A 115,343-nucleotide genomic window follows, 5' to 3' on the forward strand; every position below is an offset into this window, starting at 1 on the left:
CACCAAAGCTTCTGGGTTTAGCTCATCGGCCCGTACCATTACCCAGCCTCTTCCTGGGTTACTATTGCTTCCATTGAAAACATGATAATTATGGGCATCATCCACTGCCAAGCCGTAAATCAAAGGTTTTTCACCTTTCAAGTAAGCTACTTGGACCTTATCCCAAAGGACCTCCATACTTGGTCGCAATGAATCACCATAATTATTCACCAAAGGGTGCCCATTGTACACTTCAAAAAACCTTTCTCCATCTAAATCCATAATATCCTCTGGGGTGATGGCCCAAATAAAGTTAGGATGGTTGATGTGCATAAACATGGGCTGGCCTGTAGAATCCCTCTGTGCTTTCACTTTATCTAAATTCCGCTGCAACACCTCAGAAACAGAATTGCCACCTTGAGGCTCCAAGACGTGCTGAATATTGGTGACATTCATATGTAAAGGCTTCTTGTCAAAGCTATCACTGATTTCCTCAGATTGTACAATCAAAAACTCTCCCTCCTCTTCAAATAACTGCCGGTATTCTTCTAAGGTTTTTAACTTTACTTCTATTCTTCCCGCACTATCTTCACGATATTCTACCCAGCTATCTCCATACTTTTTGAAGTACTTCTCAAACGCCATTTCATGAGTGGGTGATTTAGGTATCAATTTCCACTTCTCTCCTTCTGCCAACGTATTGTGATCGGAAAGTACCGCAAAATCATAGCCATGCGACTTATACCAGTCCATTATCATTTCCGGATAATCATCACCATCACTCCAATAGGAGTGGGTATGGAGGTTTCCTTTATACCAAACCTTGCTGCTTCCTACTTCCTCTTTTGTATTAGGAGTACAGGACAATAAGAAACAAAGACCAAGTAATAACTTAAAAAAACAGAAGTGCATAATCCTGATGTTAGTTTATATAAAATTAGAATTTTAATCAGAACCTTATAAGAATTAAGGTGTTAAATAAATTCAATGTTTTGATTTTAAAGATCAACTAAATACTTTTTTAATAAACTACTTTTTTAGTATATTGAATTGATTTCATCACAAAACCTTTTAATCATGAGAATTGTAGGCATTTTTATCCTAACCGTAATCTTTTCAGTTGGCTTTAGCTGTACAAGTGAGAGCCCAATGAAAGAAACAAAAACCAAAGACCAAATCTCTGTCCATGTCAATGCCAACCAGCAGATACGCGTCAATGGCGAGCTATGTTCATTGGATGACTTTTCTAAAATTGTCGAAAAAGCAAAAGAAGAAATCGGTGGTAAAGAAATCTTTATCAGCTTGACCGTTGGAGACAATGTCAAAATGGGCTTGATCGCTGACATCCAGTCCAGCCTAAAAGAACTCGATTTGAGAAAAATACTTTACCGCTCAGGTCTAACAAACAAATCATAATCTTAGAATACTTTTTAAACTTACTTGCTGATCATAGCTGAAACTTAATAATAACAATTAGGCTCTGCTAGCTTTGAATACCAATTAACAAAAGATCCTGAGTATGTACCCAGGATCCTTTCTTATTCAGTTTGATTAGTCAATCTTTTTAAAAACTAATTCATCTTCTTCATTACTTAAAGTTAAACGACCTTCGCTGATTATAAAATCATAAGTTTGATCGTTCAGCTTTTTTAAAAAAACACCTTCTTTCTCCAAATTTGGACAGGCCATTTGAGTGGAAACCACCTTCCCGAAAGTAACCTTTTGATTCTCTAATGTGATGTTTCCATTTATCCTATTACAACCTCCAAAACCATAGAATCGGTTTTCCATCAAATTGAATTCTAAATTGGGTGACTTTCCTTCCTTCATGAAAACCTCGCCATTTATGCTTTCCAAGACCCAAATATCATTTAACCTATAATCGCCTTGGTAATCCCCACAACCTGAATATTCTTTATATTCCTGTTCGTCACCCACCTTCACTCGTACAGTCACTCTATGTCCAAATTCTTTTCCAGACATCGTATCTTGACAGGGTTCTTTAAAAATAGTAACCTGCAAACTCCCCTTTTCGGTCTCAGCTCTATATGTTACCGCATTTACATCCTGGGGTCTTACTGGTTTGGTAAGAGGAACGGTAATTGGTTCACCCTCCATCGGCTTAAAAGTTATATTTTTGTGAAAGTCCATTTCCACTGACCAAAAAGGTTCATTCCCACTTGCTTTGAACCCAACAAACGACTTTTCCTTTAGCTTCATGTTAAAATTCTCTGGTTTGCTAGAGCGCAGTTGATAAAGTGCTGCTGTACTTCCCTCAATGGGATTTCCAGATTTGTCCAACATCAAAATACCTTCCTCATTAACTTTAAACTGTCTCGTCCCATCCGATGAGTGCTTATCTGAGAGTGTAATCATACCATCTGCGTCCATTACAAAGTTTCCTTTATGCTGGCTCACTTCCGAACTTCTATCCTGATAAATCATTTTCTCGATATAACTAGAGTCATTTTCCAGGGTCAGCTCATAACTGATTCCAGGACAATCAGCACAAGGCAAAACACCATAGTAAGTTCCTATCGGGACTTCTTTCTTTTCTGAGACACAACTAGCCAAAACAATTAATCCAAACAGGCATAAATAAAGTAAATTCTTCATGATTCAGTTTTTTATTACAAGTAATATTTAACAAAACCTGAACCAAACTTGATCCATATTGGAAAATGTTTTGTTAAAAATGCTTAACATATTACAAATCATTATCTTCATTTGAAGTAAAAATCTTTAGCAATGCAAGCCCTTCAACAATACATTAAGACCTACTTTGATTTAAAAGCTAATGACCTAGCAATACTTGCATCGCTGTTTATTACTGAAAAACTTTCAAAAGGTGAATACTATCTTAAAACCGGAAGCTATGATTCCAAATTAAGTTTTATCAAAACCGGGCACCTCAGAATATTTGATTATACCGATGCCAAGGACATCACACAATGGATTTCATCACCTGGAGACTTTATCACAGATTTACAGTGTTTGGTATTTCAAGGTCCTGCCAGAAAGAATGTCCAAGCCATTTCAGATTGTGAACTTTTCACCATCACCAAAACCAACTATCAGCGACTTCCGGATATCATTCCCCAATGGCATGAAATTGAGAAAATATTCATTGCAAAGTGTTTTATGACATTGGAGGATCGTGTTTTTGGTTTTCTTTCCCTTTCTGCCGAGGAGCGGTTCCAACGCCTTTTCGATTACAAAAGAGAGCTTTTTAACCAAGTTCCTCTCCATCAAATTGCTTCTATGTTGGGAATAAGTCCAGAAACCCTGAGCAGAATTCGTAAAAACTTGAATTCTTGATATAGATCAAGAAAAACCTGCTCGGATTAATAGACCTTTGGATAATAAAACTTATTCAAAATGAAAATAGAAACACATATTCACATCCAATCGACACCTGAAAAAGTATGGAGTGTTTTAATGGACTTTGAAACTTATCCACAATGGAATCCTTTTATTAAAAGTGTAAAGGGCAAAATTCAATTAGGTCAAAGAATTACAGTGGATCTTCAAGGAATGACCTTCAAACCCAAAATTATAAAGTATCATAAGAACCGCTCTTTCTCTTGGCTGGGCAAGCTCTTATTCCAAGGGATTTTTGATGGACAGCACAGCTTCGATTTAGTAGAAAATAAATATGGAGGTACGGACTTTATCCAAAGTGAAAAGTTCTCCGGACTTTTGGTGCCATTCCTGAAAAGTAAACTTCTCAACGAAACATTGCCTGCTTTTGAACTGATGAATAAAAAGCTAAAAGAAAGGGTAGAAGCTACATCAATTTTATAAATTTATACTAGACCTTTCTAATTGGTTCCATGCAAGTAAAAAAGCCTCTAGTTGATAAAACATTCCTTTTAAGCAAATTCCCTGGTAAAGGCGGCTGGACTTACACCATTATCCCTGAGATACAACCAGGAAAACACACTCACTTTGGCTGGGTGACTGTCAGGGGCAGCATTGATGGTTATCCATTGGAACACTATAAATTAATGCCCTTTGGAAATGGCCAACTCTTTCTTCCAGTAAAAGCGGCCATAAGAAAGAAGATTAAAAAAGAGGCTGGTGATCAGGTTAGGGTCATTCTTCATTTGGATGAAACTCCCCTTAAAATCCCTAGCGAACTTCTAGAGTGCTTTGATTACGAACCCAAAGTGGCCCTTGATAACTTTCATAGACTTCCTGAATCAGAGCAAAAAGCTTACATAGATTGGATTTATGCTGCAAAAAAAGAAGAAACCAAAGCAAACAGAATTGCAAAAATGATGGAAAAACTTCTGCAATAGCTGCTCAATTCAACTCTACTATCAAAAGCGATCACAACAACTAACCGAAAAACAAGTATTTGATACTTTCATCAAACAATTAATAGGCAAAAGAAGTTAAATGCCTATTTTCATTCTAACAGTTTCGCTGAAAAAATAACTCTCAACCGAAATGGTTATCAATTGATTTTTAAAGCATTTTAATTATACAATAATCCCATAGTAAATTCTAACTCATGAATTCATTTTTCCGAAGAATCGTTTTAATCATACTCATTGTCACAGTATCCTTTTTGAAGGCCCATAGCCAATCGAGGCCCAACATTGTGTGGATAACTTCTGAAGACAATTCCAAACATTACCTTTCTCTATTTGATTCGAATGGAATATCTACACCCAACATAGAACGATTAGCAGTTACTGGGCTGACCTTTGACCATGCCTTTTCTAATGCCCCCGTTTGTAGTGTTGCTAGATCTACTCTAATCTCTGGCTGTTATGCACCGCGTGTTGGTGTTCAATTTCATCGAAAGCTTCAAAAAGTACCCCTGCCTAATGGTCTCAAAATGTTTCCAACCTATTTAAGAGAGGCAGGATATTACACGACCAATAATGCCAAAGAGGATTACAACTTCATCAAAAATGATGGTGCCTGGGATGACTCGTCCAATAAGGCTTCATACAAAAACCGAAAAGAAGGCCAACCATTTTTCCATGTCTTCAACATAGCCATTACCCATGAAGGCAGCCTCCACTTTGATGAAAACGTAATAGATAAAATACCGCTCGAGGAACTTCCAGAACCTGGCAGATTACAGCCAAATCATCCTCAAACCGAACTATTTAAATACACTCGAGCTCGTTACTTATCCAAAATTCAGGATATGGACAAAAAGGTGGGGGAAATAATCAATGAATTGGAAAAAGATGGACTCCTTGAAAATACATTTATTTTCTATTTTGGGGATCATGGTGGTGTAATGCCAGGTAGTAAGGGCTACTTATATGAAACAGGACTTCATATTCCATTGGTTATCCACATTCCTGAAAAATATGCTGATTTGGTAAGTTATCCACAGGGAAGCAGGGTAACAGACTTTGTTAGTTTTGTAGATTTTGCCCCTACAGTTTTAAAATTGGCTGGAATACAATCTCCTGAACGAATGGATGGTAAATCTTTCCTTAATCCAAAATCTACCCCTACAAGACAACAAACTTTTGGTTATGCAGACCGCTTTGATGAAAAGTATGATTTGGTGCGCTCCCTAAGAAGTGGTAAATACAAATACATTAGAAATTATCAGCCCTTCAACTTCGATGGGTTGATGAACAACTACCGTTATCAACAAAAAGCTTATGAAGAATGGTGGGATTTATATTGCGGTGGAAAACTAGATAAAACCCAAGCTAGTTTCTTTAAATCGAGACCGGCCGAGATGCTTTTTGATGTGGAACAAGACCCATTCGAAACCAACAACCTAGCGCAAGATCCAGCTTACAGAAAAATTCTACTTTCCTTGCGTCACGATCTTAGGGAATGGGAAACATCCATGCCTGACTTATCTTTTTATCCGGAGTTTTATCTGATTAATTCAGCTTTTAACAATCCCGTTGAGTTTGGAAAATCTCATAAAAAGGAAATACAGCAATATATAAAAATTGCAGATTGGAGTTTGGAGGATTATGATAAAGTAAAAAAATCCATTTCTAAAACACTTGATTCTTCTGACCCTTGGGAAAGATATTGGGCCTTAATCGTGGCAAGCAGCTTCGGTCAAGAAGCTAAAGAGATGCAGGTTACGATAAAAAGCATCGCGCTAAACGATCCAGAAAAAATCAACCGTGTGAGAGCAGCGGAATTCCTCGGCTTGTTAAAAATAGAAAATCCAGCTCCAATAATGCTCCAGGCACTGTACAATTCGTCAGACGGAAATGAAGCTTTACTGATTCTTAATTCAATCGTACTCATGCAAGACGGATCTGGTAAGTATGCTTTTGATATCGACACCAATAAAATCCATGATGAGGTTAAAAGTAACGAAGAAGTAAAAAGAAGACTATTATATTTAATGGATCAAAACTAAATTCTTTTACTGGAAAGCGATGTTAGACTTTAGATTACAGGTATTCCACACGGTGGCCAAAAGACTAAATTTCACTAAAGCCGCCGAAGAACTGTACATCACGCAGCCTGCTGTTACTAAACATATCCGGAACATTGAAGCGCACTATCAGGTCAAGCTCTTCCACCGACAAGGAAGTAAAATTTCACTAACGCCTGCCGGAAAAGCCCTATATGAAGGCGCTGAAAAAATCTTTGGTATCTACAGGAGCCTAGAATTCGAAATGAATAATTTTGCCCAATCTCATCGAGGAGAGTTGAGGATTGGTGCAAGTAGTACGGTGGCTCAATATATCTTGCCTCCAATCTTGGCTTCTTTCCGGGAAAAGTTTCAGGACATTCAGTTAACACTTACAACTGGAAACACAGAACAAATTGAAAAACTGCTAAAAAAGCAGCAAATTGGTCTAGGGATTATTGAGGGATTTTCCAAAAGTACATTCTTTAAGTATACCGAATTTATCAAAGACGAACTTGTCCTAATTGCAAGAGTTAGCCATCCCTTAAAACATAAAGAAAGTCTGAGCAAAGAAGAATTGCTGGATGTTCCATTACTCCTGAGAGAACCTGGATCGGGCACCTTGGAAGTTATCTCCCACAGTTTAAAGGAGCAAGGAATCAGTCTTAGCCAGCTTAAAAAAGAAATGCAACTGGGCAGCACAGAAAGCATAAAGCGCTATCTGGTCAATTCCAACGCAATGGCCTTTCTTTCCATTTTCACTGTTCTGAAAGAACTTCAACAAAACGAATTCATTATTATTGATGTGGATAACCTCCATATTGAACGTCATTTTTTCTTTATTCAAGCTCATGGAGAAAAGGAAAACCTCTCTTCATTGTTTATGAAATTTGCCCTTCATCATAACTTGAAGTAATCGGTCATTCCGAAAAACAATTTCCTTCTCGCTGTTTGGTTCCCCATTTTTGTATTATCCCAAACAGGAGTTATTGAAATGGAAAAGATCAGTCAAGCTTTCAGAAACTTAATCCAGTTACAATCCTTTCTAGATCGTACCTTCAGCTTTCGTGAAATTCTCTTCTGGCTGGTAAGTATTTCTTGCTTATTTCCAATCATCCCTGCCCCCTTGGCGCTATTATTTGGACTATTATTTGCCAACTTTATTGGATTCCCACTGGCCAATAATAAACAAAGGACAACTGATTACCTTTTACAATTTGCCATTGTGGGTTTAGGCTTTGGCATCAAAGCAGATGAAGCTATTGCCGTGGGCAAACAAGGCTTTCAACTTACGCTGGCAAGTATCTTTATCACACTAATTTTGGGATGGATACTTGGAAAATACTTCAAGTTGGACAAAAAAATAGCCTTTCTAATCTCTGCAGGCACGGCTATTTGCGGAGGAAGTGCTATTGCGGCAGTGTCTCCAGCCATCAAAGCCAATAAAAGTCAAGTTTCTGTCGCGCTTGGAACCGTCTTTATTCTCAATTCCTTGGCATTATTCGTCTTTCCAGTTGTCGGCCATGCTCTTGCGCTCAGCCCAACTCAGTTCGGCACCTGGTGTGCCATCGCCATCCATGATACGAGCTCAGTAGTAGGAGCAGCCAGTCAATTCGGTGAGCAAGCATTAGCTACTGCCACCACAGTCAAACTCGCCCGTGCACTTTGGATTATCCCAGTTACCTTAATAGCGTCAATGATATTCGGAAAAGGCCCAAGAAAAACCAAAATCCCCTATTTCATTGGTCTGTTCCTATTGGCCATAGTTGCTAACACCTATTTTCCATTTGTCGAAAAATACAGGGTGCAATTTACCCAAATTGCCCATGCAGCGATGACCTTGGCCCTATTCTACATTGGTTGTGGCCTATCTAAAAAAACACTGTTTGCGGGTGGAATAAGAACATTTGGTCAAGCTGCTACGCTGTGGATAATTATCTCCAGCACAACACTCTGGGTTGTCACTTATTATTTTTAAGAGCAAAAAGGGTACTGGAAAAACCTGTACCCTTTCTCTATATTATCTGACCACTACTGCATAAACGCAGCTTTGGCTTTATCCAAAAAGTCAACAAAACTCTGTGGATCTGTGTCATAAGCCTTAGGCCTGACCAACATGTTCTCTTCATGATCCAAAATCACATAATAAGGCTGCGCATTATTATTGAATTTGGTAATTTGAAAATCCGCATTTTGTTTTCCTATGGTTTTCTTCACCTTATTATCATAAGTCGAGGTATACCAATCTGATTCTGGCAATTCTGTCCTTTCATCGACATATAAGGCGACTATGACAAAGTCATTCTTCAATCTGCTCAGCACTTCTGCTTGTGACCAAACTTTAGCTTCCATCTCACGGCAATTCACACAACCGTGCCCCGTAAAGTCAATGAACAAAGGTTTGTTTTCCTTTCTAGCCACCCGCAAAGCTTGATCGTAATCGAAGTATCCTTGAATACCATGTGGGAAATGTAATAAATCAGCGAATTTTGGTTCTTCTGTCATCGGCTTGGCTGCACTTCCACCTCCAGAATTTTCCCTTATCATTTTCTCCAAATTAAAATCGTGCGTCGACATCGGTGGCAAATATCCGCTTAAAGACTTGAGGGGTGCCCCAAATAAGCCCGGCACCAGATAAATCACAAAGATAAATGTACCGATGGCGAGTAAAAGTCTAGGCACGCTAAGCTTCTCCATAATGGAATCATGCGGCAATCTGATTTTACCCAAGAGATAAAAGCCCATTGAGGCGAATATCACAATCCAGATGGCGATATAAATATCTCGGTCTAATAAACCCCAGTGATAAACCTGATCGGCTGTGCTGAGGAATTTGAAGGCCAAAGCCAATTCCAAAAAACCCAAAACCACCTTTACAGAGTTTAACCATCCACCAGACTTTGGAAGTCCGTTCAACCATTCAGGGAAGATTGCAAATAGCGTAAAAGGAATCGCAAAGGCCAAAGAGAAGGCAATCATTCCCATAATTGGTTTTAGGATCTCACCACCAGCCGATTCGATCAAAATCGAACCAACAATAGGCCCCGTACACGAAAATGATACCAATACCAAAGTAAATGCCATAAAGAAAACCCCCGTAAGTCCACCCTTATCCGCTTTGGCATCCATTTTATTGACCAAACCACTGGGTAAGGTAATTTCAAAAAGACCCAAAAAGGCCAAAGCAAAGAAAATAAATACCAGAAAGAAAAAGAGATTGGGAACCCAATGGGTAGAAAGCCAATTGGCAAATTCAGGACCTTGAATCGCAGCAACAATAGTTCCAGCCAAAGTATAGATTACAATAATGCTCAATCCATAAATAAAGGCATTTCTGATACCTTGTGACCTCGACTTGCTACTTCCTGTAAAGAAAGTAACCGTCATAGGGATCATTGGAAACACACAGGGAGTCAATAAAGCTGCCAATCCACCCAAAAAAGCAGCTATAACAAATGGTAGCATCGATGTAGCATCTCCTTGCTTTCCCTCCGGATCCAAATCAACCTCCGGAACTTCGGTCACCTGCTTGTCAGCAGAATTTTCCTGAACTTCAGCATCGTTGGACAAGGAAGTCTGAGCGGTATCCACCTTTTGCTGCATAGGGGGAGCAATCACTTCACTTTTTTTTTCAGTTTCTTGAGCAGAAACTGCCGTATCTACATCTTCAGAGGTGGCAACATCATTTTTTTTTTCTACTGTTTTCGTTTGGTTCTTTATGGCTGCATTGATATTCTTGCTGAAATCTTCTTCATAAGGAACGCACTGGCCAGTAACATCAGAGCACATCTGATAGGACATCACTCCCACAATTTTCACAGCTGCCTCTGTGATCTTAACTTTCTGTCTAAACTCAGCTTTTCCGGTAAAATAGCTTACCTCACCTTCCCAGATCTCATCCATCTTTCTCTTAGGCTTGATCGGGGTGAGCCCTCCAACTTTTTCAAAACCAGAAGAGCCTTCCAAACTCAATTCCGTAATCATTGGGCCTAAATCCGGATCAAAATCGTTTGAGTAGACATACCAGTTTTCAGGAATCTCTGCCTTGAAAATCAGCTCAATTTCATCACCTACAAATGGGGCTTCTTTGGAAAGGGACATTTGCCACTTTGGTGGCTCAATCAATTGCGCAAATGTTGAAAAACTCAAAAGACACAACAAAGCGACAATCGGAAAGGACGTTTTAATGCTATTCATAAATATTCAATACGAATTATCTGTATGAAAAGGTATTAATGCAGACTAAAGTTCCTGAAAAAACTCCTATTACCCTAATAGATATAGTCAGAACAGACGAAACAATCGGGTAAAGGCAATTAAGTTTAACGCCATTACCCGATTAATTATCCTGCTACTTAGAAAGTCGTTTAAACTCTTTAAAGAACTGCACAATAGTTTCAATTCCCAAGAAGTAATTCTTCACCCCATAATGTTCATTTGGAGAATGGATCGCATCGGTATCCAGGCCAAAGCCTAACAAAATTGGGTCAAGTCCTAACTCTTCCTGGAATAGGGAAGTAATCGGAACAGATCCACCTTCTCTGGTCGGGATTGCTTGCTTACCAAACACAGCAGAAACAGCTGCTTCAGCAGCTTTGTATCCCACTGATGATGTAGGAACCACAGCTGGCTTACCTCCATGATGAGGAGTGACTTTCACTTTTACCGAGTCAGGAGCCAAAGACTCAAAATGTTTTTGGAACAATTCCGAAATCTCATGGTGATTTTGATGGGGGACCAATCTCATGGAAATTTTAGCATAAGCTTTTGATGGAAGCACTGTTTTGGCTCCTTCACCTATATAGCCTCCCCAAATGCCGTTTACATCTAAGGTAGGCCTGATCCCAGTGCGTTCTAAAGTGGTAAATCCAGCTTCTCCCTCTACTGATTTAATATCCAGTTTGCGCCTATAATCATCTAGGTCAAAAGGAGCCTCATTGAGTTTCTTCCTGTACTCAGCTGAAAGTTCTTCCACCTTGTCATAAAAACCAGGGATAGTAATCTTTCTATCCTCATCCTGTAGTTGGGCAATCATCTTACACAGGATATTAATAGGATTTGCTACTGCGCCACCATAGGTTCCACTGTGCAGGTCACGATTAGGGCCGGTCACCTCCACTTGCATATATGCTAGCCCTCTCAACCCCACAGTCACAGAAGGCGTATCCAGAGAAATCATGCTGGTATCGGAAATAAGAACCACATCAGCCTTTAACTTTTCCTTATTGGCTTTGATAAAGTTCTCCAAGTTGTCTGACCCAACTTCCTCTTCACCCTCTATCATAAACTTCACATTACAAACCAATTCACCCTCAGCCATCATGGCTTCAAAAGCTTTGACATGCATGTAAAACTGCCCTTTATCATCCGCTGATCCACGAGCAAAAATAGCCCCTTCGGGGTGCATTTCCGCCTTTTTAATTACCGGTTCAAAAGGAGCAGAATCCCAAAGTTCATAGGGGTCAGCAGGCTGTACATCATAATGTCCATACACCAAAATAGTGGGCAAAGAAGCATCAATGATCTTTTCACCATACACCACTGGATAGCCTGGGGTTTGACAAATCTCTACTTGATCAGCACCGGCTTCGACCAAGCGCGCCTTCACATAATCAGCCGCCTTGAATACCTCTTCTTTGAATTTTGGGTCTGCACTGACAGATGGTATTCTGAGTAGGTCCAAAAGCTCATTGAGAAACTTTTCCTGATTTTGCTGAATATAATCTTTCGATGCCATATTTGGGATTTTTGATTGATAATGAGAAAGTCCAAAATTACATTTTTAATAGAGGAATTCCACAAAACAATCCATTTTCCAGCAACTTCCATCGGAATTCACTATTTCTTCCAGTCCAGCTGCGGCCAACTTAGTTTATAACGCACAGCAACCAGCCTTATCACCACCACCAGAAGAAAGGAGATGATCAAATTGACATTTCTTTCTACTCCAAAATTGAAAAGTACAATAAAGAGAATAGCTCCCGCCAGACAGGCTGAGGCATAAACTTCCTTTCTCATCAAAATAGGGGTGTCATTGGTGAGCATATCCCGAATCACCCCGCCCATCACGGCAGAAAACATTCCCATCATGGCAGCTATTTCAGGAGCCACTCCCATACTCAGTGCCTTTTCGGCACCCAATACAGAAAACAAGGCGATCCCCAAAGTATCAAACAAGAACAAGGTTTTCCGCAATTTTGACATGGCTTTAAAGAAAAGTATGGCTGTAAGGATCCCTCCAAAAATAGCGTACAAATATCGAACATCATTGATCCAAACCAGTGGGTAACTATCCAAAAGCACATCCCTGAGCGTCCCCCCTCCGATGGCCGTTATAAAACCTGTGAAGCCAGCTCCAAACACATCATGCTCCCTATCCTTCACCGCTAATGCGCCAGAGACAGCAAAAAAAAAGGTTCCGACCAAATCAAAAATGAACAGTAAATCCATGCTTATTAAATTGAATTATGCTGTGTAAATATAATTAGAATCGTGCTGCAGATTTTAAGGGTTGCCGAAATGTTTTAATGGCGCTTATCCTTTTTCAAAAACGAAAACCCCCATGGCTCTTTGACCATGGACCAAAACGGACTTGGGGTTTTCCAAATAACTCAACCGATGTTTCTCTACCACTGTTTCCAAAAGTTTTTCAGTCAATAAAAATCTGCTTGATCCATCCGGCAAGTTATAAACCCCGTCTCCTATCATCTCGGCTTTTTTTTCCATTTCTCCAAAACCTGTGGTCATTCTCAAAAATAAAATCCCGCCTGGCTCCACAACACGAAGCATCTCATCAAACATCTGGTGAAAGTGGCCAGTATTCTTTGCAAAATGCAAAACAGCAGAACTGATGATTGCCTGAAAAGCACCTTGATGAAAGGGTAAGTCCTCCACTGAAGCTACTTGAAATCTCAGCAAATCGTATTGAGGCTGAAGAGAGCGGGCATAAGTTCGGACCATCTGAATGGCAGTTGGGTTCTGATCTACACCAAAAACCTGATAATTTTCCTGAAGCAAATAAATCAGGTTTCTTCCCTCTCCACAGCCGGCATCCAAAATACGCATGTCTTTAGTAAACCTACCTTTCAGAATTTGATCCAAAAGATAGATATCAATATTCCCTAACAACTTATTGAGAGAAGAAACATTCATAGATTCAATTGTTTAAGCGTGGCATGAGTCAACTCTCTGCCTGTTTCAATGATTTCCTTGGCACGATAAAACTCAAAAGTTCCGCATTGCTTTCTGGACATTTGAACCACAGCATCAACTGGGTGGTTCTGCAAAATATAGTCAGAAAGTCTGTCCTGCATCATCTCAAATGACAGGTTCATCAAATCCAGAAAACTGGGACTTTTGGGCTTCTCTTTCTTTTCCTGTGGAAAGTATTTGCTCATTTTTGATTTATACTCTGTCACCCAAGCTGGCACAGTAATAAATGACTTAGCTGATTTCACTTCTGGTGCCTCTTTCACCAAACAGGAAATTGGCGCATTGACATCCGATGCAATGACTAAATCACTTTTATAGTTCTTGGCCAAACTCAAAGGGATAGGATTCAAAACCGCACCATCCACATACTCTCCTTTCCCAATAGCATAAGGCTTAATGACCGTAGGAATGGCTGCGGAAGCTCTGATTGCTTGGAATAAACTGCCGCTATCAAAAGTAGTCTCTTCTCCCGTTAGAATGTTCACAGCATTGCACGAAAACGGAATAGGCAAGTTCTCGATCAGGTCATCCCCTACCAAGGACTCCACCGCCTGAAAAACCTTGTTGCCTTTAATGAACCCTCGGGTGGAAAGGGTAAAATCCATCAAAGCAAAAACATCTATCCGATCCAAATTACAGATCCAATCTCTATAAATATCCAATTTCCCCATGGCATAAAGACCACCAACCAATGCGCCCATAGAGCACCCTGCGATGGCATTGATTTTATAGCCCTGCTCTTCTAAGGCCTGGATCACACCGATATGGGCCAAGCCTCGGGCTCCACCAGATGAAAGTACTAAAGAAACTGTCTTTTGAGGCATGATAATTTTCTAAGAATACCTTACATTCATGTCAAAGTAATTAACGAATCCAAAGTTATAAATTATGCCAGACTACAACCCTTTTCATCTAGCTTTTCCCGTTAAAAATATAGAAGATACCCGAGCCTTCTATCAAGGAGTTTTAGGCTGTGAAATTGGAAGAAGCACCGACAAATGGATAGATTTTAACTTCTTTGGACATCAGCTTTCCGCACATGTAAAGCCAGATGAATTGAGCAAGGCACTAGCCAATGAAGTAGATGGAAAACAAGTACCTGTCAGGCATTTTGGTGCTGTATTGCCATGGGAAGAATGGCATGAATTGGCCGAAAATCTAAAAGCAGGTGGTATGGATTTTATAATTGAACCAGGAATCAGGTTTGAAGGACAAGTGGGAGAGCAGGCTACCATGTTCTTTCTTGATCCAAGTGGCAATGCTTTGGAATTTAAATCTTTTAAAGACCCCAATCAGATTTTTGCAAAATAATGAGAGTGTGTCCTTGACATGTTGTCAAGGACACACTCTCCTACCCCTTACATCCACAATTAGCTATCATTATAGTGCTACCCTCAGCCCCTCAGCATGGCTCTTTTGAGCCGCCTCTATCACTTTGAGTGTCATGATGGCGTCTTTTGCTGGAACAGCCAACTTTGCCTCACCTAGAATGGTCTTGGCAATATTCTCATAATAGGCCAAGTAATTACCATCAAGAGTTGGGTAAGCAAAGGATTCACCTTCCAAAAACACTTTACCATAGGACTCTTCAGGTTCAACACCCCAACCGGGACTTCCTGGCAATATCCTTTCTTTAAAAGCTGCCTCTTGAACATCCAAGCCATATTTACTGTAACTTCCTTTGTCACCTAAAATCAGGAACTTTGGAAGAGTGGCATTCATCAGGATACTGGCGCTCAAACGAACCTTCAGCCCTGGATACATCAATGTCACATCAAAGAAGTCATCTGCAGCCACACCGTCCCGTTGCTTCAAAATCTCAGCATAAACCCAGTCTGGTTTACCGAAAAGTAACAATGCTTGATCAATAAGATGAGCGCCCAAATCATAGAGTATTCCACTGCCAGGTACTTCCTTTTCTCGCCAATTGTCATTGGGAACTGGCCTAAAGCGATCAAAATGGGACTCAAAATGTACAATCCTGCCTAAAGTGCCTTCCATTATCAATTGCTGTACAGTCTGGAAATCACCATCCCACCTCCTGTTTTGGAATGGAGATAATAAAAGCCCCTTTTCTTTTGCCAGTTCGTCCAAATGCTCAGCATCTGAAGAAGTAACGGTTATAGGCTTATCTACTACCACATGTTTTCCCGCTTCCAAGGCCATTTTTGCTTGGGAATAATGGTATTCATTGGGGGTACATATCACCACCAATTCCACATCTGAAGAGGTCAACATTTCTTCCAGACTTCTATAAACAGTAACCTGAGGATATTTTTCTTTGGAATTGGAGTGATTTCTCTCAACAACAGCAATGAGATCCAAAAGTTCCTGCTGATGGATAAGTGGGGCATGCATGGTCTGGGCCACTCTTCCAAAACCAACAAGCCCGGTTTTAATAGGGTTTGTCATCTATAATTTCATTTCAATGGCTTTCTTCATCAGCTCAATGGCTGTATTTACGCCCAACTTATGGTGGATGTTTTTACGGTGGGTCTCTACCGTATAAACACTCAAAAAAAGTTCATCCGCGATGGCTTGGTTATTATGGCCTTCCTTAATCAAAGATAAAATCTGCAACTCTCTTCTCGAAAGCTTAAATTTCTGTTTGTAAGCATCATAATACTGGTCTTCATCTACCTGCTTCAATACTCGCTCAAAATGCATAACATGATGCCCATCGACAACTTCTCTAATGGTATAGATCAACTCATCCGGGTCAGCATCTTTAAGCACGTAACCGTCTACACCTTGTTTTTGGCATTTTTTAAAAATATCCTCATCATCGTACATAGAAAGTACAATGACTTTTACCTTTATTTTCTCTTTGTTGATCTGCTGGATAGCACCCAAGCCATCCATGCCGGGCATATTCATATCGGTCAGGACGACATCCACTTTTTCCTTTTTGAGAAACTCTACCATTTCCCGACCATTGGTAAAAATGTCCAACACTTGCATGTCCTCTTCATTCTCTAAGAGGTTAGCAATGCCCTTGGCAAACATTTTATGATCATCTGCTAAAACTAAGCGAATCATATTTTTATATCTAAAACTGTAAAACCTAAAGCTGTCAAGCAGCCATACACGCAACTATCCAACGAATATCTCGAAATTCCCAATGGATATGAAAGTTCACGAACGATAAAATCCATTTCCTGAGAGAAATCACTTTTCCACAACTAGTCTAAGCATTATGATTCAATATCATGAAAACGGTACATGAAGTAATTTAATGCGTTAACATGAGGCCAAATCGCATTATCTTGGGTGTCTTTCATTACTAAGTTAACAGTAATCTAGGCAAAGGGCAATAAAAGTTTGATTTCTGTGCCCATATTTATTTTAGAAAAAAGTTGTAAGTTTCCCCCAATGGTCTCAATTCTAGACTTCAAATTGTGCAACCCCATGCCTTTGGACTTGTCCTCCACATCAAATCCTTTTCCATCATCTTTGATCATAAGCTCCAAGAAATCATTCTTTTGCTGCAAAGAAACCGTAATCAACTTAGGTTCAGCATGCTTCATGGTGTTATTGAGGCATTCTTGGATAATTCGGATCAGTACCAATTTTTGGTCTTTTTCTAGTTCCAGTTCAGTGATGTTGCTATCAAATTGAGTCTGGCAAAATCCCGAATTTTCAATCTTTTGAAGTTCTTGTTGAATAAAGTCAAGAAGTTTCACCTCCTTCACCCAATCCAAATTAAGTCGCTTGGAAAGCGTTCTTACTTCTTTGATGGCTTGGTTGATCAATCGCTTCCCTTCGGAGAAATTTTCTGGATCGGGATTATTTAACGTAAGCTTGGTCAATGAAAGAATTTGTCCCACATTATCGTGCAGCTCTTGCCCAATAAATGACAAGGTTTGCTCTTGGATCTCCTTCTCCACACCCAAGATTGTCCTTTCATACTCTGCTTTCATATGGTCCATCTTCTGCCGATTACGGATTTGCTGCTGGCGATGGAAAAGTACCATGGCCACAATAAAACCACACATTACCAGAGTAATCAATACTCCAGAAGTAATTAAAAATACAAACTGAGCTGGATCAGATGACATACCGCAAACTTAAGTCGTAAAATACTTTCCTTGAAACACTTTGGGAGCATAAAATGCAAAACCCATTACCAAATAGGTTACTCCTGCCATCAATCTATTAAGATCAAACAAGGATACCACCAATGCTTGATAATCTGCCTTTAATAAAAATGAAAAACTGGCCCAAATCAAGAACGTACTGGAATAGTAAAAAAACAACACGGTTATGATCCAAAAATAGGGAATGGATAAGAGATTGGAATTGATATAGTCATTTCTATTAAAGACCTTATAATAAAAAGAAATGCTATACAGGATAATCATTAAACTGCCATAGATAAGCAAATAATGCTGGAAAATTTTGGTAACTGGCTGAAAAAAAATGGAATCAATGATTCCGAAAAAAAACAAAAATGCAATTGAAATATTGATCCTTTTCTTCATCAGCTCAGATCGGAAAACCATTTTAAAAAAAATAAGATAAAGTGAATTGAGCAGATAAATGCCAAAAATATTATAAATGATATGGTTGTTTCCGTTTGCGCTATAATTTTTGACTACTTCTGACAAATATTCCTGAATCAACACGAGTGCAAGCACAGAAAAAATTAATATGTTGGCCTTTTTGTATTGCCTGTCAGTTTTAAAAATTAAAGCTGACAGGCTTATCAATGCTCCTACCAATATCGTAATCAGGTATAAATTAAAAGTCATTTCTCCTAGTATTGATAAAGAGCTAAAATACAGATTTTAACAAGTCGGAGGACATATATTACCAAAATTATACGCATCTTCCTCTTCGTCATCACCATCTCCCTCACCTTCCTCAGCCATTAGGCTCATCCTATCTATAGAGGAAACTCCCAACTCTACAAAGTCCTTTTCACCTTCTTTGTTTGATGGCACCATCGCCAAGGTCAATCTGCCCACATATTCTTCTCCCAAAATACTTTCAAAGCTCTCATCATATTCTCCGAAATAGAATTTGATCCCACCTTTTTCAGCATCTGTCTTGGACAATACCTCCTCAATTTCTTTTCGGCTAAACCAAATCCACTCGGTTTGATCTTTAATTTCCTTGCCTTTCTTATTCACTCCAGGATATCCTTTTCCAATTTCCTTTCCGTACTTTCTTCTAAGTTTTCTAAACTGTTTTTTTGTAAGTTTTTCGTTCTTCTTGCTCATCGCTTTAATGTTTAGGTGAATTATTATTTATGGCTTGGCAGTTAAAGTTGGCTTACCTCTTATTATAATTCTTTTCCAAAAACAGGTATGGTGTATAAAAGGATAGCCCAAATGATAGGTACATAATCCCGGCCATTACCCGGTTTAGCCCCATCCAAGGCTTGAGAATCGCATAATCTATGGAAGGGTTCCAGTGATAAACCCCAAACAAAATCAGCGCCTCCACATAAAAGAAAATAATACCTGTTACAATCCAAAAGTGTGGAACTGCTACAATGTTGGCATCTGCATAAACCCTTAACTTAAGCACTTGATATAGAAACCTTGCAGACAAGAACAAGATAAATAGACCAAATGGAATCATGCTATAATACTGGAAAACCTTATCAATTGGCTGAATCCAAATGGAATTAATTACCCCCCAAAGATACAGTCCCATCAATGCCAAATTGATCTTCCGCTTAGCTCCTTTTTTGACCTCAAGCAACTTTAGATAAGATACCAGCAAAAATGTTTGCAAATAAGTACCACAGATATTGTATAACATCACATTATTAATGCCTTTACTCCCTGTAAATGCACCTGCTGCTTCCAAGAAAAGCACAAATGCTAAGGTAAGTAATAAAATCTTATGTGTATTCTTATATGCTGGTTTTTGGTAGAAATAATAGATGACGCTCCCGATTAAGCTACTCAGGATAACGCCTAAATATGCTGTTTGACTCATAAATACTCCTTTACACACATTTAGTTTTTACACTTTGACAGTGCAAAATTGACTTTTTCTAATACGGCAAGATAGTAGGTTTGAGCAGGAAGAAAAATACCGTGATTGGGGTATTTTCAGTGACTTAGATTCAAATTCGAGGGCCTAAAAACAAATCCAGAGGCTCTTGAAAAGTCTAAAAACTTAACATAGTTTTATCCATTATAAAAAGTCAAAAAAGGGGCTCTCCAAATGGAGAGCCCCTTCTTAACATATAGTTATATCAATTAAGCCAATTTTTTGGCTTCTTCTTTCTCTTGTTCGATTTCCTTCTTCATCAAATCCACTACGATAGGTGTAGCGATATAAATGGATGAATAAGTACCAATCAACACACCAATAAACAAGGCAAAAGAGAAACCTCTCAATACCTCACCACCAAAGATCAATAATACAATCACTACAATCAAAGTAGTGAATGAAGTAATCAAGGTTCTGGCCATCGTTTGGTTGATAGCATCATTGAACATTTTCACCAATTTAGAAGTCCCTCTATTGGCCACATTCTCCCTGATACGGTCAAATACAATCACGGTATCGTTAATAGAGTAACCTATCACCGTCAATACCGCCGCTATAAATACCTGGTCGATCTCGAATGTTGCGCCAAATGCACTCGCAATCGCAAATGCCGCCACTACAAACAAGGTATCATGGATCAATGCAATGATAGATGCCAATGAATATTGCCACTTACGGAACCTCAATAAGATGTAAAGGAAAATTGCTACCAAAGCAAAGAACATCGCCTCCATAGATGAATTCTTGATATCATCAGCTACCGTAGCCCCTACTTTAGAAGAGCCAGTGATCGCAAATGAACTGTCGCTCAATTGAGTAGCATCATCTACATAAGCCAGTCCAGTTACTTGAGCAATACCTTCTCTAATCTTAGTCTCCACTTCGCTATTGGCTTCATCGGAGTCCTCGTTGATCAAGTATGAAGTTGTTACTTTAATGACATTATTGGCTCCGTACGTTTTGGCTTCTACCGAACCATCAAGGGCTTTATCCAAACCTGTTTTTAAATCAGAAGGAACCACAGGCTGGCTGAATTCTACAATGTAAGAACGGCCTCCAGTAAAGTCAACACCGAATTTCAAGCCATTGATTACAGCAAATGCCAAACCGACAATGATAATCCCTGAAGAGATCAAATAAGCTACTTTTCTCTTACCTAAGAAATCAATGTTAAGGTTGCTGAACATGTTCTTAGAGAATGGCGTAGCAAAAGAGATTTTGCTTTGTTCACCTTTCTTGCTCAACCAATACACAATCACTCTCGTGATAAATACCGCTGAGAAGAATGAAGAGGCAATACCAATCATCAATACAATAGCAAAACCTTTTACAGGTCCCTGACCCAATGCATATAGAATAGCTCCAGTAAGGAATGTAGTAACGTTGGAGTCAAGGATGGCACTGAATGCTTTGTTATAACCACTGTTGATGGCTTGTAACAAGCCAGCACCCGCGGCCAACTCTTCTTTGATTCTTTCAAAGATCAATACGTTTGCATCAATGGACATACCAATGGTCAATACGATACCTGCAATACCTGGTAAAGTAAGTGCGGTACCCAATTGCGCCAAGATCCCCAAGATAAAGAAGATGTTGAAGATCAATGCTGCAGTAGCCACAAAACCACCTTTGGCATAGTAAGCGATCATAAACAATACTACGATCGCCAAACCAGCAACCATAGAGTTGACACCTTGTGCCTGAGCTTCTTTACCCAAAGTTGGGCCGATAATGGCTTCTTCTACAATTTTGGTCGGAGCAGGAAGTGTACCTGATTTCAAGATATTTGCCAAATCCTTGGCTTCTTCCATGGTAAAGTTACCCGTAATCTCTGATTGACCATTTGGAATCTCACCTATAATGTTAGGAGCAGTATACACATAGTTGTCCAATACTACGGCGATTCTTCTTCCGATATTCTCAGAAGTCATTTTTCTCCATTTTCTGGCACCATCAGCATTCATGCTCATGCTCACAGCAGGGTTAGAAGACTGATCCAACACTTGCTTGGCATCGGTGATCACATCACCTTCCAATGGAGCTTGATCTGTTCCTCTTGGTGTTTCGATTGCATGAAGTTCAAGTAGTTCAAGATCGTCTGCTTCACGAGGCTTCACTGACCACATAAAGGTCAGGTCTCTTGGGATCAAAGATTTGATATCATCTCTCTTAAGAATTCTATTGATGGCAATCGTATCTTTTACTTCATATACCAAACCATAATTGGCTTTCAATAGAGAGAATAAAGGAGACACCTCAGAAGAAAGGGAGTCAGCACCCTCACCACCATCTGCCAATTGACGCTCCAGATCAGTCAAAGTAGAATCAGCTTCTACCACTTCACCTTCTTCAGTTGTAGTTTCTACAGTTCCTTTTTTTGCTCTTGCTTCAGCTACCAGTGCTGAGTTGATGCTTTGCAATACACCTTGGTATTCATTGATCTCAGCAACTCTCCAGAATTGTAGCTTAGCTACTCCTTGCAATAAATTTCTTACACGCTCTTGGTTATCCACACCTGGCAATTCAATCTGGATTCTACCAGTACCTTGGATACGTTGGATATTAGGCTGGGAAGTACCAAAACGGTCAATACGAGTTCTCAGGATATTGAAAGAACGCTCGATGGCGTTTTCGATCTCATTATCGATGATCTCAAGAATTTCACTATCAGAAGACTCCAAAGAGATTCTTCCTCTATTTGCAGCAGTAGCATAAATGGTGTTCAACTGCTTGTCACCTGATTTGTCTTTCCAAGAAGTGTAAAACAAGTCCACAAACTTTTCATTGGAAGTTTTGGATTGCTCTTCAGCTTCTTCCACAGATGCATTGAATGCTTCATTTTGGCTGTTTCCTGCCAAACCTTTCACAATCTCCACTGGCGAAACTGCCAATGTCACGTGCATACCACCTTGAAGGTCTAGACCTAATCCTAGTTCAGTTTCCTTAACTTCTTTGAATGTATATTCTAGGCCAAGGAAGTTATAAACAGGCTCTCTCCAGATGGAGTCGAGGTAAGATTGTTTTTTGGCATAATCTAAATTGCCACTTGCATCTGTTGCATAGGCAACTGCGTCCTTTTGGACATTACTTGATACGTAGGTAAATGACAGATAATACAAGCATAAAGCCGTAACCACCACTGTCAAGAACACAATGATCCCTTTGTTTTGCATGGTTTACTTAAATAAATATAATTTGTTGATTGATTACAATTGTAGAAACCTGGCTTAAAGCCAAGCTGAAGATGATAGAAAAGTGGAATTAATTACGGTGCATTTGGAGCCATGATTCGCTCCAAGAGAACTTCTAAAAAATGACTTGGATATTTGGCCATTGAGGCCTGTGGTCTGACGATTTGCTCCTCAAAACCCACAATTTCATAAATCAATTGCATGGTGTTTTCAGCCACCAAGCTAGCAAAAGGAACCACTACCGCATCAGTAGCTACATCCAAAAAAGTCTGATGATCCTGATCTTGATCATCATCGTGATCTTGAACCTGCTCGGTCAAGTCACAATCATCATCTTGCAGGTTGATAAAAGAATGCGAATTAGAAATCAAAAAGCAGCATAGAGCCACCAAAAGGACAGTCATCCTTTGGTGCAATAAGTTCTTTTGTCTGCTTTTCCTATTCATAGAAAGCAAATGTAGGTATTTTTTAAAACAAAAGCATTTTTTTGAAAAAAAATCCACTCTTACATAATAAAAGCTGTACTTCTCTACATATCAAGCATTTATACTGAATGCAAAGTTAAACCTTGATAATAATATTCTTTTTCCACATCAAATAGGCAGGAATAAATAAGATGACCATCATCAGTAAAGCTCCACCCAAAGAAGCATTTTTAGGTTCCAGCCAGCCATTAAAAAGTACCTCTTGTAAAAAGAATTTCAGACTGACCATTTCACCATTCAAGTTGAGCTTGATCAGTCCAAATAACTTTGCTATGATACCTGAAAGAAAAAATACGGTAATGGCATTCATCCCATAGATCACAAATGGCAGTGACCATTTTTTCCAACCTTTTACATCCAAAATCCAGTAACATAATGCCAAACCTAAAAATGCCCATCCAGCAGTGTAGAGCACAAAAGAGCTTGTCCAAAGGGCCTTATTCAGTGGAAAAACAAATGACCAAAGGTAACCACCTATCAATAATGCTAGGCCCCAGGTTACCCACTGTTTTAGTCTTGTACCATGCTCGGAGCTCCCCGTAAGTACTTTTCCACAGAAGATTCCCAACAAACAGGTTACAATGGCAGGCAAAGTGGAAAAGAGTCCCTCAGGATCCCAAGTTTTGGTTTGATACCACATGTGTCCCATTAGAATTTGCTGATCGATCCAAGCTGCCAAATTGGTTCCCGCTTCCAAGTTTGCCTCTCCAATTCCCGGTACCGGAATCACCGTCATACAGATCCAATAGAAAACCAATATAGCAGCGCCTGTTGCCAAAATAGTTCTAGGAGATAGATAGAGATACATCAAAGTACTGATGAAATAAACCACCCCTATGCGCTGTAAAACACCTGGAAAGCGCAAGTTGGCCAAATCAAAGTAAGGAAATGCAGTGAGTAGAAGCCCAAGTCCAATCAATTTCAGCGACCTGATGAAGGCCTTTCTCACAAGTTGTTGCTTCTCTGCACCTTTCCTTAATTGCCCCCCTAGTGAAAGCTCAACAGCCACACCAACGATAAAAAGGAAAAAAGGGAATATCAAATCAGTAGGTGTGCATCCGTGCCATTTGGCATGTAATAAAGGAGGGTAAACCGCAGACCAAGAACCAGGGTTGTTGACCAAAATCATCGCAAAGATGGTAATGCCACGAAACACATCCAACGAAAGTATTCTCTTTTTAGACATAAAAAAAACGATTAGTAGCTACTAATCGTCAAGATATTAATTAAATAATGATTAATTACCAGAAAATTTAATTTATGTTTTGATCCAACTCGATCGCGGCATCCAGAATTAACTTTACCACATTATAATAAAAATCTTGGTCCACCTTTTCGAAGGTATCCGAATCCTTATGATAATCGGCATGGTCTTCTACGCCAAAGTAAACAAAAGGAATCTTTTCAGCATGAAAAGCTGCATGATCAGAAGCACTTGTCCAATCATCATGTCCAGAGCCTGGTAAGTCATGACCAAACATCAACTTTACGGTTGACTTCTTGGCAGCAGCTTCCAAGTGAGATTTTAATTGGGGATAATGATGTGTCCCAGAAACATAGATTTCGTTCTTGTCGTTTCTGCTTACCATGTCCATATTGACGTTCAAACTCACTTGCTCTAAAGGAAAAGGAAAATCACGAACCAAAGCTTTGGCACCTTGAAGTCCCCTTTCTTCCGCATCCAATGCAGCAAATATCATAGAATGCTGAGGATGGTTTTGAGAAAAATAGGCTGCCATTGCCAATAAGGCTGCTGTACCTGAAGCATTATCATCAGCACCATTATAAATTTTTCCATCGCGCTCTCCCAAATGGTCATAATGAGCGGTAACCACAATAATTTTTTCACTTTCTACACCTGGGATAAAACCAACTATATTGGCAGCATTTTCCACCTTTTTATCTTTTCCAAAATCAAACAGCTGGGTATAGTCCTCATATTGACTGGTCAAACCTAGTGCTTTGAAGCGCTCTTTGATCAATTGCTGCGCTTTCTTACTGCCTTCACTAAGCACAGCTCTTCCCTTTAAATCATCTGAAGCAAGATATACGAAATCCTGCATCAGTTGTGCCCTATCGATTTCCTGGGCAGACAATAAGCCTGAAGAAGCAATGAAAAGTACTAAAATGAGGATTTTTGGCGTTCTCATGGGATTAACAGTTGATATGCATAAAGTATATCGGTGAAAATACTAATTTAGTCTTTTGGAACGATCAATTATCTATGAAATATATTTCGGCCTTATTTTTCACTCTGCTGCTGTCATTTCAAACATTCGGCCAAAGTCAATTACCAGATTACTTTTTAGACGGCAAAGCCGTAGTGCTGATCTCTTGCGCCCCTGATGCCAAGCCCATCATGGAATGGAAAGAAATCGCTGAAACCATCCACCCAGCATTGGTGGAAACAGGCGGTGACCCAATTGCCTATTATGAATTAGAGGAAGTGATTTTATCCGAGGAAATCCAAGCTGCCTATGCTAAAAACTTTGAGCAAAGAATGGTCAGAAATATTGTCACCATTACCCGCAAAAGCTCCGGAGATTTCTTTGTCAACATCATGGAATTTTCTGGAAATGGTAATTTGATCAAAGCCGGAAACCATTGGTCATTGAATGCTTCAGCAATAAGTGTCCTCAATGAAAACCTTATTGCGGCAGGCAAAGGACTACGTTCAAAAAACCTGATGGCTCTCGATGTTCCAGCCTTCTTGCCTCCCTTGGTAGGAGGTGGTGAAAACAGCAGCAGCCCATCAGGAAACCAAGGGCCAAGCCTACCTGCTTCAACAAGGTTCATTGCCAAAAACCCTCTCAACCTGGATGTCTTCAAATTAGGCATTCCTTTATCAGGAGCTTCTGGTGAAGCCGCTTTATTGACCCAGTTTCGCTATGACTTGTTAGGAAAATCTTCTGACCAGATCCTCGCTGCACAAAGGGCTGAAAAAGCAAGTTTGGAAAACATTTTGAAAGAATATTATCCTTATGAAACGGTTTTTCTAACAGAAATCCGATCCGCTGATGCCCTAATCAAAGACCGGATCCAATTTGTATTGATGCGAGTGGAAGGCAGGGAAGCTGACTTGATGGAAAGCATGGGCTTGAATTCCACAAACATTGAAGATCCAAATAGGATCGTTGTTAAATATTATATCAAATTTTTGGTCAGAAATGAATTATACACAGGCCCCGTTTGGGATGCTGACCCTGATGGAAAAACAGCTTTGATCAATTTCTTAAAAAATCTCAACCAAAAACAATAAACCCTTTTTAAACCCAAAAGTCCCCGAATGGCTAACGATTCAGGGACTTTTTCTTTAAGCTGTAGGGAAATTACCAGGCTCGGAACTGCGGGGGTTTAATGCCATTTAGCCTTAAATAAACTACTAAATTGCCCCTGTGATGGATACCATGGCTATCTATTAGGTTTTCAGCTCGACGGCGGGTAATCATTGCCCCACCAAATACTTCTATCTGCTCAGCCAGTTCATCTTCAGAAAGTCCCTTACAGGTTTCTGCAACATAATCGAAAGAATATTCCACAGCTTTTTTTAGATCTGCTTTGGTCATACTGACACCTTCCATATCCATGGTCGGGTCAGCACCTCCAAGAAAATTCTTGGCCATCATTACGTTTCCACCAGCTAAGTGCATGACCATTTCGCCAAAACTGTTCACTTCTTCAACAGGCTTAAACCCAAGCTTGTCTTCGGGAATAGCTTCCAATATCTCAACTGTATAGCCTTTCATGGTATTCCATTTGGCCAAAAACTCTTCTTGGGTGGTCTGTGCCTGTAGGGCATAAAAAGAGGACGTGCTTAGAATAAACACTAAAACTAGGGTTTTGAAAATCTTGGTCATGGTTTTTAGGTTTTGGTTAAGCACCTAATTTCGTGAAGTTTAATCATAAAACGTAGGATATGTGGCAAAATAATAGGCATTAAAGAAGAGTATCTTATCTATTTTCTATCTTTGGGGATATGAAATTCAGGAATATTTGTTGGATTATATTGTTCGTGATAGTGAGCTGCGACAAAACCTACTTACCCAAACCAAAGGGGTTTAACCGCATTGATTTACCTCAAAAAGAATTTGTAAAACTAAATGACAACTACCCTTATCAATTTGACCTTCCTGAAATAAGCACAGTTGAGATGGATTCCTTTAATCTTGAAGAAAAAAATTGGATCAACATCAGCTATCCTACTTTAGGCGCAAAAGTTCACCTTACTTATAAGGCCATCAACAACAACCAAAACAATTTGAAAAGCTATTTGGATGATGCCTTTAACTTAACCGCGAAACACCAAGTAAAAGCCTACAGCATAGAGGAAGGTGTGATCAGAACACCAAAAGGTTATACAGGAGTGGTTGCCGAGTTAAGCGGGGAAGTGCCCACCCAATTCCAGTTTTTTGTGACCGATTCAACCAGTAATTTTCTAAGAGGAGCCCTATATTTTAATACAGCCGTGAAAAATGATTCCTTGGCACCTGTCATTGAATACATCAAAAGCGACATGATGCATTTGATCAACACCCTTAAATTCAAAACTAAGGACTGATTTTTGTTTATTAATGGCTTATTCTAAACCAGCTTGACCATAACTCCATGAAATTTTCACTTCAAAGCATAAGCTATTTTGCTTTTCTGATTTTATTCGCTTCCTGCGCGGGGTCAAAAAAAATCCATCAGCCGAATGACGCCCCAGTTCCTCAAGAGGCTCCACCTATAAGTCATTCAAGAGAAAATACTGTTGCTACCCCTTCGGATCAACCTGAGACCTTACCGTTATTTACTGCGCCTTCCAGGGAAATGAGAGGCGTTTGGATTGCCACCGTGGCTAATATTGACTGGCCTAGCTCTGGAAATGACAGTTTCGAAAAACAAAAAATGGATTTCCTGCAAATCTTGGATTTCTATCACCAGCGCAATTTCAATGCTGTATTTGTTCAAGTAAGGGCAGCAGGTGATGCTTTTTACCCTTCTGACCTGGCCCCGTGGTCCAAATTTTTAACTGGAAAAGAAGGACAATCCCCAAAAACCTCCATGGATCCACTCAAATGGATGATCCAAGCTGCCCACGAAAGGGGAATGGAATTTCATGCTTGGCTGAACCCCTACCGTGCAACCTTCAACCTCGACACCAAAGAGTTGAGCCCAAAACACGATTACTTCCGTCACCCTGACTGGATGATAACCTATGGTACCAAGCGTTATTATAATCCCGGGCTTCCGGCAGTCCAAAACCATATCGCAAGCATTGTCAAAGAAATCGTTCAAAAGTATGATGTGGACGGCATCCACTTTGACGATTACTTCTATCCCTACAAGATCAAAGGGCAAGAATTTGCAGATCAAAATGCCTATCGCCAATATGGAAGAGGGAGCTCTTTGGCCGACTGGCGCCGCCAAAATGTGGACCAACTGATCCGGAAAACAAGTGAAATAATTGATTCGGAAAAGCCCTGGGTAGCTTTTGGTGTAAGCCCATTTGGGGTTTGGAGAAATAATTCTCAGGATCCAAGAGGCTCTGCCACCAAAGCAGGTCAAACTAACTATGATGATCTATACGCAGATCCATTGGTATGGATAAAAAATGGTTGGGTGGATTACATCGCACCTCAAGTATACTGGAGTATGGACCATGACGCTGCTTCCTACCGAACGCTGCTGAAGTGGTGGTCCGATAAGGCTCAAGATACCCCTATCTATATCGGAAACGGATCCTACAAGGTACGGAATGATGGAGATGAAGCGTGGACAAGTACTTTTGAGCTACCCAATCAAGTGGCCTATGCACGTACAATCCCAGGAATAGAAGGCAATGTTTTTTTCCGTGCCCGCTCCCTGATGGGAAACAACCGGGATGTGGCCAATTTGCTCCTTCAAAATGTATATGCCAGTCCAGCTTTGGCACCTTCCCAAAAGGTCCTTTCTGATGTCATGTCCAATATTGAGCCTCAGATCAGCAGCAAACACCTTTCCGCCAGGGGACTTCAGTTGCAAATTTCCAATGCCTATCTCTCTAAAGAAGTAGTCCTCTATGGCTACAATAATGCTGGTAGATGGGAATTGGTGGAAAACCTACGGACAAGTGGCTCTTTTGATGGAGAGACCTTTGTCTTTAACCATCCTGCCATCCAAAACTATCCTTTTCTAGCGATTGGATTTTTGGGGAATTATGGTGAGCTCTCCCAGCTTAAAATTTGGAAACCTTGAGTCAATTATCTAAAATCAGTTAATTGAATGGACCTTTTTGATTGACTTGAGTTGCATTTTTGGCTGACCCACGCATTTCTTCCCGGACTCCAGATTGCAGCATATATATTCTGGAATCAGCGATTCATACCAACTCTTGGTGAGGTCTTTTGGAGTGTTATCTCCTGTTTCCTACCGCCACTCAAGCAACACTTGGTGGATTTCTGCCCAATCTTTTGGTAGACAGAATCTACTGCCAAATTATAAAGCTGGAAAGGATCATTTGCAATATCATAGAATTCTTCAGAAGATCTTGGTGTCACAAAAATATCTACTTGAATGGCCGGCATCTCGCCTGCTTTATGAAGCGCTTCAAAATCCTGATAGAAGGACTGGTCACTACATCCAATGGACCAGACTACGGAATTTTAAGCCTGGAATTTAGAATATACAGGTATTTTCCAGACCAAACCATCTGCTTGTGTGCCTCATAATCATAGCCTTGGGTCTTCAGAAATTCGGGAAGAGACTTCATATCCAAAGGAAGCTCAGTTTGGAGCTCTGCCGCACCAGTATTTTGTGGGTAACGACCTGCTAAAATTGATTTTAGCTAGAACTGCAAGAGCAGGCCGTCAAATGCACATTTTTAAAGCTCAAGCCATCAGCAGCCATTTTGTCAACTTTCGCTGTTTTGACCTAAGCAAGACCATAACAACCCGAATCATCCCGCTCATATCATCTTCAATGATGATAATAAAATTTTAAATCAAACTTTTCAGACCAACATCCGACAGAAACGACAAAAGCCGCCCAAATGGACGGCTTAGTTAATACCGATTATAAATCTGGCGTGTCAAAACAGCTTGATCTTGCTCCAGCTTCTGATCAAAATAGTGAAGGCCAAAGCACTCACGATTGAAGCAATAATAGCTGACATGGTATTGTCATATAGCCAGAATCCTATGGCAAACAAGGCAGAATAAATTGCTACCGAACCTGTCACCATTAAACCTATTTCGAAAGGCAACTGTCCCTGCTCTGCTTCTACCTCTGGATACCTATCCAATAATTTTCTCCAACCATAGGCTGCCGGCTTCACTTTTTTATAAAAAGAAAGTAAGATTTCATCATTTTCTGGTTTGGTCACCAAGGTAACGATCACCCAAGTGGCCGTGGTCACACTGACACCATAAAGTAGCTTCAAATACTCCATTCCTTCTGGAATATTGATGATACCAAACTTAGGGTTGATGGTCTCAAAGAAGATGGCCACAATAAATGATATGATCATCGCTGAAATCTCCGTGTAAGCATTGATCCTCCACCAGAACCATCTTAAAATAAAGATCAATCCAGTACCTGCACCAATCTGAAGCAAAATATTAAACGCTTCAAGTGCATTGGACAAGGCCAAAGCCAGTAGAGCGGCCAAGCCCATCAATACCACTGTTGAGATTCTCCCCACATTAACCAACTCCTTATCAGAAGCATCAGGCTTTACAAATCTTTGGTAGAAGTCATTTACCACATAAGAGGATCCCCAGTTCAAATGTGTAGAAAGAGTAGACATTACCGCTGCAATCAAAGAGGCCAATACAATACCAATCAATCCAGTTGGTAAGTAGGTCAACATGGCAGAATAAGCCAAATCATCTCCCAATTTATCCGCAGGAATATGTGGGAAAGCTTCCTTCATATCACTGATCTGCGGAAATACCACCAATGAAGCCAAGGCAATGATGATCCATGGCCAAGGACGAAGCGCATAGTGGGCTACATTGAAGAATAAGGTTGCTCCAATTGCATTCTTTTCATCTTTGGCAGAAAGCATCCTTTGGGCGATATAACCACCACCACCTGGCTCAGCACCTGGGTACCATGTTGCCCACCATTGGATTGCGATAGGCATCAAGAACAAAGGAATCACCAAGTTCATGTCATTGAAATCAGGAAGAAAAGATAACTTGTCAGACACATTTGGGTGAGCCAACAAGTTGTCCAAAGATCCAATTTCAGGAAGGTCCAAAATATAGATTGCAGCACCGATTGCACCGGCCATGGCAATGAAGAACTGGAAGAAGTCAGTCAACAAAACCCCTTTTAAGCCACCCAAAGAACTATACACAACTGTCACAATTGAAGCAATCAATAAAGTTTGCACTGGGCTTAGTCCAAGCATCACCCCACCAATCTTAATAGCTGCCAAAGAGACGGTGGCCATGATCATCACGTTAAAGAAAACTCCCAAATAGATTGCTCTAAAACCTCTTAAAAAAGCCGCTGCTTTGCCTCCATACCTTAATTCATAGAATTCCAAATCAGTATTGATTTCAGACCTTCTCCAAAGTTTGGCATAAACAAACACAGTAAGCATACCGGTCAATAGGAAACACCACCAAGTCCAGTTACCAGAGACACCATTATTCCTTACAATATCCGTAACCAAGTTAGGGGTATCCGCTGAGAAGGTGGTAGCAACCATGGAAACACCCAAAAGCCACCATGGCATACTTCTGCCAGATAAGAAGAAGTCCTTAGAACTTTTACCTGCAGATTTTGATGTAAACACGCCTATCAGCAAGGAAATGATGAAAAAGGCCGCAATAATGCCCCAGTCAATTGGAGAAATGTTCATAATATCCTAATGTATTTAGTGATTTAGTAAAATCGGTAACTTACTTTTTTTGGGTGCGTTTAAGCTGTTAAATGAAGTTTTATAAAATTTTACATTTAATAAAACGCACTTTTGAAATAAATTTCACTAATGTATTCAATTATTCATGAATTACAAAAAGTGAAATCTTGTTAACTTAACTTTAATTTTCCCAAAGAAAATAAATATTGACGAAAACATATATTAATACGCTTATTTTTTATTTTTGCGTTCGGTTTACGCAATAAAATGTTTCAAATTCTTTTGAATTATAAATTTCAGGTTGTACTTTAAATTTGAAATGGTAAGCAGAGCTGACCTTTTAGTAAACTTAAGGCGTTATCAAACTAATGATTGAATTGAATATGAATGCGGTAATAGGTCAGCTTTTGAAGCACTATGGACAGGAAGAGGAAGTTACTGAGGTTAAAAAATATGGCTCCGGTCACATTCATAAAACTTTTTTAGTGGATATTCCTTCCCAGCAATATATTCTTCAAAGCTTCAATCGAAAAGTCTTTCCTTTCCCAGACCGCATCGCAGGTAATTTACAGCAAGTAAAAACCCACCTCCATGGAAAAAACCTGGAGTTTAACTTGCCCCTTCCCATGCGCACTACTGCTGGAAAGTTATTTACTGACCATGAAAACGTCTTTTACAGGCTGTTTCCCTTTGTAGAGGGAAAATGTATTGACAAGGTAGAAAACCCAAAGCAAGCTTACCTGGCCGCTCAAGCTTTTGGAGGATTCATTAAAGCTTGTGCCGGTATCACTACTGATGGCTTAGAAGAAGTTATCGAAGGTTTTCATGACCTTTCCCTTCGCTACCGACAATTTGAAATGGCACTCAAAAACACTCAAATTGAACTGTCTGGGGAAGTATTGGACATGGTGGAGTTTTATAAAAAGCAAGTGCTTCTTGTAAGGAAGTACAAACATTACGTTGAAACACTTCCACTTAGGGTTACACACAATGATACCAAGATCAACAATGTCATCTTTTCTGACGACTTCAGCAAGATAAATGCTGTAATTGATCTGGATACTGTTATGGCGGGTTATGTCTTTTATGATTTCGGTGACCTGGTGCGTACAGTGGCCTGCACTGAAGAAGAAGGCTCTGTCGAATGGGACAAGATCGATATCGACCTTGACAAATACGCAGCTTTGCTTCAAGGCTTTGTCGAGGCCATGGACTCAGAACTATCGGCAGAAGAAAAGGAATCATTACCTTTTGGAGGAGAAATGATGGCCTGTATCATGGGACTTCGCTTTCTTACGGACTATTTAAATGGCAATATCTATTATCCAATCAGTTACCAAGATCATAATTTGCATCGCTCTAAAAACCAGGCACTCTTGCTTCAAGCCCTCCAAACCAAACGTAAATCTATCTCTCTTTTATTGGAAAAGGTCCAGTAAAAACGTTCAATACCGAGCTAAAGGACCATATTACCACCCTTAAATCTTCTCTCCGGATTTAACTACCTCTTTGTACCCAAGAGTATTTAACAATTTTTTTCACTAGAGCTAAGCTACTTTTTATAGTTTTATCACTGAAAAAGACAGGTTTATCAAGGTTTTAATCCAAAAGAATAATCTTTAAAGACTTTACTTATCTCTAGTTAGATTACTTATTTTTTTTTGTATCTTGGGTATATTATTGCAAAAAGTTAGATTTACGGAAGAAAATAATGGCTTTAACCATATAAATAAACAGTACCCCATGAAAAAAAGAACATTTCTTAAAAATACGGCAGCGCTTGCCGCAGTATCTATGCTTCCTGGATCAGTTTGGTCCATGGCAAAAGGTAAAAGGCTCCGTACGGCACACATAGGTATATCCAATATGGGTATGGCAGATTTGAAAGCCATCGCTTCTCATAGCTTAGTGGACGTAGTGGGCTTATGTGATGTGGACAGCAACGCTTTGGCAACCGCAAAAGCCATGCACCCAAAAGCAAAAACCTATGCGGATTACCGTGAAATGCTCAAAGAAATGTCAGATGAAATCGATGCAGTAATTGTATCCACTCCTGACCACACGCACGCCCCAGCTTCTATGTTGGCCATGGAAAAAGGCAAACCAGTCTATTGCCAAAAACCTTTGACCCATCATGTAACAGAGGCAAGGGCAATGAAAAAATTTGCAGCAGATAACAATATCATTACCCAAATGGGTATCCAGGTACACTCCTTCTATGACTATAAGCTAGCAACACACCTAATCCGTGAAGGAATCATCGGTAAAGTGAAGTGCGTTAGGGCTTGGTCTCCTAAAAACTGGGGCTTTGATGGAGAGGCTCCTGAGGGATCTGATCCAGTACCAAGTACTTTAGATTGGAACTTATGGTTAGGCACTGCCCCTGAAAGAGAATACAAAAAGGGTTATTACCACACAGGAAATTGGAGAAAAGTATTGGACTATGGCTGTGGTACTTTGGGCGATATGGGTGTCCATATCTTTGACACTCCTTACAATGCTCTGGAACTTGATGTCCCAATGACCATCAAAAACAAATGCCGCAAACCAACCGGATTTGGCTTCCCTGAGCACAATGAAGTGACCTATACTTTCCCTCAGACCCCATATACCACCGAAACCTTGAAATGGGTATGGTATGATGGCCCTGGAGCACCTGCTAAGCACAAAGACTTGAAATTGCCCAATGGAGATGAACTGCCTGGCCAAGGCGCCATGTTTATTGGTGAAGATGGAAGACGTCTACTGCTTCCTCACTTTATGCAACTACCTAAGCTAATTGTAGATGGTGAGTATAAAGAATTGGATCTTAGTGGCACCGAACATATTGGGCAGCCTGTGAGAGATTATGACAGTGAAGGAGAAAAGCATTACCACCAGTTTGTGGATGCTTGCTTGGGTAAAGATGAGACCAGCGCTCCGTTTGATTATGCAGCAAGGCTGACGGAAACTATTTTGTTAGGAACTATTGCCGGTAGATTCCCGAACAAAACACTTCACTGGGATGCCAAAACAGCCCGATTTGCAGAAGAAGAAGCCAATGCACTATTGGATGCACCATACAGAGAATTTTAATATGTATTAGTTGATTGATTTAAAAAGGGGGCTTCGGTCCCTTTTTTTATGCACTAATTGACCACTATCCATTTGACTTACTCATAAGTGAACCTTAATTTATGTTATGAAAAAGTCTCTATTCCTTGTTTCTTTATCCATCATACTTTTTACACATTGTCAAAAGGCCAGGCAAGAAAGCGTTTCAGAAGATATTTTTGACCGTGTAAGACACCTGCCAGACAGTATCAAAATAAATGACATCACCATTTATTACCTTTTCAAGTATCAAATCCTGGCCCACCGCGAAAACAGCTATGACAGCACCATGGTCATCGAAAAGGTTTTTGAAAGACATCCTAAAATCTGGAAGGAACTCTATGGGGTACTTTTTGATTCTGTCCGATTTTCCACAGAAGCAGGAATGATCAGTTGGAACAAAGACATCTATCAAGATCACTCGGATACAATTGAATCAAGAATAGATCAGTTACTTGAAGTAAATTTTGATTCTACACTTAAAGCAAGCTTGACAGGATTAAAAAGACTGACTGGAAGAAGCCCTGAAAATGTAAAACTGAGTATCATATTGTCCCCAGTAGAAGGAATCGGCTTTGGGGGAATGGAAAATGATGCTTTTATCCTTGACCTTTTGGATAGTAATTTCGATGTGATCAACATGGTAAAAGAAGGCATTCCGCATGAACTGAACCATTTCATTTATGAGCCTACCCGTGCAAATGACCCTGACAAAGACAGTCCCCTGCGTTTATGCATTGATGAAGGCTTTGCTTGTTATTACACCTATCGCTATTTCGATGGAGGAATTTCAAAAGCACAAGCCGTAGAGCAGATGAGTGAAGCCGATTGGCAATGGTATCTTGATCATGAAAGGGAAATATATGAACAATGTGCACCATATTTCTTTCAATCCGGTGAAGACGACCCTTTGCGTCAATTGGGAAAAGAAATGGGTGCTCCCAAAACATTATTTTACTGGCTTGGCTTTAGGATCATAGAAAGCTATGTCCAAAATCATGGCAAAGATTCATGGAAAGAGATCTATGAATTGCCTGTCAAAGATGTCTTGCAGCAAAGTAACTATGCCGAATCTTTAAGGTAAAGTCAACTTACTTATTCTATTAAAAAAGTATAAGTGAGCACAGCAATAACCTTAGCTAAATAGTCCAGCATATATAGAGAATTGCCAATAATCGCTAACATCTATAGCTTTTCACACGATTAAAAATTAATTTGTGGCCTAATTTAAACTGACACCAAGAAAGGAGTACATTGCCGGGATTCTTTGATACCAAAATTGAGTTTCTAAGGGGCGTAGGACCACAAAAAGCCGCCTTGATCAATAAGGAACTTAATATTTTTACATTTGGAGAACTTCTTCAACACTATCCTTTCCGGTATGAGGATCGCACAAAATTCTACAAAATCAACCAAATCAATGGGAACCTGGAACACGTTCAGGTTATTGCTAAAGTCCGACAACTGGAAACAGTTGGTTTGGCCCGAAAAAAACGATTGGTCGCCTACATCGAAGATGATACTGGCGAGATGGAACTTACTTGGTTCAAAGGCATCCAATGGGTCGCCAAAAAACTCTTGCCCGGAGCCATTTATATTTTCTTTGGAAAACCTAACCAGTATGGCCGCAAATTTAGCATTGCCCATCCTGAAATGGAACCTTTAACAACAGCCCAAGAAGAAAAAAGCTCTTTTCAACCAGTTTATCCTACAACAGAAAAACTTCGGGTAAAGTACCTGGACAGCAAAGGTATTTCCAGAATTATGGCCACCTTGGTCCAAAATGCATATCCACAAATTCAGGAAACATTACCTGACGATGTCTTACGTCGTTTTAACCTAACAGCCAAAAAGGATGCCCTAAAGCAAATTCACTTTCCCGACGATCCAGAAAGGCTAAAAAGGGCCAGATTTCGGCTAAAATTTGAGGAATTCTTCTTCGTGCAGCTAAGGCTTCTCAAATTAAAATTGACCAGAACTGAAAAATTCAAAGGACAAGTACTCACACAAATTGAGCTGCTCAACCAATTTTATAAAGACCATCTTCCCTTTGACCTTACCAATGCACAAAAAAGAGTCATCCGCGAATCCTATAATGACATGCGCTCTGGCAAGCAGATGAACCGGCTTATCCAAGGCGATGTGGGCAGTGGCAAGACCATTGTTGCTTTTATCTGTGCACTGATCGCCATCAGCTCTGGAGCACAGACTTGTCTAATGGCCCCTACTGAGATTTTGGCCACACAACACTTTGAAGGACTTAAGGAGTTTGCTGATATGATGGGGCTGCGTATTGATCTTTTGACTGGCTCTACCAAAAAATCAGTGCGCAAAAGGATCCATGGGGAGCTTTTGAATGGGCAATTGCATATCCTGATCGGCACACATGCCTTGTTAGAAGATGTGGTGCAGTTTCAAAATCTAGGACTGGCCATTGTAGACGAGCAGCACCGCTTTGGAGTAGCACAGCGCGCCAAGCTTTGGGCTAAAAACAAAAATTACTATCCTCATGTCTTGGTCATGACCGCTACGCCCATTCCAAGAACCTTGGCCATGACACTATATGGAGACTTGGACATCTCGGTTATCGATGAGCTTCCCGCAGGAAGAAAGCCTATCCAAACTATCCATCGCTTTGACAAAGACCGACTGAAAGTCTTTGGTTTTATGAAAAAGGAAATCGAATTGGGCAGGCAAATCTATGTGGTCTATCCATTGATCGAAGACTCTGAAAAAATGGACCTCAAAAGCCTGATGGATGGTTATGAAAGTATTTGTCGGGCTTTTCCCCAATATCCTGTTAGCATCGTCCACGGCAATATGAAACCTGCCGATAAGGAATTTGAGATGCAACGTTTTGTAAAGAACGAAACCAAAATCATGGTAGCCACCACTGTGATTGAAGTGGGAGTAAATGTACCCAATGCTTCAGTCATGGTCATTGAAAATGCAGAGCGCTTTGGCTTATCCCAACTCCACCAGCTTCGCGGCAGGGTTGGCCGGGGAGCAGAACAGTCTTACTGTATCCTGATGAGCAAATATGAACTTTCCAAGGATAGCCGTGTAAGGCTGGATACCATGGTAAGGACCAATAACGGTTTTGAGATTGCTGATGTGGACCTCAAACTTCGCGGACCGGGCGATCTGATGGGCACCCAACAAAGTGGGGTAGCCGACCTGCTCATTGCAGACCTCAGCAAAGACGCTCCTATCCTGACCATGGCCAGGGATGCTGCTCAAGCACTTATCCAGGAAGACCCAAATCTACAGCTTCCACAAAATGCCATGGTTTTAAGGCAAATCAAAAACCAGAAGAAACACGCAGTCAATTGGAGTAGGATTAGTTGACCTGCTATTTTAATTCATAAAGCGGAGCAAAATTTGCTCCGCTTTATGAACTGATTATAGTGTATATGTTAAGGGAACTGTAAACCCATAAAATGTAAAACTAGCATTATTTCCCCCTGAAAATATTGCATTTAAATTAGGGTTAATACCTAGTTTCCCAAATTTTACATAAAATCCTATGGAGCTTAAGGCCCCTAATCCTTGAGAATTTCTTCTATCATAAATGTCGACACTAGATTCTGATGAATTATCATTATAAGCCACGATAGTTTCCTTGTAACTAAAGACGCCAATGGCAAATTCGGACGTCAATCCAAAGTGCTCTCCATTTAATTTTGGGCTTATACCTGCATAAACCCCTCCTCCATTTATCTTATAATCGTTCGAGGTGTTTGAACTATAGGTACCTATTGAAGAAGCTCCCCATTCATAAATTGTTCCAACTATAAGGTCAAGATAATCCCTCTTTGTAGGAAGGCTAACCTTCAAATTCACTCCATTTAGAATTTCATTTTCTGGAGTTAATACCTTATTCGGAATTTTAAAGTCATAATACGCATCTTCATTTAAACTATTAGAATGGAATGAAGGTCCAATTGAAAACTCTATTTTTTTTGAATCAGTAGAACTTTGAGCTTTTGCATTATTAAATACAAAGCCTAATCCTACTAAAGACAATACCAGTGCTGTTTTTTTAAATTTAGTTGTCATCTTCACTAATTAATATTTTTACTCCATAATTTGCTCCAGTAACCCATGAATCTGGATCATCATAATAATTCAAGTAAGCATTTCCACATTCTTCACTTTTTGCTTGAACTGTATATTGGTAATGTATTCCAGCTTCAATATTTTAGATCTTTTGATCAAGTGTAGTACAGCTAAAAACTAAAAATTGAATTAGCATACACACAGCTAAAAAGCGTGGTTTCTTTTTAATAATCATGGTTGATTTAAATAATTTTTAAAATTTAAGTGTTTGTCAAAAAAGCTTTTTAGTAGCCTTTTTCTAAAAAATTCGAAAGGATCCTTGCACGAATTAGTTCCAAACTTAATATAGATAGATTAAAAAAAAAACCACATTAGTGATTCTTGGTTTTCAAATCTCTTTTAAAAAAATTTTGTCTCAAAAATAATGTTAGAAAAATTAAGAAAGATGTAGAAAGGTTGATGAACATTTCTTTCAAAAAAAATATTCTATATTTAGGCAAAGTCCTTAATATTTGCACAAAAACAACACAAACTAATATTGAATATTTTTTTATTAACAGGTGATATTTATTAAATCTCTTCGTTTTTACAAAACGAGCTCCTTTTTATTAGATGTTTATAAATGGCTAAAATAAAAAAAACCACCCCCAGATAAAATCTGAGAGCGGTTAAGTATATAAACCAGTTTTATTTATTTCGTAATTATACCGATCTCCGCAAAGGAGGCGTCTTTTCCATCCAAGGTCTTAGTAGCCTTTAGTTTGATAAACCTAGCTGGGACGGCATCAAAGCTTATTTTCTGCTCTATTGGGCTGTTGGCAATGTTTCCAAACTCTCCACTGCTGACAGTTTTCCAACGCTTACCATCTGTGCTCACGGCAAAATCATAATGAGAAATCACGCCAGACATATAGCGGTTTTGCATAGGCATATAGGTAAAGCCTTTTAAGCTTACTTCCTCAGCCAAATCGATCACTATCTCATCACTTTCACTGATGTAATTGGTGTAATCATTTTCATCTATTGCTTGCTCTGTATTTTCTCCACCATTCACAACTTTCCAGTTGGCTTTGGCCAAATCCAGATCAGCCCTGCTAGGCTCACTTACTTTTCCAGCTGCTTTGTCCACAGCAATGGCCTTGACCGTATGGGCAGTTTTGATTTCAAACGCTCCCTCATATTTGTTAGAGCTTTCGGAAGGGTCACTGCCATCAGTGGTATAATAAATATCCACTCCTTGGTCAGGCACTTCCAAACTCACCATTCCTTCTACTGTTCGTTTTATTTCAGGAGCTAAAACTACCTTCGGTGCATTATAGATGGCTACCTTTGAAATCGTAGGTGCAGCTTTCGCATCTTTTACAGTGAACTTTACTGCAGTAGCAGTCACATCAGGAAATCTCAAAATCCGCTTGTAACCTATGGTAGTTTCATCAGCAATCTGCTCCCAACCACCTTCTGTCTCGGCCTCCACAGTAAATGCTTTAACCCTTTGTCCCAAAGGGATGTACTCCTGAACCAAAAAACGATTAAAGGTAGTCGGCTCACCAAATGAAATGGTCAATGCCCCAGAGACTTCTCCATCAGCTGTGGCCCAGTAAGTTGCTGGATCATCATCCAAGACCATCTCCGCTTCAAAGCCATGGCCTCTTTCCACTGTAGCTGAAACATCCAGATCTGCACTTGCCAGGTTATTGGCAAAATCCTCCTTCACTTTCTCAGCCAACTTCAACACTTGCTCCACATCCCGTTCATGAATCAAACCTCTCTTATCAACAGGGAAGTTGAGTAGAAATGAACCATTGCGGCCTATACTCTCATAATAGATGTCCAAAAGCTTAGGCAGTGATTTCACTTTATGATCTTCATATTCGTGATAATACCAGCCTGGACGAATGGAGACATCCACCTCAGCAGGAACCCAGTGCGTTCCATCTTCCTGACCTGAAGAGTACTCAGAAGAATATTCCGGCATACCGCCATAAATTTCATCACGCAATAAGTTTGACCAAGTGGTTTTGTAAGCATGCCCTTCTTCATTTCCTACCCATCTGATATCTGGTCCAGCATCACTAAAGATCACCGCATTGGGTTGAAGCTCACGAATGATTTTGTAGGTATTTTCCCAATCATAGTAGCTTTTTTTATCTACTCTTCTTTCTTCATTGGCTCCACCGTAGTATCCGGTGCCACCATTCGCACCATCAAACCAAACTTCAAAAACATCCCCATAATTGGTCAATAGTTCACGAAGCTGGGCACGGAAAATCTCAATGTACTCTGGCGTTCCATAATGTTCATTGTTCCGGTCCCATGGAGATAGGTAAACACCAAACTTAAGACCGTATTCTTTACAGGCCTCTGATAGTTCACGAAGTACGTCACCTTTTCCGTCTTTCCAAGTCGAGCTTTTCACAGAATGATCTGTAGTGGCTGTTGGCCAAAGACAAAAACCATCATGATGCTTTGCGGTTAAAATAATCCCTTTCATCCCTGCCTCTTTGGCTACTCTAGCCCACTGTCGACAATCCAACGCTGTTGGGTTAAATGTATCAGGATCCTCACCACCCATTCCCCATTCTATATTGTTGAAGGTATTCATATTGAAATGGACAAAGGCATAATATTCCATGTCCTGCCAAACTAATTGTCTTTCTGAGGGTACTGGTTCCACCGGGGCAGGTGGTGCTACTTCCTTGCTCTGACAGGCAACTGCCAGAAGCAATAATGCTAGATATTTTTTCATTATGGGGTTTTAAGGTTGATCTACTAATATAAGTATTTGTAAAGTAGGATGAATGTATTTTAACTGCTTTAGAAAACTTTTAGTAAATAACTGCAAAAATTGTATGTATTAAGGCAGAAGCACTAGTCTTAATCCAAAAATATTCAATTATAGATCTTGAACCATTTATATAAAAAATTCAAAGATCTTCGGAGATTGCTAACAAATTAATGTCCTTTTGGCTTCTTTTGGTTAGCATTTATATGGTTATGTTTACATCATGGTATTTTTGAAAAAAGTATTGGCCCTTCTCTTTATGGTTTTGTTTCCAATGATGGTTTCTGCGCAAACAGTAATTACTGTTGTGGATGATGAAAATGGAAATCCTATACCAGGAGTACTCATGCGACTGTCCAACCAGACCAAGCTTATTGCTGATGAAAATGGTCAGGCCAGAGCCAATTTAAATCATCAGCTTACTGCTCTGTTTAGTCATTTAGCATATGAGGACTTGTGGAAAAATTTGGAACCCGGAAAAACAGACACAGTTCGCCTTTTCAAAAAAACCAATAGTCTTTCTGAAGTCGTTGTTTCTTCATTTGGGTCAGCACGCAGCTTAATGGAACAGGCAGCAGCAGTAAGCCAACTGAATGAAAAGGAACTTTATCGCTTCAATGAAACCTCCTTGGTCAATGCCTTTAACACGCGATCTGGTGTGAGGATGGAGGAAAGGGCTCCTGGAAGTTACAGAATCTCCATCCGCGGTAGTTCTTTGAGAGCACCTTTTGGTGTGCGAAATGTCAAAATCTACTGGGATGACATTCCCTTTACCGCACCGGACGGGACTACGCCCCTTAATATCCTTGACCTCAGCAATGTCCAAAACACAGAAATTATCAAAGGCCCAGCTGGAAGTATTTATGGAGCTGGCAACGGTGGCGTAATCAGCTTCACTCCTAAAAAAATTAAAGCAAATAGTGCCAATGCAGATCTTGCAATAGGTGATTATGGCTTGCTCAAGTATCGTCTTGGAATGGAACAGTTATTAGAAAATGGAGACATTTATGCCAGTTTCGTCCAACAAAAATCCGATGGTTACCGAGACCACAGTGCCTTGGACAGAAAAGTATTCAATATAGGAGCAAATTTCTATCCCTCGAATAAACAGAGCATCTCCACCCAACTGTTGTATTCGGATCTTTTTTATGAATTGCCCGGAGGACTGACAGCCGAGCAAGTGGCAGAAAACCCACAACAGACTAGACCTGGATCGGCAACCCAAAATGCTTCCATCAGCCAGAAATCACTTTATGGTACTTTTGTACATGAATATGATTTCAATGACAAATGGAGCAACAAAAGTGCTATCTATATTCAAACTACAGATTTTGAAAATCCATTTAACCTGGATTATAAAAAAGAAACCCAGTATGGCTACGGCGGAAGAACCAAGTTTACCTTAAATGATCAATGGGGACAATTTCCTGTTCGCTTGCTGGTAGGTGGAGAATACCAGTTTTCCAATACTAGCGCACAAAACTTTGGCAACCAAAATGGCCAGGCCGATACAGTGCGGTTCAGTGATGACCTGATTACCACCCAAGGGTTTCTCTTTCAACAAATCGAAGTCAACTGGACCAAAAATATGCTGATGACACTGGCTTTAAGCGAAAACTTTTCCCGCTTTGACATCAATCGAAATATAGATGCTTCCACTGGTCTCTCTTATGCGGTCGAAAGAAAATTTAATCCCGTATGGGTGCCAAGGCTGGCCTTTTCGGCTAAAATCAATCCTTTTTCGGCACTCTATGGAAGCATGAGTGCCGGCTTCTCTCCTCCCACCATAGATGAAGTACGTACCAATGAAGGCTCGATCAATTTGGACCTGGAAGCAGAAAAAGGCATTAATTATGAAGTGGGCTACCGTGGTAATTATGGCGATGGCAAGATCAATTTAGATGTAAGTACATTCTACTTTAAATTAGATGAAACCATTACTACCTATACCAATGAGCAAGGGGTAGTACTATTTAGAAATGCGGGAGCCACAGACCAAAAGGGTATTGAAGCGCAAATTGACTATTCCCTGATCCGAAGCAATACAGCTTGGCTCCAGCAATTGAAGCTAGGACATGCTTATTCATTTCACCACTTCTTATTCAAGGATTATGTGAACGATGGAGAAAACTTTTCAGGAAACAAGCTCACAGGCGTGCCTCAAAACAACTTGGTCAACAGGTTGGATTTGGAAACCCAATCAGGGTTTTATCTTAATATGACCCATCAGTTTGTAAGTGAACTTCCCTTAAACGATGCCAACACAGTGATGCAGGACAGCTACAACTTACTTAATGCCCGGATCGGTTGGCGAGGTAATCTCAGCAACAAGTTAGAGCTTGAAATATATGGAGGTACTGACAATCTTCTGGATGAGCAATACAGTTTAGGCAATGACCTCAATGCATTTGGAGGCAGGTATTACCAACCGGCAGCCCCAAGAAATTTCTATGGAGGTATTAAAGTAAAAATGAGATATTAGCCTTGTAAGTCGACTCACTTGAACTTCACCACCTTTCCATGGGATTGAGAGGTCATCTTCACTGGTATGGCATGGGTGATTTCCTTGTAAAGCAACTCCACCAAGCGTTTCTTCAAGAAACTTCGGGTCAAAATAATGCTAACTTCCCGGATCGGCTCTTCACCTGCAAAAGGCCTTAGTCGGGTCTTTTCTTCCTCACTCAAATCAAATGTTGCCAACTCTGGTAACAAAGTCACTCCTTTGTATCGATTGACCATATTTTTTAAACCTTCCAGTGATCCGCTTTCATAGTGAAAATTCATCCGCTGGAATTTGCTCTGGTCACAAATATTGAGCACCTGATCCCTAAAGCAGTGACCTTGCTGAAGCACCCAAAAATCATCCGTCATAAGATCCTTCACCATGATTGACTCATGATTCAGCAAATGGTGCTCTTTTGAAAGGTAAGCGTAAAATTTTTCATAAAACATCGGTTTCTCCACAATTCCCTGTTCATCCAAAGGCGTCACCACAATTCCAAGATCCAATTCATCATTGCGCAATCGCTTGACAATTTCCTCAGTGATCAGTTCTTCCACCTGAAGTTGTACATTGGGGTATTTCTCTAAAAATCCCCTGATAAAAAGGTGCAATAAATAAGGAGCCAAAGTAGGAATAATGCCCAACTTGATCACACCACTGATATTACCTTTGAGTTGGGCAATCATCTCATAAATTCCCTTGCTTTCAGCAACCACCTTTTTGGCCTGTTCTATCAGCTGCGCTCCAGTTTCGGTAGGGATGACTGGCATTTTGGAGCGATCAAAAATCACCACCTCCAGCTCACGCTCCAACTTATGGATCTGAGCACTTAAAGTAGGTTGAGTAACAAAGCAAGCTTCTGCAGCGTGTCCAAAGTGGCGATGCTTATCCACTGCCAACACGTATTCCAATTGTTGAATGGTCATGTGCCCATCTGGTTTTTAGCCCTTAAAAACATGATAGCAAAGATATAAATCTTTTTCTTTTTATTTAGATTTGATATAAATAATAATTACGCGCCAACACTTTTAAACTTATATTACATAAAAACGGCCTATCGAGTCTTTTTAACACCTTTAATTGTTGTATCATTCAGGCATCCAAAAATTCCTATTAACTTTACCAAAATAGTCACACGCCTATCTTATATAATACCCACAACATTCAGTGATCTATACCCTATGAGTTTATTGAGCCTTCATGAGATTAGTAAAAAGTTTCCACAGTCCAAGCAATTTGCGGTAAAGGATATTTCTCTGGAAATTGGAGAGGGTGAAATTTTAGCCATAGTAGGTGAAAATGGCTCAGGAAAAACCACCTTGTTGAAGCTTATCGCTGGCATGGAACACCCTGACTCCGGTCAAATTATTTATTCCGGACAAACCATTGTCAATGGTAAAACCGCCACCCCTGCCAACCAAAGAGGCGTAGGTGTTGTGTTTGAGGATTACGCTCTTTTCCCTCAAATGAACATTTTGGAAAATGTGCGTTGTGCTTTGCACCAACAGGAAAAAAATGCCAAGCAAATTGCCAAAGACAGCTTGGCGTTGGTAGGACTTGAGGATAGTTTTGGGTCATACCCTCACCAACTTTCCTCTGGACAGCGTCAAAGGGCCGCATTGGCAAGGGCTTTGTCATCAAGACCCGAGCTGTTACTTTTGGATGATCCCTTCAAAAGCCTTGACACTCGCTTCAAAAACGAGATCAGTGAAGACTTGAGGGACATCGTTAAAAACAGTGGTGTCACGACGATTTTTGCCAGTCACCATGCAAAGGATGCGCTTTCTGTTGCGGACAGAATTGCTATCCTTCATAAGGGAAAATTACAGCAAGTGGACGATCCTGTCAATATTTATAAATCTCCAGCCAATGCCTATGTGGCTAACTTTTTTGGCAAGAGAAATGAGATCATTGCTACCCCCACAGAGGATGGTTTTTATTCTGGTTTTGGATTTATCTCAGATCCTAACTCCAAAAACTACACGGAGAAAGTAAAAATCCTTTTCCGCTCAGAAGATGCCAAGATTAAAAAAAGCACTGAACAGCCTCTCAGTGGTGAGGTAGTAAGAACCCTGTATTATGGGGACCACCAAATCGTAAAACTGGTAGATGATGAAGGTAGGCAAATCAGTATTAAAGCAGCTCCTAACCGCCACTTTGTCAAAACTGACCGCATGTTTTTTACCATTGGTAAATACGAAATAGAAGAAGCTTTTTAGAATTGACTATTCAAAAATGGTTTATAAATTAGTCGTCCAGTCACTTGGTCTTAGTTAAAACAAACTAAACAGCAACTTCAAAAGATATTATTAGGATTTTTTAATAAAAACTAACCATTAAACACAACCTTCCTGCTTTTTCAATTTTTTGTTTTGGAAAAGTAAATATTTATTTTTGCACCTTACCAAATATTGAAAGCTGGAAGGATATTTCGCTTTCACGAAACTAAACCATTCTACATGTACCATGATCGCATCGCTCAGTATTTTCATTGCTATGCCACCGCAAATGATAAGAGACTTTACCTGAAGGATATCCAAAACCTGATCAGGATAAGAAATACCCCTCATGGTGTTGAAAAGGTGATTCTTTTAGTTGCTATCAGTAAGGTGAAGAGCTTAACGTTTTTTGATAAGCTGTTTATCAGGACCATTCGTAAATTGTTTGATCAACATCCTAGTATTGAATTAAGAAATATCTATTTCAAGGAGAATATTGGTCGGGATTTCAGTTCATACGCTACACTATACAGAAGTGTTAAACCCATAGCCAACAATGAAGATTATATATTTTTCCAAAACAGAAGTGGCATTGGCCCTTATAAAAAAGGCTGGCTGGCATCATTTGCCCACCAGTTCAACAGATTTGATAACATAGCCATCTGTGGCAGCACCATCAACTTCAAAGACCACCACGGAAGGAGTCAAGATAATTTACCGCACGTGCAAACTTATGCTTTTCTCACAAAGCCTAAATTTCTCAACATGTTTGGTGATGCTTTCCCAGCTGAAAGTGAATCAGAAAGACTCAAAATCATACTGAATGGAGAAATAGGCTTGAGTCGGTACTTTTTAGAACAAGGATTTCGGATTACCTGTATGGAATGGAAAGACAAACCTGTAAGCTTACACTGCCAACCTATATGTGAAGATGATATCAAAATCCGAGTGGAGGCAGATCATGCTTTTTATCACCGCAAATACTTCCGCAGAAACAAGAAACCAAAAGTCAAAAATCCTATTCTTCACCCAACCAGTCAATATTTGAAAACCATGTTGAGTAATTGATGATAAAGAGAAAGGCCGATTAAATCGGCCTTTCTTATTACTTATTGGATAAATCCTTTTCTTCTAAGGATTGTTTCTACAAACTTCCTTTCATTTTCCGTATTGAAAATCTTAAAAGGCAGATGAATGAATTGTGCCTTAGACATGGTCAATACAAAGGCATCTTTGGTCATCTCCGCTCTCTTGATCATGGACCAGTTAATAGGCATTCCCTGCTTGGTATTGATCTTCATTAAAATCTGGCGGCTATCGATCTCATAAGCTAGCTTATCAAACATGATTTTATTTTGCTCCATCTGGCTTACCCCTGCAAACTGGATCACCCAAAAAAGGATATAAAGTAAGTAAGCCACGATGGCCATGCTGATCCACCACCATGATGGGATCCAAAAATATCCACAGCCAATGGCCACGGCAATCAAAATTACCCACCACTGTTCTTTCAGGACATTCGTCAAGCCCATTTTCACATATGTACCCGTTTCGAGTTTATATTTTTTGGTTTTTACAATCATGACAATAGTTTTTCGAACGGCAAATATCTAACGATAAGAGTTATTTAACAAATCAATTGGGAAATAGCCTTGATTTTTTTCCCATTTCGAAAAATAGGTACATCCTGAATTTCACCTTATTGACTTCTAACAATATTTCTTGTAAATTATCATAAACTAAAAAACTATTATGAGCAGCCTCGTCATCGATATGATATTATGCGGAATAGCCTATGTGCTGCTCATCTATTTTATTGCCACTATGAACAAGCCCCCTTTTAATAGCGATAAAAACAACAATGGAGATGATGGTGATGGAGGAATAGAAGACACCACTCCCCCAAAAATTGATTTGCCTCCAGGTGTGATCTGGCCTAGTGAAGGGCCTAAAAGTAAAAAACCTACCTCCCCGATGGAGGTTTAGCTACATTTATCACAAATCCCCAATACCAACAGGCTCTTCTCTTTAACCACAAAGCCTTCTGGCAATTTAATATCAGGTAATGCTATTTCAGCAATGCACTGTGTTTCTCCACATACATCACACTTGAAATGCACATGTTCATGGTCATGATGGTCTTCTGAGGCATCATGGTGACATAGGGCGTATTTTGTAACTCCTGTATCATCCAGCACTTTATGAATAAGGTCACTATCCAAAAAAGTCTTTAAGGTACGATAGATGGTAACCCTATCAAAATTCTCCTTTAAAGCCTCTTCTAAATCAGAATGGGATAAAGCTATATTTTTGTTCAAGAAGGTTTTCAATACATCCCTTCGGCAACTGGTGACGCGAAGCTGATGGTCTTTTAATATTTCTGCAGTTTTTAAAGACATATACGCTTTGGCTATTTAAGGATGAACATTGTGAATGGTAAAATACGGTAATTTATGGAATTTTTCCTACCTGTAAAACCATGCCTATTACTAAGGCAATTGATAACACCCTGTAAACCAAAAAAGAAGGAGAAATCGTTCCCCTTCTTTTCTAATCATGATGTTGTCAATTTCAAATTACCATTGATTTACTTTGGGTCCAGGATTAGATCTATCCTTACCAAAAGGTCTTCCAAGTGCAATTTGGAAATCTTATCTGAAGTTCTTGGAATAGCTGATTTTATTTGCTTTTGAAGCGTCTTTAATTCCCCTCTTGCTAAAGGCCTAATATCCGATTGTGAGGCATTGATGGTTTTTCCTCTTCCACTGGCATCAGCTGTAAGTAGGTTTTCCATTTTCTCTACGTAGGCACGTTGTAAACTTCTTCTGTAGACATCAATTGCTTTACCAGCAGAAAGCTCTGTCCAAATGCCTTTTTTCAAGTCATCGAAAAGCTCCAACATGGAGTAAGCTTCTTCTCCATTCAATGCTGTATTTTCAATCACACGGCCCAATCTTCCCCATTCCAACAAACCATTAAGGGTGTTTACCTGCAAACTTCTTATCCTATCAGTATATCCGAAATCCTCTGTTCTGGCAACAATTGCATCATCAATGAGCCAATCAGGCGTATCAAACAATTGCTCATTCAAGAAAGTTACCGCTGCTTTTTGAGTGGCTTTGTCCACATGGGTGTAAACTACCTCATCCTGACCTGCTGAACGATACACTTCATATACGCCACCTACATTGGTACGAACATGCCCCATATATCGGTTGAACTGGGTCACGACTTGACCATACATCTCTTCTAGGTCATCGTAATTTTTGAACGGCTGATCTTCTTCCAATGACCATTCACGCAACTTCGGCATGATGCGTTTCAAGTTCTTGATACCATATTCGGAGGCTTTCATGGAATTATCTCCCAAATCCTCACTTTGGGTACTTGGGTCATAGCTATTTCCTTGACGACCATAGCGGTAAACAGGATTTCCTTGCTTCTCCAAAATCCATTCATCCAAAATAGGTTGCTCTTCCTCCGGGGTTTTAGCATCTAGGATCGGGGTATATCCCCAAGCAATTGCATATTTATCATATGGCCCTACATTTGGAAAAAGGTTGACGCCTTTGTCCTCTGGCTGGGCAATATAATTGAAGCGTGCATAGTCCATGATGGATGGAGCCGTGCCATATTTCTTGGTAAACTCAGGGCTTCTCAATGAATCCACAGGATAAGCATGAGAAGAGGCAAAGTTATGGGGCAAGCCCAAGGTATGACCTACCTCGTGCGCAGCGACAAACCTAACCAATCTACCCATTACCTCATCTTTAAATTTCACACCTTGCGCATCAGGATTGACCGCAGCAGTCTGAACAAAGTACCAGTTTCTTAATAGGTTCATCACATTATGGAACCAACCGATATCTGATTCGATGATCTCTCCGGAACGTGGATCAGATACATGAGGTCCATAAGCATTTTGGATATCCGATGCGAAATACCTAATCACAGAATAGCGGGCATCTTCTGGACTCCAATCAGGATCTTCTTCTGGAGTTGGTGCGTATTTAGCTTGAATGGCATTTTTGAAACCTGCCTGTTCAAATGCTGCATTCCAATCTTCCACTCCAGCCTTGATAAAAGGAGCCCATTTTTTTGGCGTGGCCGGGTCAATATAATAAACAATAGGCTTTTTGGGCTCCACCAATTCTCCAGCCTTGAACTTATCCACATCTTCTTCCTTCACCTCAAGTCTCCATCTGTCCAAATACGTTCTTCTTGTCGCCTTTTGCTCGTCCAGACCATAATCTACCACTGAAGTAGAGAACCAACCGACACGTTGGTCCCTGAGCCTTTGCATCATCGGAACCTCCGGTAGCAATACCATAGAGCTGTTCATTTCCACCGTGATGGAACCCATGCTTGAATTTGATGGCGGCTCGGAAGCCTCATAGGTCATCACATACCTGTTTTCTAAATTGATAGGATAGGGTGTGATCCGATCAATATAGGAACGGTCACTGCTCAATCGAGTGACTTTGTACTGCTTTCTGTTATTGCTTGAAAGCCCAATGGTCTTTACATCCGTAGAGAAAAGGTCTGTAACATCAATCACTGATCCCTTCTCATCTTTTGACTTTGCTTTGATGTCAAACTTAAAAATGATGGGTTCCAGGTTGGAGTTTTTGACCGCATTGTAAATTGGTAATGAATCAGCAGCTGTATTGCTGTAAGAAACCTTTTTAAGAAATATATCATCACCTCTTTTGTCCCATCTCACCATTTGAGTGTTTTCACGCTCACCACCATAACCTAGACCATCTGCTGTTTTTGCTATGGTCGTCACCAAAAGCATCTCACGGCCTAAGAGGCTATCAGGTATTTCATAGTAATATTTAGTGTCAATTTGGTGAACAGAAAATAGACCTGCTTTGCTCTTGGCCTTTGAGGTGATTACTTCTGCATATGGTTTTATGCCATTTTTGTTTTCTTTAGGCTTGGCCACCTCAGTTTCTTCTTTCTTTTTATCTTTTTTCTTTTTGCGCTGCGCTAATGCATCATGCCCTGACAGTAATGTGCCCAATAACATGGCGCCCATCAACATGCCTTTCCAGCACTTTCCGGTAAAAATATTCATATAGTTAAAGGTTAGATTTTAACCATAAATAAACATTAGTTTGGTGAAAAGAGATACACAACAACGATGTTTTTTATGAATGGTCAATTTATGCCACTTCAGTACATCATTTGGTTGGCATCCTATCCTGACCAATGACTAACTAACAACCTGCTTTGCAGACCATTCACTAAAAGGCTATTTAAAATTCAAATTATCCATTAAAACATCTTATTTCTTTTTCAAAGTTTGACTTTATTGCATTAAATTAATAAAATGTGAATTCTAAGATTCCAATGGCAAGTTATTTGTGATCTATTGCACTTTCAATTAATTTACATTTTCAACTAATCACTTTATATTTTATGCAAGACAATACTGAAACCTTAGAGGCCAATAACATGGTAGAAACCCTACAAAATATGAATTGGATAGAAACGATAAAACCTATTGCGCTAGGTATCATTTATGCTATCATAATATACATTGTAGGTAAAATTATCATCAAGTTCATTTTAAACTCGATCAAAAAAGTAATAGCGAAAAGAAATCCAGACCCTTCACTAACGAATTTTTTGGTAAGTGTCGTAAGCGCATTACTTTATGTACTTTTATTCCTAACCATAGCATACACTATAGGAATAGACGTAACCTCATTCGTTGCGATTCTGGGTGCTGCGGGTTTGGCCATTGGTCTTGCATTGCAAGGCTCCCTGTCCAATTTTGCTGGCGGGGTGTTGATATTGCTATTCAAGCCCTTCAAGGTTGATGATGTGATCGAAGCTCAAGGGCATTTGGGAGTGGTAGAGTCCATCGACATTCTCTACACCAAGATGCATACCTTTGACAATAAGGACATTGTTATTCCCAATGGCGCTTTGGCCAATTCTGACATTATCAACATGTCCAATAAGCCAACCAGAAGAACAGAATTTAATGTGGGAGTAGCTTATGGAACCGATCTAAAGAAAACCAAACAGATCATGCAGGATGTATTTGCCAAAGACGAAAGAATCCATAGAGATCCAGAGCCAGTGGTTTTCTTTACAAGTTTCGGCGATAGCTCTTTGGATTTGGTTGCTAGGGTTTGGACTGATGCCGCTAACTTATGGCCTGTGTACTTTGACAATATGGAAGCCTTGAAAGAAGCCTTTGAAGCCAATGATATTGAAATCCCTTTTCCCCAGAGAGATGTAAACCATTTCTATCCGGAAGGGAAGAAGGAGGATTAATGCTCACGATTCAAAAAGAAAGGATGATTGCTCAATCATCCTTTCTTTTTTTATTTTTATTGGAGGCACAGCCTATATTTTTGCTCAGATCAAGATCGTCAGGCAATCCACCAAAACCATCCTCCACATCCCATTCTTCTGTAACTTCTTCCTTAAGCTCCTTTATAAGTTTCTTCTTCTTTTTCATACTAACTCTAACGGATCTACCTGTATAGAAGTTGAAGCGCTTTCATTGTCCTACTAAAAAGATGGCATTGCTCATGATCAGTTTACCATTCTCCCAGAAACTCCTGAACAATGGATTATCTACCATATAAATGACTTCCCCACTACCACGGCTTTCCACACCAAATACAATTGACTGCTCCATTCTCTGCTTCACTTTATAGCCAATAAAACCAGTGCGGTATTGCTCGGTGTTTTTTATAACCCCAGCATTTACACCATTATTGAGATATCCATATCGCTCAGAATTATTTTTTAGGGTATAGTATTTACCAGAAGTCCCAAACCCTAAAGCGTAAGTACTGTCCATTTCCACTTCAAACACAGCCCCTAGTGCATTATCTGAAATTGCCATTCTCTCTCTTTCTTGGTAAGGAGCTATCAAACTTTCAGTTTCTTCTTCCAAATCTAGAGATATTTCATCGGGCTTATCCTTTTCATGTGTATAAGTAGATAAATAAAACCCTTCTTTATTCACAAACAAGTCCAAAGCCCCTTCTATGGCTATCAGCTTGCCCCCATCCTTTACCCAATTATCAACTTTTTGCCTCTCCTCATCCTTCCAGGTGTACCTGCCGCTAGGCATAATGATCACATCATATCTCGAGAGATCTAATTGAGATACTTCTCTTACATCCAAAACACTAATTGGGTAGGCTAGTTCCTGCTCGAAAAAGTGCCAAACCTCTCCAAAATTCAAAGATGAGGTCCCCTCTCCGCTAAATACAGCGACAGATGGGGGCATGATGGTCCTCACATAAGAAGAGCCAAAATCTTTGCCCTTATCCACAAATCCTGTCTTGGCTTTGCCCAAATTAAGTTCAAAATCATTGGCCAGGTCTACTACCCTTTCATGAAAATGATCCAAATACTCATTTCCTCCTCGGGTAATGATCAGACTCCCTGCTGGATAAGACTGTCCTCCTACTTCAAAGGCATATTCAGCATACCTGACACGAATCCCTTCTTGCAAAAGACCAGCGAGAAATGCAGCATGCTTGACATCATTCCAAGGAGCGATATAGGCCAAAACAGCATTATCCACATTGTTTTCTTCAAAATCGAGCTGTGGATAAGGTCTATTCCCAACCAGTTTTTCTTCCAAGGCATAGGCTTCTAAACCATAAGCATAAGGCAAAGCCCAGCTCGTGATATCATATGTCAAACTATCTTGCAAATGCGGTGAGGGCTCGAAGAGCACTTGTGTCAATACCGATTTCGGCTGAGCTGTACTGATGATGATATCCTCTTTTGATAAAGCAAAAGATACTTCTCTCCCATGCTGATAGTTAAAGCCTTCCAATTTTACACTTCTTCCGCTTTGTTTATAACTGATCCTGTTTTTATCCAACAAAGCCAATAAATTGTCGATCCTAGCAGGAGGGTTGTCCCCTTTGATCACAAAACTCTTATACTTCCCCCTGGGGTTTTCCCGATTGTTCTTAAAATAGGCTGTATATTCTGATAGCAGCCTATCCGCATTTTTGGCGGTAATTTCGATGGCGGACATGGCTGTAGTATGATGATGATTGATCCGATCCTCTAAAGTCAACGTATCACCTTCAGCGGTATGCACACCAATGCCTGCTGCACCTGACCCTCCCTGCTCAATGGTCATCCCAATGGCACCATTGTAAAGAGGGTAAGTGTCTCCATAACTGGGATACAAAAGGTCAAATACTTCCTTGGTAAAATAAAACCAGTTGTTCTCATCAAAATAATGGGCGGTGTTTCTACCAAATATATTTTGAAACTCTAACTGAAAATCACTTAATTGTTCATGCAAAGGGACCGCCGCCGGAGCAAAATAATAGGGGCTGTTGATGCCTTGTTCATGAAAGTCCAAGTGAATCTGTGGCATCCAATTTTGGTACAAAACCATCCTTTGTTGGGATTCTACTTGAGTCTGCCAAGCCCAATCTCTGTTGAGATCAAATAGATAATGATTGGCCCTTCCTCCCGGCCAGGGCTCCTGATGCTCGATAGATTGAAAATCAGGCTGGAGCTGAATGTTCATCTTCTGGTTGTACCACATGGCATAGCGGTCCCTACCATCAGGGTTGATACAAGGGTCGATCACAACCAAGTTCTTCTCCAACCAGCCTTTGTTTTCCGTCTTTGCTGGATCCACCAAAGACCAAAGGGTCTTCATCGTAGCTTCCGAGGAGACGGCCTCATTGCCGTGGACATTATAACTCAACCAGGTTATGGGAATATTGGTCTCAGGACTTCCTTCTTCAAAACCTGCCCGGCGTAAGTTATCCACACGAATTTGTTCCAACTGATTGATGTTATTCTGTGCTGACACAAATACCACCAACAAGGGTCTCATTTCATTGGTATGGCCATAATATTGTAAAACCACATTACTGTTATTGGCGGCTACATGCTCAAAGTAATCCACAATCCGGTAATGTGGAGTAAATCGCTCTCCCAACTTATATCCTAAAAAAACCTCAGGACTTTTAGTCTGGGCATGTAAACAAAAGCTTAAAGAAACAAAAAATAGGATCGTAAAGGCTTTTTGTACCATTGTAAAGTCGTTCAGATTAGTTATTCGTTTTCACAAATTAAATTCTTTAACCAAGCTGCACAACTTATCCCATATGTATTTATTTTCCCTATCTTAGACAGAGTAAGAATTTTGATAGCCTGAACGGATTCCCAATATGAAAAACATTGCCATCATTGGCGGAGGAGCCAATGGCATCTCCACCTTTATCGAACTTTTTATCCAAATCGTTACCGCTAAACTCCAGAACAAGGTTAGCATAACTCTAATAGAAAAAGATAAAAAATTGGGCTATGGTCTTGCCTTTGGCACTCCCCAACCTGGTCATATCCTAAATACTCAAGCCAATCTGATGGGCATCTTTGCCAATGAACCTGCACACTTTGCAGATTGGCTCAAAAACAATGGTGGAAAACATCGTGCTGACGTCAAAGTTGATCACGACATGGATAATGCCTATACCACAAGGAAGCTTTATGGAGATTACATCGCAGAACAAGCCAACACTTATCTGAAAAGAGCTAAAAAACACCATTTATCGGTAAAAGTTATCCACAGCGAAGCCATGGACATTTCAAGGTACAAAAAGGACTATGAAATTACTTTTTCTGATCAAACAAGCCTAAAAGCCAATTATATTGTATTGACTCTTGGCACTCCCAAACCCAGCACCTTTAAATCATTGATTCAATTCCCTACTTACCTTGATTTCCCTTGGCCAACATCCAGGATCAAAGAAAAAATCCCAAGCACCTCACATGTAGGCGTACTCGGAACTAGTCTCAGTGCCATTGATTGCGTGATGACCCTGCTGGACCATGGCCACAAAGGCAAGATCAGTCTTTTTTCACCCGATGGAATGCTTCCCAGAGCCCAACCAATAGAACAAGGTGAATTCGAAAGAAAACATTTGACTCTTGAAAATATCCACAAGATCAAAAGAAAAAGTCTTTCCAAGCCCCAAGTAAAAACCTTGATCAGGCTATTTATGAAAGAGGTTGAACATTATGAAGGCCAACCTGTGGATTGGAAAAGCATGGACAGGGCAGGTAAATCCCCCAAAGACCTACTCGAATGGGACATAGCCTGTGCGGAAAAAGGAGGAGATGCTTTGATGAATGTGTCCTACTCTCTAAGATATGACAGTTCCACCATTTGGAGCTGGATGGATACCGACCAAAAAGTACTTTTCAAAAAGTGGATAGGTAGCCAATGGGCAATCAATCGGCATCCCACCCCGCTTCATAATGCCAAAAAACTCCTTAGGCTTTTCCAAAAAGGTCAGCTGAATGTCCATTCCATGAAAAGCCCTGATGCAGTCACACCCAATGGAAGTGGATTTAGCATCATGACTGACAAGGAAGAGGCCATTGAACCAGCATTTTTGATCAATGCCACAGGAAGCTCTTCCGCTTTGGAAAATATGGATGGGGAGCTCATCCAGAACCTACTCCAAAAAGAATACCTGAGCCCTTACGCAGTAGGAGGCGCTCTGATCAATGAAAGAACGATGCAAATAATATCACCCAAAGGCGGAGATGGAATTTATGCTGTCGGCCACCTGGCCAATGGTTTGCTGATGGATGTTAATGCTGTTTGGTACAATGTCCGTACCATAGGGACATTGGCCAAGGACTTGGTCTTTAGACTACAGGAAAAGGATGCATAATCGCTGAAATGAAATACCCAGTAACATTAAGCCAGCTTTTCCAAAGCTTTTGCAGCGTAATCTCTATACCAACCTATAGGACACTCCTTCTTATAGGTGGACAAATATTCTTTTTTTAACTTCACATCATCTCGTGTATTGAGTTCTAACTGTCCCAATTTCCTATTCCAAACGCCATTTAGAGTTTCTATCTCTTCTAACGTAGTGATGGGGTCGCTAAGCTCGGTAGGAAACCCTAATCCATCAATGATCTCCTGAACATTTTCCAAATAGTCTTCATCAAAATGTTTATGGGTATCAAGCACTATTAGCCTGTATTCTTTCATCAAATCCAAAAGGTGAAACAGGCTATCGACATTCCTTCTCTTACTCACCGAAGTATCAAACCACTGCATAGCCATTTCCATGTTTCCTATCAATCTGTAACACCTTATCAATTGGGATGAGATTATGTGATACAGAAAATCATAATCATCATATGTCAACCGGCTGATGGCCTGTTCATAAAAATTGATGGCCTCCTTATAACGCCCAGCCTCCCAACTGAAAAAGCCATATTGCTGGTTTGTCCTGATAAAAAACACATCAGGATCAATTTGATCTTTAATACTTTTGAAATGGTCGTCGAGCAACTTGAATTGCTCCTCCCAGTGTCCAGATGGTATTTCAGTAAACAATTTTAACACCAACTCTTTTGGCATAAAGTCTTTTCGAAGCTGATCTAAATCCATAATCCAAAATTTATTAATCAATTCATTTAAAATCGGAATTGTAAAGTCTCCTAATATAAAAAAACCTGATAAACGATCGTTTATCAGGTCTTGGTTCATTTTATAATAGTTGGTTGTTTACTCACATTGCGTATCTTGGAGACTGGCATCCCAGCAATGATACAATTCATCGTCAAAGTGCATTTCACTCATTACCCTTCCGTAGCTCCCCTCTTTACTCCAATTAACATAGATTTTATCTCCAGAACTTACATTAGTAATCATCACACTTCTATCCATATCCATAGAGCCATCCACTTCGTAAGTAATGGAACTACCTTTATTTTCTCCTTCCTTCTCTACAGTAAAAGTAGTAGTACCCTTGGTAGCTTCTTGATCATATTCCCAAGTATTGGACAACCACACAGAAGAAGACGATGGAGATTCATACAACTCCCACGAACCCATTTCACCATTTAGTTTGGAAGTTCCTGTAAACCAAACAAAGTTGTTAACTCCTTCACCAGAAATGTAACCAGTCCAAGTCACATCCTGCCCATCGACATCAGCTGTAAGTCTTACCTCATAAGATCCTTTGCCCTCCACTTGGAAGCCTTTTTCCCAAACCCAAAGCTCTTGACTCTCATTGTATACAGCTTCTGCATCAACAGTCGCCTTAAATGCCGTCACTGGTACTGCCAAATGGGAATAAAGAATTGTACTGTACACTCCTACATTAATAGCAGCATAAGCCCAATTACCAACAGCCATTTCTCTTGATCCTTCAGAACCTTGGTCATCAAACATCGTCATGTCCGGAGCCATACTGGTTTCAGGTGGCATAGTTGGTTTTTCCGATTGTTGCCCGTTTGGCTGTTCGTCATCTTTGGTACAAGACCCTAGCAGCACCAATGCTGCCAAAAAGATTCCTATCGATTTTTTCATAGTCATGTGGTGTTGGTTTAGTTTTCAAAAGTGTTGAAATACAAAGACAGTGCCAATGCATTCATCACTAAAGATAAATCAATAAGGCAAAAACATCAATTAACCACACCTATTTGTAAACCAATAAAATAGCTTCTTAAAACAAAAAAAATGCATAGATCACCAAAACAGTTTATGAAAGAGGGCTTAGATCAAACCAAAAAGCTGATGAGGCAAGAATCTTTGAATGCTACATACTTTCTTTACAATCATCCTTTTCACCTCAGACAGATATGAGTTTGTCTTGCCATCAGGCCGGTAAACACAGAAGTAATTAAAAGCTGTGTTCATCCTTAATTTGTGGACCATCAAACTGTATACATTGCCATAAAATACAAAAAGCCCCGCAAATTGCGAGGCTTCTGTACCTGCCTTCCGGACAGGCAGGCCAGGAGCGGGAATCGAATCTACCTGGCGGTAGACAGGCCCGCACAATAACCTATAGAAAATTCTCCCTCAAAAACCGTTTTCCTGACGCTCCCTTCAAATATTTCTCATGATTCCTTGCTTCCAACCTCGTTTCAAACTGTTCCTTATAGATTAAGCGAAAGGGACGGTAGGGTTTCGTTGTCCTCTCATAGCCCAAATTATGGCGGTGTAGTCGATCCTCCAAATTAGATGTCAATCCTACATAAATATAATTTCTTACCTCACTCGATATGGCATAAACTGTATACATTGCCATAAAATACAAAAAGCCTCGCAAATTGCGAGGCTTCTGTACCAGGAGCGGGAATCGAACCCGCACGGCCTAATGGCCACAAGATTTTAAGTCTTGCGTGTCTACCAGTTCCACCATCCCGGCTTCTTCTAGTTTTCGTAGAAGTTACCTTTACTTGTTTCAAAGCTTTTTATCAAACCTTACTTCAGAAACAAGAAAGCCCTTCTTTTAAGGGCCCTTGAGAGCGAAAGACGAGATTCGAACTCGCGACCCCGACCTTGGCAAGGTCGTGCTCTACCAGCTGAGCTACTTTCGCTTGTTATGAAATCTATGACTTTGACCGTGTTATCTCCGTCATTGTGAGTGCAAATGTACGCAGCTTTTTTTAAACTGCAATAGATGCCCATAAAAAATTTCTTCTTTTCAAGCACCCAACACACTATTACACTGATTTTCAGGCAGATTTTTACTCCAACTTTTTCTTGATTTCATTTAGCTTCAACAAGGCTTCCACAGGAGAAATAGTGTTAATATCTATGGCATCCAACAACTCCTGCGCTTCTTTGAATTTAGGATCTATCTCAAAAAGGCTCAATTGGAAATTGTTTTTGGGCATATCCTTCATCTTTTCTTTCTGCTGATGCATGTCCTTGTCCTTTTCCAAATGCCCCATTATTTCAGCAGCTCTTAGCACCACAGGATTGGGCATACCTGCCATTTGGGCCACATGAATACCAAAACTGTGCTCACTACCCCCTTCTTTTAGCTTACGCATAAAAATCACCTTATCCCCCACTTCCTTCACCGACACATTGAAGTTCTTCACCTTTGGAAAATCCTCTGCCAACTGGTTGAGCTCATGGTAATGAGTGGCAAATAAGGTCTTTGCCTTGAATTTCGGGTGGTTGTGCAGAAACTCCACAATGGACCAAGCTATCGAAATCCCATCATAGGTAGATGTCCCCCGACCAATCTCATCCATCAATACCAAACTTCTATCTGAAAGGTTGTTCAAGATGCTGGCCGTTTCGGTCATTTCCACCATAAAGGTAGATTCTCCTTTGGAAAGATTATCTGAAGCCCCTACCCTTGTAAAGACCTTGTCTATAATACCTATCCTGGCATAGGAAGCCGGCACAAAACTGCCCATTTGCGCCATCAAAACAATCAGCGCCGTCTGTCTTAACAAAGCTGATTTACCCGCCATATTGGGCCCTGTGATGATAATGACTTGTTGGGAATTATTGTCCAAGTAAATGTCATTGGGCACATAATCTTCTCCGACAGGTAACTGTTTCTCAATCACTGGATGGCGGCCATCTTTGATTTCCAAAGTATCTGTATCGGCTATTTTTGGTCTACTATAACCATTCATGCTGGCTACAAGTGCAAATGAAACCAAACAGTCAACCGTGGCCAATATGCGGGCATTCTCTTGGATCTGTGTGACATATTCTCCGGCACTTTGCATCAATAAGTTGAAATACTTATGCTCCAGCACAATCAACTTTTCTTCTGCATGAAGAATCTTATCTTCATATTCCTTGAGTTCCTCGGTAATGTATCGTTCAGCATTCACCAAGGTCTGCTTTCTGACCCATTCGGCCGGCACCTTTTCTTTATGCGCATTGGAGACTTCCAAATAATACCCGAAGACTTTATTATAAGCAATCTTCAAACTACTGATACCCGTTCGCTGAATTTCCCTTTGCTGAATCTGCACCAAATAGTCTTTTCCTGAGGTAGCCAGCTTTCGGTATTCATCCAGTTCTGCATCCACACCATCACAAATGATATTCCCTTGATGTACCAGCATTGGAGCATCCTCCTTGAGCTCTTTTTCTATTTTCTCCAGTAAAAACTCACAGGAATTGATGTGATCTCCCAATTTTTTCAGGGAAGGGTTTTTCTGGCCTTTTAAAAGTTGCTTGATCGGCAAAGTACTCTTAAGTGCTTTTTTCAGCTGGTTCATTTCACGAGGATTGATTCTCGCCACGGCCACTTTTGAAATCAACCTTTCGAGATCACCTATATGCTTTAAATGAGAAAGAATCTCCTCAGACAATTCCGTTTCGGCATGGAAATGTTCTACCACTTTCAATCGTTCCTCAATAGGTGCTTTTTCTTTCAATGGCAGCACCATCCACTTTTTCATCATTCTAGAGCCCATTGGTGTTACTGTCTGGTCCAAAATGTGGATAAGTGGAACTCCTCCATCCTGTTGTGGATAAACCAATTCAAGGTTACGAATGGTGAATTTATCCAGCCACACAAACTTCTCCTCTGCAATTCTGGAAATGGAAGCAATGTGCTTCACTTCCTTGTGCTCCGTCTCTTCGAGATAATAAAGCACGGCTCCAGCAGCAACAATCCCATGTTCCAGGTTCTCAATTCCAAAACCTTTAAGGTTACTTGTTTCAAAGTGATTGGTCAGCTTCTCATAAGTATAATCATATTGAAACACCCAATCCTCGCAGTGGAAAGTCGTGAAATCATCTCGTAGCAGTTCGGCTGCCCGGGACTTATCCGCTTTTGAATAAATAATTTCAGAAGGACTAAAGCTCTGCAGCAGTTTTTCAATATAGCTACTGTTTCCCTCGGCACACATGAACTCTCCTGTGGATAAATCCAGAAAAGCGATGCCCAAGGTTTGTTTTCCAAAATAAATAGAAGCCAAATAATTGTTTCGGCGCTTATCCAACACATTATCGTTGAAGGAAAGCCCTGGTGTCACCAATTCGGTCACGCCCCGCTTTACAATTCCTTTGACCTCTTTGGGATCTTCCAGTTGATCACAGATGGCCACCCTGTTTCCGGCACGAACCAGTTTGGGTAAATAGCTGTCCAGCGAATGATGTGGAAAACCTGCCAATTCTATATGGCTGGCGGAACCATTGGCCCTTTTGGTCAGGACAATATCCAGTACCTTACTGGCTTTGATGGCATCTTCCCCAAATGTCTCATAGAAATCCCCCACCCTAAACAGCAACAATGCACCAGGATGTTTGGCTTTGATACTGTTATATTGCTTCATTAAGGGAGTTTCCTTCGCTTCTTTTGCCTTTGCTTTGGCCATCTTCTACCTGATTTAAATCTTAAATGTTACTTTTGGATATTATTCAAAGCCTGAAATTAATCGATTCAAAAAGGTAAACAAAAACCGAATGAAAAAATTAAACATGGAGGAGCTTAACCGCTTGTCTGTAGATGAGTTTAAAGCCTCAGATAAAATCCCTTTGGTCATCATACTGGATAATATCCGTAGTCTGAACAATGTAGGTTCAGCCTTCAGGACTTCTGACGCTTTCCGGATCCAGAAAATCTATCTGTGTGGAATTACCGGAACCCCTCCCCATCGAGACATTCAAAAAACGGCTTTGGGTGCAACAGAATCCGTGGCCTGGGAATACGCCACAAGCACCTTGGATGCCATCGGCAGTTTAAAGAAAGAAGGCTTCCAAATATGTGCTTTGGAACAAGTGGACAAAAGTACCTTGCTTCATGAATTCCAGCCCTCCCTTGATCAAAAATATGCTTTGGTCTTTGGAAATGAGGTTTTCGGTGTGGAAGAAGATGTGATCTTGGCCAGTGACCATGTGTTGGAAATTCCGCAGTTGGGCACCAAGCATTCTTTGAACATTTCAGTAAGTATGGGGATCACGATTTGGGACTTTGTATCCAAAATGGGAGTATTAGAGAGTAAGTAATTAATTGCTGGTCGGGAATCAAGGTCCCGGCCTGTTTCTTTTTTTAGCTTGTAATTGTGCTGTCACCCACTATAAATTGCATTGTTCACCAAAAGCCTTAGTTTTATAAGGATTTTGAACCAAAACTTCTATTTTATGAAAAAGCTATTTTTTGCAGTTTTGTCTTTCTTGATCTTTTCTTGTTCGGAAAAACCTTCTAATAAGCAAAATGTTGAAGTAAGTAAATTCTCCATTAAAATTGTAGATACATTGTTTGTAAATGCAAAAGAGGAAATTATTCTCATAGAAAACATTGATTCCAGAACAGATGTAAGTGAAGACCTTAAATTCTATTACAATTATAACCAAAAGCAACACCTCATCGACGTTATAAATCTGGATGAGATGCGCTTCGAGAGAAAGATCCAATTAGAAAGGGAGGGGCCAAATGGCACTGGAAAAATCAAGCGTATTGACTTTACCAAATCGGGACAAGTATTGATTAATAGCAAGAATAAGATCCAAGTCTTTAATTATGGTGGGGAAAAAATCAAGCAGATACGCTTAGATAATGACAATTTGAAAGGTGATTCCCTTGTAGGACGTGAGTATATCGATACCTTTTTTGGAATACTAAGTGATGACGGACGGTATTGCTATACTATTTATTTCAAGAATTTTTTCGAACCAGGTGGTGTGGCTATAATTAACTTAAAGGACCAAACGTTTACGAAACGACCAATTATAGGTCTCGATAAAATAAAGGAATTTAAGGTTTCATACAATGGAACATACGGAAGGGTAGTTGGTCCAGGATTATTTTTCAAAGGGCATGACAACCAAATACTAATATCCAATGATTATATCAATGAGTTATATGTTTATGACATTGCTAATGACTGCACCTATCACCACACCTACAAAAGTAATTTTCTAAAAAATTATAATTCCAAACCTAGTAAACAGCAAACCAATTCCATAAAGGAATTTAAAAGTCTACTCGATGAAACGGGAAATAGCATAAGGTTACGTCAAATCATCCCTGACCCTACACACAAACGATATTATAGATTCTCAAAGGGTGAAAAGTTAGAAGGAAATCGGAGTTCAATGGTTTTAACGGTCTTTGATGAACAATTCCATCAGGTATTCGAAACTGATAATATTTCCTTAAACAGCTACATCGATGTCAGTTTTGTCAAAGATGACAATATTTTTGTTTTAGAAAATATAGAAGATGAAATGGCCTTTGTGGTAATGAAGATACAAGAAATCTAAATCAATATTTCAACCTTTATTCTTTTTACAATGATGAAAAAACTACTTTTTGCCGCTTTACCTTTTTTGATCTTTTCCTGCTCTGAAAAATCCTCCAAGGTCACTTCAAGTTTGTCTGAAAATGCAGAGAAGAAATTTACTCTAGAAGTACTGGACACCCTTTTTATCGACTCTGGAGAAAACATAATTTTAATTGAAAATCAAGTTCCTAGAACTGACTTTAGTGATGATTTGAACTACTATTTTAACTATAACCGCAAACAAAACCTCATCGATGTCATCAACCTCAATACGCTAAAGTTGGATAAACAAATCCCCTTTGACACAGAGGGACCAAATGGCACCACCAGCAATGTGTCCAGTATAGATCATTTTGGTCATGGAAACTTTATGATCAACAATTTCGGTGACGGGATACAAATTTTCGACAGAAATGGACAAAAACTGGAGAACTTTAAATTGAACAATGATGACCTCAAAGGAGATAGGCTTAGCATAAATGAAAGAATAAACACTTTCGGCACGATAGACCCCATAACATATAAATACTATTCAATATATGGACACGGCTATGGCGAACCTCACGGTATTGCTGTAATTAACATAGAATCAAAAAGTTTGACAAAAAAGCCTATTAAAGGGCTTGATGCCATTAAAGCTTACAAGGTGGAATTATTAAGTGATGGGGGCAGGATGTCCAGAAACTCCTCGATATACTTTCAAATGGTAAACGATAAGATCCTTATCTCCAACGGATCCGTTAATGAACTTTTTGTTTACGACATGAAAAATGATACCACCATACATCATTCATTTGAAAGTAAGCTAACAGCCAATAGACAACCAAAACCAAGCAAGAACCTGGTACATTCCAAAGAAGAATTTAATAAAACATATTTAGAAACTGAAAATGTGGTTAGCTTCAAAAATTTCATTGCAGACCCAGGGCATGAAAGATATTATAGAATTTCTATCGGAAAAGGTTCTCTCAACATGCAAGAATGGACTTATGTCCTAACGGCTTTCGATAAAAATTTCAACCAAATCTCAGAAAATGAAATTCCAAACGAACACTATTCAACCAACAATTTCATAAAGGACAATAAAATATTCTTCCAACACAATATTGAAGACGAACTGGCCTTTGTGGTTATGGCAATCAAAGAAATTTAAATCAACCATACGAAAAAAGGAGGGCCAAAACCCTCCTTTTTACAATTCTATTCCCTATTACTTACTACTGGGCATCCCACCAAACGGTATTGACCCAGGTATCTCCACCCATTCTGGAGATGGCGTTTTGCAAGTTGGTACTATTGGTCGTGCTCTCAGAGGCTGGATAAGGCTGTCTCCTTGGAATCTGACCACCAGAGAAATTACCAGTGTAATTTATAGGGGTCAATTCAGGATAACCCGAACGCTTCCAGTTGTTCCAAGATTCCACAAAGTTCACCTGAATACCCGTTGTCGCCCAGATCTGCATATTGATCATCTCTAAAGCGGCATCAGTCGTGCTCATATCCAACGGATTGGCTTCTGCATAAGCTTGCGCGGCGGCCGAAGAGACTGTTCCTCCACCAAATTTACCTACAGTGGTCATGGCTCCCAAAACACCTGCTTCATAATGCTCAGCAGCAGTCATTGGAGTGGTATAACCTCTTACCGCAGCATCAGCCAATAGCAACTGGACTTCTGCATACGTTAAGATAAACACCGGAGCGTCTCTATCTCTATAGATCGCTGTCGGTCTAGAATAGGCACCAATTGGAGTCGCATCATCCCCTGTTCCTGTTGGACCTGGGAAATTAGGCTCATTGGAGATATCTGTAGCTCCGCCCTTAATATCAAAACCGTTTGGCATACCGATTTGTACGGCAGGATCATTATTACCTACTACATTACCATTTCGATTGGCTGCAAGACCTGCTGGTGGCACTTCTGCGATCACTGCCAATCTAGGATCATTGCTGGCCTTCATGTAATCAATCAAAATATTTGACCAACGAACCTCATAGATATCATCCACTACATTCAGGGCATTGGCACTGGAGTTGGAATAGCCATTGGCCTGGTCTGACACCAAAACCGCTTCATCAGCTGGAGAAGCAAATACACCTCCAGCAATTGCCTTTTGTACATAGCTTTGGGCAGTGGAAGGATCAACCTCTACCAATCTCATCGCCATTTTAAGCATCAATGAATAACCAAATTTCTTCCATTTGGCTACATCTCCGCTATAAAGCACATCGTTCTTGATTTGATCTCCACTTGTACTCAATGTAGTCAATGCAGTTTCAAGATCAGCCAACATCGACATATACATGACATCCTGAGAATCATAAACAGGTTGGGTGATCCCTTCTTCGGCCTTTAAAGCCTGTGAATAGGGAGCGTCTCCATAGATGTCCGTCACAAAGGAAAGAATCAACACCTTCATAATTCCACCTACCGCATTCAGGTTGGTAAATCCTTTCTCCATGGAAAGTTTCTGCATTTGGTTGACCCTAGAAGCTGCGGAGTAACCATTGCTCCAAACATTTTGGATATAGCTGTTAGTACTTCCTGAAGGTACATACTTGTCAGCATTGGAGTAATAGTTTGCACCTCCCGTAGAAGTGGAAGACATGACTTGCACCCACATACTTTGGAAAAGAATCGCACCAGTATAACCAGTGATCATGTTTCCATAGTCATAAGATACCGTTGGCAAAATAAGATTGGGGTCAAAAACGTCCCCATCAGCCCTGTTTGGATCAGTGTTGATTTCTTCAAAATCACCGTCACAGGCAGTGGTTGCCAGAAATAATCCTGTTAGGAATATGCTTATATATCTTTTCATAATCAGTCCAATTTGAAGTTAAGGTTAAACCCGAAAGATCTGGTACTCGGCAAACTGGTTCCTTCAATACCAGTATAATTGATGTTTGAACCAAAGCTTGCTTCAGGATCAATATTGTCCGCTTTTCGCATCAAAATGGCCAAGTTCCTACCCACCAATGAAACATTCATTCCTCCCAACACTGGGGTATTGGCAAACCATTTGTCAGGGAAAGTATAACCAAGTGTTACTTGTCTCAACTTGATGAAGTCTCCATCAACCACACTCGTGCTGGTCACATTCTGTACCAATGCTTGGTAATAACTTTGTGCATCGGCGGTCACACCATTGGTAGTGACACCGTCTTCCCGGCCCACAAGCGTGTTTTTGTGAAGGCCTCTGAAATGGGAGTAGAACTCTGTAGCTGATAATACTTTGTTTCCAAAATTATAATCAATCAAGAAAGCAAAGTTTACCTGCTTGAATCTGAATTCGTTATTCCACCCACCATATACAGTTGGCAATACAGAACCATAACTTTTCAATTCACCTCTTACTGGAAGTCCACTGGCATCTACCATAATATCTCCATTGCCATCATAAGCATAGTCATAGGCTCTTATTTGAGGTCCAGATTCTCCCACCACATACGCGGTAACGGCATTGCCCAAAGTGGCCCTGTTCTGTCCCAGGTTGACTGGATTATTGTTGTCATCCGTACTCAACACCTCATTCTTCACATTGGTGAAGTTAAAGGAAGAAGTCCAACTGAATGTTGGAGTTACAATAGGAGAACCTGAAACCAACAATTCCAAACCTTTGTTACTGGTAGAACCTGTGGCAACAACAGCACTGGTAAAACCAGAAGTAACACTCAAGTTAGCATTCATGATCTCGTCATGCGTAGTTTTATTGAAATAAGCCACATCAAATGATAACCTTCCTTTGAAGAAACTCAAATCCAAACCAAATTCCACTTCGTCTGTGGTAAATGGTTTAAGGGAAAGGTTTGGTAATGCCGTTGGGGAAGATCCTGCAGGGACACCATTATAAGAGTTGGCTGAAGTATAATAAAACTTACTTTGATAAGCATCAAATGGCTCTCCACTGGTCACCGCATAAGAAGCTCTTAACTTACCAAAATCAAGCGCACTGACATTCAGGAACTGACTGAATATAAAGGCCATACTCACCGACGGAGAGAAGATATTGTTATTATCTAATGGCAAGGTACTGTATACATCGTATCGTCCAGTAGTGGTCAAAGTCAAGAAGTCTTTATACGCAAAACCTAAGGAATAATATGCGGAGTTGACTTCCCTTTCATTGTAATCATATGATCTTGAGAAAGTCTCTACGTTAAATGGAGAATATAAATAAGGAAGAACAAATCGGCTACCTCCTACTCCTACAGTTTCAAACTTATTGTTCCGCTTATTGGCCCCTAAAACCGCATCCAACTCGATATCCTCAGTCAAATCAACCGTTGCCCCAAAAATAGCTTCTAAGTTCAATTCTGATCTTTCAGACTGGCCTCTTGAATTCAAATTACCTTTTAAATCAGCCGAATAAGCCAAACCATAAGGATCAACGCTGAAGAACTTGTCATTAGAAACATCATTACCTAATCTCAGCATGGCATAAATCTTATTTGTAAAGTTATACTTAGCAGATAAGGCACTTATCGTACGTCTTCTTCCCAAGTCATTCTCTCCTTGATTGACGATAAAATAAGGGTTGGTTACATAAATATCATCACTAAAAACAGTTTCAGCGCCTGTATCTGGATTGTATCCAGGAGCATAAATGCTAGGATTAATATTTGGAGCCAATAGCAAGAAATTGTTCGGATTTTTAGGTCCATCGCTCAGGAAAGGAATGTTATCGGACTGCTGATCTATGTAGTTGATCATGGCAGATACATTTAACTTATCTGTCAAATTCTGCTCCACATTCAAGTTAATGGTATTTCTCTTTATTCCACTTTTGGGAACAATTGAATTCGCATTGAGATTAGACAATGACAACCTGAAGGAGCCTTCTGCAAAACCTTTGGAAACCGAAACGGTATTGGTCAGGTTAGTACCCGTTTCATAAAAATCAATATAATTTTCGCTTGCTGGTGAATAAGTGTACTGATCGCCATTAAAGCCTATTACCTGACTACCATCCATTCTTGCTCCCCAAGCTAACCTACCAGTGGTCTTTGCATCATCAGCAGTAGTTGGCTTGATACCACCAGTACCTTGACCATATTCATTTTGGAAATCTGTAAAATCCACCGCTTGTTCAGCCATAAAGTTCATGGTATAGTTCAATGACCAATCACTGCCTTTTTTACCTTTTTTTGTGGTGATCAAAATCACCCCATTGGAAGCTCTTGAACCATATAGTGCGGAAGCAGATTGACCTTTTAGCACCGTCATGGTTTCGATATCATCCGGGCTTAGGTTACCGATACCGTCACCGTTATCTCCACCTCCCCATTGGGTCGCCGCACCACGTTGTGAGTTGTCCATCGGAATACCGTTAATCACATAAAGTGGAGAACCTGTACCACTGATACTAGGCAAACCTCTTAGGGTAATTTTAGCAGTACCGCCCGGCCCACTATTGGTGCCTTTCACTACCAAACCTGCCACACGGCCAGCTAGGGAATTGGCTACGTTGGTTTCACGGGCTTTGTTCAAGGTCTCACTGCCTACTTCCGTTACGGAGTAGCCTAGCTTTTCTTTTTCCTTACTGATACCTAAGGCAGTTACCACCACTTCTCCCAATTCTTCACTGTCCTGTACCAAAGCAACATTGATGGTGCTTTTTCCCGCAACAGAAACTTCTTGGGTTGTATAACCAATAAAGGAATACACTACAATGGCATCTTCAGGTACACTCAATGAATATTTACCGTCAAGGTCTGTAGATGTTCCTGATGATGTTCCTTTTACGAATACGTTTACTCCGGGAATGGCAGAACCATCACTCACATCAGTAACAGTACCCGTAATCGTTTTGGTCTGCGCCCAGAGTGCATGACTGAACAGCACTAGCGCAAACAACAATAGGGCATGTAATTTTTTTTTCATAGGTTGTTAATTAAGAAATTTGATAAAATAGGTGATCATGGTTTTGTTAAGAGACTTATTAACATAGACTGAAATCAGCCCAACCTTGTACTCAATAGTTAAGACAAAATGGGTACTGCAAACTTTTGATTTTCCGATAATCATGGATATTGCCCGAAAATCATTCAAATCTTAACCTATATAAAGTTATCAAAAGGTTTCTAAAAAGAAAATGTTTTTTATTTAAAAAATTTACATTAAATATTCTGACATATCTAAATTTTTAAGTTATTTATTTCTTTAAAATTTCCATCTTCGAACAAACATGTAATTTTAACTTGCTAATTTTACCTATCACTATTTTTACAGAATTAAAAATTATTCTCTTTTCAATTTACTATTTGCAAAAAAAACAATATTAAAATGATTTATAGATGCCATATTGTCAATATTTTGGATATTAAAAAGTTAATCAATGTCTTTAAAATTATTTAAAATCACCAAAATAAATCTAAAAACACCTGTTACTTAAATCGAAATTTTTCTCCCTTAATCTCTTTTCGATTTATACAACCAACCTTTCGGAAATCGTTTCAACCATTTTAAAGAACATAGGTAAAAAATTCTGCCTTTTTTTAAATATCCATTAAGGTCTTTCTACATGACCGTAGCCAATCTTTCTAAATCAGATTGCTGATGATAAGCTGAAATAACGATCCGGTCGATTGGTGGATCCTCAGCTCTCGGGTATGAAAAAGAAGAAATGATAATTCCTTCTTCCAGTAGCTTGGTAGCCCAACCTCTTTCCTTAAAAGTCACCACAGGAAAATGCTCTTCATAACTTAATCCAGGCAAATCCTTTATCCTACGGTAAAATAAAGCCATATTTTCCTTCAAAAGTTGCTGCCGTTGATAATAGAGATTTTCTGCATCCAAAAAAGCCTGGCAATATCCAGGTGCAGGAGGAGAAGCCCCCATAAAAAGTGGACTTGATCGCACTTTTCCTATAAATTTGGTGTCACCTAAAATAATCCCCGCAGGAATAGCCAAGGCTTTTCCCAAAGACCCCGCTACAACTAAATTCACAGGCAAACCATTCCATTGCGAATAAGTCCCATAAATCTCTCTCCCTAGGATACCAAAAGCATGACTATCGTCTATCAATAAATAATAGGTATTCTCAGGTGACAAAGATCTAACCCATTCAAAATTATGTACAGCAGGTTTCATCGTATCTACCGCATTGGATAGGATCGCCACAGTCTTTCCCTGCATATTTTGGCTTTTCTTGATACAATCTGTCGTAAATTCTAAAAATGTTTTATCCTGATTATAAATTAAATTAGGTGGCAAAATCGCTGGATGGGCATCAGGTGCCGCCCACATTTCATCAGCCATGTCTCCCAGAAGGGTATGACAAATATATCCCGTCATAAACCCACTGCTGAGCAAGGCTGCATAAGGTGCTCCAGCTTTTTTGGCAAAATGCCCTTCCAATTGATCATATACCTCCAACTGCACATTACTAAACCGACTGGCTCCGTGATTGGGACCGTATTGCCGTATTCCTGCTGTGATCAAATCCTCAAATTTCTGCACATTGCCCATCCCCAAATAAGCAGTACCACTGAAATATAGGTAATCTCTTCCTTCCCAAGGAATAGCCCGATCGATTTTATGCGCTATAGGATGATGAGACATATAAAATTATGACCAATGTACCGTTATAATAATTTAGCTCCAATTCCCGGTCCTTCCGGAAAAGTCACTTTTCCCGGAACTATTGTTACCCCGGAAGCGATATCTTTTGATAGCAACATGGCTCCATCCATATCCACATAGTCCAATAATGGCGCAATATGAGCTATAGCGGTGATCCCAACAGAAGATTCTGTCATACAGCCCACCATAGTTTTCATGCCCAACTCTTTGGCTTTATAAAGCATTCTTAGTCCTGGAGTTATTCCACCTGCTTTGACCAGCTTTACATTGATGCCATGAAAAAGACCATGGCATTTTTCCACATCTGATTCTACAATACAACTTTCATCAGCAATTACCGGCAAAGCACTATGTTGATAAACCTCCTTCATTCCCTCCAGATCATCTTTGCCCAAAGGCTGTTCCATGAACTCCACATTGAGTTCTTTTAGCTCTGCAGAATAGGCAATTGCCTGGTCTGCTGTCCAAGCACAATTGGCGTCTATGCGAAAGACAGCACTGGTATGTTTCCTCAACTCCCTCACAATATCCAAATCATGATCTGTGCCCAACTTAATCTTATAGATAGGCCAGTCTAGCTCCTTCATCTTCTCAACCATCTTTTCCGTACTCGCAATACCAATGGTAAAGTTAGTAGTAGGTATATTGGTCGGGTCCAGCTTCAGATAATCATATAGTTTTACGCCCTGCTTTTTAGTGAACAAATCCCAAGCGGCCAAATCCAGCGCACACTGGGCAAAAGGATTTTGGGAAAATATCTCCTTACATTCCTCCCAAAGTGCTTCAGGACTTTCCCATTCACCTTTTTCCACAATAGGCTTGGCCGCTTCCAATGCTGCGGTCATATTTTCCACGGTCATCCCATAAAAAGGGTTGGTAGTGGATTCACCTAAACCATAAAGTCCATCATCCTCCAATTGGACGATCAATGTTTCTTGTACATCACGACTTTGGTGCGCAATGGTAAAGGTATGCTTCAAAGGAAGCTGTTTAATGAAAACCTGTAGCTTCATGATATATTGGGTATTTTAAAGTCCTTCGATATTAAATTTACATGAAGTTTAGTATTTTGATTGATAATAAAAAGCGAATTTCAATTTCCTATAGCTTCTCCTATATATCAAAGCCCGTATTTCACTGAATTCAGGGATCGAAAAGTGATACTTTAAATTGTAATTTGATATTTGATGAGGAAAAGCCTAAAAAAATTCAAATAAGATGATCAAAAACCAATTCGATAATTTGTCTGCTCCTACTTTTAGAAATGTCAGCTTTATAAGCTCATTCATTATGATTTGCTTACTTTTTTCCTGCAAAAGCCATCAAGAAAAATTACACAAACTTACTCCTTCAACCTTAAGCGCTGCTTATGAATCCGCCAAGGAACCTGCCATCACTCACAGAAGGTTTAAACACCAGGACCTGCAACCCTTGATCAAAAAACATATAGGCACTTTCAAAGTAGATGAACTGGGAAAATCAGTGCAAGGACGGTCTATTCACCAGCTGGAATATGGAGAAGGCGAAACAAAAGTGCTGCTTTGGTCCCAAATGCATGGGGATGAAAGTACCGCTACCATGGCCCTTTTTGATGTATTTAACTTCTTGGAAGCCAAAATTGACACCTTTGAGGTGATCAGAAAGGTGATCAAAGAGAACATAAAAATTCGTTTTATTCCCATGGTCAATCCCGATGGTGCAGAAGTTTTTACCCGACGCAATGCTTACGGAATAGACCTTAACCGGGATGCCATCAAGGAAGTTTCCCCTGAAGCTAGCATACTTAAATCAGCCCGGGAGGATTTCGGTGCGGAATTTGGCTTCAACCTCCACGACCAGCAGATCTATTATAATGTGGAACAAACTCCAAAACCTGCTACCATATCTGTGCTTGCACCCGCTTTCAATTATAAAACTGAAATCAATGACGTTCGGGCCAGGGCCATGCAGGTGATTGTGGGCATGAACCGAATCCTTCAGGAAGTTACCCCAGGACAAGTGGGCAAATACAATGATGCTTTTGAACCACGGGCCTTTGGGGATAATTTCCAGAAATGGGGAACCAGCACCATCCTGATAGAATCTGGAGGCTACCCCAATGACCCTGAGAAGCAATATATTCGCCAATTGAACTTTATGATCATCCTCAATGCGTTATATGAAATCGCTAACGGTAACTATTCACGCTATGCTGTAGAAGATTATTTCCGCATCCCAGACAATGACAATATGCTCATGGACCTGATCCTGAAAAACGTATCCATCTATGATGGAGAGAACCAATATCAGTTAGATTTAGGCATCAAAAGGCGCAATGTGGAAACAGAAAACGGCTATCATGTCAGTGGAAGGCTGGACGATGTAGGTGACCTTTCCGTGTATTATGGATATAAAGAAATGGATGCTACAGGTATGGAGCTTACTCTCGGAAAAGTGGCCGAAATGAGCATGGATTCATTGAGTAGCATTAGCCAAGAAATGGCTTTTGAAATGCTCCAAGAAGGCATCCTAGCAGTCAAAATAAAGCATGCCCCAGAAAACCCATTGCACGAACTGCCAATTTTGGTACTTCAGGAACAACAAGACAGTATCCCCAGCGGGCACAGCATGGGAAGTCCGGCCAACTTCTTTTTAAAGAAAAATGGCGAGCTGGCCTATGCTATTGTCAATGGCTACCTGATCGACCTTAAAAAACCGAAAGCTGAAGGCTTGAAACAAAGTGTTTGGTAGGTTTAAAAAGAAAATCATGTCTAATAAAGCCATTATCGCTTTTATGACTATTATTTGTCCCTACAGTCTTTCTCTTGGGCTCAGGAAAGTTTTGTGTATAAGACAGCCGACACTTCCCAATCGTATATGGAAATCCCTCAATTGATACTTCCAAAACCTATCCCGCTATGATTTTCTTCTTTGGAAGAAGTTGGGTTGGAGGCAGTAAAACCAATTTAAGCCTCCTGCACAGTATTTTTCAGAAAGAGGAATATTCTGTTTTTGGTGGACTACAGGGTAAAAAACATCCACCAAACCAGCCCTTATGAATCCTTGATGGATGCTAAGTCTGCGATAAGTTGGGTTAGAAAAAGCCAAAAACAATAAGTACTAATTAGATAAGGACAGAAAAAAGCAATCCATTAACATATCATCAAAAAGTTTCTTCGAAACCAATTATCCATTTGGGATCAGGGCAATTCCTTTGGTACCTGTCTTGATCCTTTTCAGCACATACCCCTGGGTAATCCCCCCTATTGCCTTCCAAATCTACTATCAATTGAAAATGTAGATGAGGTGGCCAATCCCCATTCTCTGGATAAGGGCCAATATGGCAAAATACTTGACCGGCTAAAATCTGTTGGCCCACTTCTAAGCCGATCAGATCTGAACGCTTTAAATGACCATAAAGGCTGTAAAAAATCTCTCCCTTTAATTGATGCTCCAGGATGATGGCTGGACCATAATTTCCAAAGGCACCATTGTCCTGAAAACTATGGATCTTTCCATCCAAAGGTGCATAAACCGCTTGTCCAGGTTCGGCCCAAATATCCACGCCCAAGTGGATATTCCGAAAGTCCTCCGGAGAAGTCCCAAATACCTCACTTCTTTGATAAATGGCCCTTGGCTCCATGTATCCTCCTATGCCAAAAGCGCAACTTGCATCTGCCAACAACCCAAAAACATACTCGCTAAAAGCTTGAGTATCTCCTAAATCAACGGCTTTTAAATCAGTATTATTGGCCGTAAAATCCATCACAAGGGTATTTTCATGGTTTAATTCTACACCCATAATTGGATAAAAGGAAGTGTCTTTAAGCAACTGTGTTAATTTTTGCATGTTGGATATTTTGTCGAAAGATACACATTTTGCCTTCAATGTGTTAACTTTAAAGAACATGCACGACTATAGATTTCCCCAACTACTGGATGTAAAACAAGCCTACCAAAGGATTATGGCTTACATTCACCATACGCCCATCCTAACCAGCGAAGCCATTGAAAAAATGGCTGACTGTCAGCTCTATTTCAAATGTGAAAACCTACAAAAAGTAGGAGCCTTCAAAGCCAGAGGAGCCACCAATGCTATTTTGAAACTTCCTCCAGAACTTAAACAAAATGGGGTCGCCACACATAGTAGTGGGAACCATGCTGCTGCACTGGCCAGAGCCGCTTTTGAAACAGGAACTACTGCTTATATCGTGATGCCCTCCAATGCTCCGGCTATAAAAAAAGCAGCTGTCAAAAGTTATGGAGGAAAAATTATTGAATGCGAACCTAATTTAAAGGCCCGGGAAACAACCCTTGAAAAGGTGGTGGAAGAAACTGGCGCAGCTTTTATTCCTCCTTATGATTATATGGATGTGATTGAAGGTCAAGCCACCTGCGCTTTGGAAATGTGGGATGAAGGAATTCCTTTTGATGCCATCATCACCCCTGTTGGAGGAGGAGGACTTTTGGCTGGCACTGCACTGACCACCCATTATATTTCTCCAAGAACGGAGGTTTACGGAGCTGAGCCTAAAGGAGCCGATGATGCTCAGCGAAGTTTCAAAGCCAAAGAAATCATTCCCATGGAAAATCCTAGTACCATTGCCGATGGGCTTTTAACTTCCTTGGGTCAGCGAAATTTTATTTTGATCTCAAAACACGTCAAAGACATCCTTACCGTGACCGATGAAGAGATTATTGCTGCCATGCGCTTGGTGTTTGAGCGGATGAAGTTGGTCATCGAACCTAGTAGTGCTGTACCTCTAGCTGCTGTATTGGCCAATAAAGGGCTTTTTAGAAATAAAAAAGTAGGCATAATCATTTCAGGGGGAAATGTAGATGTCAGCAAACTTCCCTTTCAATGATTCATCAGATTTTAGACATAAAAAAACCGGTCTTTCGACCGGTTTTTTCTGCTGTTTCACTTTATTAACCCTAGGCAGTCACGCCATATAGTTCTTTTAATTTTTCGACGGTATAGTCTATTTCTTCATGGGTGTTGAACCTACTGAAAGAGAACCTCACCGAATCCCTTTCTGCTTTAGCATTCAATGCCCTCAACACATGAGAACCAACCGTAGCGCCGCTGCTGCAAGCTGAACCGCCTGAAGCAGAAATACCATAAAGGTCTAGGTTGAATAACAACATTCCGCTATTCTCCTCCGAAGGAGGCAAGCTCACATTTAAGACGGTATATAAGCTTTTATCGAGATTGGCAGATAGTCCATTGAATTCCACTCCAGGAATTCCTTCTCTCAACTGCTCTATAAAGCTACTTTTCAGTTTTTCTACATGTTTTTGGTGATCTGCCATTTCCTCATAAGCCAGCTCCAAAGCTTTAGCTATTCCAACAATCCCATAAACGTTTTCCGTTCCTCCACGCATACTGCGCTCTTGAGCACCTCCATAGATAAACGGTCGAATCTTATTTTTCTTGTTCAAATATAAAAATCCTGATCCCTTTGGTCCATGAAATTTATGTCCACCTGCTACAATGGCATCCAGAGGTAATTGCTTCAAGTCATGCACATAGTGGCCCATTGTCTGAACGGTATCAGAATGGAAAAACACCCCGTGCTCCTTGCAGATATTACCGATCGCCTCAATATCATTTAGGTTTCCTATCTCATTGTTGGCATGCATGATAGAAACCAATGATTTTGGATGAGCTTGGATCCACGCCTCTAAATGCCCCATGTCAATGGCTCCACTTTCATCAATCTGAGCATAGTCCAATTGGATATGCCCTCGCTTTTCACACTCTTGAAGGGTATGTAAGACTGCATGGTGTTCGATCGGTGAAGTCAGTGCATGTTTTATGCCGTAAGTTTCAATGGCACAGACCAAAGCTGTATTATCCGCCTCAGTACCTCCTGATGTAAAGAAAATTTCTCCCGGGCTGGCATTCAATAGCTCAGCCACTTTTTTTCTTGATCTTTCGATAGCTGTACGTACTTCACGGCCATGGGAATGAACCGAAGAAGGATTTCCATAGTGTCCCGACAAATAGGGGATCATGGCTTCCAATACCTTTTCATCCAATGCCGTAGTAGCAGCGTTATCTAAATAAACTTTCATTCTAAATAATATATACTTGGGTAGGTTGTTACTTATTTGGTCGCTGAAATCACTTCTTTAATATCAGTGATCAACTTATTCGCCAGGTGCTCTGCAGTCGCCTGCGTTTCAGATTCAGAATAAATCCTGATAATTGGCTCTGTATTTGACTTTCTCAAATGGACCCATTCTTTTTCAAACTCTATCTTTACTCCATCAATAGTATTGATAGGTTGTTTGCTATATTTTCTACTGATCTCATCCAGAATAGCATCCACATCAATGTCTGGAGTTAATTCTATCTTATTTTTTGATATGTAATAATTGGGATAGCTGGCCCTTAACCTGCTGGCTGTTTTACCAAACTTGGCCAGATGGGTCAAAAACAAACCAATTCCTACCAAAGCATCCCTTCCATAATGTGATGCTGGATAAATAACCCCACCATTTCCTTCACCACCAATGATGGCATTGGTCTCTTTCATTTTATTGACCACATTTACCTCACCTACTGCGGCTGCATTATATGCTCCATGGTGCTTTTCCGTCACATCACGAAGCGCTCTGGTTGAACTTAGATTAGAAACAGTATTTCCTGCCTCCTTTGAAAGCACATAATCTGCTACTGCTACCAAAGTGTATTCTTCACCAAAAGGAGAGCCATCTTCTGTCAAAAAAGCCAAGCGGTCAACATCAGGGTCCACCACAATGCCCAGGTCAAACTTACCATTTTTCAGTTTAGCAGAAATATCTCTTAGGTTTTCCGGAAGTGGCTCTGGGTTATGAGGAAACTGTCCATCAGGCTCACAGAACATCTCTTCCACATGCTCCACACCCAAGGCGTTGAGTAATTTTGGTAAAGCAATGCCTCCAGTAGAATTAACGCAATCAATGACCACTTTGAAATCACGCTTGGCTATCGCTTCCTTGTCCACCAAAGATAGACTGAGGACATGCTCAATGTGCCTATCGATATAATCCTCCACTAAAGTGTAGCCACCCAGTTTTCTGACCTCAGCAAACTTAAAGTCTTCCTGATCAGCTTTTTCCAAGACTTCTTTTCCATCTTGGTCCGAGATAAACTCGCCCTTATCATTCAATAATTTCAAGGCATTCCACTGGATCGGATTATGGCTGGCAGTAAGGATAATTCCACCTCCTGCTTTCTCCAACGGGACAGCAAATTCAACCGTAGGAGTAGTGCTCAGGCCAAGATCGATCACATGGATTCCCAACCCTTGAAGGGTGGCTGTAACCAACTTGGAAACCATATCTCCTGATATCCTGGCATCTCTGCCAATTACAATCTTGGGATTATTGGTCTTTTCGACAATCCATGCTCCATAAGCAGAAGCAAATTTGACCACATCAACTGGAGTAAGTCCTTCCCCTACTTTTCCTCCGATAGTTCCTCGAATACCGGAAATAGACTTGATTAATGCCACTTGTAAAGAGTTTAGTTCAACTAGATAAAAAATCCTATGCATTTTGGTGTCACATAGGAGATATTGGTGATTATTTGAATTTGGCCATTACTTTATTGACTTCAGAATCCGGGTTTCCGCATTCCGAATTATCGTCCACTTTCTTCCCACAATAGCTGCACGTACCGCCATCCTTGTTTAAATAAGGGTTTTGAGAAGCACAGGTTCCTTTGAATTGCCCATTTTTCAAAAATATCAGTCGCACTGACATCAAAATGAAAAACAGAGCAATAAATCCCAAAGTCAAATATACAGTTGCCATATCAAATTAATTTGCACAAATTTACGTAATACTTTGAAAACGTCCACACTTTACTAATAGTTTCCCAATTCCACATGTCTGAAATTTCCTCCCGAGCACAGCAGTTAGAAGCTTTTGACCGACTCCTGACCATCATGGATGAACTGAGGGAGCAATGTCCTTGGGACCAAAAACAAACCATTGAAAGTCTTCGTCACCTCACCATTGAGGAGACCTTCGAACTGTCTGATGCTATCATCGACAATGATCTGGAGGAAATAAAAAAAGAATTGGGCGACATCCTATTGCATATCGTATTTTATGCTCGGATAGGTTCTGAGAAAAAAGCTTTTGATATCAAAACTGTCATTGACAGCCTTTGTGAAAAATTGATCCGAAGACACCCCCACATTTATGGTGATACCAAAGCAGAGGATGAGGAGGCCGTCAAGCAAAATTGGGAAAAAATCAAGCTCAAAGAAAAAGGCAATAAAAGTGTCTTGGGGGGAGTACCCAGGTCTTTGCCTGCATTGATCAAAGCCATGCGCATCCAAGAAAAAGCCAGGGGCGTAGGTTTCGACTGGGAAGAGAAACACCAAGTTTGGGAAAAAGTAGAGGAAGAAATGCAGGAATTCAAAGCAGAATTTAATGCGGTTGATGAAGGAGCGATTGACAAAGAGAAGGCAACCGGAGAGTTCGGAGATTTACTTTTTTCCTTGATCAACTACGCCCGTTTCATTGACATCAACCCAGAGGAAGCCCTGGAAAAAACCAATAAAAAATTCATCCACCGCTTTCAGTACTTGGAAGAAGAGGCCCGCAAATCAGGAAAGAAAATTGAAGAGATGAGCCTCTCAGAAATGGATGTTTATTGGAATGAAGCCAAAAAAAAATAATAGTAAAGGATTTTTCTGCTGTTCATGACATTAGCAAATAATAAATATTTACTTTTGGCATTAATTATCGGAAGCCAAATAGCCGTTATTGCTCGACAAATTTTGATTAACAACAACTTTCCGTTTTGGCAAAAACAGATGTAATTACCCGGTTTTTAATCTGGAGGCTTAAACATATCAGCACCAAGAATTTTGTGATGATTCTTAGTGGAGTGATCGGTATTCTTACTGGTTTGGCTGCAGTGATCCTTAAGGAGTCCGTCCATTTCATCCAAAATTGGTTGATTGAAGGCTTCCATATCGAATATGCCAACTTTTTCTTCATCATTTATCCACTCATTGGGATCTTTCTTACTTACATCGTCGGGAAATATATTGTCAAGGATTATGGTGGACATGGTATTCCCGAAATACTATATAATATCTCTAAGAAAAACAGCATTATTCCAAGGGTGAAGATGTATAGCCGGGTTTTTACATCATGCTTGACAGTTGGACTGGGGGGATCTGTTGGTTTGGAGGCCCCGATTGTGGTGACAGGATCTGCCATAGGCTCCAATTCCGGCCAATTGATGCATCTTAATGCCAAAAAAAGAAATATTCTGATCGGCTGTGGTGCAGCAGGTGGCATTTCTGCTATATTTGGCTCTCCCATCGGAGGTGTCATCTTTGCCATAGAAGTAATCTTAATGGAAGTGAATGTGGGCGCTTTCATTCCGCTGCTGATTGCATCTGTAATGGGATCTCTGACCACCATGGTATTAATTGGCAATGATGCCATTTTTTCTTTTAACCTTACTGGAGAGTTTATTGCCGCGCATACCCCCTACTATCTGATGTTGGGAGTCATTACAGGCTTGATCTCTGTTTACTTTATCAAGTCAGTGCTCAAAACCGAAAACTTTCTGGACAGCTTTACCAACCCTTGGCTAAAGATTCTTTGTGGCGGCGCTGTTTTGGGTTTAATGATTTTCTTCTTCCCTCCTATTTATGGTGAAGGCTATAACACACTGAATTCGCTGATAGCTGGTGATCCATTCGTTTTGTTAAACAGAAGCCCTTTCTTTTCTGAAATAAACAATTCTTACTTTATACTTGTCTATTTGCTACTGATCATTTTTGCGAAGCCCATTGCTGCAGCACTGACAATAGGCAGTGGCGGTAGTGGGGGCATCTTTGCCCCTTCACTTTATGTGGGTGGACTTACAGGTTTTCTTTTTGCCTACGCCAATAATTTCTTTGGGGTTTATATTCCCATCCCCTTGGCCCACTTTACATTAGTGGCCATGTGTGGTGTAATGAGCGGTGTTCAGCATGCTCCCTTGTCAGCCATATTCTTGATTGCGGAAGTAACGGGAGGCTACGAACTTTTTGTACCCTTGATGCTCGTATCTGCTATTTCCCTGGCCACGACCAATTATTTTGACAAAAACTCCCTTTACAAAAACCAATTGTTAGAGCAAGGAAAACATATTCCTGAAACAAAAGATGAGGAGGTTTTAGGCCTAATTGACATTAGGAGAATTATGGAAAAGGACTTGCTCCCAATCCATCCTGACGCACTGCTCAAAGACTTATGTGGTCTGGTAAAGCTTTCCAAGCGAAATATTTTTCCTGTGGTCGATGAAAAGGGTAACCTCAACGGGATAGTGACTTTGGATGACATCAGGGACATCATGTTCGACAAGCAAAAACAAGAGGAAACCAATATTAGGAAACTCATGCACAGCCCTCCTGACACCATCCAGCCGTCCGAAAGCATGAGAGGTGTAATGGACAAATTCGAAAAGTCTGGCGCATGGAACCTACCAGTGGTAGATAATGGAAGATATTTAGGCTTCATCAGTAAGTCCAGAATTTTCAATGCCTATAGAACCAGACTCATCAGGCAGCAAAAAGATTAAGGCAAAAAATAATATTTGGTTTACCTGTTTATCCACGCTTACACACATCACCAGTTTTTGTAAAAAATTCATTACCAGCGTTTTATCCACAAATTCAATTTTATCAAACACGATCTAACTGATTGATTTACAGTTAGTTATATCATTACCTTAATGTTATGTGGATAAGTGTTGATAATTGTGGATAAATTTTTCATGTTTTTTTTGGATGCTTTTCCAGTAAATAAAGGCCTATTTTTCACTTGATTACTGACTGAAAAAGTTACTCAAAACACCCTTCAAAAAATCAAAATTCAGAATAAAATATTACCCCAAATTCCTTCCAGTTATCACTATTTTCTGCAAACGTTTCCAAATGCTGCAATTGGCTACAAAAACTCCACTTTACACGACAAAAATCGGCATGTTATCAGTAACATTTAGAAATCATGGTATAAAAACAACCGATGTACTGGTAATTTTACCTCGGCCGGAGCCTTTTAGCTTAAATTAAAGGCACACTTCTTCCCTTTAGTTACATTAAAACCAAAAAGAAAATTGCTGGAAAGTAATTAGACCAATTTCAAATTTTTACAATCGGGAATCTGACAATCCCCATAGAGCACTAAAGAGTGGCTGGTAATTGCTGAAGAAAACTCCTTGCCCATGGCCTCTTTGATCAAGTTTATACGCTCATCAGAAAACTCACGGATCTTACGGCATTGATTGCAAACATGATGATCATGGTGCTTATAGGTCAATGCCTGCTCATATAATGCCACCTTGTCCTTAAACTGGTGTTTGACAGCAAGTCCACACTCTACCAAAAGATCTAGGGTATTATAGATGGTGGCGCGGCTAATAGAGTAGCCCTTATTTCTCATCAAAAGAAAAAGCCCTTCAACATCAATATGTTCATCTTGGGGCAAGGCATACAATTCATCGATAACCGAAAACCTTTCTGGGGTCTTTCTGCTACCATGCCTTTGCAAAAAGTTTTCAAATATTTTTTTTGCTTTTTCTACAACCGACTTCTCTGCCATATTTTTCATTACTAAAAATTAAAGATGCAGCATTTTTTAGATTTTATCAAACTAAGACCATCTTGTAAGACCTCTCCGCAGCTTATTTGCTATCAGTCTAAATTAGCATAAGGAGAAACATAAATAGAAGTCATTTTTTAGATCCGAAATCTTCCACTTTGCTATCCTCTTGTGTATTATTAATTTTTATATTAAATGGATAATACTAAATTAGTTAAGTATGCTCACCAAAAAACTTTTACTTCTTTCCGTATTATTTTTGACGGGCGCTCAACTTTGGGCCCAGATTCCCGGATTTTTTATGAAGGAAGAAAAAAACAGTGTCAACCTCCCCTTTTACGATTTCAATAACTTGATCATAATGCCCATTGCCATCAATAACGGGCCCGAGCTTAACTTCCTTATTGACACAGGCGTAAAATCCAATATTCTTTTCAGCAAAACTGTTGGGGATGAACTTGGGCTTTACTATACAAGAACACTGAATTTAATGGGAGCAGACGGAAAAACTGTCCTTACCGCTCTTGTATCGCCCAACAACCACTTTAATATGGGGCCTGTAGAAGGGATTGTTCAAGCGGTCTTAGTCCTTGAGGAGGACTTCTTGGAGTTGGAAAGGGTAATCGGTATTCCCGTACATGGAATTATAGGTTATGAGTTTTTTAAATTCAATCCCATCAAAATAGATTATGATTCCAATATCTTGACTTTTTATCAAACTGATAGGATGAATTGGAGGCCTTTTGGTTACAGGAAGATTGATCTTTCATTTGACAACTACAAGCCCTACGTGGAAGGAACCATTCAGCAAATTGACGGGCCTGGAATCAATGGAAAGCTCTTGATTGACACTGGTGCCAATCATGGCTTGCTTTTGAACCGTGAAACATCAGACCAAATTAAACTACCCCCTAAGAGGTTACAGACCGATTTGGGCAGGTCCTTGGGAGGAGATCTTTTTGGCTATGTGGGAAGGGTAAAAAAATACTCTTTGGGCAATTTAAACTTCAGGAGGGTAATTACCTCCTACCCTGATGAGACAGAGTTTTCATCCATCATTATAGAGTCAGGCCGCTTGGGAAGCTTAGGTTCTGAAGTATTGGCCAGGATGACTTTTATTATAGACTATCCTAGGGAAAGGTTATTATTCAAGAAAGGGGCTGGTTTTCACCACCCTTTTGAATATGATATGAGCGGAATAAAAGTTCGTATGACCAGTGCAGAAGAAAAAAGATACTATGTAAGTAGCGTAAGGGAAAACTCCCCAGCTTCAAAAGCAAACATCAAACCAGGTGACGAAATACTATCTATCAATCTATTACCCGTAGAATATTGGGACCTTGCCGAAATAAATGATCTCCTTAAATCTGAAGAAGGAAAGGAAATTCATATTACAGTAAAAAGAAATATACGGGAAATTCCTGTGGAAGTGGATAAAACCCTAATACTGCAGAAACAGTTATAACTTTAGTATTTATTGCGGGTATCACCCGATGAAATTGAGTAAAAAGTAAATGAATGCATTTTTGTTAGTCAAAAAAGCTAACTTTAGGCTGTTTCTGTTTTTGTCTAATGGAATCTAAAAATTACAATCATATATCGTCATCTTTTGTAACATTAAGAAAGACAAGCAATTCTACCTTTGAACTGCTTTATTTTAATGCTGCCTTTGAAACACTGCTGGGCACAAAACCAAGCATCAACACATTTGATCAGGTTTTGATGACCTTGCCTAAACCTAGCTTGGGTCATATTTTCAATATTTTCAAGCAGAATAAAACTCTTTCCTCCATTCTTTTTACACAACAAGGCACTTGTTTTCCTGTTCTCCTAGAAGGAAATATAGTAAAAGAACAAAAGGCTGAAAATTATCTTATCAACCTGATAATGATCCCTCAGCTTGAAAAACCAGGAATCAAGAACCTTTGGATGATTCAGCTGAGCACTGGTTTACTTTTCAGCAGTAGTTTAAACAAATGCCCAAGTAGGCTTAAAATTGGATCAGCTCTTCCAAATCATTTTCACAATCACTACCCGCACATTAGTGAAGCCGTTTTTCAGGACTTTATTACCAATGATCAGGAAGGTCAATTGGATCTTCAGCATCATGGCCAAATACTTGAAAAAGAATTTCTCTTTGATTCAGAATATTGTTCTCTAATCGTTCATTCGCCTGCCATCGGAAATCGTTTCCAAAAGTTCATTACCGAACAGAAGGACCAAATGGTACAACACAACTCCAGGGCTATTTATTATGAGCACGAACTAGGAGATAGCCAAATTCACTGGAGTGGGGCCTATGTCGATATTGTTGGATATCCAAGGGAAGAATTTACGGAAGTAAACATCCAAAGGTGGGTGGAAATGATCCATCCAGAAGATTTAAAACATCTCAAAACTGGCTTCGAAAAGGATTTCAAGTTGGACAATCCTTATGACACCTTTTACAGGCTCAAACATAAAGAGGGTCATTATCTCTATGTTCAAGACATCGCCAGGGTATTCGTCGATGAGAAAACCGGAAAAAAAATCATTCTTGGAAGTATTACTGACATCAGTGGTCTTAAAAATATCGAGAAGAAACTCCTTGAAAACCGCTACATTTTAAATGAGCTTTCCAGCATCATGCCAGGAATGATTTATATGTTTAAACGATCCCAAGCGGGCAAACATGAATTCATGTTTGTAAGCGAAGGAGTCAAGGAAATTTTCGGTGTCACCTCCAAGTATTTTTCACAACATTTCAGAAAGCTTAAAAATCGGATACATCCAGATGATCTTCAGTCCATCATAGATGCAAACCAAAATGCAACTAATTCTAAAAAACTGGAATTAAATTTTAGAATCCTTAATCCTGATGAAACCATCAAGTGGGTGTTTTGTTCGTCAAGCCTTTTGAAAGAACAAAATGGTCAAGACATATGGGCAGGATATATCTTGGATATCAGTTATACCAAGAAAAAAGAAGAAGAAGCCAAGTCTAACTACATGCGTTATAAGCAGAGTTTTGACAACAATCCTTTGGCCATTTTTCACTATGATAAAGATGGAATTATCCTTAAGGTCAACAAGACTTTAATTAAAAAGGCAAAAATAGAAAAGGAAGAAAGAATGCTTGGCAAAAGCATCCATAACCTTTACAAAAAGTCTCCGATTTACCCTTACTTACTCAAGGGAATCGAATCTGGCTATGCGGATTATGAAGGCTCCTTTAACTCTTATTTCTCCAAAACACATTTTTATATCAATCTTAAGATTAGAAAGCTGGAATTTGACAACGGATATGAAGCTGCTATCGATGATATCACAGAGAAGGATTTTGTTCAATGTGTGCTGAACGATGTGGCTACTATTTCTGCTCAGTTTAGCGATGTAGACTTCTTCAATGAGCTCGTCAAGCTATTATCTAAAAAGTTGAATTTAAAGTATTGTCTGATTGGAGAGTATATCCCCCATGCACGGTCCATTCAAACCACTGCTATAGCCAAAAAAGGTAAGATTATCCCTAATTTCACCTATTCCCTACAACACACTCCATGTGAAACAGCGATCAGCGATCGCAAAAGGGAAGTAGTGATGATTTCAAATGGAGTGGCTGAACAATACCCCAAAGATTTATTCCTCATAGAAGAAAACATTACTTCCTATTGCTCTACTGGAATAAATGACAAAAATGGAAGAAAAATAGGCATACTGGTCTTGGCGGATAGCAAGCCTATGCATAATGAAGATGGAATCATTAATATTGTTTCTATTCTTGGCGACCGTGCTGGTGCAGAACTTCAGCGTATCCGATACGAAAAGAAGCTACTAGAATCACAGCAACTTTATAAGAGTATTGCAGAAAACTTCCCCAGAGGGACCGTAGATGTGTTAGACAAAAACTTCAGGTACATATATACTGAAGGAAGTGAATACCAGAAAATAGGAATGGATCCTAAGGAACTTATCGGGACCTACCACTTAATGAAATATGATGCAGTAACTTCCCTTAAAGCCAAAAAAGAATTGGACAAGGTTCTCATAGGCCAAACTGTAGTATATGAAATTAATTTTAACGGAGAGAGTTACAAAAAGACTGGTGTACCGCTTATCAATAAGCAAGGGGAAGTTGATCGTATTCTACTGGTAACCCAAAACATTTCAGAATCAAAATCAGCAGAGGAAGAGCGCGAAAAGCTCATTAAGGACCTTTCCAGTCACAATGATGAATTGCAGCGATTTGCATATATCGTCTCCCATAACCTTCGAGCACCGATCGTCAACATCACTTCCTTACTCGATTTGCTCAATGAAGACGATTTAGCCGACCCCAATAATGTGGAATTGATCGATAGCCTGAAAACCTCTGTCGCGATCCTCAATGCTACTTTAATGGATCTGATCGAGGTGGTGTCCATCAAAAAGGAAAAAATAAGAAAAGTAGAAACGGTCAACTTTGAAAGTTTAATCAATAACCTAGAAAAGAGCCTTTTCAAACAGCTCAAAGAAGCAAAAGTAATAGTTAAGCGTGATTTTGCTATAAACGAAATTAACTATGTGCAGAGTCATCTGGAAAATTTCTTTCTTAATTTCATGACCAATGCTATTAAGTACAGTCATCCAGAGCGAAATACAGAAATTCATATTAAGACTAAAATGAATGGTGATAATTGCATTATTAGCTTCTCTGACAATGGAATTGGTATCGACTTGGAGAAATATGGTGATCGAATTTTTGGTTTGTATCAGCGTTTTCATACCCATGTGGAAGGCAAAGGATTAGGCTTATACCTTGTTAGGGAGCAAATCCGGTCCCTAGATGGTGATATCCATATTAAAAGTGAAGTAGGCAAAGGAACTACCTTTACCATCACCATCAAAAACCTACCACATCCAGACCAAGAAAGTATAGAATTCGGGCAAGAAAACAAGCAATAATTTTGTTCTCAAAGTAATTTTTTCCAACCATTCGGTGCCTTTTGCGTGATAATACCTAAATTCGAATATCACATTTCAACACAAACTACGAAATCCAGCTGGCCAAGTGAATTTCAGCTTTGCCATTTAAGATTCCAACTAATTTCAAACTCATGAAAAAAGCGATTATCCCCATTCTTATCCTCGTTGTGGTAGGTATTTTTGTCTACACCAAAGCAGTAGGCACCTACAACCAATTTGTGAAAACGGAAGAAACCATCAATGGTCAATGGGCCGAGGTGGAAACTCAATACCAGCGCCGGGCAGACCTAATCCCAAACTTGGTCAATACTGTAAAAGGTTATGCTGACTTTGAAAAAGAAACCCTTGAAGGTGTGATCAATGCCCGAGCCAAGGCTACTGCTATCAATATCAATGCTGATGAACTGACACCAGAGAAGATTGCCCAGTTCCAAGAGGCACAAGATCAGTTAAGCGGCAGCTTAAGCAGGCTTTTGGTAGCAGTGGAGCGTTATCCTGACCTGAAAGCCAATCAAAACTTCCTTGACCTTCAGGCCCAGTTAGAAGGAACTGAAAACAGAATTGCAGTGGCCAGGAGGAATTTTAACCAATCTGTACAAGCCTACAATTCTAACCTAAGAACTTTCCCCAACAATATTTTTGCGGGATGGTATGGCTTTGAGAAAAAAGGTTACTTCGAAGCCTCTGAAGGGGCTGAAAACGCACCAACGGTAGAATTCTAAATCGAACTATTTTGCCCGGCCAACACCGGGCATCTTTATTAAAAATACATTGGCCATGGCCGAAAAATTATTTACCAAAGCAGAAAAAGACCAGATCGTCGCTGCCATCAAAGCAGCAGAACTGGAAACTTCCGGAGAAATACAAGTGCACCTCGAAAATCACTGTAAAGGAGAAGTCTTGGACCGAGCAGCAGATGTCTTTGCCATGCTGAAAATGCACAAGACCAAACTTCGTAATGGTGTGCTTTTTTACCTTGCAGTTGAAGACCATAAGTTTGCCATTTTGGGAGATGGAGGAATCAATAATGTCGTTCCAGATAACTTTTGGGAAAGTATCAAAGAAGCCATGATCAAACACTTCAAAAAAGAACAATTTGCTGAAGGCTTGATCACCGGAATTCGCATGTCCGGCGAAGCGCTTAAGGAACACTTTCCCTATGATGGTGATACCGATGAAAATGAACTCTCCGATGAAATCTCCTTTGGATAATATGTACTTGAAAAAAACTACTTTACTCACCCTTTTCTTCTTATTGATTGGCCAAATATTGCTGGCACAGGACGATTTTCCTGCCCGGCCTAACCCTCCCAAGTTGGTCAATGATTTCACCCAAACGCTTTCAAGTTCTGAACAAGCTTCTTTGGAAAGAAAACTGGTGGCATATAATGACAGCACCTCCACCCAAATTACCATCGTGCTATTGGGCTCTGTTGGTCAATATGATATCAGTGACTACGCCTTCCAACTGGGGGACAAGTGGGGCATTGGTCAAAAGGAAAAGGACAATGGACTGCTGATCTTGGCAGCCATGAAAGACAGAAAAGTATTTATTGCCACTGGTTATGGTTTGGAAGGCGCAGTTCCGGATGCTTTGGCCAGACGGATTGTGGACAATGTGATTGTTCCTGCCTTCAAGCGTGAGGCTTACTATGATGGGTTAGACCAAGCGACTACCATGATCATCAAGTTGGCCAGTGGTGAATACGATGCAGAAAATGTAGAAAAGAAAGGTAGTCACGGCCGAGCCATTTTCTTCATTCTATTCTTCGTCTTTATCTTCATCATCCTACCACTTCTTCGAAACCGAAATGACAACGATAATCATATGGGAGGCCGAGGCGGTGGAGTGGACATGTTTACCACCCTGATGCTGATGAACCTGCTTGGTGGTGGCCGTAAAGGCGGTGGTGGATTTGGTAACTTCTCAGGCGGCGGTGGCAGCTTTGGAGGTGGTGGCGGAGGATTCGGCGGCTTTGGCGGCGGAAGCTTCGGCGGTGGCGGTGCTGGCGGCAGTTGGTAAAACCTGTACAAAATTAAAGACTCAAAGCACCCCAAATATTGGGGTGTTTTTTTGTTTTAGGGAAATGGGTTAACCTAAAATCACAAAATCCCTTAATTTATCAGCGAACCAATTCCATCCAAAAATGGTTTTAAATTACATTTCGTAACTTTGAATTTCACAAATGGCCATTGATCATGAAGAATATCAAAAACACTTCGTTAGAAGATTTCTATCAGGAAGCAGCGGCATTTATGGGGAAAGATGTGAAGGTTCTCCTTCCCCCTGGAATCCACAAAGAAATCGGTCATTTCAATGTTTTTGATGTGGCTGAAACTATCAAAGGATTCAAGCAAAAATCAGTGATGCCCTATAACCGTCGGGCCTATTATAAGATCAGTTTGATCATCGGCAAAAACAGGGCAGAGTATGCGGACAAGGTGATCCAAGTCAAGAAAAATGCCTTGCTCTTTGGCACCCCCAAAGTCCCTTATCACTGGGTGCCTCAAGATGATAACCAAGCAGGAAGTTTTTGTGTCTTTACCGATGAATTTTTGCTAAAAAACAAAAGTGGAGTAGTCCTGGATGAGTTGCCCATTTTCAAGTCTGGAGGCTATCCTATTTTTGAAATCAGCGATGAAATTGCAACAGAAATAAGGCTGATTTTCAACAAGATGAAACAAGAAATTGCTTCAGATTATGAGTTTAAATATGACCTTCTTCGCAACTATGTCCTTGAGTTAATACACTATGGACAAAAACTGCAGCCAGCCTCTACTTTGCATGCCAACCAAAATGCTTCAGGGCGAATTACCTCATTATTTGTAGAACTCTTGGAACGCCAATTTCCCATTGAGTCACCCAACCAAAAATTACAGTTACGAACTGCCAAAGAATATGCCGACAGGTTGGCCATCCATGCCAATCACTTAAACAAGGTGTTGAAAGAAACTACCGGAAAAACAACTACTGAGCTGATCAGTTCAAGGCTGGTACAGGAAGCCAAAATACTCTTAAAGCAAACCGATTGGAATGTCTCCGAAATTGCCTACAGCTTGGGTTATGAAGAAGTGGCTCACTTTTCCAACTTCTTTAAAAAGCAAACTTCTATGGCTCCCCTGGCCTATCGCTCATAGTCCAATGATTTGAATTTCGCAAACCATGCATTGATTTTTGCAAACACTCCTCCACTTTTTAACAGAACTTTGTCTTATTCATTATTAATCACTAAAAATCAATAAGATGGCAAGTTCAAAAGATAAAATCGCAGTGATCACCGGAGGAAGCAGAGGGTTGGGAAGAAACATGGCCATTGCCTTGGCTAAAAAAGGAATCAACATCATTCTTACCTATCACAGCAACCAAGAGCAAGCCGCAGAAGTGGTGGAAGAAATCAAAACTTTGGGCCAAAAAGCAATTGCTTATCAGTTGAACACTAGCGACATCAAGCAATTTGATACTTTTCTGAAATCAGTTTCCGAGTATTTACATCAAGAAATAGGGAATCCTAATTTTGATTTTCTAATCAACAATGCTGGAACAGCCCTTTATGCACCTTTTGCCGAAACTACGGAAACGCAATTTGATGAAGCGATGAACATCCACTATAAAGGCGTTTTCTTTCTCACACAAAAGGCTTTGCCGCAGCTCAATGAGGGAGGAAGCATCATCAATATTTCATCTGGTCTGGCAAGATTTTCCCTGCCTGGCTCTTCTGCATATGGCGCCATGAAAGGAGCGATTGAAGTACTCACCCGATACTTGGCCAAGGAACTGGGGTCAAGGCAAATCCGCGCCAATGTAGTGGCTCCGGGAGCTATCGAAACAGACTTCGGGGGCGGCCATGTCAGGGACAACAAAGAGGTCAATCAAATGGTAGCCAGCAACACCGCATTGGGACGAGCTGGATTACCAGAGGACATTGGTGGGGTCGTAGCCTTTTTATGCAGCCCCGAAGCTTCATGGATCAATGGCCAGCGAATTGAAGTTTCTGGCGGCATGTTTGTTTAAAAAAACTAATTGGAGTTTAAGGTTCTGCCCATTATGGTCATTTCATCATGATGGGCAGAAATCTAAAAAACGAGACTACTTAGGAGTACCCAATAAGTAAATCACAAAACCAGGCCCTGACTTTATTTTGGCCATTTCCCAATTCATGCGATCTCCACCTTTCAAGTCATCGATCAGTTCCTGCATTTCTTCCAGGGAATAAGTTCTTAAGGAAGAAACTAATCCATCCCATAAAGCCACCAAAGGAACCACTGGTACTATATACGTAAAGAAAAGTCTTCCCAAGCTTAAGGGAGCTATAAATGGAGTGGTCAGGAGAACGGTAATCGGTGAAAATAGCATCGCTAGCAAACTGGGCAAGCTCCTATCTTGTGCTTCGAAAATAGCTATGGGATGAGCTGCATCAACAGCATCCTGCAAAATAAGTTGGGCATCCTCATGTTTGAAATGATGAAAAGACAAAAACATGGTCCTCAAACCATTCAATTCTTCGGGAACATTTCTAGCATCCACAGGTTTGTCCACATATTCAATATTGTCAGCTTTGGCTTGAGTATATTCAAAAGCCTCAATATTGGGATAATAATCTGTCAACCAGATTTTTAAATGAGGAATCTTTTTGAGCAATGCCTCATTCAGTGAAAGTATACCTCCACCACTGCCAGAACCTAAATCTATAAAGTGACCTGTTTTGCCAGCATGAATACCTTTTACCAAAACTGGAAGTATTGGCAAAAACATTTTGGTGGCATTGGCCAAAAATCTCAAAAAGTCAGTCACATAATTTCGGAGAAAAACAGGAAACCAAGGTAAATCTTCGAATTCAAATAGATGGATACGTTTCATTGAACAAGGGTATTTAGCTTAACCCAATTTCGACAAATATCCTCATTTATAGAAGCTCATAACTGTATATTCTCGCTCCACTTCTTCCAAGGCCTTACTCTTAACAGTTTCTTTGACATCCACTTGCTCTACAATGGTAAATCCAGCATGGTACATCAATTCCTCTACCTTCTCATCATCATAAAAGGTAAACCCGTACTTCGTAAAGGGAAGTGTTTCCATAAATTCTTTTTGTGCAAAAGCTATCGTAAAGCGTCCTTCTGGCTGCAGCACCCTATAAATATCCCCAGCCATTTTACTGGGTTCCTTCCAAAAATAGATGGTATTTACCGTCATAATCTGATCAAAATAGTCATTTTCAAAAGGAATTTTCTGACCATCATACACATGAAAACTGGCCCTACCCGATTTAATCCATGCTTCATTGGCCAGTTGGGCTTGCTGATACATCAAGTCCGAAATTTCCAATCCGGTATAATTAAGGCCAGGATTCTCAGTCAATAAAGTGCCTACGTGATTGGCATTACCATGCCCAATTTCCAATAACAATTCCTTCCCTTCAAAGTGACAAAGCTCGATTGCTTTTTTGGTCATGGTAATATTGGACTCATGCATGGTATCTCCCACTTCTATGCCCATTTCCCCTTTTGGGTGACTCAGCTGTGCCGCAATGGCCTTCAGATCCTCTTCAGTAAATGACTGTTTCATTTATTTGAAAAACTACATTGATGATATACTAAATGACTACTAACGAAGGTACCTAAATTTATTGGGACCGCTAATCCTCCATCTTTTAAATCTAAAATACCAACTCTAAAAACCTAGCTTATCACAAAGGCAAATATTTATAACAAGGAGCTAATTTTCAGTGTTTTATTTAATTTTTTAATTGTATATTAAAATCAAAACCATCTAAAACACTAACACATTTTTTGAATGCAAAAGTATATACTCGTTATTTTACTGTTTTTCTCTGTTTCTGTGCTTCATGCCCAAAAATCCCAAACTGACAGTCTCGCTAAAGCAGAAGAAAGTGTGGAGAAAAAATATGATTTTAGCTTAATGCCTTTTTTGAGTTACAATAGAAACCTAAAATTCATGATCGGAGCAATTCCCATGGTCATGTATAAAACAGACCAGAAAGACACTATTTCTCCAAAATCCCTATCAGGACTCTCAGCAGTTTACACCACCAATGGCTCCTATTTCTTTGCTTTTTTCAATAAACTTTTCTTTGATGAAGACAATTGGCGGGTCAAGCTATTTGCAGTAACTGGTGACCATTATTCTCAGTTTTATATGGATGACCAGGAATCATCTGGATTCTATGATTATGGGACCAATACAACCATCTTCAGCCTTGGTGCCCAGAGAAAAATTATCCCAGGACTTTATGGTGGTATCTCCTATACCTATTCACACTATGACACCGAATATGAGGATGATGTCCAACCTGCATCCACCACCATTACCAATGGCCTCGATTTTAACTTTCTTTACGATACCAGAGATGAAATTTACTATCCCACTCAAGGCAGTAAATCCAACCTGAAATGGATCACTTACCCAGAATGGTTTGGAAATGATGTAGCCGCCAATAAGGTGGTCACAGAATACCACAGGTACATCTCCATGCGCGAAAATACGGATGTCCTAGCTGCCCGCTTTTCTGCTAAATTCGGATTGGGAGATATTGCCTTTGAGCAACAGGAAACCATTGGAGGGAAAGATATAAGAGGCTACTCTGAAGGCAAATACAGAGGAGATGGGCTGGTGGCACTACAAGGAGAATACCGCTATAACTTTAACCCCAAAATGGGTTTGGTGGGATTTGCTGGATTGGCCACCATTTATGGATCAGACAACACAGACTTTAACTGGAAATTATACCCAGGTGCAGGTGTGGGATACCGGTATCGGGCTTTCAAAGATGTTAAATTCAATATTGGCTTGGACGCTGCTGTGGGTAAGGATGACTGGGGAATCTATTTCAGAATTGGTGAAGCTTTCTAGCCTTTATTCCTTATCACAAAGTAATAGGTCCAGCCCATCAGTAGTAGTTGAAAAGGAACCCGAAACCAGAGATAACTCAGCCCTGGCCCATCATAGTTTCCAGTTTTGTAATTGAGATTGTCCATCGCTGCTTTGATATTGGCAGGAAGAATCATGACGAAGAAAAGAATCAATAGCCATCCAGTAACTTTTCGAAATCCTTTAAAGTGAATCCCCAAAGCTGCAGCAAATTCTATCAAACCGGTCAAATAAATCACCCCTTCTTTCATTGGAATAAAATCTGGTAACATTTTCCTCATTCCCTCTGAAAACAAAAAGTGCCCAAGTGCGGTAAATCCCAACATGAAAGACAGTGCCAGCTTGCCCGCCAGCGTCCATTTATAAGATTTATGGATTAGCCGAATTAGTATTCCACTCAGAATAAAGGCGATAATAAGTACATAAAATGGTAACATCTTTAATCTTTTTGTTTGAGACAAATTTCCAATAAATTACGTCTTGATACCATGAACCTAGGTTAAGAAAAACACTAAATAAACGGATGTATTTTAGAAGTTTGCTTAGGTTTTTGGATGTCGAATTTTAAAAATTATCAAAATGAAAAAATCGCTATTGTTATTTTTCTGCTTTTTCATTTTCATCAGCTGTACTGATGATACCGAACCCAATTCCGTCAATATTCGATTGAGAAATGTAAGTTCCTATGATTTTAAAAATATTGTCATCAATACTGGAACGGGAAATGTCGAGTTAGGTGATGTAGATGCCAATCATACTTCTAGCTACAGGTCTTATGAATTTGCTTACAGATATGCCTATATCAAAGTAGAAATTGATGGTGATACTTATGTCATCCAACCTATTGACTTTGTTGGGGAAACTCCTCTGAAAAACGGAAAATATACTTACCAGATCGATGCCAACGATTCTGAAGAACGGCATGGAAAATTGAGTTTAAACTTTATTAAAGACTGATCATAAGGAAAAGATTTAGGAATTTATTAACGTAAGAAAAAGACAAGGTTTATGAGATTCTTTTCCTTATCCGGCTAAGGGCTTGCGGGGTAATTCCAATATAACTGGCTATGTATTTCAAGGGAATCTTTTTGATCAGCTCCGGCCTTTCCTTGAAAAGCTTCAAATAACGTTCCTCTGCTGTTTCTTTTAACAGTTCCAATTCTCTTTTTGCCTTCTTCAAAAATAAACCCTCCGCAGCAAATCGTCCTATGGTATTTCCAACCGTTGACTTATCATAAACGACTTGCAGATCATCATAATGAATCCTCCATAAGGTCGTAGGCACCAAGCTTTGAATGTTATAAACGGAAGGTTTCCGAGTAATGAAAGCATCGTAAGCACTCATAAACTCTCCCTCAAAGGAAAATCCAAAAGTAAGGTCATCTAGCTCTTCGGGAATAAAATACCTCACCATTCCTGATTGAATGAAAGAAAGGTAGTTTTCTGTGTTGCCTACTTCCAAAATGTTGCTTTTAGCAGAAAAGGTTTTAAGCTGGAGTCTACTTGAAAAAACCTCCCAGTCCCTATCGCTCATACTTACCTGCTGCTCAAAAAGTGTCCTGATTTTCTCCATATCGCTTTTTAACCATCAAAAGTTTTGCTAGAATCAGAAGTTAGCTTATTGATCTCATCCAGCTCTTCTGTGGTCAAATAGCGCCACTTTCCTACTGGCAAGTCCAATCCCACGTTCATGATTCTAATCCGTTTGAGCTTGGTCACTTCATAATCCAAGTAAGCACACATTCTTCTGATTTGTCGATTGAGACCTTGGGTGAGAACAATCTTAAACTTTTGTTTTCCAATCTGCTCCACCTTACACTTTCTGGTCATGGTTCCTAAAATAGGAATACCATTGGACATTTTTTGAACAAATTGTGGTGTGATAGGCTTATCCACAGTTACCACATATTCTTTTTCATGGTTGTTTTTTGCACGTAAAATCTTGTTGACAATATCCCCGTCATTGGTCAAAAAAATCAAGCCTTCACTAGGCTTGTCCAGTCTACCTATTGGAAAAATCCTTTTGGGATGATTGATATAGTCAATGATATTGTTCTTCTCTCTCTTGGTATCTGTGGTACAAACAATTCCTATAGGTTTGTTAAACGCCAAATAAATAAATTCTTCCTGAGGAGGAGAAACCAACTCTCCATCCACCTTAACTTCATCTCCCTGCTCCACTTTGGTCCCCAATTCTGGAACCTTACCATTGATCGTAATCCTTCCCTCTTCCAATAATTTATCTGCAGCCCTTCTAGAACAATACCCTATCTCGCTTAAATACTTATTAATCCTGACACTTTGGCTCTCCATTTGACCTTATTGATTTTGGCTAAGCAAATTTACAGGTTTAATTTAAATGATGAAGAACCTAAAAACTAATGGTGCGATGACAACATAGCATTAAACAATATCCCTCACTTCATCAACTATAAAAATTCAAAGTCTAAAAGATTAGAAAAATTTAAATCCCTTTGCTCATTTTGTAGTTTGTAATTTCCAGACCATTGATGTATTTGATATTTTCTTTCACATATTGAAACCCTTTCTTTTCAAAAAAAGGCTTTGCTGTCTTGCTCGCATCGGTTATGATTTCACTCGCCCCCAGCCTTGAAGCTTCATCTTCTAAAGCTTTTAGTAACCTCTCAGCTAAACCCAGCCTTTGATAATCGTGATGGACGTACATAAAATCCAAGTAATTTCCATTTTCCAAGGCACAGAAACCAATAATCTTGTCTTCATCCTCTGCAACCAAAAAAAACTCACTGGTCAATGCACCTCTCCACCTTTCTTCATTTACAACAGTAGAAATCCAAGCAGCAATCTGAGACTCACTGTAATCATTTTTACATGAATCCTGTATGGTTTCTACGTACAGCTTTTGAACCTTCGACATGTCATCCATTTTTGCAGGTCTAATCTTAATTTCGTAGGCGTTCATAATAACAGCAATTTTTTGAATCAAATTAACTAAATTTTACCATTTATAGATTAAGCAATTGTGACAAAAAGAGTTTAAAAAACGACAATAATGTGGATTTGGTATAGCGTACCTCAAAAACAATACCTCTTCAACAATCTCTTTTTACAAAATCAGGACAAGTTCTTGATTTTCTACTACTCACTCAAGTTTAACAAATAAGGATAGAAATTTTTTAAGAATAGCAAATTTTCCTATTCCAATTCACCTATTTAAAAAGAATAGGTACCTACTAGAAGAAGCATATTCGCAAAAAATGCGCACAACAGTGGTAATTTCAGGTTGAAAACGTGTTCTATTATCACAATCAACTTACTCATTTTAAATAATTTAACCTAGAAAATTATTTGATAAGTTATCATCTTAGTAATAATATTACGTATATTTACGTAAATTACTTGCTTATGAACTACGAAAAGACCATATGTAGTGTTTGTAGGAATGCATCATGCATCATCAAGCGAAACGTTCACTTATCCCAATTGAGTAGATACATTGATCAAAAGAGCACCATAAATTGTAAAAAAGGCCAAACTTTTATTATAGAAGGAGCTCCGGTGCAGGGCCTTTATTTTGTTAATAAAGGTGCTGTTAAAGTCACGAAAACAGGTCTAAACGGTAAAGAACAAATCGTTCGGCTGGCCAAAGATGGAGAGATCATCGGGCACCGGGGTTTTGGTGCTGGTCAATTTTATCACATTGGCGCCACTGCCCTTGAAAATAGCTCCCTATGTAATTTTTCCTTAGATTCTATGAATCAAATGCTTTTGGAAATTCCTAAACTCACCTATGATTTAATGACTTTCTATGCCGAAGAGCTCAGTAGAAGTGAAACAAAAGTAAAAAAGTTTGCCCAAATGACCGTGAGAGAAAAAGTAATTGATGCCCTGCTTTACATCTTTAGAAAATTCGGTCAAAAAGATGATTTTTTTGGGATCCAATTATCCAGAAAAGACATTGCTGACTTTGCGGGCACTACCGATGAGCAGGTTATCAGAATTCTTTCCAGCTTAAAAAAGGAAGGTCTAATTCAGACATCTGGAAAAAAAATAGGTACAAAAAACGTAAATTTACTTAGAAAAGAGATTTCAGAACATAATTATTTCATTGACAGCTAAACCGTTAAAACAGCTCATATTCCAGTATTTTTAACTTAAACCTGCGAAATAGCAGGTTTTTTTATGTGTTAAAAAATGATTATTACCTGTCAATATCCATGAAACGTAAATTTCATTCCTTATATGTTTGTACGTAAATACGTAATACTACTTATTTATCATATACAATAGCCACTACAAACATATCCAAAATGAAAAAGCTTTTACCCTTAATTGTCCTTCTGATTTGTCTTGTTGGGAACGAGGCAATGGCACAATTCACAGTTTCCGCTGAAGTGAGGCCTCGCTCAGAGTTCCGTAATGGATTCAAAACACTCACTGATGATAGTAAAGATCCTGTCTTCTTCACTGAACAACGATCCAGGCTCTACTTGGACTATCTCTCTGACGATTTCAAATTCAAGTTGGCCTTCCAAGACATAAGAATGTGGGGAGAGAGTCCGCAAATTTACAAGAGAGAATCTGGCAATACCTTTATCAGCGAAGCTTGGGGTCAATATTTTATTTCTCCTTCATTCTCTGTGAAAGCCGGTCGCCAAATCATTTCTTATGACAACGAAAGGTTCTTGGGTGGTCTAGAATGGGCACAACAAGGCAGAAGACATGATGCCCTTTTGTTTATCTACGATAGTCAAGAAAGTAAAAGTCAATTACATTTTGGACTTGCCTATAACCAAGATGCAGACACATCTGAACCTGGATTTATCCAAGGTGATGGCGCAGGCTTCTATAGTGTGGGGGGTAATTACAAGACCATGCAATATGGCTGGTACCACAAAGATTTTGAATCCACTTCATTTTCTATTCTTGCCTTGAATGCTGGTTACCAAAATGCCGATAGTACTGTTTCCAATAAGCAGACATTTGGCTTTATTCCTTCCACGACACTCGGAAGTCTTAAACTTGCAGGCGACTTCTATTACCAAACTGGCTCTTTCGGAGGCAGGGATGTCAATGCCTTTTTGGCAGGTATAAATGCCACCATACAAACTTCAGTGACACCACTAACCTTTGGTGTAGAATATATTTCAGGCGACGATGACCCGAGCAACGATCAAATCAAAGCCTTCAGCCCAGACTTTGGAACCAACCATGCCTTCAATGGCTTTATGGACTATTTCTATGTAGGACCGGCCAACGGGGCAGTCGGAGTCAACGACCTCTACCTAAAAACAAGCTGGAAGTTGGGAAAAGGAAGCTTGAAGGCCCATGCCCACCATTTTCTCACTGGCTCTACCCAAATAGATGAGATGGGCACAGAACTGAGCAAAAGTATGGGCACAGAGATCGACTTGGTATACGGGATCAACCTAAAGGGAGGTGTTACCTGGAACATTGGTTATTCCCAGATGTTTGCCACTGACACCATGGAAAGCCTCCGAGAAGGAGACAAAACCCACCTGCAAAATTGGGCCTGGACCATGATTACGTTCAAACCTACCCTCTTTTCTTCATCGAAATAATACACTTTAACACACCATTAGTATGAAAAAATTACAAAAAAATAAATTTATTGCCTTTTTGTTCTTGGCAATTGGCATCAGCAATTTCCTCAGCAGCTGCGGAAGCAATTCATCCAATAAGGAGAAAGAAACCTCTACCTTAATCAAAGAAAACAGCTCCAATAAGCTGGCCATTGAAAAACCTCAATTGACTTTTGGCTTTATCAAACTGACAGACATGGCTCCTCTGGCCATTGCAAAAGAATTGGGATTCTTTGAAGACGAAGGCCTTTATGTAACCATAGAAGCACAATCCAATTGGAAAAATGTTTTGGACCGAGTTATTGATGGACAATTAGATGGCTCACACATGTTGGCCGGCCAGCCCATCGCAGCCGGGGCTGGTTTTGGCCGACAAGCCGACTTGGTCACTCCATATTCCATGGACCTGAATGGAAATGGAATTACAGTTTCTAATGATGTCTGGAATAAGATGAAACCCAACATTCCAACCAATGAAGATGGAATGCCAATTCACCCCATTAAAGCTGAGGCCTTAGCTCCTGTGATAACAGAGTACAAAAACAGTGGCAAACCCTTTAAAATGGGAATGGTATTTCCCGTTTCCACACATAATTATGAAATCAGATATTGGCTGGGCGCTGCTGGAATCAACCCAGGTTTTTATACTGCAGAAAATATCCAAGGCCAGGTTGATGCTGATGTATTGCTATCCGTGACACCACCACCACAAATGCCAGCTACCCTTGAGGCAGGAACTATCTATGGCTATTGTGTGGGGGAACCATGGAACCAACAAGCAGTATTTAAAGGTATAGGCGTACCCGTAACCACTAACTATGATGTCTGGAAGAATAATCCCGAAAAGGTTTTCGTCATGACCAAGAAATTTGTGGATGAAAATCCAAATACAGCGATTGCTGTTACCAAGGCTCTGATTAGAGCAGGAAAATGGCTGGATACTCCTGGCAATCGTCCAAAAGCCGTCGGTATTCTTTCCATGCCAGAGTATGTCGGAGCTGATTCTGTTGTCATTGCCAATTCCATGACAGGCACATTTGAATTTGAAAAAGGAGACAAGAGGTCCATGCCTGACTTCAACGTATTCTTTCGCTATCATGCCACCTATCCATTCTATTCAGACGGAGTTTGGTTCTTGACCCAAATGAGAAGATGGGGACAAATTCCTGAAAGCAAACCCAAAGAATGGTACCACGAAACCATCAAAGATATTTACCGGCCTGATATTTGGGAAAAAGCAGCCGCCATCTTATTGGAAGAGGGAAAACTTGAGGCAGATGACATCCCTAAAACGGATGGCTACAAAGCTCCCACAGCGGAATTTATCGATGGCATATCCTACGATGGAAAAGACCCTATTGCTTATATCAACAGCTTTAAGATCGGAAACAAAAACTAAAAAATCCTTCCCTCGGTAAAGGCTATCACCTAACTGCAGGGAAGCTGTTGACTATTCTTGAACCTCCTAAACTGTTCAAACCATGAAAGACAAAACCATCAAAACCATCAAATTCTTTGGACTCAGCTTTTTGGAGCCATTGCTAAGGGCGCTGAGCGGTGAAGAAACTCAGAAAAACCTTGCCTCATTTATTAAGAAAACTCTCTTCCCAATCGCTTCTATCTTCCTGTTTATCTTGGTTTGGCATCTGGGTGCAACAGCACTGTTTAACAAGGAAGCAGAAGCAAGAATAGAAAAAGCAAAAACCGAACAAGGCGAGGAAGCTGCAAAGGCCATGGCTGACTGTATTGCCTCGGGCGATGTAAGTTGTCAGCCCAACACACTTCCTTCTCCACAACAGGTATATCAGGCTTACATTGCCTTGTGGAAAGACCATTTACAGATTTCTGAAAAGAAAAGCGACTTCAAGGAAAAAGTAGCGGATACCAATGCGCAGCGGGAGGAACAGGGCCTGTCTCCCATCACCTACACAGGGCGTCCTTCCTTTTTGGATCAGATAGGAACAAGCCTGAAAACGGTGGCCGCAGGATTTCTACTTGCATTGTTTATCGCCGTTCCCATTGGGATCATCATTGGTCTGAGCGATGTGCTCCGAAACTCCTTCAACTGGCTGATCCAAATCCTAAAGCCTGTATCTCCTGTCGTTTGGTTGCTGTTGGTTTTTATGATCGTCAAAACGGTAATTACCGACCCTAATATGGACAAGTCCTTTATTATCTCCTTTATCAGCGTGGGATTGTGTGCCATGTGGGCTACCCTTGTCAATACCAGCCTGGGAGTGGCCACAGTAGACAAAGATTATATCAATGTCTCCAAAGTGTTAAAGCTTAGCATTGGTAAGCAAATCTTTAAAATCATCCTCCCCGCTTCCTTCCCATTGATCTTTACAGGCCTTAGGATTACAGTTTCGGTAGCATGGATGGTTTTGATAGCCATTGAGTTGCTTGCCCAAAGCCCGGGTCTAGGCTCTTTTGTCTGGGAAGAATTCCAAAACGGTGCTAGTGATTCCAACGCCAAAATCATTGTGGCCATGTTTGTGATAGGCATTATCGGTTTTCTCCTGGACAGGATCATGCTGACCGTACAAAATTTTATGACATTCAGTAAAGCGTAAGACCATGCCCATCTTAGAACTTAAAAACGTCAACAAATCCTATGGTACCGGCACTTCAAAAGTGGATGTACTTCGCAATATCAACCTCAGCGTAGAAGAAGGGGAGTTTGTGGCCATTGTAGGTTTCTCTGGAAGTGGCAAAACCACACTGATCAACATGATCAACGGGCTGCAATTTCCAGATAAGGGACAGGTTCTCCTGCATGGAAATCCTGTGAATGGACCCGGTCCTGACAGAGGCGTGATCTTCCAAAATTATTCCCTCTTGCCCTGGCTGAGTGTATTCAAAAACATCAAGCTATCTGTGGATGAAGCTTTTCCAAACTTGTCCAAACAAGAAAAAGAAAAACATATCAACAAATATATCAAAATGGTTAATCTTAGTCATGCCACTCATAAATATCCAAAAGAATTATCAGGCGGAATGAGACAGCGGGTATCTGTAGCCAGAGCATTGGCCATGAACCCTGAAATATTGTTGATGGATGAACCTTTAAGTGCCCTGGATGCCCTGACAAGAGGTACCTTGCAAGAGGAGATCATTAAAATTTGGAGCAAAGATAAAAAGACTGCTATCCTGATTACCAATGATGTGGATGAGGGAATACTCATGGCGGATCGGATTATCCCACTGACCCCAGGCCCCAAGGCTACGCTTGGTCCAGAATTCAAAATTGATTTTAAAAGACCGAGGGATATTACTGAGATCAATAAAGATCCTCACTACAAAAGGTTGAGAAATGATATTCTGGAATATTTGATAGAAGTAGGGGCTACCAGAAAACAAACCAGTGATCAAAAATACCTCCTCCCCGACCTGAAACCGGTCATGCCTGGAAGGGTCTTCTTCGGAAGAAAGAAGAAAAACGAAAAAGTAAAATACTTCTAATACAAAGCACAACCATCATGAATGCAATAGTCAGCAAAGAAAACTTACACATCCCTCACCTAGACAAGCAACCAGAAATGTTGGTTTGTGAAGAACTGCGTAAAGTATACCCTACACCAAAGGGTGATTATGTGGTTTTAGACGACCTTCACTTATCCATTAAAAAAGGGGAGTTCGTGTCTATTATTGGACATTCTGGCTGTGGAAAGTCCACTTTGCTCACCATGATCGCTGGCCTCAATAATCTCAGTGGTGGCAAAATCCAGGTAGATCAAGAACCTATCTCGGGAGCAGGACCAGACCGGGCAGTAGTCTTCCAATCTCCAAGTTTACTACCATGGCTAACCGCCCTGCAGAATGTAATGATAGGTGTAAAGCAGGTTTTTCCTCATGCTAGCAAAGCAGAAAAACTGGACATTTGCAAATACTACCTGGACAAAGTTGGCTTGGGAAATGATTTTGATAAAAAAGCCACTTCATTGTCACAAGGTATGCAGCAACGGGTAGGCATTGCCAGAGCCTTTGCACTGAAACCTAAAATCCTTCTATTGGATGAACCTTTTGGGATGCTGGATTCATTGACCAGAGGAGAGTTGCAAGATGTCCTTTTGGAAATATGGCAAAAGGAAAAAATCACAGCCGTAGCCATCACCCATGACGTAGATGAATCTATTTTCCTGGCAGATCGTGTCATCATGATGACCAGTGGCCCTTATGCCAAAATTGGCGATGAACTGGTAATTCCTTTTGAAAGACCTCGTATTAGAAAAGAAGTCCTGGAGCACCCAGCATACTATGATTATCGAGGATACCTGATGGACTTCCTCAACCATTAAAGCCATACCTATTCAGGTCACTACTAAATCCAAGAAGGAAAATCATATTGGTTTTCCTTTCATTTTATTAAATTCCTAACTTGCCATCTTTATAACCTATGCCCGTAAAATATTAAGCATGGAAAACTGGTTGCAAGAAACGATATTGGAAGGGGAAAAAGTCAAATTGATTCCTTTACAAAAATCCCATAGAAACGAACTTTTGGAGGTCACTTCGGACGGTAAACTTTGGGAACTTTGGTTTACGTCAGTGCCATCTGCTGAGACCATTGATCAGTATATCTCTAAAGCGATGGAGGAAAAAACAGCTCAATCTTCACTACCCTTTGTGATCATGGACAAAAGCAGCCAGAAGATCGTGGGATGCACCAGATTCTGCAATGCTGCCTTAATACATAGAAGATTGGAAATTGGCTATACCTGGTATGCCAAAAGCGCACAAAGAACCGGTATAAATACTGAGTGCAAATACCTCATGCTCCAATATGCTTTTGAACATTTAAACTGTATTGCTGTCCAATTCAAAACAGATTGGTTCAACCTTCCTTCCAGAAATGCCATTAGTCGCCTGGGCGCCAAACAAGATGGTGTGCTCAGAAATGACCGCTTAAATGCTGATGGAACCTACCGGGATACCGTGGTATTCTCCATCATCAAACAAGAATGGCATGGGGTAAAAAAGAACTTAAAATACAAAATGGAACATTACCGCAACCTTGGATCAACGACAGCATAGCGTCTATTTCAACCAGACATTCTTTTCACCCACTAGTTTGTACTAGCTTATCGATCAACCTAAATTCATGAAATCTAATCTCTTTCTCATTTTCTCACTATTTGCTTTGGCCATGAACTATTCCAATGCACAAAGTCCAATCAAAACAGAAAATCTGCCTTTTGGCGACATTACCGAATATCCTGATACCTATGCTCCAGGCAGCGTGGCTGCAAGAATGGTCGAAAGCCTTGGCTTTAGGTATCGATATGCCTCTCAAGATTTAAAAACAACAGATTTTAGTTTCAAAGCGGAAGAAGAGGCCAGAACCATTGGAGAAACTATCGAGCACATTTATGGCTTGAGCATGGTCATCAGAAATGCAGTGATTGAAGAGCCTTACGAAAAAATCGCTTCAACCGATCCCATGGTCATCAGAGCGGAAACACTTCATGTACTTAAAGCCACTTATGATCATTTGATTGGAATGGATGAAGGTGAATTAAGTAAAATTACCATTAGGGAATCCTATCCATTTTGGGTGGTAATCAATGGACCTTTGGCTGATGCCCTGTGGCATAGTGGGCAGATCGCCACATTACGTCGCGCCAACGGCAACCCCATGCCCAAAGGCGTCAATGTTTTCTTAGGAAAATTTGAGGAAGTCAAATAAGGTTATTAATCATTAAGGGATTATTTGGCTTGATATAATCCCTTAATGACTTTTACTACCTTGTCCTTCAAGTAATTGAAATATCATATTTATCCAGCAAACCCTGAATATTGGCTCGGCTGAACTTTGCTTTTTTCATGATATTGCTTGCCGGGTCGATGGAAAAATTTTCTGCAGTTCTAAAGTCCACCTTGGAAAGATTGGCCCGGTCAAAAACAGCCTGTCTTAAATCACAATTGGTAAAAGAAGAACCTGTCAAATCAGTTTCTACAAATTCTACCTCTTCGAGTTTACAATTCTTAAAAATTGTCTTCTTCAATTTCAACGCATAAAATGACGAGAAATCCAACTGGCATGCATCAAAGGAAAAAGTGAGTAAAAACTGATTACACTTATCAAAACGTAACCCCAATAACTTACAGTTTATAAAGCGGGCATCCTGAAAAGCAGTGTTTTGCAATCGGGCATTGCTGAAATCACAATGGTCAAATTCACATTCCATAAAACTGATATCCCTTAGGTCCAATCCAGAAAAATTGCACTTACTAAAAGTACAGGATTCATATTCTCCATATTTTAACTTCTCCTGGCTAAAATCCAATCCAGAAAATTCCTCACTATCGATATAAGCTTTATTCATACTTTAAAATTATAATAGTAGATCCATTTTCAGAAATCAAATGACTTTCTCCCCGATCATTCCAATCATAAAACCCAAGCAGGCCCCAATAGCACCCCATTGATGGTTTTTCATTTTTCCTTCCGGAGCTATGTCCTGAAAAATTAAAAATAGAATCCCTCCACTGGCAAAAACCATCAAATGCGCTGTGATGTCTGGATGATTCCTCAGAAAGAAATGACCTATCAATGCCCCAAATATTCCGGCAAAACTTAAAAAAAACAGCATGATTAAGGTCTTCTTTACGGTAAAGCCACTTAAGACCAAATCCCTAAATGAGTTAAATGCTTCTGGCAAATTTTGTAAACCAATAAAGATAGCCAGCAAAGTTCCTGTTGCCGCATCGCTGGCAAATAGCGCACCTAAGGCAATGGACTCCGGCACAAAATCCATCAGCATGGCTAGAAGCTGAGCCATTTTTCCTTTACTTTTAGATAACTGTCTATCAATAAAAAAGAACATCACTGATCCTAAGGAAAAAGAAACTAGCATTGGCCAAAGTGAGAGTTCCTCCAAGCCTTTGGGCACTAAAACCAAAGCCACCGCAGATAAAATGATACCCCCGCCAAAAGCAACGGCAGTATGGGTAATCTCATACTTTACTTGCCGCTTCTTGATATGATGATTAAAGGCATTTCCCAATAAGCCACCTATAAAAACAGTGATACCTGAAAACCCTGCATATAAAATGATTTTGGTGATGATGTCCATTTGGCTGCTAATTTGGTCTGAAATTCTTAATGAAAATTAGCATTTTAGGCTGGTAAATGAAAACCCCAATGGTTCGTTGGGGCCTCTTCGATTTATGAGGCAAAAACAATGGGTCAGCTGAGGAGCTTTATAAGTAAAACAAAAGAGATGATCAGTAAAGCTATTATTTTTAACATTAGAAACCCTTTCCATTCAAACAAACTTCTCACCTTACTTTTATTGAGTACTTCCTCTCTGGATAATTGGGGCGCATTGGGGTCGTGATCGATTTCTACATAATCGTTTCCATGTACTTCCTTATATCTTGTCAATGCTTCTTTAGGTTTGCGTTTATAGTCTTCTTTGCGCATCCCGAACCCCATATAGCCCATATCCACCCTTGTTTAGTGTTAAAAAATATTTAAACTAAGATATAAAAAATTAGCAAAATTGAAAGGTGTATCACTGTTCCATTAGCCTTTGTTTCACCTGTAAGTGAACTGTTTTAGCTAATGTTCTTTTCCTTTATATTTCCACATGGGCACCGTCATACCAGCTTTCTCAAACCCCATCTTTTCATAAAAACCTACTGATTCACCATCAGCTGTCAGCATCTGCATATGGAAATTCCTGTACTTTTCTTCCATTCTTTCCATTATGAGCTTGCCTATACCTTTTCCCTGGTAAGCCGGTAAAACTAACAAGTGGGGAAAATAAACCATCAAATGTCCATCTGAAATGGCATTGGCCAATCCCACTAACTTTGCCCCATCCCAAGCAGAAACCAAGGAATGGGAATTCATCAGCGCCTTATACAATGCTGTGGGCTTTTCTGCAGAACTCCAATGGTTTGCCTCATAAAGCTCCAAGATTTGCTCTACCGAAATATCATGGGTTTCTACTATTAGAATTCCATTCATATGTTAAGACTATTGTCTTCCACCTTCTTTTCCATGATTACATAATCAATCCCTCCTTTGACAAAAGTCTTATCAGTTTTTCTTAAACCGAATTTTTCATAAAAACCAGTTTTCTCTTCACGTGCATTACACCAAATAGAAGTCACTCCCCTATCTATCAAATCCTCTATTACAAATTGTAATAACTGGCTACCATAACCCATTCCTTGTTGAGTAGCATCTGTGGCAAACTTTCTAAACTGGGCTTTTCCTGAATTAATAAAGACCGAAATGATCGATACCAAGCTTCCCTCCACTTCCAAACCAAAATGCAACCCATTCTGGTCTTCTTCCAACTTTACATAATCAACCGGTTTATCTGGCCACATCACCCGATTTCTCAGATCCCAAGTTTCCTCAGGAGTAATGTGTAAAATCTCTATTTTCATGATTGAATCTCTTCTTTTTCTCTAAGCTTACGGCCAAATCAGCAATACGTTGGTGCCCATTAACTTTAATTTAGAAAAATAATTTAACCTTCATCGCCCAAATAAAGCACCTCACTTCCAACCAATCCACCCTGGCCCTCTCACTGCCCTTCCTGGCAAAGCTCCAGTGTGTTCGCCATTTTCCAATACCTGCTCTCCATTGACAAAAACATGAACCATTCCCTCCGCATATTGGTGAGGTTCATCAAAGGTCGCTTTGTCTTGGATCTTTGTTTTATCAAAAATGGCCAAATCAGCAAAATAGCCCACTTTGATCAATCCCCTTTTTTTGATCTTTAAATGAGAAGCGGGTAATTGGGTCAATTTGTAGATAGCTTCCTCCCATGATATCAATTGCTCATCGCGGACATATTTTCCTAAAAGCCGAGCAAAATTGCCATAAGCCCTAGGATGGGTGCTGGAGGTCAAGAATACTCCCTCTGCCGCCATTGACTGTGCATCCGAACCAAAACTCATCCAAGGAAGTCTAATCTGCTTTCTTACATTCTCTTCTGACATTAGGAAATAAACTGTTCCTACACGGCTGCCATCTTGGATAACCAAATCCATGGCGGTTTCTTCGGGAGATTTCCCCCTAATCCCAGCAACTTCAGCTAATGTTTTTCCCGTAAAATGTTTGAGCGTATCATTTTTAAATCCTACCAAGATCATTTTATCTGCTGACCCAGCAGCCTGCATCAGGCTTTCCCACTCGATTTCCGGATTTTTCATTTCTTCCATTACTTTGGCACGAATTGCAGGATCTTGCAATCTGGCAGACCAAGCTTCGTACCCTCCTTCCTGAACCCAAGGAGGCATGGCGGCATCCAAACCTGTGGCCCCTGCGGTATAATTGTACATATCCGTGGAAATTTCAAGGCCCGCCTGATTCGCCGAATCTATCTTTCTAACGACTGCATCAAACTTATCCCAATTTGATGCGCCGCTTTGCTTGAGGTGATAAACTTCCGCTCGGATGCCCGCCTTATCGGCTATTTCTATCAACTCATCCAAACTTTCCAACAGCTTGTTTCCCTCGCTTCTCAAATGGGAAATATACATTCCATCATACTCTGCAGCCACTTCACATAAAGCAATCAATTCTTCGGTACTGGAATAAAAAGCAGGCGCATAGATCAAAGATGATCCAATTCCCATGGCTCCTTCTTCCATAGCTTGCCGAACCATCATCTTCATACTGTCCAGTTCTTCTTTGGTAGGAGCCCTGTCTTCATAACCAACAGTATTTACCCTTAAGGTGGTGGCCCCGACAAAGGAGGCTACATTCGTGGAAACTCCCTTTTTCTCCAAAAAGCTCAAATATTCTCCCAATGTGTTCCAGGGAATATCATACTGGATCTTCCCTTGGTCTTCCTTCATCTCCCTTTTGCTGGCAGAAGTCAGAGGACCCCATGAACTCCCTTCTCCAAAAACCTCCAAAGTCACCCCCTGCTTGATATCACTCATGGATCGACCATCCTGAATCAAAGACTCTACTGCCCAACTCAGCATATTGATAAAACCGGGACTAACTGAAAGCCCTGCTGCATCCACTTCCTGGATAGCGGTTTTCCCTTTTAAATCACCAATAGCTGCAATGGTATCTGCAATAATACCTATATCTGCCACAAATGAAGAATTGCCGCTTCCATCAATAATCTCACCATTTCGGATAATGATATCAAAATCCTTTGGAGAAGTGCAGGAGATAAGAAGGATAAAGCTATAAAGTGACAGGGTTCTTAATTTCATAAATCTAAATTTAGGCCAATAGTAATTAGTAATATAAGCAATTAAGTATAGACCTGAACTAGCCACTTCCACACAAGAAATCCTAGAATGACTAGCCTTGGTGAAGGAAACATTTGGCCACTAGATCATAAAGACTGCTCTTTCCTTTATAAATTATGATGCTCGCCCAATACAACAGCATAACCAGTTGTGGTAAAATCAATAGCACCCATACCCATAAGGGTACTTCCTGCCCTTTTTCTGCGTAAAAAATCATCCAATGGACTCCTGCATGACCTACTTCCCAAGGGAGAAGCTTTAAAAAATTTCGAATGAAGATACTTCCCGAAACCACTTTGATGCGCATCAAACGCTTTCCAAATGTTCCTTGATGTGACCCACTTTCAGCTTTAAAAAAATAAAAAAATACCGGTAAGGTCAAAACAAAAAAGCCCATCCCCTGTGCCAACAAAGGGTGGACTTCAGCAGGGTTTACCTGAATCAGAAAATACAAGCCACTAAAGAAGGCCAGCAAAATCATGGCATAGATCATTACAAAGCCATAATCAATCATTCCTGCCAGCAGCCTTCTAATGACTAGTTTATTCATAAGCGTTATTCCAAATTCTTTACTTCATCGACATCGAAGAAAGGTCTTTTTCGGTGATTACCCTAAAAGCAAATTTATATCCCTCGACTGCAGCTATTCCATAAAACAACAAATCCATAAAGCTAAATGTCTCAGTCATTAACGGAATCAAATAATTATAATCAAACAAAAACAAGGCTTCTACAAAATCTAAACCTTCAGCATTGGCAATAAAACCAATTGAGCTTAGAAAATTACCTAAAAGACAGCTAAAAACAGCTATGGCAGCTCCCAAAATTCCAAAAATGGGATCGATCCCTTTGCCCACATAGCGCATACAATACCCCACCATTGCACCGATCGCCACGGCCATATAACCTATCTGAAAATTGGTTGCCACCGTAATTGCTGCCCAAATCACAGCACCAATTATACCGATCAACAAGCCACCAAAAATAGACATAGGAAGGTTTTGCTCAAACCTTAAACGCTCATAAGTATCCTCTGGTAGCTTACTTCTTAGGTCTTCTTTTCCTAATGCTACTTCATTATTTAAGTGGGCTTTTGCAGCAATATCTTCCACGTAATCACCACACTGGTTAGTAAATGAGGCCCTTTCTGAAGTTAAGGAGCAGATTAAGCCTTGTTCTATATCCAATTTTCTGTTAGTGCAGGTCTTGCAATAAGCAAGTTGTTGGTCTCTGGTCATGCTAAAAAGGTAAAAGGTTCAATAATTTGACAGCTTCACATGTATAAAACTGTCAAATATTACAAAAATTAATTTATTATCAAAAATAATACGTTAATACTCCATATTACACTGTTTATTACATTCCATACATCTATGTCCTCTTTTAGCATAAATTGGAAAAACCATTAGAACCAAAGAAATAAACATAGCCAATATTCCTTTCCCATTTTCAAAATAACTAGTTTCAGACACCAAACGATGTGAACCGCAATGCGAGCATTTTAATATCTCTCCTTCTTCATTCAATATCGGTGAATCATTGTACTTGTTCAAAACCTTAACAGCAGAAGTGAAGATATTTTGAAAAACTTTTAGCTTTATCCCTCCTATAGCTTGGCTGATCATCGGATTTAAGGTCACGGTATTTTCATCAAATAAAAAAACCTGTATCCCCTCACTCTCTAATTTGGATTTGAGTAAATGAGCCTCCACTGCATTATCGAAAGTTTCTAGTGTAATCAGTTCCATACAATTTGGATTTTGGGTTCTTAAAAAGTTTCCAAATAATATACGTAATAAAAAAGGGAGAATCCAATTCTCCCTTTTTCATAAGACACACTACTTTTAAAATCAGTAGCCTGTAGTTTTCGTAGGATCAAGCTCGAGCTGCAATCTTGCATTTTCATCATATTGCATCCTACTAGTGGCCAACTCAGTAATTGGATTGGTATCAATCTGTGCTACGCCACCCAATACCAAGGTATTGGACAAATCATAAAACAAAGCATAATCATTTGGACCCAGTTCTATCACAGAAGCACAAGCAATGGTGATTCCTGTCATATCTCTAGTGATTGGATGTTCTCTAAGTGATTCTTGGGGTAGAAGATTGTAACCGCAGTTTACCGCATTTCCCACATTCCTCATAAAGGCCCCCATATTGATCAGGAATTGATTTTCCACATTCAAACCGACGTTGGTATAAAATCCGTCCCATTCACCAATAAAGATTATTCTACCACCTTCTTCTGCAAAGTCCTTCATTTCATTGATTTCCTCAACAGTATATTGGACCTTAGGTAACCATAGGAACAAAATCTTCACATCATCAGGTATATCTGTCAATGGGTCTAAAGAGGAATTGATAAATTCCAGATCAAAACCATAGGAAATGATCAATTCATGCAGATCGCTGTGTGTACCAACTTCTGAACATGCAGCAGCGTACCCAGAGGTTCTTCCGCAATCAAACAGCACTTTGGATCCTTCTGCCCTGTCTCCAATGGTCGTATAATTGACAAGGTTTCTAACCAATAACACATTATTTGGATCATTTAGTCCTGTATTGTCTAAGTGGTTCACATCGTTAAACACTACTACATCTCTTCCTGGCCTAGGAGCATCATCACCTTCTTGGACAAACAAAGGAACCATCACTTTTACATCTCCAACTTTTGCTATGACATTGGTTACTCCAAACATTAAACCGGTTACCAAACCATTTTCATCTACAGATGCAATATCGGTATCCTCTATTTCCCATTGGATAATTTGATCCTCAAGAACCTCATCATAATAGTTATAGACAATAGCTTGGAATTGCCTTGTGCCTCCAATCATTACCGTGGCTTCATCTGGAGTAACTTCTATCCTAGCTGGACAGATTTTGTCCTCTATCCTGAAGACCACTTTCATAACTTCATTCTCTACCAGAGGAATCAACTTCTTCCTCACTTTTACATCCTTGTTTGGAACTATCGCAACGTCCAAGGACCCAAGTACCTTCTTACCAACTCTAACTCGCAATCTATAGATCCCTCCGCTCTTTGCACCAGATTCTCCAGAATCCCAGTTGACAGAGTACTGTCCCTTATCTTTATCAACTTTGATTTTTTCAAAAGATCCATCATCCATAGTGAAAGATGCGTGAATCTTTTGAAATTCGAAATCATTACTGATCTCTACAACGGGTTTTAGGTTCGGGTGAAAATTCCCATAATATGCCGGCTCCTCGACAATGGTTGGGGCCAAAAAGTAAAACTCATCGATTCCTCGGTGGGCTGCATCAGAAATTCCCAAATCATACCTTGATGACAAAGTTTGAAAAAGGCTTTCAATATCATTGCTTACTTCTTCTTCATCCGTACACGATCCCGTAATAAATACTAAACTCATCAATAGGATGACCTGAAAACTAAGGAACGAAAGAATCCTTATCATTGGGGGTTTTGGGTAAAAGGTGTTGATCTTCATAGCTAATAAAAATTTATGGTTATTAAGTTTTATTGTTCTTAAATAACTGAAGGTTAAATATTTATGGTAAAAGTTCTCTATATAAATTTACCTATATATGTGCTAAAAAATGAGGTACAATACGATATAATACAAATTGATGTATATCTATACCGATTTAATGTATAACCATATTCATTTTGCTGATAGATAAGAAACTATATGTTTTTAAAAACTTAATTATAAAATCAAAAAAACGGTTTTAAAACTATGTTTTTTGTTTTTAATTTGATTAAATTATGATAAAATTAAGAAATCACTA

102 protein-coding genes and 2 tRNA genes (1 of these 104 cut by a window edge) are annotated in these 115,343 nt (G+C 40.0%); 45 read left to right on the forward strand and 59 right to left on the reverse strand.

The window, feature by feature from the left end; all coding sequences use genetic code 11:
- Positions 1-891, reverse strand: the 5' portion of a protein-coding gene (locus tag IFO69_RS08350; protein WP_192009604.1) for a CehA/McbA family metallohydrolase domain-containing protein. 318 nt of this gene lie to the left of the window's left edge; only the first 891 of its 1,209 coding nucleotides appear in the window; it begins with the start codon at positions 889-891; its stop codon lies beyond the left edge, outside the window.
- Between the two features lie 165 nt (positions 892-1,056).
- On the opposite strand from IFO69_RS08350, the gene IFO69_RS08355 reads away from it, so the two are divergent.
- Positions 1,057-1,395 (forward strand): ExbD/TolR family protein, encoded by a 339-nt coding sequence (locus tag IFO69_RS08355; RefSeq protein WP_192009605.1) that lies wholly within the window; start codon positions 1,057-1,059, stop codon positions 1,393-1,395.
- A gap of 135 nt (positions 1,396-1,530) precedes the next feature.
- Here IFO69_RS08355 and IFO69_RS08360 read toward each other — a convergent pair whose 3' ends face one another.
- Positions 1,531-2,595, reverse strand: a complete 1,065-nt coding sequence (locus tag IFO69_RS08360; protein WP_192009606.1) for a copper resistance protein NlpE N-terminal domain-containing protein — start codon at positions 2,593-2,595, stop codon at positions 1,531-1,533.
- A 132-nt stretch (positions 2,596-2,727) separates the two neighbouring features.
- On the opposite strand from IFO69_RS08360, the gene IFO69_RS08365 reads away from it, so the two are divergent.
- From IFO69_RS08365 to IFO69_RS08390, 6 genes are all read left to right on the forward strand, one after another.
- Complete coding sequence (locus IFO69_RS08365; protein ID WP_192009607.1) at positions 2,728-3,297, forward strand: Crp/Fnr family transcriptional regulator; 570 nt, start codon at positions 2,728-2,730, stop codon at positions 3,295-3,297.
- Positions 3,298-3,357: 60 nt separating this feature from the next.
- On the forward strand, positions 3,358-3,783 hold the full coding sequence (locus tag IFO69_RS08370) for an SRPBCC domain-containing protein (protein WP_192009608.1): 426 nt from the start codon (positions 3,358-3,360) through the stop codon (positions 3,781-3,783).
- Between the two features lie 29 nt (positions 3,784-3,812).
- Positions 3,813-4,280: a YdeI/OmpD-associated family protein gene (locus IFO69_RS08375; protein ID WP_192009609.1), complete on the forward strand. Its 468-nt coding sequence runs from the start codon at positions 3,813-3,815 to the stop codon at positions 4,278-4,280.
- Between the two features lie 215 nt (positions 4,281-4,495).
- Positions 4,496-6,343: a sulfatase family protein gene (locus IFO69_RS08380; protein ID WP_192009610.1), complete on the forward strand. Its 1,848-nt coding sequence runs from the start codon at positions 4,496-4,498 to the stop codon at positions 6,341-6,343.
- 19 nt (positions 6,344-6,362) lie between these two features.
- Positions 6,363-7,256: a LysR substrate-binding domain-containing protein gene (locus IFO69_RS08385; RefSeq protein ID WP_192009611.1), complete on the forward strand. Its 894-nt coding sequence runs from the start codon at positions 6,363-6,365 to the stop codon at positions 7,254-7,256.
- Positions 7,257-7,334: 78 nt separating this feature from the next.
- The gene (locus IFO69_RS08390; RefSeq protein ID WP_192009612.1) at positions 7,335-8,318 is read left to right on the forward strand and encodes a YeiH family protein; all 984 of its coding nucleotides are present in this window, start codon (positions 7,335-7,337) and stop codon (positions 8,316-8,318) included.
- Between the two features lie 53 nt (positions 8,319-8,371).
- Here the strand turns inward: IFO69_RS08390 and IFO69_RS08395 are convergent, their stop codons facing one another.
- The 5 genes from IFO69_RS08395 to IFO69_RS08415 all read right to left on the reverse strand — a co-directional run bounded on the left by IFO69_RS08395 (position 8,372) and on the right by IFO69_RS08415 (position 14,376).
- A complete protein-coding gene (locus tag IFO69_RS08395; protein ID WP_192009613.1) occupies positions 8,372-10,537 on the reverse strand; it encodes a protein-disulfide reductase DsbD family protein in 2,166 nt (721 codons plus the stop codon).
- Positions 10,538-10,691: 154 nt separating this feature from the next.
- Positions 10,692-12,077 carry a dipeptidase gene (locus IFO69_RS08400; RefSeq protein WP_192009614.1) on the reverse strand — a complete coding sequence of 462 codons (1,386 nt, stop codon included), beginning with the start codon at positions 12,075-12,077 and terminating at the stop codon, positions 10,692-10,694.
- 101 nt (positions 12,078-12,178) lie between these two features.
- Positions 12,179-12,790 (reverse strand): trimeric intracellular cation channel family protein, encoded by a 612-nt coding sequence (locus tag IFO69_RS08405; protein WP_192009615.1) that lies wholly within the window; start codon positions 12,788-12,790, stop codon positions 12,179-12,181.
- Positions 12,791-12,874: 84 nt separating this feature from the next.
- Positions 12,875-13,492 carry a class I SAM-dependent methyltransferase gene (locus IFO69_RS08410; RefSeq protein ID WP_192009616.1) on the reverse strand — a complete coding sequence of 206 codons (618 nt, stop codon included), beginning with the start codon at positions 13,490-13,492 and terminating at the stop codon, positions 12,875-12,877.
- On the reverse strand, positions 13,489-14,376 hold the full coding sequence (locus tag IFO69_RS08415) for a patatin-like phospholipase family protein (RefSeq protein ID WP_192009617.1): 888 nt from the start codon (positions 14,374-14,376) through the stop codon (positions 13,489-13,491). Before IFO69_RS08415 ends, IFO69_RS08410 begins: the two co-directional genes overlap by 4 nt.
- A gap of 64 nt (positions 14,377-14,440) precedes the next feature.
- Here IFO69_RS08415 and IFO69_RS08420 point away from each other — a divergent pair, with 64 nt between their 5' ends.
- The gene (locus IFO69_RS08420) at positions 14,441-14,863 is read left to right on the forward strand and encodes a VOC family protein (protein ID WP_192009618.1); all 423 of its coding nucleotides are present in this window, start codon (positions 14,441-14,443) and stop codon (positions 14,861-14,863) included.
- Positions 14,864-14,932: 69 nt separating this feature from the next.
- Here IFO69_RS08420 and IFO69_RS08425 read toward each other — a convergent pair whose 3' ends face one another.
- From IFO69_RS08425 to IFO69_RS08470, 10 genes are all read right to left on the reverse strand, one after another.
- A complete protein-coding gene (locus IFO69_RS08425) occupies positions 14,933-15,964 on the reverse strand; it encodes an oxidoreductase (RefSeq protein WP_192009619.1) in 1,032 nt (343 codons plus the stop codon).
- On the reverse strand, positions 15,965-16,591 hold the full coding sequence (locus IFO69_RS08430) for a response regulator transcription factor (RefSeq protein ID WP_192009620.1): 627 nt from the start codon (positions 16,589-16,591) through the stop codon (positions 15,965-15,967).
- 260 nt (positions 16,592-16,851) lie between these two features.
- Positions 16,852-17,610 carry a sensor histidine kinase gene (locus IFO69_RS08435; RefSeq protein ID WP_192009621.1) on the reverse strand — a complete coding sequence of 253 codons (759 nt, stop codon included), beginning with the start codon at positions 17,608-17,610 and terminating at the stop codon, positions 16,852-16,854.
- Between the two features lie 9 nt (positions 17,611-17,619).
- Entirely contained in the window at positions 17,620-18,303 is a 684-nt protein-coding gene (locus IFO69_RS08440) for a hypothetical protein (protein WP_192009622.1), read from the reverse strand.
- 36 nt (positions 18,304-18,339) lie between these two features.
- Entirely contained in the window at positions 18,340-18,774 is a 435-nt protein-coding gene (locus IFO69_RS08445) for a hypothetical protein (RefSeq protein ID WP_192009623.1), read from the reverse strand.
- 52 nt (positions 18,775-18,826) lie between these two features.
- Positions 18,827-19,501 carry a hypothetical protein gene (locus IFO69_RS08450; RefSeq protein WP_192009624.1) on the reverse strand — a complete coding sequence of 225 codons (675 nt, stop codon included), beginning with the start codon at positions 19,499-19,501 and terminating at the stop codon, positions 18,827-18,829.
- Between the two features lie 266 nt (positions 19,502-19,767).
- Complete coding sequence (secDF, locus tag IFO69_RS08455; protein WP_192009625.1) at positions 19,768-22,734, reverse strand: protein translocase subunit SecDF; 2,967 nt, start codon at positions 22,732-22,734, stop codon at positions 19,768-19,770.
- Between the two features lie 92 nt (positions 22,735-22,826).
- Positions 22,827-23,198, reverse strand: coding sequence for a hypothetical protein (locus IFO69_RS08460; protein ID WP_225444051.1), 372 nt, complete (start codon positions 23,196-23,198; stop codon positions 22,827-22,829).
- A 115-nt stretch (positions 23,199-23,313) separates the two neighbouring features.
- Positions 23,314-24,423 (reverse strand): acyltransferase family protein, encoded by a 1,110-nt coding sequence (locus IFO69_RS08465; RefSeq protein ID WP_192009627.1) that lies wholly within the window; start codon positions 24,421-24,423, stop codon positions 23,314-23,316.
- A 67-nt stretch (positions 24,424-24,490) separates the two neighbouring features.
- Entirely contained in the window at positions 24,491-25,387 is an 897-nt protein-coding gene (locus tag IFO69_RS08470) for a M20/M25/M40 family metallo-hydrolase (protein ID WP_192009628.1), read from the reverse strand.
- Positions 25,388-25,461: 74 nt separating this feature from the next.
- Between IFO69_RS08470 and IFO69_RS08475 the strand changes: the two genes are divergently transcribed.
- Complete coding sequence (locus IFO69_RS08475) at positions 25,462-26,496, forward strand: NTPase (protein ID WP_192009629.1); 1,035 nt, start codon at positions 25,462-25,464, stop codon at positions 26,494-26,496.
- Positions 26,497-26,566: 70 nt separating this feature from the next.
- Here IFO69_RS08475 and IFO69_RS08480 read toward each other — a convergent pair whose 3' ends face one another.
- Positions 26,567-27,094, reverse strand: a complete 528-nt coding sequence (locus IFO69_RS08480; RefSeq protein WP_192009630.1) for a DinB family protein — start codon at positions 27,092-27,094, stop codon at positions 26,567-26,569.
- Between the two features lie 119 nt (positions 27,095-27,213).
- On the opposite strand from IFO69_RS08480, the gene gldD reads away from it, so the two are divergent.
- Positions 27,214-27,795: a gliding motility lipoprotein GldD gene (gene gldD, locus IFO69_RS08485; protein WP_192009631.1), complete on the forward strand. Its 582-nt coding sequence runs from the start codon at positions 27,214-27,216 to the stop codon at positions 27,793-27,795.
- Between the two features lie 47 nt (positions 27,796-27,842).
- Entirely contained in the window at positions 27,843-29,453 is a 1,611-nt protein-coding gene (locus tag IFO69_RS08490) for a glycoside hydrolase family 10 protein (protein ID WP_192009632.1), read from the forward strand.
- Positions 29,454-29,569: 116 nt separating this feature from the next.
- On the opposite strand, the gene IFO69_RS08495 is transcribed toward IFO69_RS08490, so the two are convergent.
- Together IFO69_RS08495 and IFO69_RS08500 are read right to left on the reverse strand one after the other, a co-directional pair.
- Positions 29,570-29,782, reverse strand: a complete 213-nt coding sequence (locus tag IFO69_RS08495; protein ID WP_192009633.1) for a hypothetical protein — start codon at positions 29,780-29,782, stop codon at positions 29,570-29,572.
- 503 nt (positions 29,783-30,285) lie between these two features.
- Complete coding sequence (locus IFO69_RS08500; RefSeq protein ID WP_192009634.1) at positions 30,286-32,067, reverse strand: sodium:solute symporter family protein; 1,782 nt, start codon at positions 32,065-32,067, stop codon at positions 30,286-30,288.
- 368 nt (positions 32,068-32,435) lie between these two features.
- Here IFO69_RS08500 and IFO69_RS08505 point away from each other — a divergent pair, with 368 nt between their 5' ends.
- The 4 genes from IFO69_RS08505 to recG all read left to right on the forward strand — a co-directional run bounded on the left by IFO69_RS08505 (position 32,436) and on the right by recG (position 38,508).
- Entirely contained in the window at positions 32,436-33,506 is a 1,071-nt protein-coding gene (locus IFO69_RS08505; RefSeq protein ID WP_192009635.1) for a phosphotransferase enzyme family protein, read from the forward strand.
- A gap of 304 nt (positions 33,507-33,810) precedes the next feature.
- Positions 33,811-35,142, forward strand: a complete 1,332-nt coding sequence (locus IFO69_RS08510) for a Gfo/Idh/MocA family protein (protein ID WP_192009636.1) — start codon at positions 33,811-33,813, stop codon at positions 35,140-35,142.
- A gap of 106 nt (positions 35,143-35,248) precedes the next feature.
- Positions 35,249-36,244 carry a DUF2268 domain-containing putative Zn-dependent protease gene (locus IFO69_RS08515; RefSeq protein ID WP_192009637.1) on the forward strand — a complete coding sequence of 332 codons (996 nt, stop codon included), beginning with the start codon at positions 35,249-35,251 and terminating at the stop codon, positions 36,242-36,244.
- 170 nt (positions 36,245-36,414) lie between these two features.
- Positions 36,415-38,508: an ATP-dependent DNA helicase RecG gene (gene recG / locus IFO69_RS08520; RefSeq protein WP_192009638.1), complete on the forward strand. Its 2,094-nt coding sequence runs from the start codon at positions 36,415-36,417 to the stop codon at positions 38,506-38,508.
- A gap of 54 nt (positions 38,509-38,562) precedes the next feature.
- Here the strand turns inward: recG and IFO69_RS08525 are convergent, their stop codons facing one another.
- A complete protein-coding gene (locus tag IFO69_RS08525; protein WP_192009639.1) occupies positions 38,563-39,219 on the reverse strand; it encodes a hypothetical protein in 657 nt (218 codons plus the stop codon).
- 691 nt (positions 39,220-39,910) lie between these two features.
- Positions 39,911-41,965, reverse strand: a complete 2,055-nt coding sequence (locus IFO69_RS08530) for an alpha-L-fucosidase (protein ID WP_192009640.1) — start codon at positions 41,963-41,965, stop codon at positions 39,911-39,913.
- A gap of 259 nt (positions 41,966-42,224) precedes the next feature.
- Between IFO69_RS08530 and IFO69_RS08535 the strand changes: the two genes are divergently transcribed.
- Positions 42,225-44,483 (forward strand): TonB-dependent receptor domain-containing protein, encoded by a 2,259-nt coding sequence (locus tag IFO69_RS08535; RefSeq protein WP_192009641.1) that lies wholly within the window; start codon positions 42,225-42,227, stop codon positions 44,481-44,483.
- Positions 44,484-44,497: 14 nt separating this feature from the next.
- Here the strand turns inward: IFO69_RS08535 and IFO69_RS08540 are convergent, their stop codons facing one another.
- Positions 44,498-45,430, reverse strand: a complete 933-nt coding sequence (locus IFO69_RS08540) for a hydrogen peroxide-inducible genes activator (RefSeq protein WP_192009642.1) — start codon at positions 45,428-45,430, stop codon at positions 44,498-44,500.
- Positions 45,431-45,685: 255 nt separating this feature from the next.
- Between IFO69_RS08540 and IFO69_RS08545 the strand changes: the two genes are divergently transcribed.
- Both IFO69_RS08545 and IFO69_RS08550 read left to right on the forward strand, forming a co-directional pair.
- Positions 45,686-46,723, forward strand: coding sequence for an ABC transporter ATP-binding protein (locus IFO69_RS08545; protein WP_192009643.1), 1,038 nt, complete (start codon positions 45,686-45,688; stop codon positions 46,721-46,723).
- A 240-nt stretch (positions 46,724-46,963) separates the two neighbouring features.
- Complete coding sequence (locus tag IFO69_RS08550; protein ID WP_192009644.1) at positions 46,964-47,791, forward strand: hypothetical protein; 828 nt, start codon at positions 46,964-46,966, stop codon at positions 47,789-47,791.
- A 41-nt stretch (positions 47,792-47,832) separates the two neighbouring features.
- Here IFO69_RS08550 and IFO69_RS08555 read toward each other — a convergent pair whose 3' ends face one another.
- Positions 47,833-48,306: a YcxB family protein gene (locus tag IFO69_RS08555; protein WP_192009645.1), complete on the reverse strand. Its 474-nt coding sequence runs from the start codon at positions 48,304-48,306 to the stop codon at positions 47,833-47,835.
- A gap of 169 nt (positions 48,307-48,475) precedes the next feature.
- Here IFO69_RS08555 and IFO69_RS08560 point away from each other — a divergent pair, with 169 nt between their 5' ends.
- Positions 48,476-48,709 (forward strand): hypothetical protein, encoded by a 234-nt coding sequence (locus IFO69_RS08560; protein WP_192009646.1) that lies wholly within the window; start codon positions 48,476-48,478, stop codon positions 48,707-48,709.
- On the opposite strand, the gene IFO69_RS08565 is transcribed toward IFO69_RS08560, so the two are convergent.
- Entirely contained in the window at positions 48,706-49,122 is a 417-nt protein-coding gene (locus IFO69_RS08565) for a Fur family transcriptional regulator (protein WP_192009647.1), read from the reverse strand. The genes IFO69_RS08560 and IFO69_RS08565 overlap by 4 nt on opposite strands.
- Before the next feature lie 188 nt (positions 49,123-49,310).
- The gene (locus tag IFO69_RS08570) at positions 49,311-51,803 is read right to left on the reverse strand and encodes a zinc-dependent metalloprotease (protein ID WP_225444052.1); all 2,493 of its coding nucleotides are present in this window, start codon (positions 51,801-51,803) and stop codon (positions 49,311-49,313) included.
- Positions 51,804-52,204: 401 nt separating this feature from the next.
- Here IFO69_RS08570 and IFO69_RS08575 point away from each other — a divergent pair, with 401 nt between their 5' ends.
- On the forward strand, positions 52,205-53,014 hold the full coding sequence (locus IFO69_RS08575) for a mechanosensitive ion channel family protein (protein WP_225444075.1): 810 nt from the start codon (positions 52,205-52,207) through the stop codon (positions 53,012-53,014).
- 31 nt (positions 53,015-53,045) lie between these two features.
- On the opposite strand, the gene IFO69_RS08580 is transcribed toward IFO69_RS08575, so the two are convergent.
- On the reverse strand, positions 53,046-53,201 hold the full coding sequence (locus tag IFO69_RS08580; protein ID WP_192009648.1) for a hypothetical protein: 156 nt from the start codon (positions 53,199-53,201) through the stop codon (positions 53,046-53,048).
- A gap of 42 nt (positions 53,202-53,243) precedes the next feature.
- Positions 53,244-55,772, reverse strand: a complete 2,529-nt coding sequence (locus tag IFO69_RS08585; RefSeq protein ID WP_192009649.1) for a M14 family metallopeptidase — start codon at positions 55,770-55,772, stop codon at positions 53,244-53,246.
- Between the two features lie 136 nt (positions 55,773-55,908).
- On the opposite strand from IFO69_RS08585, the gene IFO69_RS08590 reads away from it, so the two are divergent.
- The gene (locus IFO69_RS08590) at positions 55,909-57,420 is read left to right on the forward strand and encodes an FAD/NAD(P)-binding protein (protein ID WP_192009650.1); all 1,512 of its coding nucleotides are present in this window, start codon (positions 55,909-55,911) and stop codon (positions 57,418-57,420) included.
- Positions 57,421-57,446: 26 nt separating this feature from the next.
- Here the strand turns inward: IFO69_RS08590 and IFO69_RS08595 are convergent, their stop codons facing one another.
- From IFO69_RS08595 to mutS, 6 genes are all read right to left on the reverse strand, one after another.
- Positions 57,447-58,151 carry a hypothetical protein gene (locus tag IFO69_RS08595; protein WP_192009651.1) on the reverse strand — a complete coding sequence of 235 codons (705 nt, stop codon included), beginning with the start codon at positions 58,149-58,151 and terminating at the stop codon, positions 57,447-57,449.
- Positions 58,152-58,268: 117 nt separating this feature from the next.
- On the reverse strand, positions 58,269-59,075 hold the full coding sequence (locus tag IFO69_RS08600; protein WP_192009652.1) for a hypothetical protein: 807 nt from the start codon (positions 59,073-59,075) through the stop codon (positions 58,269-58,271).
- Between the two features lie 478 nt (positions 59,076-59,553).
- Positions 59,554-59,799: a GIY-YIG nuclease family protein gene (locus tag IFO69_RS08605; RefSeq protein ID WP_317173443.1), complete on the reverse strand. Its 246-nt coding sequence runs from the start codon at positions 59,797-59,799 to the stop codon at positions 59,554-59,556.
- A gap of 36 nt (positions 59,800-59,835) precedes the next feature.
- Positions 59,836-59,919, reverse strand: a tRNA-Leu gene (locus IFO69_RS08610).
- Positions 59,920-60,018: 99 nt separating this feature from the next.
- Positions 60,019-60,091: transfer RNA gene (locus IFO69_RS08615), tRNA-Gly, on the reverse strand.
- Between the two features lie 150 nt (positions 60,092-60,241).
- Positions 60,242-62,851: a DNA mismatch repair protein MutS gene (gene mutS / locus IFO69_RS08620; protein WP_192009653.1), complete on the reverse strand. Its 2,610-nt coding sequence runs from the start codon at positions 62,849-62,851 to the stop codon at positions 60,242-60,244.
- Positions 62,852-62,939: 88 nt separating this feature from the next.
- On the opposite strand from mutS, the gene IFO69_RS08625 reads away from it, so the two are divergent.
- The 3 genes from IFO69_RS08625 (at position 62,940) to IFO69_RS08635 (ending at position 65,912) form a co-directional block, all read left to right on the forward strand.
- Positions 62,940-63,482: an RNA methyltransferase gene (locus tag IFO69_RS08625; RefSeq protein WP_225444053.1), complete on the forward strand. Its 543-nt coding sequence runs from the start codon at positions 62,940-62,942 to the stop codon at positions 63,480-63,482.
- 135 nt (positions 63,483-63,617) lie between these two features.
- Entirely contained in the window at positions 63,618-64,739 is a 1,122-nt protein-coding gene (locus tag IFO69_RS08630; RefSeq protein WP_192009654.1) for a DUF4221 family protein, read from the forward strand.
- 30 nt (positions 64,740-64,769) lie between these two features.
- Complete coding sequence (locus IFO69_RS08635; protein ID WP_192009655.1) at positions 64,770-65,912, forward strand: DUF4221 family protein; 1,143 nt, start codon at positions 64,770-64,772, stop codon at positions 65,910-65,912.
- 64 nt (positions 65,913-65,976) lie between these two features.
- On the opposite strand, the gene IFO69_RS08640 is transcribed toward IFO69_RS08635, so the two are convergent.
- The 4 genes from IFO69_RS08640 to IFO69_RS08655 all read right to left on the reverse strand — a co-directional run bounded on the left by IFO69_RS08640 (position 65,977) and on the right by IFO69_RS08655 (position 73,354).
- Positions 65,977-67,578: a SusD/RagB family nutrient-binding outer membrane lipoprotein gene (locus tag IFO69_RS08640; RefSeq protein ID WP_192009656.1), complete on the reverse strand. Its 1,602-nt coding sequence runs from the start codon at positions 67,576-67,578 to the stop codon at positions 65,977-65,979.
- Between the two features lie 2 nt (positions 67,579-67,580).
- The gene (locus IFO69_RS08645) at positions 67,581-70,640 is read right to left on the reverse strand and encodes a SusC/RagA family TonB-linked outer membrane protein (protein ID WP_192009657.1); all 3,060 of its coding nucleotides are present in this window, start codon (positions 70,638-70,640) and stop codon (positions 67,581-67,583) included.
- A gap of 636 nt (positions 70,641-71,276) precedes the next feature.
- Positions 71,277-72,320 (reverse strand): aminotransferase class I/II-fold pyridoxal phosphate-dependent enzyme, encoded by a 1,044-nt coding sequence (locus tag IFO69_RS08650; RefSeq protein WP_192009658.1) that lies wholly within the window; start codon positions 72,318-72,320, stop codon positions 71,277-71,279.
- A gap of 23 nt (positions 72,321-72,343) precedes the next feature.
- Positions 72,344-73,354 (reverse strand): dipeptide epimerase, encoded by a 1,011-nt coding sequence (locus tag IFO69_RS08655; RefSeq protein WP_192009659.1) that lies wholly within the window; start codon positions 73,352-73,354, stop codon positions 72,344-72,346.
- Between the two features lie 205 nt (positions 73,355-73,559).
- On the opposite strand from IFO69_RS08655, the gene IFO69_RS08660 reads away from it, so the two are divergent.
- Positions 73,560-75,071 (forward strand): M14 family zinc carboxypeptidase, encoded by a 1,512-nt coding sequence (locus IFO69_RS08660; RefSeq protein WP_192009660.1) that lies wholly within the window; start codon positions 73,560-73,562, stop codon positions 75,069-75,071.
- A 412-nt stretch (positions 75,072-75,483) separates the two neighbouring features.
- On the opposite strand, the gene IFO69_RS08665 is transcribed toward IFO69_RS08660, so the two are convergent.
- Positions 75,484-76,170 (reverse strand): peptidoglycan DD-metalloendopeptidase family protein, encoded by a 687-nt coding sequence (locus tag IFO69_RS08665; RefSeq protein ID WP_192009661.1) that lies wholly within the window; start codon positions 76,168-76,170, stop codon positions 75,484-75,486.
- Between the two features lie 58 nt (positions 76,171-76,228).
- On the opposite strand from IFO69_RS08665, the gene IFO69_RS08670 reads away from it, so the two are divergent.
- A complete protein-coding gene (locus IFO69_RS08670; protein ID WP_192009662.1) occupies positions 76,229-77,185 on the forward strand; it encodes a pyridoxal-phosphate dependent enzyme in 957 nt (318 codons plus the stop codon).
- A gap of 70 nt (positions 77,186-77,255) precedes the next feature.
- Here the strand turns inward: IFO69_RS08670 and IFO69_RS08675 are convergent, their stop codons facing one another.
- From IFO69_RS08675 to IFO69_RS08685, 3 genes are all read right to left on the reverse strand, one after another.
- Complete coding sequence (locus IFO69_RS08675; protein WP_192009663.1) at positions 77,256-78,398, reverse strand: cysteine desulfurase family protein; 1,143 nt, start codon at positions 78,396-78,398, stop codon at positions 77,256-77,258.
- Between the two features lie 32 nt (positions 78,399-78,430).
- The gene (gene glmM / locus IFO69_RS08680) at positions 78,431-79,822 is read right to left on the reverse strand and encodes a phosphoglucosamine mutase (protein WP_192009664.1); all 1,392 of its coding nucleotides are present in this window, start codon (positions 79,820-79,822) and stop codon (positions 78,431-78,433) included.
- Between the two features lie 70 nt (positions 79,823-79,892).
- Positions 79,893-80,123 carry a hypothetical protein gene (locus IFO69_RS08685; protein WP_192009665.1) on the reverse strand — a complete coding sequence of 77 codons (231 nt, stop codon included), beginning with the start codon at positions 80,121-80,123 and terminating at the stop codon, positions 79,893-79,895.
- Between the two features lie 74 nt (positions 80,124-80,197).
- Between IFO69_RS08685 and mazG the strand changes: the two genes are divergently transcribed.
- Together mazG and IFO69_RS08695 are read left to right on the forward strand one after the other, a co-directional pair.
- On the forward strand, positions 80,198-80,998 hold the full coding sequence (gene mazG, locus IFO69_RS08690; protein WP_192009666.1) for a nucleoside triphosphate pyrophosphohydrolase: 801 nt from the start codon (positions 80,198-80,200) through the stop codon (positions 80,996-80,998).
- Positions 80,999-81,123: 125 nt separating this feature from the next.
- Complete coding sequence (locus IFO69_RS08695) at positions 81,124-82,902, forward strand: chloride channel protein (protein WP_192009667.1); 1,779 nt, start codon at positions 81,124-81,126, stop codon at positions 82,900-82,902.
- Positions 82,903-83,453: 551 nt separating this feature from the next.
- On the opposite strand, the gene IFO69_RS08700 is transcribed toward IFO69_RS08695, so the two are convergent.
- A complete protein-coding gene (locus tag IFO69_RS08700) occupies positions 83,454-83,924 on the reverse strand; it encodes a Fur family transcriptional regulator (protein ID WP_192009668.1) in 471 nt (156 codons plus the stop codon).
- Between the two features lie 220 nt (positions 83,925-84,144).
- Between IFO69_RS08700 and IFO69_RS08705 the strand changes: the two genes are divergently transcribed.
- The 7 genes from IFO69_RS08705 to IFO69_RS08735 all read left to right on the forward strand — a co-directional run bounded on the left by IFO69_RS08705 (position 84,145) and on the right by IFO69_RS08735 (position 92,877).
- Complete coding sequence (locus IFO69_RS08705) at positions 84,145-85,389, forward strand: aspartyl protease family protein (protein WP_192009669.1); 1,245 nt, start codon at positions 84,145-84,147, stop codon at positions 85,387-85,389.
- Between the two features lie 257 nt (positions 85,390-85,646).
- The gene (locus IFO69_RS08710) at positions 85,647-88,844 is read left to right on the forward strand and encodes a PAS domain-containing protein (protein WP_192009670.1); all 3,198 of its coding nucleotides are present in this window, start codon (positions 85,647-85,649) and stop codon (positions 88,842-88,844) included.
- Between the two features lie 152 nt (positions 88,845-88,996).
- Positions 88,997-89,587 carry a LemA family protein gene (locus tag IFO69_RS08715; protein ID WP_192009671.1) on the forward strand — a complete coding sequence of 197 codons (591 nt, stop codon included), beginning with the start codon at positions 88,997-88,999 and terminating at the stop codon, positions 89,585-89,587.
- A gap of 55 nt (positions 89,588-89,642) precedes the next feature.
- On the forward strand, positions 89,643-90,077 hold the full coding sequence (locus IFO69_RS08720; RefSeq protein WP_192009672.1) for a TPM domain-containing protein: 435 nt from the start codon (positions 89,643-89,645) through the stop codon (positions 90,075-90,077).
- A complete protein-coding gene (locus IFO69_RS08725; protein WP_192009673.1) occupies positions 90,058-90,888 on the forward strand; it encodes a TPM domain-containing protein in 831 nt (276 codons plus the stop codon). The genes IFO69_RS08720 and IFO69_RS08725 overlap by 20 nt, the downstream gene beginning before the upstream one ends.
- Positions 90,889-91,073: 185 nt before the next feature.
- On the forward strand, positions 91,074-92,003 hold the full coding sequence (locus IFO69_RS08730; RefSeq protein WP_394354464.1) for a helix-turn-helix domain-containing protein: 930 nt from the start codon (positions 91,074-91,076) through the stop codon (positions 92,001-92,003).
- A gap of 106 nt (positions 92,004-92,109) precedes the next feature.
- Positions 92,110-92,877, forward strand: a complete 768-nt coding sequence (locus IFO69_RS08735) for an SDR family NAD(P)-dependent oxidoreductase (protein ID WP_192009675.1) — start codon at positions 92,110-92,112, stop codon at positions 92,875-92,877.
- Positions 92,878-92,952: 75 nt separating this feature from the next.
- Here IFO69_RS08735 and IFO69_RS08740 read toward each other — a convergent pair whose 3' ends face one another.
- A complete protein-coding gene (locus IFO69_RS08740; RefSeq protein WP_192009676.1) occupies positions 92,953-93,723 on the reverse strand; it encodes a hypothetical protein in 771 nt (256 codons plus the stop codon).
- 42 nt (positions 93,724-93,765) lie between these two features.
- Positions 93,766-94,431 carry a class I SAM-dependent methyltransferase gene (locus tag IFO69_RS08745; protein ID WP_192009677.1) on the reverse strand — a complete coding sequence of 222 codons (666 nt, stop codon included), beginning with the start codon at positions 94,429-94,431 and terminating at the stop codon, positions 93,766-93,768.
- Between the two features lie 228 nt (positions 94,432-94,659).
- On the opposite strand from IFO69_RS08745, the gene IFO69_RS08750 reads away from it, so the two are divergent.
- Positions 94,660-95,736, forward strand: coding sequence for a BamA/TamA family outer membrane protein (locus IFO69_RS08750; RefSeq protein ID WP_192009678.1), 1,077 nt, complete (start codon positions 94,660-94,662; stop codon positions 95,734-95,736).
- Here IFO69_RS08750 and IFO69_RS08755 read toward each other — a convergent pair.
- On the reverse strand, positions 95,733-96,191 hold the full coding sequence (locus IFO69_RS08755; protein ID WP_192009679.1) for a DoxX family protein: 459 nt from the start codon (positions 96,189-96,191) through the stop codon (positions 95,733-95,735). The two genes, IFO69_RS08750 and IFO69_RS08755, sit on opposite strands and share 4 nt — an antisense overlap.
- A gap of 142 nt (positions 96,192-96,333) precedes the next feature.
- On the opposite strand from IFO69_RS08755, the gene IFO69_RS08760 reads away from it, so the two are divergent.
- Positions 96,334-96,711 carry a hypothetical protein gene (locus IFO69_RS08760; RefSeq protein WP_192009680.1) on the forward strand — a complete coding sequence of 126 codons (378 nt, stop codon included), beginning with the start codon at positions 96,334-96,336 and terminating at the stop codon, positions 96,709-96,711.
- Positions 96,712-96,760: 49 nt separating this feature from the next.
- Here IFO69_RS08760 and IFO69_RS08765 read toward each other — a convergent pair whose 3' ends face one another.
- From IFO69_RS08765 to IFO69_RS08775, 3 genes are all read right to left on the reverse strand, one after another.
- Positions 96,761-97,327 carry a Crp/Fnr family transcriptional regulator gene (locus IFO69_RS08765; RefSeq protein ID WP_192009681.1) on the reverse strand — a complete coding sequence of 189 codons (567 nt, stop codon included), beginning with the start codon at positions 97,325-97,327 and terminating at the stop codon, positions 96,761-96,763.
- 8 nt (positions 97,328-97,335) lie between these two features.
- Entirely contained in the window at positions 97,336-98,067 is a 732-nt protein-coding gene (rluF, locus tag IFO69_RS08770; protein ID WP_192009682.1) for a 23S rRNA pseudouridine(2604) synthase RluF, read from the reverse strand.
- 151 nt (positions 98,068-98,218) lie between these two features.
- Positions 98,219-98,695 (reverse strand): GNAT family N-acetyltransferase, encoded by a 477-nt coding sequence (locus tag IFO69_RS08775; protein ID WP_192009683.1) that lies wholly within the window; start codon positions 98,693-98,695, stop codon positions 98,219-98,221.
- A 443-nt stretch (positions 98,696-99,138) separates the two neighbouring features.
- Here IFO69_RS08775 and IFO69_RS08780 point away from each other — a divergent pair, with 443 nt between their 5' ends.
- The 8 genes from IFO69_RS08780 (at position 99,139) to IFO69_RS08815 (ending at position 107,022) form a co-directional block, all read left to right on the forward strand.
- Positions 99,139-99,852 (forward strand): Crp/Fnr family transcriptional regulator, encoded by a 714-nt coding sequence (locus IFO69_RS08780; RefSeq protein WP_192009684.1) that lies wholly within the window; start codon positions 99,139-99,141, stop codon positions 99,850-99,852.
- 191 nt (positions 99,853-100,043) lie between these two features.
- Positions 100,044-101,315 (forward strand): alginate export family protein, encoded by a 1,272-nt coding sequence (locus IFO69_RS08785; protein WP_192009685.1) that lies wholly within the window; start codon positions 100,044-100,046, stop codon positions 101,313-101,315.
- Between the two features lie 22 nt (positions 101,316-101,337).
- Positions 101,338-102,735, forward strand: a complete 1,398-nt coding sequence (locus IFO69_RS08790) for a CmpA/NrtA family ABC transporter substrate-binding protein (RefSeq protein WP_192009686.1) — start codon at positions 101,338-101,340, stop codon at positions 102,733-102,735.
- A gap of 82 nt (positions 102,736-102,817) precedes the next feature.
- The gene (locus tag IFO69_RS08795; RefSeq protein WP_192009687.1) at positions 102,818-103,909 is read left to right on the forward strand and encodes an ABC transporter permease; all 1,092 of its coding nucleotides are present in this window, start codon (positions 102,818-102,820) and stop codon (positions 103,907-103,909) included.
- Between the two features lie 4 nt (positions 103,910-103,913).
- The gene (locus IFO69_RS08800; RefSeq protein ID WP_192009688.1) at positions 103,914-104,798 is read left to right on the forward strand and encodes an ABC transporter ATP-binding protein; all 885 of its coding nucleotides are present in this window, start codon (positions 103,914-103,916) and stop codon (positions 104,796-104,798) included.
- A gap of 17 nt (positions 104,799-104,815) precedes the next feature.
- Complete coding sequence (locus tag IFO69_RS08805) at positions 104,816-105,634, forward strand: ABC transporter ATP-binding protein (RefSeq protein WP_192009689.1); 819 nt, start codon at positions 104,816-104,818, stop codon at positions 105,632-105,634.
- Positions 105,635-105,752: 118 nt separating this feature from the next.
- Positions 105,753-106,370 carry a GNAT family N-acetyltransferase gene (locus IFO69_RS08810; protein WP_192009690.1) on the forward strand — a complete coding sequence of 206 codons (618 nt, stop codon included), beginning with the start codon at positions 105,753-105,755 and terminating at the stop codon, positions 106,368-106,370.
- 67 nt (positions 106,371-106,437) lie between these two features.
- Positions 106,438-107,022, forward strand: a complete 585-nt coding sequence (locus IFO69_RS08815; protein ID WP_192009691.1) for a hypothetical protein — start codon at positions 106,438-106,440, stop codon at positions 107,020-107,022.
- Between the two features lie 67 nt (positions 107,023-107,089).
- Here the strand turns inward: IFO69_RS08815 and IFO69_RS08820 are convergent, their stop codons facing one another.
- The 10 genes from IFO69_RS08820 to IFO69_RS08865 form a co-directional block, all read right to left on the reverse strand.
- A complete protein-coding gene (locus tag IFO69_RS08820) occupies positions 107,090-107,662 on the reverse strand; it encodes a pentapeptide repeat-containing protein (RefSeq protein WP_192009692.1) in 573 nt (190 codons plus the stop codon).
- Positions 107,663-107,698: 36 nt separating this feature from the next.
- Positions 107,699-108,412 carry a ZIP family metal transporter gene (locus IFO69_RS08825; RefSeq protein WP_192009693.1) on the reverse strand — a complete coding sequence of 238 codons (714 nt, stop codon included), beginning with the start codon at positions 108,410-108,412 and terminating at the stop codon, positions 107,699-107,701.
- Positions 108,413-108,525: 113 nt separating this feature from the next.
- Positions 108,526-108,783, reverse strand: coding sequence for a hypothetical protein (locus IFO69_RS08830; protein ID WP_192009694.1), 258 nt, complete (start codon positions 108,781-108,783; stop codon positions 108,526-108,528).
- 117 nt (positions 108,784-108,900) lie between these two features.
- Positions 108,901-109,311, reverse strand: coding sequence for a GNAT family N-acetyltransferase (locus tag IFO69_RS08835; RefSeq protein ID WP_192009695.1), 411 nt, complete (start codon positions 109,309-109,311; stop codon positions 108,901-108,903).
- Positions 109,308-109,739, reverse strand: a complete 432-nt coding sequence (locus IFO69_RS08840; RefSeq protein WP_192009696.1) for a GNAT family N-acetyltransferase — start codon at positions 109,737-109,739, stop codon at positions 109,308-109,310. The genes IFO69_RS08835 and IFO69_RS08840 overlap by 4 nt, the downstream gene beginning before the upstream one ends.
- A 111-nt stretch (positions 109,740-109,850) precedes the next feature.
- A complete protein-coding gene (locus tag IFO69_RS08845; RefSeq protein ID WP_192009697.1) occupies positions 109,851-111,530 on the reverse strand; it encodes an N-acyl-D-amino-acid deacylase family protein in 1,680 nt (559 codons plus the stop codon).
- Between the two features lie 91 nt (positions 111,531-111,621).
- A complete protein-coding gene (locus IFO69_RS08850; protein ID WP_192009698.1) occupies positions 111,622-112,119 on the reverse strand; it encodes an RDD family protein in 498 nt (165 codons plus the stop codon).
- A 19-nt stretch (positions 112,120-112,138) separates the two neighbouring features.
- Positions 112,139-112,807 (reverse strand): hypothetical protein, encoded by a 669-nt coding sequence (locus IFO69_RS08855; RefSeq protein ID WP_192009699.1) that lies wholly within the window; start codon positions 112,805-112,807, stop codon positions 112,139-112,141.
- 93 nt (positions 112,808-112,900) lie between these two features.
- Positions 112,901-113,317 carry a putative signal transducing protein gene (locus tag IFO69_RS08860; RefSeq protein WP_192009700.1) on the reverse strand — a complete coding sequence of 139 codons (417 nt, stop codon included), beginning with the start codon at positions 113,315-113,317 and terminating at the stop codon, positions 112,901-112,903.
- Between the two features lie 102 nt (positions 113,318-113,419).
- Positions 113,420-114,964: an Ig-like domain-containing protein gene (locus tag IFO69_RS08865; RefSeq protein ID WP_192009701.1), complete on the reverse strand. Its 1,545-nt coding sequence runs from the start codon at positions 114,962-114,964 to the stop codon at positions 113,420-113,422.
- Positions 114,965-115,343: the final 379 nt, after the last annotated feature.

Source organism: Echinicola arenosa (assembly GCF_014841125.1).
Lineage (GTDB): Bacteria > Bacteroidota > Bacteroidia > Cytophagales > Cyclobacteriaceae > Echinicola > Echinicola arenosa.

Bases quoted from the DNA above. Each gene is read 5' to 3' on its own strand.
- IFO69_RS08355 (WP_192009605.1), top strand. From the start codon at position 1,057: ATGAGAATTGTAGGCATTTTTATCCTAACCGTAATCTTTTCAGTTGGC.
- IFO69_RS08360 (WP_192009606.1), bottom strand. From the start codon at position 2,595: ATGAAGAATTTACTTTATTTATGCCTGTTTGGATTAATTGTTTTGGCT.
- IFO69_RS08365 (WP_192009607.1), top strand. From the start codon at position 2,728: ATGCAAGCCCTTCAACAATACATTAAGACCTACTTTGATTTAAAAGCT.
- IFO69_RS08370 (WP_192009608.1), top strand. From the start codon at position 3,358: ATGAAAATAGAAACACATATTCACATCCAATCGACACCTGAAAAAGTA.
- IFO69_RS08375 (WP_192009609.1), top strand. From the start codon at position 3,813: ATGCAAGTAAAAAAGCCTCTAGTTGATAAAACATTCCTTTTAAGCAAA.
- IFO69_RS08380 (WP_192009610.1), top strand. From the start codon at position 4,496: ATGAATTCATTTTTCCGAAGAATCGTTTTAATCATACTCATTGTCACA.
- IFO69_RS08385 (WP_192009611.1), top strand. From the start codon at position 6,363: ATGTTAGACTTTAGATTACAGGTATTCCACACGGTGGCCAAAAGACTA.
- IFO69_RS08390 (WP_192009612.1), top strand. From the start codon at position 7,335: ATGGAAAAGATCAGTCAAGCTTTCAGAAACTTAATCCAGTTACAATCC.
- IFO69_RS08395 (WP_192009613.1), bottom strand. From the start codon at position 10,537: ATGAATAGCATTAAAACGTCCTTTCCGATTGTCGCTTTGTTGTGTCTT.
- IFO69_RS08400 (WP_192009614.1), bottom strand. From the start codon at position 12,077: ATGGCATCGAAAGATTATATTCAGCAAAATCAGGAAAAGTTTCTCAAT.
- IFO69_RS08405 (WP_192009615.1), bottom strand. From the start codon at position 12,790: ATGGATTTACTGTTCATTTTTGATTTGGTCGGAACCTTTTTTTTTGCT.
- IFO69_RS08410 (WP_192009616.1), bottom strand. From the start codon at position 13,492: ATGAATGTTTCTTCTCTCAATAAGTTGTTAGGGAATATTGATATCTAT.
- IFO69_RS08415 (WP_192009617.1), bottom strand. From the start codon at position 14,376: ATGCCTCAAAAGACAGTTTCTTTAGTACTTTCATCTGGTGGAGCCCGA.
- IFO69_RS08420 (WP_192009618.1), top strand. From the start codon at position 14,441: ATGCCAGACTACAACCCTTTTCATCTAGCTTTTCCCGTTAAAAATATA.
- IFO69_RS08425 (WP_192009619.1), bottom strand. From the start codon at position 15,964: ATGACAAACCCTATTAAAACCGGGCTTGTTGGTTTTGGAAGAGTGGCC.
- IFO69_RS08430 (WP_192009620.1), bottom strand. From the start codon at position 16,591: ATGATTCGCTTAGTTTTAGCAGATGATCATAAAATGTTTGCCAAGGGC.
- IFO69_RS08435 (WP_192009621.1), bottom strand. From the start codon at position 17,610: ATGTCATCTGATCCAGCTCAGTTTGTATTTTTAATTACTTCTGGAGTA.
- IFO69_RS08440 (WP_192009622.1), bottom strand. From the start codon at position 18,303: ATGACTTTTAATTTATACCTGATTACGATATTGGTAGGAGCATTGATA.
- IFO69_RS08445 (WP_192009623.1), bottom strand. From the start codon at position 18,774: ATGAGCAAGAAGAACGAAAAACTTACAAAAAAACAGTTTAGAAAACTT.
- IFO69_RS08450 (WP_192009624.1), bottom strand. From the start codon at position 19,501: ATGAGTCAAACAGCATATTTAGGCGTTATCCTGAGTAGCTTAATCGGG.
- secDF (WP_192009625.1), bottom strand. From the start codon at position 22,734: ATGCAAAACAAAGGGATCATTGTGTTCTTGACAGTGGTGGTTACGGCT.
- IFO69_RS08460 (WP_225444051.1), bottom strand. From the start codon at position 23,198: ATGAATAGGAAAAGCAGACAAAAGAACTTATTGCACCAAAGGATGACT.
- IFO69_RS08465 (WP_192009627.1), bottom strand. From the start codon at position 24,423: ATGTCTAAAAAGAGAATACTTTCGTTGGATGTGTTTCGTGGCATTACC.
- IFO69_RS08470 (WP_192009628.1), bottom strand. From the start codon at position 25,387: ATGAGAACGCCAAAAATCCTCATTTTAGTACTTTTCATTGCTTCTTCA.
- IFO69_RS08475 (WP_192009629.1), top strand. From the start codon at position 25,462: ATGAAATATATTTCGGCCTTATTTTTCACTCTGCTGCTGTCATTTCAA.
- IFO69_RS08480 (WP_192009630.1), bottom strand. From the start codon at position 27,094: ATGACCAAGATTTTCAAAACCCTAGTTTTAGTGTTTATTCTAAGCACG.
- gldD (WP_192009631.1), top strand. From the start codon at position 27,214: ATGAAATTCAGGAATATTTGTTGGATTATATTGTTCGTGATAGTGAGC.
- IFO69_RS08490 (WP_192009632.1), top strand. From the start codon at position 27,843: ATGAAATTTTCACTTCAAAGCATAAGCTATTTTGCTTTTCTGATTTTA.
- IFO69_RS08495 (WP_192009633.1), bottom strand. From the start codon at position 29,782: ATGCCGGCCATTCAAGTAGATATTTTTGTGACACCAAGATCTTCTGAA.
- IFO69_RS08500 (WP_192009634.1), bottom strand. From the start codon at position 32,067: ATGAACATTTCTCCAATTGACTGGGGCATTATTGCGGCCTTTTTCATC.
- IFO69_RS08505 (WP_192009635.1), top strand. From the start codon at position 32,436: ATGATTGAATTGAATATGAATGCGGTAATAGGTCAGCTTTTGAAGCAC.
- IFO69_RS08510 (WP_192009636.1), top strand. From the start codon at position 33,811: ATGAAAAAAAGAACATTTCTTAAAAATACGGCAGCGCTTGCCGCAGTA.
- IFO69_RS08515 (WP_192009637.1), top strand. From the start codon at position 35,249: ATGAAAAAGTCTCTATTCCTTGTTTCTTTATCCATCATACTTTTTACA.
- IFO69_RS08525 (WP_192009639.1), bottom strand. From the start codon at position 39,219: ATGACAACTAAATTTAAAAAAACAGCACTGGTATTGTCTTTAGTAGGA.
- IFO69_RS08530 (WP_192009640.1), bottom strand. From the start codon at position 41,965: ATGAAAAAATATCTAGCATTATTGCTTCTGGCAGTTGCCTGTCAGAGC.
- IFO69_RS08535 (WP_192009641.1), top strand. From the start codon at position 42,225: ATGGTATTTTTGAAAAAAGTATTGGCCCTTCTCTTTATGGTTTTGTTT.
- IFO69_RS08540 (WP_192009642.1), bottom strand. From the start codon at position 45,430: ATGACCATTCAACAATTGGAATACGTGTTGGCAGTGGATAAGCATCGC.
- IFO69_RS08545 (WP_192009643.1), top strand. From the start codon at position 45,686: ATGAGTTTATTGAGCCTTCATGAGATTAGTAAAAAGTTTCCACAGTCC.
- IFO69_RS08550 (WP_192009644.1), top strand. From the start codon at position 46,964: ATGTACCATGATCGCATCGCTCAGTATTTTCATTGCTATGCCACCGCA.
- IFO69_RS08555 (WP_192009645.1), bottom strand. From the start codon at position 48,306: ATGATTGTAAAAACCAAAAAATATAAACTCGAAACGGGTACATATGTG.
- IFO69_RS08560 (WP_192009646.1), top strand. From the start codon at position 48,476: ATGAGCAGCCTCGTCATCGATATGATATTATGCGGAATAGCCTATGTG.
- IFO69_RS08565 (WP_192009647.1), bottom strand. From the start codon at position 49,122: ATGTCTTTAAAAACTGCAGAAATATTAAAAGACCATCAGCTTCGCGTC.
- IFO69_RS08570 (WP_225444052.1), bottom strand. From the start codon at position 51,803: ATGAATATTTTTACCGGAAAGTGCTGGAAAGGCATGTTGATGGGCGCC.
- IFO69_RS08575 (WP_225444075.1), top strand. From the start codon at position 52,205: ATGAATTGGATAGAAACGATAAAACCTATTGCGCTAGGTATCATTTAT.
- IFO69_RS08580 (WP_192009648.1), bottom strand. From the start codon at position 53,201: ATGAAAAAGAAGAAGAAACTTATAAAGGAGCTTAAGGAAGAAGTTACA.
- IFO69_RS08585 (WP_192009649.1), bottom strand. From the start codon at position 55,772: ATGGTACAAAAAGCCTTTACGATCCTATTTTTTGTTTCTTTAAGCTTT.
- IFO69_RS08590 (WP_192009650.1), top strand. From the start codon at position 55,909: ATGAAAAACATTGCCATCATTGGCGGAGGAGCCAATGGCATCTCCACC.
- IFO69_RS08595 (WP_192009651.1), bottom strand. From the start codon at position 58,151: ATGGATTTAGATCAGCTTCGAAAAGACTTTATGCCAAAAGAGTTGGTG.
- IFO69_RS08600 (WP_192009652.1), bottom strand. From the start codon at position 59,075: ATGAAAAAATCGATAGGAATCTTTTTGGCAGCATTGGTGCTGCTAGGG.
- IFO69_RS08605 (WP_317173443.1), bottom strand. From the start codon at position 59,799: ATGGCAATGTATACAGTTTATGCCATATCGAGTGAGGTAAGAAATTAT.
- mutS (WP_192009653.1), bottom strand. From the start codon at position 62,851: ATGGCCAAAGCAAAGGCAAAAGAAGCGAAGGAAACTCCCTTAATGAAG.
- IFO69_RS08625 (WP_225444053.1), top strand. From the start codon at position 62,940: ATGAAAAAATTAAACATGGAGGAGCTTAACCGCTTGTCTGTAGATGAG.
- IFO69_RS08630 (WP_192009654.1), top strand. From the start codon at position 63,618: ATGAAAAAGCTATTTTTTGCAGTTTTGTCTTTCTTGATCTTTTCTTGT.
- IFO69_RS08635 (WP_192009655.1), top strand. From the start codon at position 64,770: ATGATGAAAAAACTACTTTTTGCCGCTTTACCTTTTTTGATCTTTTCC.
- IFO69_RS08640 (WP_192009656.1), bottom strand. From the start codon at position 67,578: ATGAAAAGATATATAAGCATATTCCTAACAGGATTATTTCTGGCAACC.
- IFO69_RS08645 (WP_192009657.1), bottom strand. From the start codon at position 70,640: ATGAAAAAAAAATTACATGCCCTATTGTTGTTTGCGCTAGTGCTGTTC.
- IFO69_RS08650 (WP_192009658.1), bottom strand. From the start codon at position 72,320: ATGTCTCATCATCCTATAGCGCATAAAATCGATCGGGCTATTCCTTGG.
- IFO69_RS08655 (WP_192009659.1), bottom strand. From the start codon at position 73,354: ATGAAGCTACAGGTTTTCATTAAACAGCTTCCTTTGAAGCATACCTTT.
- IFO69_RS08660 (WP_192009660.1), top strand. From the start codon at position 73,560: ATGATCAAAAACCAATTCGATAATTTGTCTGCTCCTACTTTTAGAAAT.
- IFO69_RS08665 (WP_192009661.1), bottom strand. From the start codon at position 76,170: ATGCAAAAATTAACACAGTTGCTTAAAGACACTTCCTTTTATCCAATT.
- IFO69_RS08670 (WP_192009662.1), top strand. From the start codon at position 76,229: ATGCACGACTATAGATTTCCCCAACTACTGGATGTAAAACAAGCCTAC.
- IFO69_RS08675 (WP_192009663.1), bottom strand. From the start codon at position 78,398: ATGAAAGTTTATTTAGATAACGCTGCTACTACGGCATTGGATGAAAAG.
- IFO69_RS08685 (WP_192009665.1), bottom strand. From the start codon at position 80,123: ATGGCAACTGTATATTTGACTTTGGGATTTATTGCTCTGTTTTTCATT.
- mazG (WP_192009666.1), top strand. From the start codon at position 80,198: ATGTCTGAAATTTCCTCCCGAGCACAGCAGTTAGAAGCTTTTGACCGA.
- IFO69_RS08700 (WP_192009668.1), bottom strand. From the start codon at position 83,924: ATGGCAGAGAAGTCGGTTGTAGAAAAAGCAAAAAAAATATTTGAAAAC.
- IFO69_RS08705 (WP_192009669.1), top strand. From the start codon at position 84,145: ATGCTCACCAAAAAACTTTTACTTCTTTCCGTATTATTTTTGACGGGC.
- IFO69_RS08710 (WP_192009670.1), top strand. From the start codon at position 85,647: ATGACCTTGCCTAAACCTAGCTTGGGTCATATTTTCAATATTTTCAAG.
- IFO69_RS08715 (WP_192009671.1), top strand. From the start codon at position 88,997: ATGAAAAAAGCGATTATCCCCATTCTTATCCTCGTTGTGGTAGGTATT.
- IFO69_RS08720 (WP_192009672.1), top strand. From the start codon at position 89,643: ATGGCCGAAAAATTATTTACCAAAGCAGAAAAAGACCAGATCGTCGCT.
- IFO69_RS08725 (WP_192009673.1), top strand. From the start codon at position 90,058: ATGAAATCTCCTTTGGATAATATGTACTTGAAAAAAACTACTTTACTC.
- IFO69_RS08735 (WP_192009675.1), top strand. From the start codon at position 92,110: ATGGCAAGTTCAAAAGATAAAATCGCAGTGATCACCGGAGGAAGCAGA.
- IFO69_RS08740 (WP_192009676.1), bottom strand. From the start codon at position 93,723: ATGAAACGTATCCATCTATTTGAATTCGAAGATTTACCTTGGTTTCCT.
- IFO69_RS08745 (WP_192009677.1), bottom strand. From the start codon at position 94,431: ATGAAACAGTCATTTACTGAAGAGGATCTGAAGGCCATTGCGGCACAG.
- IFO69_RS08750 (WP_192009678.1), top strand. From the start codon at position 94,660: ATGCAAAAGTATATACTCGTTATTTTACTGTTTTTCTCTGTTTCTGTG.
- IFO69_RS08755 (WP_192009679.1), bottom strand. From the start codon at position 96,191: ATGTTACCATTTTATGTACTTATTATCGCCTTTATTCTGAGTGGAATA.
- IFO69_RS08760 (WP_192009680.1), top strand. From the start codon at position 96,334: ATGAAAAAATCGCTATTGTTATTTTTCTGCTTTTTCATTTTCATCAGC.
- IFO69_RS08765 (WP_192009681.1), bottom strand. From the start codon at position 97,327: ATGGAGAAAATCAGGACACTTTTTGAGCAGCAGGTAAGTATGAGCGAT.
- rluF (WP_192009682.1), bottom strand. From the start codon at position 98,067: ATGGAGAGCCAAAGTGTCAGGATTAATAAGTATTTAAGCGAGATAGGG.
- IFO69_RS08775 (WP_192009683.1), bottom strand. From the start codon at position 98,695: ATGAACGCCTACGAAATTAAGATTAGACCTGCAAAAATGGATGACATG.
- IFO69_RS08780 (WP_192009684.1), top strand. From the start codon at position 99,139: ATGAACTACGAAAAGACCATATGTAGTGTTTGTAGGAATGCATCATGC.
- IFO69_RS08785 (WP_192009685.1), top strand. From the start codon at position 100,044: ATGAAAAAGCTTTTACCCTTAATTGTCCTTCTGATTTGTCTTGTTGGG.
- IFO69_RS08790 (WP_192009686.1), top strand. From the start codon at position 101,338: ATGAAAAAATTACAAAAAAATAAATTTATTGCCTTTTTGTTCTTGGCA.
- IFO69_RS08795 (WP_192009687.1), top strand. From the start codon at position 102,818: ATGAAAGACAAAACCATCAAAACCATCAAATTCTTTGGACTCAGCTTT.
- IFO69_RS08800 (WP_192009688.1), top strand. From the start codon at position 103,914: ATGCCCATCTTAGAACTTAAAAACGTCAACAAATCCTATGGTACCGGC.
- IFO69_RS08805 (WP_192009689.1), top strand. From the start codon at position 104,816: ATGAATGCAATAGTCAGCAAAGAAAACTTACACATCCCTCACCTAGAC.
- IFO69_RS08810 (WP_192009690.1), top strand. From the start codon at position 105,753: ATGGAAAACTGGTTGCAAGAAACGATATTGGAAGGGGAAAAAGTCAAA.
- IFO69_RS08815 (WP_192009691.1), top strand. From the start codon at position 106,438: ATGAAATCTAATCTCTTTCTCATTTTCTCACTATTTGCTTTGGCCATG.
- IFO69_RS08820 (WP_192009692.1), bottom strand. From the start codon at position 107,662: ATGAATAAAGCTTATATCGATAGTGAGGAATTTTCTGGATTGGATTTT.
- IFO69_RS08825 (WP_192009693.1), bottom strand. From the start codon at position 108,412: ATGGACATCATCACCAAAATCATTTTATATGCAGGGTTTTCAGGTATC.
- IFO69_RS08830 (WP_192009694.1), bottom strand. From the start codon at position 108,783: ATGGGCTATATGGGGTTCGGGATGCGCAAAGAAGACTATAAACGCAAA.
- IFO69_RS08835 (WP_192009695.1), bottom strand. From the start codon at position 109,311: ATGAATGGAATTCTAATAGTAGAAACCCATGATATTTCGGTAGAGCAA.
- IFO69_RS08840 (WP_192009696.1), bottom strand. From the start codon at position 109,739: ATGAAAATAGAGATTTTACACATTACTCCTGAGGAAACTTGGGATCTG.
- IFO69_RS08845 (WP_192009697.1), bottom strand. From the start codon at position 111,530: ATGAAATTAAGAACCCTGTCACTTTATAGCTTTATCCTTCTTATCTCC.
- IFO69_RS08850 (WP_192009698.1), bottom strand. From the start codon at position 112,119: ATGAATAAACTAGTCATTAGAAGGCTGCTGGCAGGAATGATTGATTAT.
- IFO69_RS08855 (WP_192009699.1), bottom strand. From the start codon at position 112,807: ATGACCAGAGACCAACAACTTGCTTATTGCAAGACCTGCACTAACAGA.
- IFO69_RS08860 (WP_192009700.1), bottom strand. From the start codon at position 113,317: ATGGAACTGATTACACTAGAAACTTTCGATAATGCAGTGGAGGCTCAT.
- IFO69_RS08865 (WP_192009701.1), bottom strand. From the start codon at position 114,964: ATGAGTTTAGTATTTATTACGGGATCGTGTACGGATGAAGAAGAAGTA.